Annotated in this window: 83 protein-coding genes and 2 pseudogenes (1 of these 85 cut by a window edge); 42 read left to right on the forward strand and 43 right to left on the reverse strand. The window is 67.6% G+C overall.

Annotation, left to right across the window (positions count from 1 at the left end):
* The 5 genes from ACYQ8K_RS02095 to ACYQ8K_RS02115 form a co-directional block, all read right to left on the reverse strand.
* On the reverse strand, window positions 1–65 hold the 5' portion of the coding sequence (locus ACYQ8K_RS02095) for a virulence factor Mce family protein (protein ID WP_459966727.1). It extends 1,138 nt beyond the left edge of the window; the window shows 65 of its 1,203 coding nt (coding positions 1–65); its start codon is at window positions 63–65; its stop codon lies off the left edge, out of view.
* A 20-nt stretch (window positions 66–85) separates the two neighbouring features.
* Window positions 86–928: an MlaE family ABC transporter permease gene (locus ACYQ8K_RS02100; protein ID WP_007772500.1), complete on the reverse strand. Its 843-nt coding sequence runs from the start codon at window positions 926–928 to the stop codon at window positions 86–88.
* Between the two features lie 19 nt (window positions 929–947).
* A complete protein-coding gene (locus ACYQ8K_RS02105) occupies window positions 948–1,712 on the reverse strand; it encodes an MlaE family ABC transporter permease (RefSeq protein ID WP_014379050.1) in 765 nt (254 codons plus the stop codon).
* A gap of 236 nt (window positions 1,713–1,948) precedes the next feature.
* Entirely contained in the window at window positions 1,949–2,863 is a 915-nt protein-coding gene (locus tag ACYQ8K_RS02110) for a 3-oxoacyl-ACP reductase (protein ID WP_459966728.1), read from the reverse strand.
* 44 nt (window positions 2,864–2,907) lie between these two features.
* Window positions 2,908–3,099, reverse strand: a complete 192-nt coding sequence (locus ACYQ8K_RS02115) for a ferredoxin (RefSeq protein ID WP_007772497.1) — start codon at window positions 3,097–3,099, stop codon at window positions 2,908–2,910.
* 212 nt (window positions 3,100–3,311) lie between these two features.
* On the opposite strand from ACYQ8K_RS02115, the gene ACYQ8K_RS02120 reads away from it, so the two are divergent.
* From ACYQ8K_RS02120 to ACYQ8K_RS02135, 4 genes are all read left to right on the forward strand, one after another.
* Window positions 3,312–4,493, forward strand: a complete 1,182-nt coding sequence (locus ACYQ8K_RS02120; RefSeq protein ID WP_459966729.1) for an acyl-CoA dehydrogenase — start codon at window positions 3,312–3,314, stop codon at window positions 4,491–4,493.
* A 29-nt stretch (window positions 4,494–4,522) separates the two neighbouring features.
* Window positions 4,523–5,620, forward strand: a complete 1,098-nt coding sequence (locus ACYQ8K_RS02125; protein ID WP_459966730.1) for an acyl-CoA dehydrogenase family protein — start codon at window positions 4,523–4,525, stop codon at window positions 5,618–5,620.
* A 5-nt stretch (window positions 5,621–5,625) separates the two neighbouring features.
* Complete coding sequence (gene fadD17 / locus ACYQ8K_RS02130) at window positions 5,626–7,137, forward strand: long-chain-fatty-acid--CoA ligase FadD17 (protein WP_459966732.1); 1,512 nt, start codon at window positions 5,626–5,628, stop codon at window positions 7,135–7,137.
* A gap of 233 nt (window positions 7,138–7,370) precedes the next feature.
* Window positions 7,371–8,084, forward strand: a complete 714-nt coding sequence (locus ACYQ8K_RS02135) for a hypothetical protein (RefSeq protein ID WP_459966733.1) — start codon at window positions 7,371–7,373, stop codon at window positions 8,082–8,084.
* On the opposite strand, the gene ACYQ8K_RS02140 is transcribed toward ACYQ8K_RS02135, so the two are convergent.
* Genes ACYQ8K_RS02140 through ACYQ8K_RS02155 form a run of 4 tightly spaced genes read right to left on the reverse strand, consistent with a single transcriptional unit; the run spans window position 8,070 to window position 12,900 of the window.
* Window positions 8,070–9,620, reverse strand: a complete 1,551-nt coding sequence (locus tag ACYQ8K_RS02140) for an acetolactate synthase large subunit (RefSeq protein WP_459966735.1) — start codon at window positions 9,618–9,620, stop codon at window positions 8,070–8,072. The two genes, ACYQ8K_RS02135 and ACYQ8K_RS02140, sit on opposite strands and share 15 nt — an antisense overlap.
* The gene (locus ACYQ8K_RS02145) at window positions 9,617–10,444 is read right to left on the reverse strand and encodes an amidohydrolase family protein (RefSeq protein WP_459966736.1); all 828 of its coding nucleotides are present in this window, start codon (window positions 10,442–10,444) and stop codon (window positions 9,617–9,619) included. The genes ACYQ8K_RS02140 and ACYQ8K_RS02145 overlap by 4 nt, the downstream gene beginning before the upstream one ends.
* 39 nt (window positions 10,445–10,483) lie before the next feature.
* On the reverse strand, window positions 10,484–11,251 hold the full coding sequence (locus ACYQ8K_RS02150) for a fructosamine kinase family protein (protein ID WP_459966737.1): 768 nt from the start codon (window positions 11,249–11,251) through the stop codon (window positions 10,484–10,486).
* Window positions 11,248–12,900, reverse strand: a complete 1,653-nt coding sequence (locus ACYQ8K_RS02155) for an acyl-CoA synthetase (protein ID WP_459966739.1) — start codon at window positions 12,898–12,900, stop codon at window positions 11,248–11,250. Before ACYQ8K_RS02155 ends, ACYQ8K_RS02150 begins: the two co-directional genes overlap by 4 nt.
* Window positions 12,901–12,970: 70 nt before the next feature.
* Here ACYQ8K_RS02155 and ACYQ8K_RS02160 point away from each other — a divergent pair, with 70 nt between their 5' ends.
* Window positions 12,971–13,798: a crotonase/enoyl-CoA hydratase family protein gene (locus ACYQ8K_RS02160; RefSeq protein WP_459966829.1), complete on the forward strand. Its 828-nt coding sequence runs from the start codon at window positions 12,971–12,973 to the stop codon at window positions 13,796–13,798.
* 85 nt (window positions 13,799–13,883) lie between these two features.
* A pseudogene (locus ACYQ8K_RS02165) lies at window positions 13,884–14,763 on the forward strand (hypothetical protein).
* On the opposite strand, the gene ACYQ8K_RS02170 reads toward ACYQ8K_RS02165, so the two are convergent.
* Complete coding sequence (locus ACYQ8K_RS02170) at window positions 14,735–15,958, reverse strand: cytochrome P450 (protein WP_459966740.1); 1,224 nt, start codon at window positions 15,956–15,958, stop codon at window positions 14,735–14,737. The pseudogene ACYQ8K_RS02165 and the gene ACYQ8K_RS02170 overlap by 29 nt on opposite strands.
* A 42-nt stretch (window positions 15,959–16,000) precedes the next feature.
* On the opposite strand from ACYQ8K_RS02170, the gene ACYQ8K_RS02175 reads away from it, so the two are divergent.
* Window positions 16,001–16,723: an acetoacetate decarboxylase family protein gene (locus ACYQ8K_RS02175; protein ID WP_459966742.1), complete on the forward strand. Its 723-nt coding sequence runs from the start codon at window positions 16,001–16,003 to the stop codon at window positions 16,721–16,723.
* A gap of 146 nt (window positions 16,724–16,869) precedes the next feature.
* On the opposite strand, the gene ACYQ8K_RS02180 is transcribed toward ACYQ8K_RS02175, so the two are convergent.
* Entirely contained in the window at window positions 16,870–17,901 is a 1,032-nt protein-coding gene (locus tag ACYQ8K_RS02180; RefSeq protein ID WP_459966744.1) for an LLM class F420-dependent oxidoreductase, read from the reverse strand.
* A 66-nt stretch (window positions 17,902–17,967) separates the two neighbouring features.
* Between ACYQ8K_RS02180 and ACYQ8K_RS02185 the strand changes: the two genes are divergently transcribed.
* The 5 genes from ACYQ8K_RS02185 to ACYQ8K_RS02205 all read left to right on the forward strand — a co-directional run bounded on the left by ACYQ8K_RS02185 (window position 17,968) and on the right by ACYQ8K_RS02205 (window position 22,528).
* Window positions 17,968–18,963 carry a Zn-ribbon domain-containing OB-fold protein gene (locus ACYQ8K_RS02185; RefSeq protein ID WP_459966745.1) on the forward strand — a complete coding sequence of 332 codons (996 nt, stop codon included), beginning with the start codon at window positions 17,968–17,970 and terminating at the stop codon, window positions 18,961–18,963.
* 15 nt (window positions 18,964–18,978) lie between these two features.
* Window positions 18,979–20,043: a thiolase domain-containing protein gene (locus tag ACYQ8K_RS02190; protein ID WP_459966746.1), complete on the forward strand. Its 1,065-nt coding sequence runs from the start codon at window positions 18,979–18,981 to the stop codon at window positions 20,041–20,043.
* Complete coding sequence (locus ACYQ8K_RS02195) at window positions 20,043–21,239, forward strand: thiolase domain-containing protein (RefSeq protein WP_459966748.1); 1,197 nt, start codon at window positions 20,043–20,045, stop codon at window positions 21,237–21,239. Before ACYQ8K_RS02190 ends, ACYQ8K_RS02195 begins: the two co-directional genes overlap by 1 nt.
* Entirely contained in the window at window positions 21,236–21,643 is a 408-nt protein-coding gene (locus tag ACYQ8K_RS02200; protein ID WP_459966749.1) for a nuclear transport factor 2 family protein, read from the forward strand. The genes ACYQ8K_RS02195 and ACYQ8K_RS02200 overlap by 4 nt, the downstream gene beginning before the upstream one ends.
* A 96-nt stretch (window positions 21,644–21,739) precedes the next feature.
* Window positions 21,740–22,528 carry an alpha/beta hydrolase gene (locus ACYQ8K_RS02205; RefSeq protein WP_459966750.1) on the forward strand — a complete coding sequence of 263 codons (789 nt, stop codon included), beginning with the start codon at window positions 21,740–21,742 and terminating at the stop codon, window positions 22,526–22,528.
* Here ACYQ8K_RS02205 and ACYQ8K_RS02210 read toward each other — a convergent pair.
* Complete coding sequence (locus tag ACYQ8K_RS02210) at window positions 22,525–23,049, reverse strand: gamma carbonic anhydrase family protein (RefSeq protein ID WP_459966751.1); 525 nt, start codon at window positions 23,047–23,049, stop codon at window positions 22,525–22,527. The two genes, ACYQ8K_RS02205 and ACYQ8K_RS02210, sit on opposite strands and share 4 nt — an antisense overlap.
* A gap of 115 nt (window positions 23,050–23,164) precedes the next feature.
* On the opposite strand from ACYQ8K_RS02210, the gene ACYQ8K_RS02215 reads away from it, so the two are divergent.
* Window positions 23,165–24,343 carry a Rieske 2Fe-2S domain-containing protein gene (locus tag ACYQ8K_RS02215; RefSeq protein WP_459966752.1) on the forward strand — a complete coding sequence of 393 codons (1,179 nt, stop codon included), beginning with the start codon at window positions 23,165–23,167 and terminating at the stop codon, window positions 24,341–24,343.
* A gap of 5 nt (window positions 24,344–24,348) precedes the next feature.
* Window positions 24,349–24,801, forward strand: a complete 453-nt coding sequence (locus ACYQ8K_RS02220) for a hypothetical protein (protein WP_459966753.1) — start codon at window positions 24,349–24,351, stop codon at window positions 24,799–24,801.
* A gap of 56 nt (window positions 24,802–24,857) precedes the next feature.
* On the opposite strand, the gene ACYQ8K_RS02225 is transcribed toward ACYQ8K_RS02220, so the two are convergent.
* The 7 genes from ACYQ8K_RS02225 to ACYQ8K_RS02255 form a co-directional block, all read right to left on the reverse strand.
* Window positions 24,858–26,006, reverse strand: a complete 1,149-nt coding sequence (locus ACYQ8K_RS02225) for a sulfotransferase family protein (RefSeq protein WP_459966754.1) — start codon at window positions 26,004–26,006, stop codon at window positions 24,858–24,860.
* A gap of 46 nt (window positions 26,007–26,052) precedes the next feature.
* Window positions 26,053–26,835 (reverse strand): SDR family oxidoreductase, encoded by a 783-nt coding sequence (locus ACYQ8K_RS02230; protein WP_459966756.1) that lies wholly within the window; start codon window positions 26,833–26,835, stop codon window positions 26,053–26,055.
* On the reverse strand, window positions 26,832–27,959 hold the full coding sequence (locus tag ACYQ8K_RS02235) for a hypothetical protein (RefSeq protein WP_459966757.1): 1,128 nt from the start codon (window positions 27,957–27,959) through the stop codon (window positions 26,832–26,834). Before ACYQ8K_RS02235 ends, ACYQ8K_RS02230 begins: the two co-directional genes overlap by 4 nt.
* Before the next feature lie 88 nt (window positions 27,960–28,047).
* Entirely contained in the window at window positions 28,048–28,359 is a 312-nt protein-coding gene (locus ACYQ8K_RS02240; RefSeq protein ID WP_459966758.1) for a hypothetical protein, read from the reverse strand.
* 62 nt (window positions 28,360–28,421) lie between these two features.
* Window positions 28,422–29,480, reverse strand: a complete 1,059-nt coding sequence (gene dmpG, locus ACYQ8K_RS02245; protein WP_459966760.1) for a 4-hydroxy-2-oxovalerate aldolase — start codon at window positions 29,478–29,480, stop codon at window positions 28,422–28,424.
* Window positions 29,477–30,409, reverse strand: coding sequence for an acetaldehyde dehydrogenase (acetylating) (locus ACYQ8K_RS02250; RefSeq protein ID WP_066870638.1), 933 nt, complete (start codon window positions 30,407–30,409; stop codon window positions 29,477–29,479). Before ACYQ8K_RS02250 ends, dmpG begins: the two co-directional genes overlap by 4 nt.
* A gap of 52 nt (window positions 30,410–30,461) precedes the next feature.
* Complete coding sequence (locus ACYQ8K_RS02255; RefSeq protein WP_459966761.1) at window positions 30,462–31,247, reverse strand: 2-keto-4-pentenoate hydratase; 786 nt, start codon at window positions 31,245–31,247, stop codon at window positions 30,462–30,464.
* Between the two features lie 72 nt (window positions 31,248–31,319).
* Between ACYQ8K_RS02255 and kstD the strand changes: the two genes are divergently transcribed.
* The gene (kstD, locus tag ACYQ8K_RS02260; protein ID WP_459966762.1) at window positions 31,320–33,011 is read left to right on the forward strand and encodes a 3-oxosteroid 1-dehydrogenase; all 1,692 of its coding nucleotides are present in this window, start codon (window positions 31,320–31,322) and stop codon (window positions 33,009–33,011) included.
* A gap of 5 nt (window positions 33,012–33,016) precedes the next feature.
* A complete protein-coding gene (locus tag ACYQ8K_RS02265) occupies window positions 33,017–33,877 on the forward strand; it encodes a MaoC family dehydratase (RefSeq protein WP_459966763.1) in 861 nt (286 codons plus the stop codon).
* A gap of 55 nt (window positions 33,878–33,932) precedes the next feature.
* Here the strand turns inward: ACYQ8K_RS02265 and ACYQ8K_RS02270 are convergent, their stop codons facing one another.
* The 7 genes from ACYQ8K_RS02270 to ACYQ8K_RS02300 all read right to left on the reverse strand — a co-directional run bounded on the left by ACYQ8K_RS02270 (window position 33,933) and on the right by ACYQ8K_RS02300 (window position 40,844).
* Window positions 33,933–34,772, reverse strand: a complete 840-nt coding sequence (locus ACYQ8K_RS02270) for a hypothetical protein (protein WP_459966764.1) — start codon at window positions 34,770–34,772, stop codon at window positions 33,933–33,935.
* Window positions 34,773–34,899: 127 nt separating this feature from the next.
* A complete protein-coding gene (locus ACYQ8K_RS02275; protein ID WP_459966765.1) occupies window positions 34,900–36,069 on the reverse strand; it encodes a lipid-transfer protein in 1,170 nt (389 codons plus the stop codon).
* Entirely contained in the window at window positions 36,070–36,471 is a 402-nt protein-coding gene (locus ACYQ8K_RS02280; RefSeq protein ID WP_459966766.1) for a MaoC family dehydratase, read from the reverse strand.
* On the reverse strand, window positions 36,468–37,430 hold the full coding sequence (locus ACYQ8K_RS02285) for a bifunctional MaoC family dehydratase N-terminal/OB-fold nucleic acid binding domain-containing protein (protein WP_459966768.1): 963 nt from the start codon (window positions 37,428–37,430) through the stop codon (window positions 36,468–36,470). The genes ACYQ8K_RS02280 and ACYQ8K_RS02285 overlap by 4 nt, the downstream gene beginning before the upstream one ends.
* The gene (gene fadE29, locus ACYQ8K_RS02290; protein ID WP_064882143.1) at window positions 37,427–38,590 is read right to left on the reverse strand and encodes an acyl-CoA dehydrogenase FadE29; all 1,164 of its coding nucleotides are present in this window, start codon (window positions 38,588–38,590) and stop codon (window positions 37,427–37,429) included. Before fadE29 ends, ACYQ8K_RS02285 begins: the two co-directional genes overlap by 4 nt.
* On the reverse strand, window positions 38,581–39,594 hold the full coding sequence (locus tag ACYQ8K_RS02295; protein ID WP_459966769.1) for an acyl-CoA dehydrogenase family protein: 1,014 nt from the start codon (window positions 39,592–39,594) through the stop codon (window positions 38,581–38,583). The genes fadE29 and ACYQ8K_RS02295 overlap by 10 nt, the downstream gene beginning before the upstream one ends.
* Window positions 39,594–40,844: a cytochrome P450 gene (locus ACYQ8K_RS02300; protein ID WP_459966770.1), complete on the reverse strand. Its 1,251-nt coding sequence runs from the start codon at window positions 40,842–40,844 to the stop codon at window positions 39,594–39,596. Before ACYQ8K_RS02300 ends, ACYQ8K_RS02295 begins: the two co-directional genes overlap by 1 nt.
* A gap of 121 nt (window positions 40,845–40,965) precedes the next feature.
* On the opposite strand from ACYQ8K_RS02300, the gene ACYQ8K_RS02305 reads away from it, so the two are divergent.
* The 4 genes from ACYQ8K_RS02305 to ACYQ8K_RS02320 are packed head-to-tail and all read left to right on the forward strand — an operon-like array spanning window position 40,966 to window position 43,499.
* Window positions 40,966–42,129: a steroid 3-ketoacyl-CoA thiolase gene (locus tag ACYQ8K_RS02305; RefSeq protein ID WP_459966771.1), complete on the forward strand. Its 1,164-nt coding sequence runs from the start codon at window positions 40,966–40,968 to the stop codon at window positions 42,127–42,129.
* Between the two features lie 19 nt (window positions 42,130–42,148).
* Window positions 42,149–42,538, forward strand: coding sequence for a hypothetical protein (locus tag ACYQ8K_RS02310; RefSeq protein ID WP_459966830.1), 390 nt, complete (start codon window positions 42,149–42,151; stop codon window positions 42,536–42,538).
* A gap of 18 nt (window positions 42,539–42,556) precedes the next feature.
* The gene (locus ACYQ8K_RS02315) at window positions 42,557–43,009 is read left to right on the forward strand and encodes a nitroreductase family deazaflavin-dependent oxidoreductase (RefSeq protein WP_459966773.1); all 453 of its coding nucleotides are present in this window, start codon (window positions 42,557–42,559) and stop codon (window positions 43,007–43,009) included.
* 37 nt (window positions 43,010–43,046) lie between these two features.
* Complete coding sequence (locus tag ACYQ8K_RS02320) at window positions 43,047–43,499, forward strand: nitroreductase family deazaflavin-dependent oxidoreductase (RefSeq protein WP_459966774.1); 453 nt, start codon at window positions 43,047–43,049, stop codon at window positions 43,497–43,499.
* On the opposite strand, the gene ACYQ8K_RS02325 is transcribed toward ACYQ8K_RS02320, so the two are convergent.
* Together ACYQ8K_RS02325 and ACYQ8K_RS02330 are read right to left on the reverse strand one after the other, a co-directional pair.
* Complete coding sequence (locus tag ACYQ8K_RS02325; protein WP_459966775.1) at window positions 43,496–44,401, reverse strand: SDR family oxidoreductase; 906 nt, start codon at window positions 44,399–44,401, stop codon at window positions 43,496–43,498. The genes ACYQ8K_RS02320 and ACYQ8K_RS02325 overlap by 4 nt on opposite strands.
* 14 nt (window positions 44,402–44,415) lie before the next feature.
* Window positions 44,416–45,210 (reverse strand): SDR family oxidoreductase, encoded by a 795-nt coding sequence (locus tag ACYQ8K_RS02330; protein ID WP_459966776.1) that lies wholly within the window; start codon window positions 45,208–45,210, stop codon window positions 44,416–44,418.
* A gap of 60 nt (window positions 45,211–45,270) precedes the next feature.
* On the opposite strand from ACYQ8K_RS02330, the gene echA20 reads away from it, so the two are divergent.
* The 6 genes from echA20 to ACYQ8K_RS02360 all read left to right on the forward strand — a co-directional run bounded on the left by echA20 (window position 45,271) and on the right by ACYQ8K_RS02360 (window position 50,288).
* The gene (echA20, locus tag ACYQ8K_RS02335) at window positions 45,271–46,026 is read left to right on the forward strand and encodes a (7aS)-7a-methyl-1,5-dioxo-2,3,5,6,7,7a-hexahydro-1H-indene-carboxyl-CoA hydrolase (protein WP_459966777.1); all 756 of its coding nucleotides are present in this window, start codon (window positions 45,271–45,273) and stop codon (window positions 46,024–46,026) included.
* A 50-nt stretch (window positions 46,027–46,076) separates the two neighbouring features.
* A complete protein-coding gene (gene ipdA, locus ACYQ8K_RS02340; protein ID WP_459966778.1) occupies window positions 46,077–46,961 on the forward strand; it encodes a cholesterol ring-cleaving hydrolase subunit IpdA in 885 nt (294 codons plus the stop codon).
* A gap of 8 nt (window positions 46,962–46,969) precedes the next feature.
* Window positions 46,970–47,710, forward strand: a complete 741-nt coding sequence (ipdB, locus tag ACYQ8K_RS02345; protein WP_459966831.1) for a cholesterol ring-cleaving hydrolase subunit IpdB — start codon at window positions 46,970–46,972, stop codon at window positions 47,708–47,710.
* Between the two features lie 52 nt (window positions 47,711–47,762).
* Window positions 47,763–48,836 (forward strand): (3aS,4S,5R,7aS)-5-hydroxy-7a-methyl-1-oxo-octahydro-1H-indene-4-carboxyl-CoA dehydrogenase, encoded by a 1,074-nt coding sequence (gene ipdC / locus ACYQ8K_RS02350; protein ID WP_459966779.1) that lies wholly within the window; start codon window positions 47,763–47,765, stop codon window positions 48,834–48,836.
* Window positions 48,837–48,903: 67 nt separating this feature from the next.
* A complete protein-coding gene (locus ACYQ8K_RS02355; protein WP_459966780.1) occupies window positions 48,904–49,551 on the forward strand; it encodes a SatD family protein in 648 nt (215 codons plus the stop codon).
* A complete protein-coding gene (locus ACYQ8K_RS02360; protein WP_459966782.1) occupies window positions 49,548–50,288 on the forward strand; it encodes a hypothetical protein in 741 nt (246 codons plus the stop codon). The genes ACYQ8K_RS02355 and ACYQ8K_RS02360 overlap by 4 nt, the downstream gene beginning before the upstream one ends.
* A 19-nt stretch (window positions 50,289–50,307) precedes the next feature.
* Here the strand turns inward: ACYQ8K_RS02360 and fadA6 are convergent, their stop codons facing one another.
* The 5 genes from fadA6 to ipdE1 form a co-directional block, all read right to left on the reverse strand.
* A complete protein-coding gene (gene fadA6, locus ACYQ8K_RS02365; RefSeq protein WP_459966783.1) occupies window positions 50,308–51,468 on the reverse strand; it encodes a steroid 3-ketoacyl-CoA thiolase FadA6 in 1,161 nt (386 codons plus the stop codon).
* A 53-nt stretch (window positions 51,469–51,521) separates the two neighbouring features.
* Window positions 51,522–52,142 carry a TetR family transcriptional regulator KstR2 gene (gene kstR2, locus ACYQ8K_RS02370; protein WP_459966784.1) on the reverse strand — a complete coding sequence of 207 codons (621 nt, stop codon included), beginning with the start codon at window positions 52,140–52,142 and terminating at the stop codon, window positions 51,522–51,524.
* A 73-nt stretch (window positions 52,143–52,215) separates the two neighbouring features.
* Window positions 52,216–53,388, reverse strand: coding sequence for a hypothetical protein (locus ACYQ8K_RS02375; RefSeq protein WP_459966785.1), 1,173 nt, complete (start codon window positions 53,386–53,388; stop codon window positions 52,216–52,218).
* An 82-nt stretch (window positions 53,389–53,470) separates the two neighbouring features.
* The gene (gene ipdF / locus ACYQ8K_RS02380) at window positions 53,471–54,259 is read right to left on the reverse strand and encodes a (5R,7aS)-5-hydroxy-7a-methyl-1-oxo-2,3,5,6,7,7a-hexahydro-1H-indene-carboxyl-CoA reductase (protein ID WP_459966786.1); all 789 of its coding nucleotides are present in this window, start codon (window positions 54,257–54,259) and stop codon (window positions 53,471–53,473) included.
* Entirely contained in the window at window positions 54,256–55,404 is a 1,149-nt protein-coding gene (gene ipdE1, locus ACYQ8K_RS02385) for an acyl-CoA dehydrogenase IpdE1 (protein WP_459966787.1), read from the reverse strand. Before ipdE1 ends, ipdF begins: the two co-directional genes overlap by 4 nt.
* Window positions 55,405–55,489: 85 nt before the next feature.
* On the opposite strand from ipdE1, the gene fadD3 reads away from it, so the two are divergent.
* Genes fadD3 through ACYQ8K_RS02410 form a run of 5 tightly spaced genes read left to right on the forward strand, consistent with a single transcriptional unit; the run spans window position 55,490 to window position 61,227 of the window.
* Window positions 55,490–57,028 (forward strand): 3-((3aS,4S,7aS)-7a-methyl-1,5-dioxo-octahydro-1H-inden-4-yl)propanoate--CoA ligase FadD3, encoded by a 1,539-nt coding sequence (gene fadD3, locus ACYQ8K_RS02390; RefSeq protein WP_459966788.1) that lies wholly within the window; start codon window positions 55,490–55,492, stop codon window positions 57,026–57,028.
* The gene (locus ACYQ8K_RS02395) at window positions 57,028–58,173 is read left to right on the forward strand and encodes an acyl-CoA dehydrogenase family protein (protein WP_459966789.1); all 1,146 of its coding nucleotides are present in this window, start codon (window positions 57,028–57,030) and stop codon (window positions 58,171–58,173) included. Before fadD3 ends, ACYQ8K_RS02395 begins: the two co-directional genes overlap by 1 nt.
* Window positions 58,170–59,114 (forward strand): acyl-CoA dehydrogenase family protein, encoded by a 945-nt coding sequence (locus ACYQ8K_RS02400; protein WP_459966791.1) that lies wholly within the window; start codon window positions 58,170–58,172, stop codon window positions 59,112–59,114. The genes ACYQ8K_RS02395 and ACYQ8K_RS02400 overlap by 4 nt, the downstream gene beginning before the upstream one ends.
* Window positions 59,114–60,064 (forward strand): acyl-CoA dehydrogenase IpdE2, encoded by a 951-nt coding sequence (gene ipdE2, locus ACYQ8K_RS02405; RefSeq protein ID WP_459966792.1) that lies wholly within the window; start codon window positions 59,114–59,116, stop codon window positions 60,062–60,064. Before ACYQ8K_RS02400 ends, ipdE2 begins: the two co-directional genes overlap by 1 nt.
* On the forward strand, window positions 60,061–61,227 hold the full coding sequence (locus ACYQ8K_RS02410) for a pyridoxal phosphate-dependent aminotransferase (RefSeq protein WP_459966794.1): 1,167 nt from the start codon (window positions 60,061–60,063) through the stop codon (window positions 61,225–61,227). Before ipdE2 ends, ACYQ8K_RS02410 begins: the two co-directional genes overlap by 4 nt.
* A gap of 17 nt (window positions 61,228–61,244) precedes the next feature.
* Here ACYQ8K_RS02410 and ACYQ8K_RS02415 read toward each other — a convergent pair whose 3' ends face one another.
* A complete protein-coding gene (locus ACYQ8K_RS02415; protein WP_459966795.1) occupies window positions 61,245–62,075 on the reverse strand; it encodes an arylamine N-acetyltransferase family protein in 831 nt (276 codons plus the stop codon).
* 167 nt (window positions 62,076–62,242) lie between these two features.
* Between ACYQ8K_RS02415 and ACYQ8K_RS02420 the strand changes: the two genes are divergently transcribed.
* A complete protein-coding gene (locus ACYQ8K_RS02420; protein WP_459966796.1) occupies window positions 62,243–62,716 on the forward strand; it encodes a hypothetical protein in 474 nt (157 codons plus the stop codon).
* 24 nt (window positions 62,717–62,740) lie between these two features.
* Here the strand turns inward: ACYQ8K_RS02420 and ACYQ8K_RS02425 are convergent, their stop codons facing one another.
* The 6 genes from ACYQ8K_RS02425 to hsaA all read right to left on the reverse strand — a co-directional run bounded on the left by ACYQ8K_RS02425 (window position 62,741) and on the right by hsaA (window position 68,901).
* Complete coding sequence (locus tag ACYQ8K_RS02425; RefSeq protein WP_459966797.1) at window positions 62,741–63,601, reverse strand: CHAD domain-containing protein; 861 nt, start codon at window positions 63,599–63,601, stop codon at window positions 62,741–62,743.
* Window positions 63,602–63,658: 57 nt separating this feature from the next.
* The gene (locus ACYQ8K_RS02430) at window positions 63,659–65,266 is read right to left on the reverse strand and encodes an FMN-binding glutamate synthase family protein (protein WP_459966798.1); all 1,608 of its coding nucleotides are present in this window, start codon (window positions 65,264–65,266) and stop codon (window positions 63,659–63,661) included.
* Between the two features lie 96 nt (window positions 65,267–65,362).
* On the reverse strand, window positions 65,363–65,929 hold the full coding sequence (hsaB, locus tag ACYQ8K_RS02435; RefSeq protein ID WP_044487525.1) for a 3-hydroxy-9,10-secoandrosta-1,3,5(10)-triene-9,17-dione monooxygenase reductase subunit: 567 nt from the start codon (window positions 65,927–65,929) through the stop codon (window positions 65,363–65,365).
* Between the two features lie 9 nt (window positions 65,930–65,938).
* Window positions 65,939–66,841, reverse strand: coding sequence for an iron-dependent extradiol dioxygenase HsaC (hsaC, locus tag ACYQ8K_RS02440; RefSeq protein WP_459966799.1), 903 nt, complete (start codon window positions 66,839–66,841; stop codon window positions 65,939–65,941).
* Window positions 66,838–67,713: a 4,5:9,10-diseco-3-hydroxy-5,9,17-trioxoandrosta-1(10),2-diene-4-oate hydrolase gene (hsaD, locus tag ACYQ8K_RS02445; protein WP_459966800.1), complete on the reverse strand. Its 876-nt coding sequence runs from the start codon at window positions 67,711–67,713 to the stop codon at window positions 66,838–66,840. The genes hsaC and hsaD overlap by 4 nt, the downstream gene beginning before the upstream one ends.
* 3 nt (window positions 67,714–67,716) lie before the next feature.
* On the reverse strand, window positions 67,717–68,901 hold the full coding sequence (gene hsaA / locus ACYQ8K_RS02450) for a 3-hydroxy-9,10-secoandrosta-1,3,5(10)-triene-9,17-dione monooxygenase oxygenase subunit (protein ID WP_459966802.1): 1,185 nt from the start codon (window positions 68,899–68,901) through the stop codon (window positions 67,717–67,719).
* Between the two features lie 158 nt (window positions 68,902–69,059).
* Between hsaA and ACYQ8K_RS02455 the strand changes: the two genes are divergently transcribed.
* Window positions 69,060–70,154, forward strand: a complete 1,095-nt coding sequence (locus ACYQ8K_RS02455; protein WP_459966803.1) for a 2Fe-2S iron-sulfur cluster-binding protein — start codon at window positions 69,060–69,062, stop codon at window positions 70,152–70,154.
* Between the two features lie 45 nt (window positions 70,155–70,199).
* Window positions 70,200–70,733 (forward strand): hypothetical protein, encoded by a 534-nt coding sequence (locus ACYQ8K_RS02460; RefSeq protein WP_459966805.1) that lies wholly within the window; start codon window positions 70,200–70,202, stop codon window positions 70,731–70,733.
* Window positions 70,734–70,814: 81 nt separating this feature from the next.
* On the opposite strand, the gene ACYQ8K_RS02465 is transcribed toward ACYQ8K_RS02460, so the two are convergent.
* Entirely contained in the window at window positions 70,815–72,953 is a 2,139-nt protein-coding gene (locus ACYQ8K_RS02465; protein WP_459966806.1) for an acyl-CoA dehydrogenase family protein, read from the reverse strand.
* A gap of 343 nt (window positions 72,954–73,296) precedes the next feature.
* Between ACYQ8K_RS02465 and kstR the strand changes: the two genes are divergently transcribed.
* Complete coding sequence (gene kstR, locus ACYQ8K_RS02470; protein ID WP_459966807.1) at window positions 73,297–73,896, forward strand: cholesterol catabolism transcriptional regulator KstR; 600 nt, start codon at window positions 73,297–73,299, stop codon at window positions 73,894–73,896.
* Between the two features lie 12 nt (window positions 73,897–73,908).
* Here the strand turns inward: kstR and ACYQ8K_RS02475 are convergent, their stop codons facing one another.
* Complete coding sequence (locus ACYQ8K_RS02475) at window positions 73,909–74,988, reverse strand: LacI family DNA-binding transcriptional regulator (protein ID WP_459966808.1); 1,080 nt, start codon at window positions 74,986–74,988, stop codon at window positions 73,909–73,911.
* A gap of 122 nt (window positions 74,989–75,110) precedes the next feature.
* Here ACYQ8K_RS02475 and ACYQ8K_RS02480 point away from each other — a divergent pair, with 122 nt between their 5' ends.
* The 6 genes from ACYQ8K_RS02480 (at window position 75,111) to ACYQ8K_RS02505 (ending at window position 80,215) form a co-directional block, all read left to right on the forward strand.
* Complete coding sequence (locus tag ACYQ8K_RS02480) at window positions 75,111–76,052, forward strand: metal ABC transporter solute-binding protein, Zn/Mn family (protein ID WP_459966809.1); 942 nt, start codon at window positions 75,111–75,113, stop codon at window positions 76,050–76,052.
* Window positions 76,049–76,870 carry a metal ABC transporter ATP-binding protein gene (locus tag ACYQ8K_RS02485; RefSeq protein ID WP_459966810.1) on the forward strand — a complete coding sequence of 274 codons (822 nt, stop codon included), beginning with the start codon at window positions 76,049–76,051 and terminating at the stop codon, window positions 76,868–76,870. The genes ACYQ8K_RS02480 and ACYQ8K_RS02485 overlap by 4 nt, the downstream gene beginning before the upstream one ends.
* A complete protein-coding gene (locus tag ACYQ8K_RS02490; RefSeq protein ID WP_459966812.1) occupies window positions 76,870–77,730 on the forward strand; it encodes a metal ABC transporter permease in 861 nt (286 codons plus the stop codon). Before ACYQ8K_RS02485 ends, ACYQ8K_RS02490 begins: the two co-directional genes overlap by 1 nt.
* A 37-nt stretch (window positions 77,731–77,767) precedes the next feature.
* Window positions 77,768–78,478 carry a sensor domain-containing protein gene (locus ACYQ8K_RS02495; RefSeq protein WP_459966833.1) on the forward strand — a complete coding sequence of 237 codons (711 nt, stop codon included), beginning with the start codon at window positions 77,768–77,770 and terminating at the stop codon, window positions 78,476–78,478.
* Window positions 78,479–78,539: 61 nt separating this feature from the next.
* The gene (locus ACYQ8K_RS02500; RefSeq protein WP_459966813.1) at window positions 78,540–79,298 is read left to right on the forward strand and encodes a LamB/YcsF family protein; all 759 of its coding nucleotides are present in this window, start codon (window positions 78,540–78,542) and stop codon (window positions 79,296–79,298) included.
* The gene (locus ACYQ8K_RS02505; protein WP_459966814.1) at window positions 79,298–80,215 is read left to right on the forward strand and encodes an MBL fold metallo-hydrolase; all 918 of its coding nucleotides are present in this window, start codon (window positions 79,298–79,300) and stop codon (window positions 80,213–80,215) included. The genes ACYQ8K_RS02500 and ACYQ8K_RS02505 overlap by 1 nt, the downstream gene beginning before the upstream one ends.
* On the opposite strand, the gene ACYQ8K_RS02510 is transcribed toward ACYQ8K_RS02505, so the two are convergent.
* Complete coding sequence (locus tag ACYQ8K_RS02510; RefSeq protein WP_459966815.1) at window positions 80,117–81,442, reverse strand: MFS transporter; 1,326 nt, start codon at window positions 81,440–81,442, stop codon at window positions 80,117–80,119. The two genes, ACYQ8K_RS02505 and ACYQ8K_RS02510, sit on opposite strands and share 99 nt — an antisense overlap.
* Before the next feature lie 127 nt (window positions 81,443–81,569).
* Between ACYQ8K_RS02510 and ACYQ8K_RS02515 the strand changes: the two are divergent.
* Window positions 81,570–81,828: pseudogene (locus ACYQ8K_RS02515) on the forward strand (arsenic transporter); the annotation flags it as partial.

Here is an 81,828-nt window from a genome sequence, read left to right on the forward strand (position 1 = left end):
ATCAGGCTGGCAAGCACTGCTGCTGCCACCCGGACGGTTGTGCGTCGCGCGTCTGTTTCTGCCATGTCCCTGTTAAGCGGTCCTCTTATCCGGAGAGGTTGAAGTTACCGGACGCCCCATACACAGCGAGCGAGATGAACAATGTGATGACGACCACGACGATCAGCGAAGTCCGCACGGCCTGACCGACCGCGATCCCGACGCCGACCGGACCGCCGTGGGCGTTGTAGCCGTAATAGGTATGGACGAGCATCACCGCGATCGACATCACGATCGCCTGCAGGAACGACCACAACAGGTCCGACGGAATGAGGAACGTGTTGAAGTAGTGGTCGTAGAGGCCCTTTGACTGCCCGTTGATGTACACCGTGGTGAAACGCGCGGCGAAGAACGCGGCCAGCACCGACAGCGAGTACAGCGGGATGATGGCGATGAGACCGGCGATCAGGCGGGTCGAGACCAGGTAGGACACCGAGTGCACCGCCATGCATTCGACGGCGTCGATCTCCTCGGACACCCGCATGGCGCCCAATTGGGCGGTGGCGCCGGCACCGATGGTGGCGGCCAGCGCGATGCCGGCGATCACCGGCGCGACGACCCGGACATTCAGGAATGCCGACAGGAATCCGGTCAGCGCCTCGATGCCGATGTTGCCCAGCGACGAATAACCCTGCACGGCAATGACTCCGCCGGAGGCCAGGGTCAAAAAGGCCGCCACACCGACGGTGCCGCCGATCATGACGAGCGCGCCCGCGCCCATCGTCATCTCGGCGATCAGCCGGACGGTCTCCTTGCGGTATCGGGTAAGCGCATTGGGGACGTAGCGCATGGTCTGCCCGTAGAACAACGCCTGCTCGCCGAAGTCGTCAACGGGCTCTTGCAGCCGGGTGAAGATACGGCGGAACCGCAGTGTGGCGTCGTAACTCATGGCGTGCGCACCCGTCCCATCACTTCGCCGAGATCCGCACGCCGATGGCGGTCATCACCACGTTGATCACGAACAGACAGATGAAGGCGTAGACCACGGTTTCGTTGACCGCGTTGCCGACGCCCTTGGGCCCACCCTTGACGGTGAGGCCGCGGTAGCAGCCCACCATACCGGCCATCACGCCGAACAGCAGCGCCTTGACCTCGGCCAGCACCAGCTCGCGCAGGCCGGTAAGCACCGTCAACCCGTTGATGAAAGCGCCGGGGTTGACGCCCTGCAAAAAGACGGAGAACACATAGCCACCGGAAAGGCCGATGGCGCATACCAATCCATTGAGCAGCAACGCCACCACCGTGGAGGCCAGCACGCGGGGCACGACCAGGCGCTGGATCGGGTCGATGCCGAGCACCCGCATCGCGTCGATCTCTTCGCGGATGGTGCGGGCGCCGAGATCGGCGCAGATCGCGGTGGCACCGGCGCCCGCCACGACGAGCACCGTCACCACCGGCCCCAGCTGGGTGATGGTGCCGAACGCCGTCCCGGCGCCGGACAGGTCGGCGGCGCCGATCTCGCGCAGCAGAATGTTGAGGGTGAAGGCCACCAGGACGGTGAACGGGATGGACACCAACAGCGTGGGGACCAACGACACGCGCGCGATCATCCACGTCTGGTCGAGAAACTCACCGAATTGAAACGGCCGGCGAAACGCTGCCCGGCCGGTATCCATCATCATTTCGAAAAATCCGCCGACGGCGCGGGCGGGAACCGCAAGTTGTTCCCTCAACGCGGTTCCCCCCTCGGTTTGGTCTCGGCGAAGTCTATGCGTGGCCTTTGCGTCGTCTACGGTCGCACGTGGCTCGGTGTGAGCCGGATCATATTAACTCAGAACAAGTTCACCATGTCAATGAACAGTACTTCTTTATCCAAACCGTTAATTCGCCAGGTCAGAAGCACTTGTCACGTGTCAAACTGACACACGTTCTACCTGGCGATTCCCCCCAATCGACCAGCCTTTTATGGCTATTGCTCCATCAGCCCGCCAGCCGAGAAATTGTGCTCAGGATCACGGCCAGCAAAGTAATCCTGCAGCGTCGAACTCAGCTGAGCGGGGTCCCAAGCGACGCCGTCGGCGCTGAATTTCCGCTCCACGGTCGGCGCGGCGACCAATGTCACCTGTGGACCGTAGACGATGAACACCTGACCGTTCACCTCGGCGGCCGCCGGAGACGACAGGAACTTCACCAGACTGACCACATGCTCGGGCGACAACGGGTCGACGCCGCCCGCCTCCACCTCGGGTGCGTCGCCGAACACGTCGGCGGTCATCGCGGTGCGCGCGCGGGGGCAGATGGCGTTGGCACACACCCCGTAGCGGCCGAGCGCCCGTGCGGCCGTGAGGGTGAGCGAGATGATGCCCGCCTTGGCGGCGCCGTAGTTGGCCTGCCCAACCGGACCGACCAGGCCCGCCTCCGACGCGGTGTTGACGATGCGCCCGAACACCTGGCCGCCGGCGTCCTTGGCCTTGGCGCGCCAGTAGGTCGCCGCGTTGCGGGTCAGCAGGAAGTGACCGCGCAGGTGCACGGCGATGACGAGATCCCACTCCTCGTCGGACATGTTGAACAGCATGCGGTCGCGGGTGATCCCGGCGTTGTTGACCACAATGTCGAGCCCACCCAGCGAGTCGGCCTGAGCAACCAGTTCATCGGCGGTGGCGCGTTCGCTGATGTCGCCGGCCACCGCGACGGCCTTCGACCCGACGGAGTTGATCTCGTCGATGACGTCGGAGGCGTCCAGCGCCGCGGCGATGTCGTTGACGACGACGGTTGCGCCCTGCCGTGCCAGGCCCAGCGCCTCGGCGCGTCCCAGGCCCGCGGCCGCACCGGTCACCACCGCGACCTTTCCGGAGAGATCGGTCGCGTTCGTGCTGCTAGTCAATTTATGAATACCTCTAGTTTCGGGTTACGCGCGCTGGGCTCGAATTAGTCGCCGCGCTGAAGTGCCGCGCGCGGGCATTCGGCGATCGCCTGTTCGGCGAGTTGCTCCTGATCGGCCGGGATCGGGTCGAGCTTCACCACGGCATAGTCCTCGTCGTCCAGGTCGAAGATATCTGGCGCAATTCCCAAGCACACCGCGTTACCTTCACACCGGTCACGGTCCACGATCACCCGCACAGCACCCTCCTTGAACCTGGCCTTCACCGCAGGACTCGCCTCATCAGTATGTAGGTCCACCATAGGGCCCCGACACCTCTGGCGAAACGGTCGCTGGATTCCCAGACTAGAACGTGTTACAACCGGGGAGGCGAACGGGTAGCCGTTGGTCGAGCTGCAGCCTGTGACGAGGCTTGTTACTCCGAACGTCGTAAACCTCAAGGACGGCCGAAATGCGTATCAGTTACACCCCGGAACAAGAGGAGCTGCGTCGCGAGCTGCGGTCGTACTTCACCGACCTGATGACCCCCGAGCGCCGGGAGGCGCTGACCTCTTCAGGGGGCGGCGAGGTCGGCACCGGCACCGCCTACCGCGACACCGTCGCGCAGATGGGCAAGGACGGATGGCTCACCCTGAACTGGCCCAAGGAGTACGGGGGCCAGGACCGCTCCCCGATGGACTCGCTGATCTTCACCGACGAGGCCGCCATCGCCGGCGTGCCGGTCCCGTTCCTGACCATCAACAGCGTGGCGCCGACGATCATGGCGTTCGGCACCGAGGAACAGAAGAAGTACTTCCTGCCCAAGATCGCCGCCGGTGAACTGCACTTCTCCATCGGCTACTCCGAGCCCGGCGCCGGCACCGACCTGGCCAACCTACGCACCACGGCGGTGCGCGACGGCGACGACTACGTCATCAACGGCCAGAAGATGTGGACCAGCCTGATCGCCTACGCGGACTGGGTGTGGCTGGCGGTGCGCACCAACCCCGAGGCCAAGAAGCACCGCGGCATTTCGATGCTGACGGTGCCGACCACCGCCGAGGGTTTCTCCTGGACGCCGGTGCACACCATGGCGGGCGTGGACACCAGCGCCACCTACTACTCCGATGTGCGTGTCCCGGTGACCAACCTGGTCGGCGAGGAGAACGGCGGTTGGAAACTGGTGACCAACCAGCTCAACCACGAGCGGGTCGCGCTGGTCTCGCCGCAACCGATCTTCCTGGCCCTGCGCGAGGTTCGCGAATGGGCGCAGAACACCAAGGACGCCGGCGGCGCCCGGCTGATCGACTCGGAATGGGTGCAGATCAACCTGGCCCGCGTGCACGCCAAGGCCGAAGTGCTCAAGCTGATCAACTGGGAACTTGCCTCGGCGGCGAACGAAGCGTTGTCGCCGGCCGACGCGTCGGCGGCCAAGGTGTACGGCACCGAGCTGGCCACCGAAGCCTACCGGCTGCTGATGGAGGTGCTGGGTACCGCCGCGACGGTGCGCCAGAATTCGCCGGGCTCGTTGCTGCGCGGCCGGGTCGAACGGATGCACCGGGCCTGCCTGATCCTGACGTTCGGCGGCGGCACCAACGAAGTGCAGCGCGACATCATCGGAATGGTCGCGCTCGGCCTGCCCCGGAACCGCTGAGCCGCTACGGAATAGAAGGACGGACGTTCATGGATTTCACCACCACCGAAGCGGCGAATGACCTCGGGAACCTGGTCGACACCATCGTGGACTCGGTATGCACCCCCGAACACCAGCGCGAGCTCGACGGGCTCGATCAGCGGTTCGACCGCGACCTGTGGCGCAAGCTGATCGACGCCGGCATCCTGTCCAGCGCCTCGGCTTCGTCGCTGGGCGGCGACGGCTTCGGCGCGCTCGAGCAGATCGCGATCCTGGTGGCGCTGGGACACCAGCTGGCCGCGGTGCCCTACCTGGAGTCGGTGGTGCTGGGCGCCGGGGCGCTGGCCCGCTTCGGCTCCGAAGAGCTGCAACAAAACTGGGGCGTGCCCGCGGTCAACGGCGATAAGACGCTGACCGTCGCCCTCGACGCCGAGATGGGCGACGGTCCCGTGCAGGCGGTCGGCGCCGGCGGCGGTTACCGGCTGACCGGAACCCGCACCCAGGTCGGCTTCGGCCCGGTCGCCGACGCGTTCCTGGTGCCCGCCGAAACGGATTCCGGCACTGCGGTTTTCCTGGTCGCCGCCGATGACCCCGGCGTCACGGTGACCGCGCTGGAAACCACCGGCCTGGGCAGCGTAGGGCACCTGGCCCTGGATGGGACCGAGGTGGACGCCGGGCGCAAGGTCGGCGGCGCCGAGGTCGTGACGTGGCTCGGCACGCTGGGCACGTTGGGCCGCAGCGCTTTCCAGCTCGGGGTGCTCGAGCGGGGTCTGCAGATGACGGCCGAATACGCGCGCGAGCGTGAGCAATTCGACCGCCCGATCGGCAGCTTCCAGGCGGTGTCGCAGCGGCTGGCCGACGGGTACATCGACGTCAAGGGGCTGCGGCTCACGCTCACCCAGGCGGGCTGGCGGGTCTCGGAGGACATTCCGGCCGAAATCGACGTCGCCAGTGCGGCGTTCTGGGCGGCGGACGCCGGTCACCGGGTGGCGCACACCATCGTGCATGTGCACGGCGGCGTCGGCGTCGACACCGACCACCCCGCGCACCGCTACTTCCTGGCCGCGAAGGAGACCGAGTTCGCGCTGGGCGGCGCCACCGGGCAGCTGCGCCGGATCGGCCGGGAGCTGGCCGAGACGCCCGCTTAGGCGCAATGGAACTCACCGATGACCTGACGGTCACCAAGCTGCTGGCGCCGCTGACCGAGATCGACGATCGGGGTATCTACTTCGAGGACTCCTTCACCAGCTGGCGCGATCACCTGCAGCACGGTGCCGCCATCGCCGCGGCGTTGCGGGCGCGGTTGGACCCGGGCCGGCCGCCGCATGTGGGCGTGCTGCTGGAGAACACTCCGTTCTTCTCGGCGATGCTGGCGGCGGCGGGCATGTCGGGGATCGTGCCGGTGGGGCTCAACCCGGTGCGCCGCGGTGCGGCGCTGCAACGCGACATCGCACGGGCCGATTGCCAATTGGTGCTGGCCGACTCGAAGTCGGCTGAGACGCTGGGCGACATCGAGCACCTGAACGCCGACTCGCCCGAGTGGGCCGAGGAGATCGCCGCGCATAGCGACGCGCGGCTCTCCTTCCAGAACGCCTTGCCGGCCGACCTGTTCATGTTGATCTTCACGTCGGGCACCAGCGGTGAGCCCAAGGCGGTCAAGTGCAGCCACGGCAAGGTCGCGATCGCGGGCGTGACGATGTCACGGCGCTTCGACCTCGGCCGAGACGACGTCTGCTACGTCTCGATGCCCTTGTTTCATTCCAACGCGGTGCTGGTCGGCTGGGCGGTGGCGGCGGCCTGCGAGGGCTCGATGGCCTTGCGGCGCAAGTTCTCCGCTTCGAACTTCATCGTCGACGTGCGTCGCTACGGCGCCACCTACGCGAATTACGTGGGCAAGCCGCTGTCGTATGTGCTCGCCACGCCCGAGCGGCCCGACGATGCGGACAACCCGCTGCGCGCGGTCTACGGCAACGAGGGCGTGCCCGAGGACATCGAGCGCTTCGGACGCAGGTTCGGGTGCGTCGTGCAGGACGGGTTCGGCTCCACCGAAGGCGGCGTGGCCATCGCGCGCACGCCCGATACGCCGGCGGGTTCACTGGGCCCGCTTCCCGACGGCATCGACATCATCGATCCCGACACCGGCGCGTCATGCCCGCCGGGCGTGGTCGGCGAACTGGTCAACACTGCGGGGCCGGGCCGGTTCGAGGGTTACTACAACGACGAGGCGGCCGAGGCGGAGCGGATGGCCGGCGGGGTGTACCACAGCGGTGATCTGGCCTACCGCGACGACGCCGGCTACGCGTACTTCGCTGGGCGACTGGGCGATTGGATGCGGGTCGACGGCGAAAACCTCGGTGCGGCCCCGATCGAACGGGTCCTGCTGCGCCACCCCGATATCGCCGAGGTCGCGGTGTATCCGGTGCCGGACGCCATCGTCGGCGACCAGGTGATGGCCGCGGTGGTGCTGGCGCCGGGCACCGAGTTCGACGACGAGAAGTTCCGCGCCTTCCTGGCCGAGCAGCCGGACCTGGGACCCAAACAGTGGCCGTCGTACGTACGGGTCAGCGCCGAACTTCCGCGGACGGTGACGTTCAAAGTGCTGAAGCGACAGCTGGCCGCCCAAGGCGTCGACTGCGGCGATCCGGTGTGGAAGATCCAGCGTTAGAGCCACCCGAGGGCGGGCGTTGCCGCCTGATACGTGCTGCTGGCAGTAAACTCAGCGGTTGATGAAAATCCGCGAAGAGATCGCCGGCTCCATCGTGATCGGGTCGCTGGGTGCCGGTTTCACCGCGGCGGAGCCACCCCAGCCACCCCCGCCGCCGGCGGGCTGACGATTTCGCCCCGCACACCGCAGATGAGTGCGGGGCCGCAATGAAAATGCCGGTAGGACAAGGAGACATGACCGCACGGCCACTCGAACTCGCGCTGGAAGCCAGCTTCGAACAGCTCTCCGCCGCGGCGCCGGCGAACGTCGGCGTCGCGATCGCCCGACCGGACCGGACGTTTTCGCTGGGCAGCTGGTGGTCGGGCGTGGCATGGTCGACCATCAAGGTGCCTCTGGCGATCGCGGCGCTGCGCAACGATTGGCTGGGCTCGCGCGAGCTGGTCGTCAAGGCCATCACCGAATCCGATAACCGCGCCTCCGAACAGTTGTGGTCGCAATTGGGCGAGCCGATGGACGCGGCCCGGCGGGTCCAGGGCGTGGTGGCCGAAGGCGGTGACACCGCGACGGTGGTCGAATCGCGGCGACTTCGCCGCGGCTTCACCGCTTTCGGCCAAACCCAGTGGAGCCTGCAGCGCCAGGCGCGGTTCGCCGCGGAGCTGTCGACCATCCCCGATGCCGTGGAAGTGATCGACCTGATGCAACGGCTGGTCGCCGCCGACCAGTGGGGCTTGGCCGCCAAAGGCCATGCCGCGAAGGGTGGTTGGGGCCCGGGCGTGCACGGCGGCTACCTGGTCCGCCAGTTCGGCATCGTTTCGACGCCGTCCGGCCAATGGGGCGTGGCGCTGGCGGCGGACGCGGACGACGGCACGTTCGAAACGGGCGTCGAAGTGGTCAATACGATGACGGACTGGCTGCTGAGCCGGCTGCCGACCCTAGCCCGCTATTGACGGCACCACGGCGTCGATCAGGTGCGGCCCGGGTTCGGCGAAGGCGGCGCGCAGCGCGTCGGCCAATTCCTCGGCGGTGGTGACGCGCCGCGCCGGCACTCCCATACCCTCGCTGATCTTCACGAAATCCATTGTGGGGTCTGATAAATCGAGCAGCGCCAGCGCCTCGGGCCCGGGCGCGGACCCGGCGCCGACGCGTTGCAGCTCAATCCGGAGGATGTCGTAGGCGCTGTTGTTGTACAGCACGGTGGTGACGTTGAGGTTCTCGCGGGCCTGGGTCCACAATCCCGAAATCGTGTACATCGCCGAGCCATCGGATTCCAGGCACAGCACCGGACGGTGCGGGGCGGCTACCGCGGCGCCCACCGCGGCCGGCATGCCGTAACCGATCGCCCCGCCGGTCAGGGTCAGCCAGTCGTGCGCCGGCGCGCCGGCGGTCGCCCCCGCAAGCAACACACCGGAGGTGTTCGACTCGTCGACCACGATCGCGCCTTCGGGCAACAGCGCCCCGATCACGTCGGCGGCCGACGCGGAGGTCAGCGGACCCGCCGCCAGCCGGGGACGCGACGCGGGCGCCACCGGTGCTTCGATGTCGGGTGCCAGCTGATCGGCCACGGCGATCAAAGCGTCTGCCGCCCCGCTGTATTCGGCGAGCACGTGCACCTCGCAGCCGGCCGGTACCAGATCGCTGGGCATGCCCGGATAGGCGAAGAACGACACCGGCGACTTGGCGCCGGCCAGCACCAGATGCTTGGCGCCGTCCAGCTGTGCCGTCGCGGCTTCGGCGAAATAGGCCAGCCGGTCGACCGCGGGGACGCCGGCGCCGCGCTCCAGGCGGGTCGGGAAGGTCTCGCACAGCACGCGGGCACCCGTGGCCGCCGCGATGCGGGTGGCCGCCGCCAGCCCGGCGCGGCGGGTGGCGTCACCGCCCACCATGATCACCGTCGGCTCGCCGGAGCGAAGCACCTCGAGCACCTCGGGCGCCAGCAACGGATCGGCGCCCGTCGGCTGCGCCTCCAGGTTGGAGAACAGCTGCGCGCCGTCGGACCAGGACACGTCGGCGGGCAGGATCAGCGTCGAGATCTGCGAACCCCACCGGCTGGCCGCGATGCCCTCGACGGCGTCGGCCGAGACCTGGGAGGCGTCACTGGTTCGGCGCACCCATCCCGAGACACTGCCGGCAAGCGCGTCGATGTCGGATTCCAGTGGGGCGTCGTACTTTTTGTGATAGGTGGCGTGGTCGCCGACCACCACCACCATCGGCACCCGGGCGCGACGGGCGTTGTGCAGGTTGGCCAGGCCGTTGCCCAGTCCGGGGCCCAGGTGCAGCAGGACCGCGGCCGGGCGATCGGCGATGCGCGCATAACCGTCGGCCGCGCCGGTGGCGACCCCCTCGAACAATGCCAGCACGCCGCGCATCCGCGGCACGGCGTCCAGCGCGGCAACGAAGTGCATTTCCGACGTGCCCGGGTTGGCGAAACACACGTCGACGCCACCGTCGACCAGGGTGTTGATCAGGGCCTGGGCACCGTTCACTTTTTTGCCTCCAGTCGGAAAAGTCGTTCGGCGTTGCCGCGCAGGAAGTCTCGGCGAGCCTCATCGGACAGCCCGAGTTCGTCCAGTCCCGCCAACGCGTGCTCGTGGGTGATCATCGGATAATTGGTGCCGAACAACACTTTTCGCTGCCCGGTGCCGGTCTTCATAAACCGGACGAGTTCGTCCGGCAACCGCTTGATCGTGTACGCCGAGGTGTCGATGTAGACGTTTTCGTGCTTGCGGGCCACCGCGACCATCTCCTCGGTCCACGGGTAGCCGACGTGGCCGCAGACGATCACCAGCTCCGGGAAGTCCAGCGCCACCTGGTCGATGTAGGGAATCGGCCGGCCGGTCTCCGACGGGCGCAGGGGGCCGGTGTGGCCGACCTGGGTGCAGAACGGCACCCCGGATTCCACGCACTGGGCGAACAGCGGGTAGTAGCGACGGTCGGTGGGCGGGGCGTTCCACAACCACGGCACCACCCGCAGGCCCACGAATCCCCCGTCGGCTATCCGCCGCCGCAACTCCCGGACCGCTTCCATCGGGCGGTCCAGGTCGACGGTGGCCAGGCCGGCGAGCCGGTTCGGGTGCTCGGCAATCCATTTCGCCACCTCGTCGTTGGAGACGAGGTCCTCGCCGCCCGGGCCGCGCCAGGCGCTGAGCACGCCTAATTCGACGCCGGCGGCGTCCATCGACGCCAGGGTCGTCTCGATGGGGATGTCGGCGTCGGGGATCGTCCCGCCCGTCCACCGCCGCAGGGATGCCAGCATTTCGCTACGCAGGAACCGCGCGGTCGGATGCTGCATCCAAACATCGATCGTCATGCGATTCGACTCTAGACCGGGGCCCGCCGCGGACCGAGGTCAGATGGTCAGCGCCGCGCGGGCGCAGGCAAGCGTCCGCTGGGCGTGCCCACCGCCGAACAGCACCACGTGCGCCAGCAGCGGATAAAGCTGGTGCAGCCCGATGCGGTGGCGCCAGCCGGGCCGCAGCGGCCGCACTTCCTGGTAGCCCGTGATGATCTCGTCGTAATGCGGGCAGCCGAACAAGGCGAGCATCGCCAGATCGGATTCACGATGACCGGCATGCGCGGCCGGGTCGATCAACACCACGCCGTCACGCGTCCACATCACGTTGCCGCCCCACAGGTCGCCGTGCAGGCGGGCCGGCCGGTCGCCGTCGTCGAAGTCGCCCGCGCGGCAACGCCCCGCCACGGAGTCGACGGCCTCGCGGGTCGCGGCGTCGAGGCGCGGGGCCGCGAGTTCGGCCATCGGGGCCAGCCGTTCCTCGGCGTAGAACGCGCCCCAATCGCGGTGCGGTCGCAGCGACATCGGCAGGGGCTGCGACAGCGGGCCGAAGAAGCCCGGGCCGTCCCACCCGTCCGGACCAGCGCCGAACGCCGCGGCGCCGGCATCGTGCGTGACGGCCAGCCGGCCGCCGAACTCGCGCGCGGCCACGGGAGTCGGGCTCACCGATTCCAGCCGCCGCAGGGTCAGGCCGGCGTCGTCGAACGACACGACCCGCGCGCACGGCACGCCGCCCTCGACGGCCGAAAGCCATTGCAGCCCTGCGGCTTCGGCCGCGAAGAAGCCGGCCGGTGCGGCCGGATTACGTTTGACGAAATCGGTCACGCAGTGGCGTGAGCGGCGTGCACGTCGTCGGCCGGGCGGGCCTCGGTCTGCTCCTTGGCCCAGCGGTAGTCGGGCTTACCCGCGGGCGAGCGCTTGACCTCGTCGACCAGCCACAGGCTGCGCGGCACCTTGTAGCCCGCGATCTCGGAGCGCACGAAGCTGTCCAGCTCCGACAGCGCGGGCCGGGCGCCCGGCCGGGGCTGCACGACGGCGGCGACGTGCTGGCCGTACCGGGGGTCGGGCACGCCGACCACCAGGGCGTCGAAGACGTCGGGGTGGCCCTTGAGCGCGGCCTCGACCTCCTCGGGGTAGATCTTCTCGCCGCCGCTGTTGATCGACACCGAGCCGCGGCCCAGCATCGTGACGGTGCCGTCGGCCTCGACCTCGGCGAAGTCACCGGGGATGGCATAGCGCACGCCGTTGAACGTCTTGAAGGTCTCGGCGGTCTTCTTCTCATCCTTGTAGTAGCCGACCGGGATGTTGCCCTTCTTCGCGATGAAGCCGCGCACACCGGAGCCGGGCTTGACCTCGTTGCCCTCCTCGTCGAGGACGACGGTGCGGTGGTCGATCGTCACGCGCGGGCCACCGGCGTGCGGCGCGTCCTTGGCGACGATGCTGGTGCCGCCGAATCCGGTTTCCGACGATCCGATGGAGTCGGTGATCACCCGGTTGGGCAGCAGCTCGAGGAACTTCTCCTTGATGCTCGGCGAGAACAGCGCCGCGGTGGAGGCGAGCAGGAACAGCGACGACAGGTCGTATTCGTTGCCCTTGTCCTGGTGGGCCAGCAGCGCGTCCAGCAGCGGCCGGGCCATCGCGTCGCCGGTGAAGAACAGCAGGTTCACCTTGTGATCGTGGATCGTGCGCCAGACCTCGTCGGCGTTGAATTCCGGTGCCAGAACCGTGGTTTGGCCCGAAAAGATCGACATCCAGGTGGCCGACTGGGTGGCGCCGTGGATCATCGGCGGAATCGGGTGGCGGACCATCGGCGGGTTCTCCGCGGCGGCCTTGGCCAGGTCGTACTCGTCCTTGACGAATTCGCCTGTGGCGAAGTCGGTTCCGCCGAAGAGCACCCGGTAGATGTCCTCGTGGCGCCACATCACGCCCTTCGGGAAGCCGGTGGTACCGCCGGTGTAGAGCAGGTAGATGTCGTCGGCGCTGCGCGGGCCGAAGTCGCGCTCGGGCGAGCTCTGCGCGATCGCGGCGTAGAACTCGACGCCGCCGTAACGGCCGAAGTCGTTGTCGCTGCCGTCCTCGACGACCAGGATCGTCTTGACGTCGGGGGTGTCGGGCAGCACGTTGGCCACCCGGTCGGAGTACTGGCGCTCGTGCACCAGCGCGACCATGTCGGAGTTCTCGAACAGGTAGCGCAGCTCGCCCTCGACGTAGCGGTAGTTGATGTTCACCAGGATGGCGCCGGCCTTGACGATGCCGAGCATCGCGATGACGATCTCGATGCGGTTGCGGCAGTACAGGCCGACCTTGTCGTCCCTTTTCACCCCCTGTTCCAGCAGGTAGTGAGCCAGGCGGTTGGCCTTCTCCTCTAGCTGGGCATAGGTCAGCTTCTCGTCGCCGCAGATCAGGGCGACACGGTCGGGCACAGCGTCGATGGCGTGCTCTGCAAGGTCGGCAATATTCAAGGCCACGGCCACCAAATTAGAACGTGTTACATTTCGAGGCAAGCTCGTGCCCATTGTCGAGGGAAAGGCGGTAGCCGTGTCCGTGGAGAATGCCGGAACCCCAGCAAACACAGAAAACGGGGAGACCGGGCCCGACGCGCTGGTGGAACAGCGTGGTCACACCCTCATCGTGACCATGAATCGACCGCACCGCCGCAACGCCTTGAGCACGGAAATGATGGAAATCATGGTCCAGGCCTGGGACCGCGTCGACAACGACGACGACATCCGCTGCTGCATCCTGACGGGCGCCGGTGGCTACTTCTGCGCGGGCATGGACCTGAAGACAGCAACCCAAAAGCCGCCGGGTGAGTCGTTCAAGGACGGCAGCTACGACCCGTCGCGAATCGACGCCTTGCTCAAAGGCCGCAGGCTGAAAAAGCCACTGATCGCCGCCGTCGAGGGCCCGGCCATCGCCGGGGGCACCGAGATCCTGCAGGGCACCGACATCCGGGTCGCCGGCGAGAGCGCCAAATTCGGCATCTCCGAGGCCAAGTGGAGCCTGTACCCGATGGGCGGCTCGGCGGTGCGCCTGGTGCGCCAGATCCCCTACACCGTGGCCTGCGACCTGCTGCTGACCGGACGGCACATCACCGCCGCCGAAGCCAAGGACATGGGCCTGATCGGCCACGTCGTTCCCGACGGGCAGGCGCTGACCAAGGCACTCGAGATCGCCGAGGTCATCGAGAACAACGGTCCCCTGGCCGTGCAGGCGATCCTCAAAACGATCCGCGAAACCGAGGGCATGCACGAGGAAGAGGCCTTCAAGCCCGACACCGCCAACGGGATCCCGGTGTTCCTCTCCGAGGACTCCAAGGAAGGCCCGCGGGCGTTCGCCGAGAAGCGCAAGCCCAACTTCAAAAACCGCTAGAGCTTTTTGCGCCGAACGTGCACTCACTGCGAATTTCGGCGCAAATTTTCGCGCTCAGTGCACGTGCGGCGGACCTGTCGGAGCTCTGCGGCACACTCCTGCCAGGGGTGAGCCGTTCATCGGCAGCGAGGCCGTCGCATCCGGCCTGGTGACGCCGTACGCACTGCGGCGCCGGTTCGTCAAGGTCCATCCCGACGTGTACGTCCCGGCCAACACTGCGCTGACCGCCGGATTGCGCGCTCAGTCGGCTTGGTTGTGGTCTCGTCGGCGCGGTGTCGTCGCGGGCAGATCAGCGGCAGCCCTGTACGGCACGAAATGGATCGATGACCGCGCACCCGCTGAGCTGCTTTACGCGTACCGCCGGCCGCCCGGCGGCGTTCACACGTGGTCAGATCGACTGGCCGGGGACGAGATACAAACAGCCGCCGGCATACCGGTGACTACGCCAGCCCGGACGGCGCTCGACATTGCCTGTCGCTATCGCGTCGAGCGGGCCGTGGCAGCGATCGACGCGCTGGCGCGCGCGACCGATCTCAAGGTGAGCGAGATCGAGTTACTCGCCGAGCGCCACCGAGGCCGCCGCGGCATTACCCGCGCGCGCGTAGCGCTGCCACTCGTTGACGCGGGCGCCGAGTCTCCCCGCGAAACCTGGCTGCGGCTCCTGCTGATCCGCGCGGGCTTCCCGCCGCCGCAGACGCAGATACCGGTTCACGAATACGGCGCGCTGATCGCCGAGCTCGACATGGGTTGGCAGGACATCCAACTGGCGGTCGAGTATGAGGGCGACCAACACCGCACCGACCGAAGACAATTCGGCAAGGACATTCGGCGCGTAGAGTCCCTCGCCGAGTCGGGTTGGAGCGTCGTTCGCGTTACGGCCGAAGACACGCCGGGCGGCATCATCGCCCGGGTGTCCAGCGGCATGGGCGCGCCGAATCAGCTCAGCAGCGGCGCGCTCGGGGTGAACACCACCGGCATCGATTCCAGGCCGCTGACGAAGTTCGCCGGCCGCAGCGGCAGGGTCGAGTCGTCGTCGGCCAGCCGGAGATCCGGCAGCCGCTTGAGCACCCGCTCGGTCATCATCGAAAGTTCCAGGCGGGCCAGCTGGTTGCCCAGGCAGAAGTGCGTGCCGAAACCGAAAGCCATGTGGCTGTTGGGGTTACGTCGGATGTCGAAGCTGTCCGGATCCTCGAACACCGACTCATCGAAGTTGCCCGACTCGAACAGCAACATGATCTTCTCGCCCTCACGCAGTGAGGTGCCGTGGAATTCGGTGTCTGCGGTCAGGATTCGGCACATGTTCTTCACCGGCGACGTCCAGCGCAGCATCTCCTCGATGGCGCCGGGCAGCAGCGAGGGATCGCGCACCAGCGCATCCCACTGGTCGCGGTGCCGCACCAGCTGCTCTGTCCCTCCGCTCAGCGTGTGGCGGGTGGTCTCGTCGCCGCCGATGAGGATGAGCAGCGTCTCCATGACGATCTCGTTGTCGGACATGCGCTGACCCTCCACCTCGGCGTTCACCAAGATGGAGAACAGGTCGTCGGTGGGCTCGGCTCGTCGCTTGGCGATGATGTCCATGGTGAACGCGGTGTAGGCGGCGAAGGCGTTCATCACGCTCTGGGCCACCTCCGATTCCGGGTCGATGTGTGAGCTCAGCCCGCACACCAGGTCGTCGGACCACTTCAGCAGCATGCTGCGCTCCTGGGGCAGCACGCCCAGCATGTCGCCGATCACCGCCATCGGCAGCGGGGCGGCGATGTCGCGGACGAAGTCACACTCGCCGCGCTCGCACACCGCGTCGATCAGGGTGTCGCACAGCTTGGCGATGGACGGCTCCTTCTCCTTCACCCGCTTACGGGTGAAGCCGGCGTTGACCAGCTTGCGCCGTACCAGGTGTGCCGGATCGTCCATGTCGATCATGTACGGCATGCCCGGCTGATCGGGACGGATGCCGCCCGTGCTGGAGAAGAGTTCCGGATTGCGCTCGGCGTCGAGGATGGCTTGATACGTCGTGGCACCGGCCAGTCCGTTGCGATCACGAAACACCGGCTGGTTGGCCCGCATCCAGCGATAGGCCTCGCGCGACGTGTGACGGTCGGCGTAGAAGTTGCCGTCGGTCAGGTCGATGTTCGAGATCGCTTCGGGGATGGTCGAAGTCATTCACAGCCTCCAGATATTGACGAGCGGATTACAGTTACCGGCATGCCTGAGTCACAACACGTAGTTGCGGGGACGGTCCTCACCATGCCGGTGCGGATACGAAAAGCGGACGTACACACCGCGATGTTCTCGGTGGATGCGCAAGCGGCACAACGCCTTATCGACTACAGCGGTCTGCAGGTCTGCCAGCCCCGCCCCGGCCGGGCGGTGGTGAACCTGATGCTGGCGCGCTACATCGACGGCGATCTGGGGCAGTACCACGAATTCGGTACCTGCGTCATGGTCAACCCACCCGGCTCGACGGCGCGCGGCTGGCGGGCCCTGGGCGGCGCGGCCGCGTTCATCCATCATCTGCCCGTCGACCAGAGCTTCACCCTGGAAGCCGGGCGCTCGATCTGGGGATTCCCGAAGATCATGGCGGACTTCACCGTTCGCGAGCACGGCCGGTTCGGATTCGACGTCAGCGCCGACGGCGCGCACATCGCCGGCATCGACTTCGCCCGCGGAGTGCCGGTGCCCTCGATGTTCACGTCGCGCCCGCAGGTGCTCAAGACGTACACCTTCGCCGACGGCACCACCCGGGAAGTGCCCTGGGAGATGCGGGTGCGCGGGCTGCGCGGTCAGCTCGGCGGGGCGAAGTTGCGACTGGGCGACCACGCCTACGCCGAGGAGCTGAGGTCGCTGGGCCTGCCGAAGCGGGCGATGGTCTCTGGAACTGTCGGCCACGTCGAGATGACATTCGGCGACGCCCACCCGCTCGGCTGACCGGCCGGACCGGGATCGACTGCCCGTCTCCTCATCGCGCTGCGCGCTCTGCATCGTCGTCGGGCGTGTCATCCGGACAATCTAGAACGCGTTCTAAGCCCCTGGCAAGAAAAATAGAACGTGTTCTAGTTTGTCGTGGGCGGGTTTCAGATCAACGTCGCCAGCTCGCGGACCTGCTCTGTACTGCGGCCGGACACCACCATCATGGTGACGCCGGCGGCCTCCCAGGCCTTGATCTGCTTACGCACGTAGTCGAGGTCGCCGACGATCGCAGCGTCGTCGATCACCTCGTCGGGGATGATTTCGGCGGCCTTGTCCTTCTGGTTGCTGCGGAACAGCTTCGTCACGTCGTCGACCACTTGCGCGTAGCCCATCCGGCGGTAGACATCGGCGTGGAAGTTGGTGTCCTCCGCGCCCATCCCACCCATGTAGAGCGCGATGTAGGGCTTCATCGCCGCGAAGGCGGCGCTGCGATCCTCGGTGATGACGATGTTGGCCGTCGCGCAGATCTCGAAGTCCTCGCGGCTGCGGCGCGCGCCCGGGCGGGCGAATCCCTCGTCCAGCCATTCGTTGTAGGTGTCGGCCATGCGCGGCGTGTAGAAGATCGGCAGCCAGCCGTCGCAGATCTCGGCGGCCAGCGCGACGTTCTTCGGTCCCTCGGCGCCCAGCATGATCGGGATGTCGGCCCGCAACGGATGGGTGATGGGCTTGAGTGGCTTGCCCAGACCCGTTGCGCGCTCGCCGGTCAGCGGCAGCGGGTAGTGCGGCCCGGCGCTGGTCACCGGAGCCTCGCGCGCCCACACCTGCCGGACGATGTCGATGTATTCGCGGGTGCGCGCCAGCGGCTTGGGGAACGACTGGCCGTACCAGCCCTCGACCACCTGCGGGCCGGAGACGCCGAGGCCCAGGACGTGCCGCCCGCCGGACAGGTGATCGAGCGTCAGGGCCGCCATGGCGCAGGCCGTCGGGGTGCGGGCGGACAACTGCACCACCGAGGTGCCCAGCCGCACCCGCGACGTCGACGAACCCAGCCAGGCCAGCGGCGTGTAGGCGTCCGATCCCCAGGCTTCGGCGGTGAAGACGGCGTCGTATCCGGCGTCCTCGGCCGCGGCGACGAGCTCGCCATGGTTCTGCGGCGGCTGAGCGCCCCAATATCCCAGCTGCAATCCCAGCTTCATCGTCTTCCTTTCCGGATAGCAGACCCGATGTTGAATCCGTTCTTAGAACCTGTTCTACTCGATGGCGTGACAGCCAGCTCGAGTAGCCCGCCCCTGATGGATCACCCTGAGCCACCGCTCGCCGCGCCACTGACGTTGTCCTTCGACTACACCCGTTCGGTCGGCCCCACGCTGAGCAAGTTCTTCACCGCGCTGCGTGACCGCCACGTCCTGGGTGTGCGCGGATCGGATGGCCGGGTGCACGTGCCGCCGCCGGAATATGACCCGGTCACCTACGAGCCGCTGGGCGAGATGGTACCGGTGTCCAGTGTCGGCACCGTGGTCTCGTGGACCTGGCAGCCCGAACCGATCGAGGGCCAGCCGCTGGACCGGCCTTTCGCCTGGGCGCTGATCAAGCTGGACGGCGCCGACACCCCGCTGATCCACGCGGTCGACGCGGGCGAGCCGAAGGCTATCAAGACCGGCACCCGGGTGCATGTGCACTGGGTGGACGAGCCGGTGGGCGCGATCACCGACATCGCCTATTTCTCGCTCGGCGACGAAGCCGAGGCTGTGACCGAGCAATCGGACGGCGACAAAGACCCGGTGACGATGATCGTCACGCCCGTCTCGCTGACCATCCAGCACAGCGCCTCGCACGAGGAGAGCGCCTACCTGCGGGCCATCGCGCAGGGCAAGCTGCTGGGCGCGAAGACGGGTGAGAACGGCAAGGTCTATTTCCCGCCGCATGGCGCCGACCCGGCCACCGGCCAGCCGACGACCGAGTTCGTGGAGTTGCCGGACAAGGGCACCGTCACGACGTTCGCGATCATCAACATCCCGTTCCAGGGCCAGCGGATCAAGCCGCCCTACGTGGCGGCCTACGTGCTGCTCGACGGGGCCGACATCCCGTTCCTGCATCTAGTCGCCGACATCGACGCCCACGAAGTACGGATGGGCATGCGCGTCGAGGCGGTGTGGAAACCCCGCGAGGAGTGGGGTTTTGGCATCGACAACATCGAGTACTTCCGGCCGACCGGGGAACCCGACGCCGACTACGACACCTACAAGCACCACCTGTAAAGGGCTTACCTGCACATGAGCGCTCGCAACGTTGCGGTCGTCGGCTTTGCCCACGCCCCACACGTCCGCCGCACCGACGGCACCACCAACGGTGTCGAGATGTTGATTCCGTGTTTCGCCCAGCTGTACGAGGAGCTGGGCATCAGCCGGACCGACATCGGCTTCTGGTGTTCCGGATCATCCGATTACCTTGCCGGACGGGCATTTTCGTTCATCTCGGCGATCGACTCGATCGGCGCCGTTCCACCGATCAACGAATCACACGTCGAAATGGACGCGGCCTGGGCACTTTACGAGGCCTACATCAAGATCCTGACCGGCGAGGTCGACACCGCGCTGGTGTACGGCTTCGGCAAGTCGTCGGCCGGCATCCTGCGTCAGATCCTGACGCGGCAGACCGACCCCTATACCGTCGCGCCGTTGTGGCCCGATTCGATCTCGATGGCCGGGCTGCAGGCGCGCATCGGGCTGGACACCGGCAAGTGGACCGAGGAGCAGATGGCCCGCGTGGCCTTCGACTCCTTCGCCAACGCGCGCCGCGTGGACAACGTCGAGGGGTCGATCAGCGTGGCCGAACTGCTCGAGCGGCCGTTCTTCGCCGACCCGCTGCGCCGGCACGACATCGCTCCGATCACCGACGGCGCCGCGGCCATCGTGCTCGCGGCCGGCGACCGGGCGCGCGAGCTGCGCGAAAACCCGGCATGGATCACCGGGATCGAGCATCGCATCGAAACCCCGTCGCTGGGCGCGCGGGATCTCACCGAGTCTCCGTCGACCAGCGCCGCGGCACACGTGGCCACCGGCGGGCGGACCGACAACCTCGACGTGGCCGAGATCTGTGCGCCGTTCACCCACCAGCACCTGATCATCGAGGAAGCCATCCGGATACCGGGACCGACCAAGGTCAACCCGTCCGGCGGCGCGCTGGCGGCCAATCCCATGTTCGTCGCCGGTCTCGAACGCATCGGCTTTGCGGCACAGCACATCTGGAACGGGTCGGCCGAGCGGGTGCTGGCGCACGCCACCAGCGGGCCTGCGCTACAACAGAACCTGGTCGCGGTGATGGAAGGAAAGAACTGATGGCCGGTGCAGGGCCAAACGTTGCTGCGGTACTGGGTACCGGGCAGACGAAGTACGTCGCCAAGCGCCAAGACGTTTCGATGAACGGCCTGGTGCGCGAGGCGATCGACCGCGCGCTCGCCGACTCCGGCAGCACATTCGACGACATCGACGCCGTGGTGGTCGGCAAGGCGCCGGACTTCTTCGAGGGCGTCATGATGCCCGAGCTGTTCATGGCCGACGCCATGGGCGCCACGGGCAAGCCGCTGATCCGCGTGCACACCGCGGGTTCGGTCGGCGGGTCCACCGGGGTGGTGGCGGCCAGCCTGGTGCAGTCCGGCAAGTACCGCCGCGTGCTCGCGATGGCGTGGGAGAAACAGTCGGAGTCGAATGCCATGTGGGCGTTGTCGATTCCGATCCCCTTCATCAAGCCGGTGGGTGCCGGTGCGGGCGGGTACTTCGCCCCGCACGTGCGCTCGTACATCCGCCGGTCCGGCGCGCCCACGAACATCGGTGCCATCGTCGCGGTCAAGGACCGGCTCAACGGCAGCAAGAATCCGCTGGCGCACCTGCACCAACCCGACATCACGGTCGAGAAGGTGATGTCGTCGCCGATGCTGTGGGACCCGATCCGTTACGACGAGACCTGCCCGTCGTCCGACGGTGCCGCCGCCGTAGTGATCGGCAACGAGGAGGCCGCCGAAGCTCGCCTGGCGCAAGGACATCCGGTGGCCTGGATCCACGCCACCGCGCTGCGCACCGAGCCGCTGCAGTTCGCCGGACGCGACCAGGTCAGCCCGCAGGCCGGCCGCGACGCGGCCGCGGCGCTGTGGACGGCCGCCGGCATCGAGAGCCCGATCGACGAGATCGACGCCGCGGAAATCTACGTGCCGTTCTCCTGGTTCGAGCCGATGTGGTTGGAAAACCTCGGCTTTGCCGCCGAGGGCGAGGGCTGGAAACTCACCGAAGCCGGCGAAACCAAGATCGGCGGCCGGCTGCCGGTGAACCCGTCGGGCGGCGTGTTGTCGTCGAACCCGATCGGCGCGTCGGGCCTGATTCGCTTCGCCGAAGCGGCCATTCAGGTGATGGGCAAGGGCGGCGACCACCAGGTGCCCAACGCGCGAAAGGCTTTGGGTCACGCCTACGGCGGTGGCTCGCAGTACTACTCGATGTGGGTGGTGGGCGCCGACAAGCCCGCGGCCCAGAAGGTCTCGTGAGCGCGCATCCCGCGCACGAGGCCGGCCGCCGCTCCCGCGAGGCGGTGGCGGCCCGGGACAAGGACGCCTGGCTGGCGGTGTTCGCCGATGACGCCATCGTCGAAGACCCGATCGGCCCTTCGGTTTTCGACCCGGAAGGCCTGGGGCACCGTGGCCGCGACGCGATCTCGGCCTTCTGGGACAAGGCAATCGCCCCCACCACGAAGATCGAGTTCTTCTTCCGCGACACGTACCAGTGCGGCAACGAGGAAGCCAACGTGGGGCACATCCTCATCACGACGGGTGAGTACCAGACGACCGCCGAGGGCGTCTTCACCTACCGCGTCAACGCCCAGGGCAAGATGGTGGCCCTGCGCGCCTACTGGGAGATGGAACGCGCGGCGGCCAACACCCGCAAGGTCTAGAGCGGTTCCAGCCCGGCCAGAAATCCACGGCGCGACACGCCGGTTGAACATCGCAGATTTCACATTTGACGGGACATCGATGTCAGGCTGATGCCCATGTCCGACAAGCACGTCGTGCTCGTTCACGGCTCGTGGAGCCGCGGGCAGCAGTGGGCTCCTGCGCGGGCCGCTTTTGAGAACCGCGGCTTCACCGTGCACACCCCGACTCTGCGGCACCACGAGCTGCCTCTGCGCGAAGGCGCGGCCAAGATTGCGTCATTGAGTATCCGTGATTACGCGGACGATCTCGTCTCCCTGGTCGCCTCGCTGGACTCCCCGCCGCTCCTGGTCGGACATTCGTTGGGCGGTCTGTTGGTCCAACTGGTCGCCGCCCACACGGCGCACGCCGGCTTGATCGCCGCATGTCCGTCGTCGGTAGGCCCCTCGGGTCTCAACCCGACAACTCTCGGGATCGCGTTTCCGCATGCCCTAAAGACGCGACCGTGGGCCAAACCGGTTTATCCCCCGACGTGGCAACGGTTTCGGCGGGGCGTCGCGGGCGCGCAGACCGAGGAAGCCGCGCGCGAAGCGTTCAACGATCTGGTCTGCGAATCCGGACGGGTGCTGTTCTTCGAGCTGGCTATGCCGTGGCTGGACCGGGCCAAGGCAGCAAAAGTGGGCTCCGACGCGGTCTCGGGGCCAGTGCTTGTGATCGCGGGCAGCCAAGACCGTATCGTGCCGCCGCGGCTGGCGCGCCGGGCCGCAGCCCGGTATCCCAACGCGAGCTACGTCGAAATCTCGGGGTCCGACCACATGGTCTTCTCCGGTCCGGCGTTATCCATCACCATGGGCCACATCGACGACTGGATCGCGCACAAGGTCGCGCCGCCGGGCGACACGGTCTAGAGCGGTTCCAACCCGGCCAGATGCCGCTGGGCGAGGTCGCGGTAGGCCTGCGGGTTCACCTTGATCCACATCTCGGCCCCGGTGCCGGCGACCGGTCCCCTGATCTGAGCCGGCGCGCCGACGGCCAGCATGCCCGGCGGGATCTGGGTGCCCGCCGTCACCAACGAGTGCGCGGCGACCAGGCTGCGCGCGCCGATCACCGCACCGTCCAGCACGGTGGCGTGATTCGCGATGAGCGCCTCCTGCCCGACGTGGACCCCGTGAATGACGCACAGATGCGCGACCGTCGCGCCGGGACCGATGTCGACCGGGATACCCGGAGGCGCGTGCAACACCGACCCGTCTTGGACGTTGGCGCCCTCGCGCACCACGATGGGCCCGTAGTCGCCGCGCAAGACGGCGTTGAACCAGACCGAGGCCCCCGCCTCCACCACGACGTCGCCGATAAGCGTGGCCGTCGGGGCCACGAAAGCGGTGGGATCGACCCGTGGCGCGCGGCCCTCGAACGCAAACAGCGGCATCGTTTAGATATACCCCAGTGCGCATATGTAATGGCCAGGCTCGCCGTCGTTGCGCGCCCCCGCCGCAAAACTGTAACGTGTTCTAGTTAGAGGCCCAGCGAGTTGGAGGTGACAGGTGAGTACCGACACCAAGGCGGTCGGCATCCGGGAAATCGATCCCGGCGACTTGCCGACCAGATACGCCCGCGGCTGGCACTGCCTGGGCGTCGCCAAGGACTTCCAGGACGGCAAGCCGCATTCGATTGAGGCGTTCGGCACCAAGCTGGTGGTGTTCGCCGACTCGCACGGGGACATCAAGGTCCTCGACGGGTATTGCCGGCACATGGGCGGGGACCTGTCGGAGGGCACCATCAAGGGCGACGAGGTCGCCTGCCCGTTCCACGACTGGCGCTGGGGCGGCGACGGCCGCTGCAAACTGGTCCCCTACGCCAAGCGCACCCCCAAGACCGCGCGGACCCGGTCGTGGACGACCGACGTGCGCGGCGGCCTGCTGTTCGTGTGGCACGACCACGAGAACAATCCGCCGGACCCGGCCGTGCGCATTCCGGACATTCCGGAAGCGGCCAGCGACGAGTGGACCGATTGGCGCTGGAACAGCATCCTCATCGAGGGGTCCAACTGCCGCGACATCATCGACAACGTCACCGACATGGCGCACTTCTTCTACATCCATTTCGGGTTGCCGACGTATTTCAAGAACGTTTTCGAGGGCCACATCGCGTCGCAGTACCTGCACAACGTGGGCCGCCCGGACGTCAACGACCTCGGCACCACCTACGGTGAGGCGCACCTGGATTCGGAGGCGTCCTACTTCGGGCCGTCGTTCATGATCAACTGGCTGCACAACAGCTACGGCGGCTACAAGGCCGAGTCGATCCTGATCAACTGCCACTACCCGGTGACCCAGAACTCGTTCGTGCTGCAGTGGGGTGTCATCGTCGAAAAGCCCAAGGGTATGGACGAAAAGATGACCGACAAGCTGTCGAAGGTGTTCACCGAGGGTGTGAGCAAGGGCTTCCTGCAGGACGTCGAGATCTGGAAGCACAAGACCCGCATCGACAATCCGCTGCTGGTCGAAGAGGATGGTGCGGTCTACCAGCTGCGCCGCTGGTACCAGCAGTTCTATGTCGACGTCGCGGACATCGAGCCGGAGATGGTGGAGCGCTTCGAGATCGAGGTGGACACCACCCGCGCCAACGAGTATTGGAACGCCGAGGTCGAGGAGAACCTCAAGGCCAAGGACTCCGAGGCTGACGAGGCGGCCACCGACGACGTGCCGGCCAAGCAACACTAGGAATCATGGGCGACGATCAGCCGGCGGTACCTGACGTCGATCAGCTCGCGCGGTCGATGTTGTTGCTGCATGGCGATCATCACGACGACGACGAGCATCCGGCCGGCCCGGAACGCAAGGGCGGATCCTGGTCGAAGTCAAGGGATTTCACCAACGACCCACAGCGCGCGGCGGCGGTCGCCGAAGCCAGCCGCGCCGACCGCGAGCGGTACCTGAACGCGGGTCTGCTGCCGGTGGACTGCCGGTTCTGCCACGTGCGGGTCACCGTTCGCAGGCTGGGGCCGGGGCACACCGCGGTGCAGTGGAACACCGAGGCCTGGCAGCGCTGCGCGCACTTCACCGAGGTGCGCGAGTCCGGGGGCGACACCGCGCGCACGAAGTCGTGCCCGAAACTCGGTGACAGCATTGAACATGCGGTCGCCGAGGGCTATCTCGACCACGAGCCAGAGGACGACTGAGCAGACGTCCGGCCCGGGGCCGGATCGCACTCGGAAATCCTTGTGACGGCTGTGTTTTACAGGCCCGCGAACCGCTCCTTGACCGTTTCGGTGCTCAGCCCGTAGTCGGCCAGCGAGTAGGTGTGCTTGGGTGCCCGCGCGCCGGACTGGCTGTCGGCGTGGGTCTTTTCCATCGCCGCCTTGGCCTCTTCGGTCAACGTCAGGCCGAAGTGTCGGTAGATGTCGGCCACCGTGCCCATGGGGTCGGCGATCAACTCCTTGTAGTCCACGTCGTAGAACTGCGACGGGCTGTATTTGGCCCGCGCGGTGTTGAACCGCTCCAGCCCCCGCGACCACGTTTCCATTGCGTCGGCGCCGATTTGGGCGCCCGTGAACGACGTCGACCATCCCTCGGCGGTGTGCTGTGCCAGCGAGCACATCGAGGCCATGATCGTTTCGACCGGACGATGGGTCTGGATCACCAACGCGTCGGGATAGGTCGCCATCAACGCATCCAGCGCGAACAGGTGGCTGGGGTTCTTCAGCACCCACCGCTTGTCGGCGTCGTTGAGTCCGATCAACTGAAGGTTGCGGCGGTGCCGCTGATACGACGGCGTCCAGTCCTGCTGGGACAGCCACTGCGAGTAGGTGGGCAGATGCGCCAGCGTCTCGTAGGACGCGGAATGCAGCGACTGCCGCAGCAGCTGCCAGCACTCCTCCAGTTCGTACGCCGCCATGAAGTGCAGACCCGTGTAGTCCGGGTTCTCGGCGTGATGCTTCTCGAACTGCGCGTTCAGTTGGCTGTAAAACGGGTTGGAATCCCAGGTTTCGCGGGGCGGGCGCGGCTGCGGAAATTCGGCCAACCACAGGTGCAGGCCCTGGTGCGCGGGATCGGCGCCGAGCAGCCGATGCAAGGCGGTGGTGCCGGTGCGCACCAGCCCGGTGACGAAGATCGGCCGTTCGATGGCGACGTCGGCGTGTTGGGGGTACTGCTTCCAGGCGGCCTCGGACAACAGCCTGGCCACCAGCGCACCGCGCAGGAAGAACCGATTCATCTTGCTGCCCAATGGCGTCAGGTCGGCGTCGCGCCGGTAGGAGTCCAGCAGCACTTCCAGCGCTTCGAGGTAGTTGTCGTCGTTGCTGCCGAAATCGTCCAGCCCGATCATCTTGCTGGCGGACGCCTTCAGGTCGTCAACGGTGCCGACATCGGTGCGTGCAACCGTCATCGCCATCTCCTCCTCATCGCTTCGCCCTGCATCGTCGATGGCGGCATTAGGTGTGATACTCCCCGCAATTGACGTCCAAAGTCTGCCCGGTGATGCCGCTGGACAGGTCGCTGGCCAGGAACAGGATCGCCGAGGCGACCTCGTCCTCGGTCGGCAGCCGCTTCAGGTCGGAGCCGGCCGCGGTGGCCTGGTAGATCTGCTCGGCCGTGGTGCCGTACTTGCCGGCCTGGTGGTTGAAGTAGCCCTGCAGCGTCTCGCCCCAGATATAGCCGGGTGCAACGGAATTGACTCGGATCCCCTGTTCACCCAGCTCGGTGGCCAGCGAATGCGACATGGACAGCAGCGCGGACTTGGCCATCTTGTAGGCGCCGTACTTCGCCTGCGAGTGCCGCAGCACCATGGAGTTGACGTTGACGATCGAGCCCTTCGACTCGGCCAGCGCCGGCGTAAACCCCTGGATCAGCCGCAGCGCGCCGAGCGCGCTGAGTTCGATCGCATCGCGGATGTGCTGAAAGCTGGTCCCCGAGAACGGTTTCAGCGACGGCACCCGGAACGCGTTGTTGATCAGCACGTCGACCTTTCCGTAGGCCTCCATGGTGGCGTCAACCAGGTTGCTCACCTGGTCGTCCTCGGTGATGTCGGTGCGCACCGTTGTCGCGCGGCCGCCGAGGTCGGCGATCTGCTTGGCGACGTCGTCGAGGCGCTCCGGCGTGCGGGCCGCCAGCACCAGGTCGGCGCCTTCCCGCGTGCATCGGTGCGCCAGCGTCGTGCCCAGGCCCGGGCCGACGCCGCTGATCACCACCACCTTGCCGTCGAGCAACTTCGTCATCCCAGCATCCTTGCCTGAATCTGTTGGTGGCGCAGCGCAATTCGGGCGCGCCAGTCATCCTCTGAAATCTTGTTGTGCTCGAAGTACGGCAACGCGGCCGAAACCTTGTCGATGTCGACCACCTCGACCGTGGGGCCGTCGGCGTCGGTGAGCTCACGCGACACCCGCTGCCAGCGGAACTGTAGGAAGCCCCGCCGGTGGCCGACCGTCTCGGTCCAGTTCGTCACTCCCGGGTTCTGCTCGGCGACGACGATGCGCACCTTGCCATCCGGATCCGCCTGCGCCTGAGTGTTGTTCAGCGAGGTCTGGTGGTTGATGTAGTCCAGCGAGATGTACCAGAGGCTGCCCAGCTGGAAGCCGAGGTAGGGTGCGTCGCTGACCGGGATGGTGATCACCATCGCCTGATCCGGTCGCAGGTCGAAGTGCCCGACCGACGAGTATTGCGTGGCCAGGCCGCCCGGAGTCAGTCGCGGCGGCACCATGGTGTTGACCGGTAGGTCGAGATAAAACCACTGCGGGAATTGCAGCCAGGTCTTCACTCGCTGGACAAGCTGCTTTCCCGCTGTGGCGTAACGCTTTTCGATGAGCTCGCGGGTCAACGGCGGCGGGGCCGTCCCCGCCGTGTCGAGCCGCGAGATCGCCAGCGTGCCGCGCTGCGCCGCCCAGTCCCCGTATACCTCGCGGATGACCAATTGCCCCGGACTCGTCGGCCGCACCCGCCACTCGAAGCTGCCGTCGGGAGCGATCTCGAGCTCGCGGTCGTCGAAAGCGGCCTGGCTGACGGGCACGAAGTCGTCCGTGTACTCACCGCCGAGTAGCTGGAAACTCAGGTCGGTGGTGGTGCCGCGCCGGCCGGTGACCACGTAGTCGTGATTGGCGTGCACCCGGGTACCGAAGTAGAGGGTGTCGGGGTTGTCCAGCCCCATCTTGGTGAACGGCCCGGTGCCAGACTGCAGGAAGGGGTGGTCGCGGTCATAGTCCACGGCCAGATGGATGCAGCCCGAGATACAGCCGGCCAGGTACTGCAACCCTTCGAGCAGGTCGGCTTCGGTCTCGATGAACGGTGCATCGGCCACCAACTGCTCGGCCTCTGCGATCGCAGCGGTGAGGGATTCAGAGAACACGCATAGACGCTAGAACGTGTTCTACTTTTTCGTCAATGGCGAACGTTCCCGCGCGTCGGCCGCAGCGTTCAAAGACGACGCTGACTCACTAGGGTGGGCACGCGTGGGAAAGGTCAATCAGGTGCTGGCGGACGTCGGGATGCCGATTGAGGTAGTCGATGACGTTGCCGTTGCCGCCCTCTGCCTGCGACTTGGCCTGCAGTTGCTGGTGCAGGTCGGGATGCCGCTGCAGGTATGAGTCGATTGACGAACCCACGTCCTGATTGCATCCCGGATCCGCGTTAGCTATGCCTGCCACGGGCAGCGCGATCACCGTTGCGGCGGTAGCGGTCATTAACCCCCCGGCGAGCACGCCGTACAGCCCGCGGCGACGGGCGCCGACTGTGTTGGATTTGCTCATACGCGACAGGGTACCCGCGGCGGCTTTGCGTAGCCTGTGTGCGACGCCGGCGAAAGGGCGGATCAGCGAGCGGGGGCGGCGCCGCTTTCTTGCTCGCGTTTGATCTCCAGGGCGATGTCGATGAGCTGGTCTTCCTGGCCGCCGATGAGTTTGCGCTGGCCCGCGCGGTGCAGCAGCTGGTGGGCGGGCACCCCGTAACGCTCGGACTGGCGGATGGCGTGCTTGAGGAAGCTGGAGTACACCCCGGAGTAGCCCATGATCAGGGCGTTGCGGTCGAGCAGGCACTCGGCGGGCATGGCGGGGGCGACCACGTCTTCGGCGGCGTCGGCGATGTCGAAGAAGTCGATCCCGGTCTTCACGCCGATCTTGTCGAACACCCCGATCAGCGCCTCGACGGGCGCGTTGCCCGCACCGGCGCCGAACCGGCGACACGAGCCGTCGATCTGCTTGGCGCCCGCCCGGACGGCCTCCACACTGTTGGCCACACCGAGCCCGAGGTTCTCGTGGCCGTGAAAGCCCACCTGGGCGTCGTCGCCGAGCTCGGCGACCAGCGCGGCAACCCGGTCGCGCACGCCCTCGAGTACCAGCGCCCCGGCCGAATCGACCACGTAGACGCACTGGCAGCCCGCGTCGGCCATGATCCGGGCCTGCGCGGCCAGCTTCTCGGGCGAGATGGTGTGGCTCATCATCAGGAACCCGACGGTTTCCAACCCGAGTTCGCGGGCCAGGCCGAAGTGCTGGATCGACACGTCGGCCTCGGTGCAGTGGGTGGCGATCCGGCAGATCGAGCCGCCGTTGTTCTGGGCCTCCTTGATGTCTTCCTTGGTGCCGACGCCGGGCAGCATCAAGAAGGCGATCTTGGCCTCCTTGGCCGTCTCGGCGGCCAGCTTGATCAGCTCCTGCTCGGGGGTCTTGGAGAACCCGTAGTTGAAGCTCGAGCCGCCCAGGCCGTCGCCGTGGGTGACCTCGATGACGGGCACCCCCGCGGCGTCGAGGGCGGCCACGATGGCGCCGACCTCGTCCTTGGTGAACTGGTGGCGCTTGTGGTGGGAGCCGTCCCGCAACGACGTGTCGGTCATCCGGACGTCCCAGACCGGGTTGAAGAAGATGTCGGTGCTCATGATTGCGCTCCTCCGGCCGTCGCGCTCAAGGATTCCTTGGCGATCTCCTCGCCGACTTTCGTGGCCGCGGCGGTCATGATGTCGAGATTTCCAGCGTAAGGCGGCAGATAGTCGCCCGCACCCTCCACTTCGACGAACGTAGTGACGAGCGCCTGACCACCCGAGTTGATCGACGGGTCGTCGAACTGGGGCTCGTTGAGCAGCCGGTAGCCCGGTACATAGGTCTGCACCTCGGCCACCACGTCGTGGATGGACTTGGCGATCGCGTCCCGGTCGGCGTCCTCCGGGATGGCGCAGAAGATGGTGTCGCGCATGATCATCGGCGGGTCAGCCGGGTTCAAGATGATGATCGCCTTGCCGCGCTTGGCGCCGCCGATGGTCTCCACACCCCGGCTGGTGGTCTTGGTGAACTCGTCGATGTTGGCGCGGGTGCCGGGACCGGCCGACAGCGAGGCGACCGAGGCGACGATCTCGGCATACGGCACGCCGCCGAGGTCGGCGACGGCGCGTGACACCGCGTAGACGATCGGGATGGTCGCCTGCCCTCCGCAGGTGATCATGTTGACGTTCGGTGCGTCCAAGTGCTGGCGCAGGTTGGCGGGCGGGATCACCGCGGGGCCCACCGCGGCCGGCGTCAGGTCGATCGCCCGGATGCCGGCGGCCTCGTACTTGGGGGCGGCGTCGCGGTGCACGTAGGCGCTGGTGGCCTCGAACACCAGGTCGGGCTTCTCCGGCTGGGCCAACAGCCAGTCCACACCCTCGTGGGTGGTCTCCAAACCCAGCTTGCGGGCCCGGGCCAAGCCCTCGCTCTCCGGGTCGATGCCGACCATCCAGCGCGGTTCCAGCCAGTCCGATCGCAACAGCTTGTAGAGCAGGTCAGTGCTGATGTTCCCCGACCCGACAATGGCCACAGTCGCCTTAGTCGGCATGATGCCCCTTTTCGAAGCTTTTGAGATTTAAGTTAGACGATTTAATTCGAGCTTATTCGAACGACAAACGGACCGAACCGAGGCCCGCGAAGTCGGCGACGAAGTTGTCGCCGGGGTGTGCGTCGATCGCCCGCGTGCACGATCCGGGCAGCACCACGTCGCCTTTGCGCAGGCGGACACCGAAGCCGTCCACCTTGCGCGCCAGCCAGGCCACCGCGGTGACCGGATTGCCCAGTACCGCGTCGGTGCGGCCTTCCGCGACGACCTCGTCGTTGCAGCGCAGCACCGCGTCGATCCCCTTGATGTCGATGTCATTGGGGGAAACGCGCGCCTCGCCGAGCACGAAACCCGCCGACGACGCGTTGTCGGCGATGGTGTCGCACAGCTCGATCTTCCAGTCGGTGATCCGGGTGTCGATCAGCTCGATCGACGGGACCAGCGCCTCGGTGGCAGCCAGCACGTCGTCCTCGGTGCAGCCGGCCCCCGGCAGGTCGGCGTTCAGGATGAACCCGACTTCCACCTCCACCCGGGGGTACAGGTAGCGGTTCGCCTTGACCGGGGTGTCTTCGAACAGCTGCATCTCGTCGAGCAGATGTCCGTAGTCCGGTTCGTCGACGCCCATCATTTGCTGGATCGCCAACGACGACAGCCCCACCTTGTGGCCCAGCACCCGGGCCCCCTCCGCGACTCTCTGGCGGATGTTGATCAGCTGAATCTCGTAGGCGTCGACGACGTCGATGTCCGGATAGGCGGCGGTAAGCGGGGCGATCGGCTCGCCGCTCCGCTCGGCTTGCGCCAAGTCGGCAGCTAGCTCGTCGCGCGTGGCAACACTGAGCATTTTTTCACGTCTCCTCGTACGGTCGACCGGGCCAGTAGCGGCCGCCCGGGGCAATTCTATAACGTGTTCTACATGTCAGCGCAGGAGTACGACGTCGTCGTGGTCGGGAGCGGCGGGGCCGGCATGGTGGCCGCCCTTACCGCCGCTCACCGGGGTCTTTCCACCATAGTCATCGAGAAGGCCCCACACTTCGGCGGTTCGACCGCACGCTCAGGCGGCGGCGTTTGGATCCCAAATAACGAAGTCCTCAAGCGTGACGGGGTGCGCGATACCGCCGAGGCCGCCCGCACCTATCTGCACGGGATCGTCGGCGACGTCGTCGAGCCGGAACGCATCGACACCTACCTCGAGCGCGGCCCCGAGATGCTGTCGTTTGTGCTGAAGCACACCCCGCTGAAGATGTGCTGGGTGCCGAAGTACTCCGATTACTACCCCGAGTCGCCGGGCGGACGAGCGGAGGGCCGATCGATCGAGCCGAAGCCGTTCAACGCCCGCAAGCTCGGCGAGGATGAAGCCGGGCTCGAACCTGCTTATGGCAAGGTCCCGCTCAACGTCGTGGTGATGCAACAGGATTACGTGCGGCTGAACCAACTCAAGCGTCACCCGCGCGGTGTGCTGCGCAGCCTGAAGGTCGGGGCGCGCACGATGTGGGCCAAGGCCACCGGCAAGAACCTCGTCGGCATGGGCCGGGCCTTGATCGGGCCGCTGCGGATCGGGTTGCAGCGGGCCGGGGTTCCGGTGGTGCTCAACACCGCGCTCACCGACCTCTACGTCGAAGACGGTGTGGTGCGCGGTGTCTACGTGCGCGCCGCCGGCGATGCGGAATCGGGCGAGCCCCAGCTGATCCGGGCCCGGCGCGGCGTGATCCTGGCGTCGGGCGGGTTCGAGCACAACGAACAAATGCGGGTGAAATACCAGCGCGCACCGATCACCACCGAGTGGACCGTCGGTGCGGCAGCCAACACCGGCGACGGGATTCTGGCGGGCGAAAAGCTCGGCGCCGCACTGGACATCATGGAAGACGCCTGGTGGGGGCCGACCGTCCCGCTGGTGGGGGCGCCGTGGTTCGCGCTGTCCGAGCGCAATTCGCCGGGATCGATCATTGTCAACATGTCGGGCAAGCGATTCATGAACGAGTCGATGCCCTATGTCGAGGCTTGCCATCACATGTACGGCGGCGAATTCGGTCAGGGGCCGGGACCCGGCGAGAACATCCCCGCCTGGCTGGTGTTCGACCAGCAGTACCGGGACCGCTACATCTTCGCGGGATTGCAGCCCGGACAACGCATTCCGCGCAAGTGGCTGGAGTCCGGCGTCATCATCACCGCCGACACTCTGGCGGAGCTGGCGCAGAAGGCCGGCCTTCCGGTCGGCGAATTCACCGCAACCGTCGAGCGTTTCAACGGCTTCGCCCGCTCCGGCGTCGACGCGGACTTCCAGCGCGGCGAGAGCGCCTACGACAAGTACTACGGCGACCCGACCAACAAGCCGAATCCCAACCTCGGCGAGATCAGTCACGCGCCGTACTACGCGGCCAAGATGGTGCCCGGTGACCTTGGCACCAAGGGCGGCATCCGCACCGACATCCATGGCCGGGCGCTGCGCGACGACGGCAGTATCATCGAAGGCCTCTACGCCGCGGGCAACGTCAGTGCGCCGGTGATGGGCCACACGTACCCCGGTCCGGGTGGCACCATCGGACCGGCCATGACGTTCGGCTACTTGGCGGCGTTGCACATAGCCGGCGGAGCCGGGGAAAGGTAACCGCGATGCCGATCGACGTAGACGTCGCACTGAATGCCGAGCTGGATCCCATCGAATTCTCTTGGGCCAGCAGCGATGTGCAGCTCTACCACCTCGGGCTGGGTGCGGGCGCCGATCCGATGGACCCGCGCGAGCTGCGCTATCTGGTCGACGACACCCCGCAGGTGCTGCCGACGTTCGGCAACGTCGCCGCCACCTTCCATGTCACGAAGCCGCCGACCGTCAAGTTCCCCGGCATCGACATCGAGCTGGGCAAGGTACTGCACGCCAGCGAGCGCGTCGAGGCGCCCGCCCCGCTGCCGCCGTCCGGCTCGGCCAAGGCGGTCACCCGGTTCACGGACATCTGGGACAAGGGCAAGGCCGCGGTGATCTGGAGCGAGACGACGGTGACCGCGCCGGACGGCACGCTGCTGTGGACGCAGCGCCGGTCAATCTTCGCCCGCGGCGAAGGCGGATTCGGCGGCGAGCGCGGGCCTTCGACGTCGGACGGCGCGCCCGACCGTGCGCCCGATCTCGAGGTTGACGTGCCGATCCTGCCGCAGCAGGCGCTGCTCTACCGGTTGTGCGGCGACCGCAACCCGCTGCACTCCGATCCCGAATTCGCTGCCGCCGCAGGCTTTTCGCAGCCCATCCTGCATGGGCTGTGCACCTACGGCATGACCTGCAAGGCGATCACCGATGCACTGCTCGACGGCGATACCGGAGCGGTGGCGGCCTACGGCGCGCGTTTCGCCGGGGTGGCCTTCCCCGGCGAAACGCTCAAGGTCGGCATCTGGAAGGACAATGGCCGCTTCCTGGCCAGCGTTGTAGCGCCCGCGCGCGACAACGCCGTCGTGCGGTCGGGCGGCGAAATGGTGCCGGCGTAGTTTTGTGCCGAACGTGACACTGGAGTCACATTCGACCCTCACCGTGACTGCGGTGTCACACTCGACGGGCGCGAGCCGCTTGCACCCGCCGAATGATCTCGGCGGGCCGGTCCCCCGCGACAACCCTCACCACGATCCAACCCCTTCGTTGTAGTCGCTCGAGTCGCCTGATATCCCAGGCATATTGAGATCGATCGCTGCGGTGCTGGTCGCCATCGTATTCAACCGCGACTTTGACGTCCTCCCACCCCATGTCGAGATAAGCGAAGGCGCTGCCGAATTCGTCGAGCACTGGAATCTGGGTCTGGGGCCGAGGCAAACCCGCTTGGATCAAGGTGAGACGCAACCATGTCTCCTTCGGAGATTGTGCACCTCCGTCGACGAGGCCGAGAGAGACGCGTGCACGCTCAAGTCCGCGCCGTCCGCGGTATCGGGCCGCCAGCAATTCGGCGTCGGCAACCTTGAGATCAGTCACACGAAGCAGGGCATCAATCGCGGCGACCGCCGTCGTCGGCGGGTACCAACAGGCGAGGTCGAGCGCAGTGCGCGCAGGACTGGTCACCTCGACGCCGCCGAGGAGCTCAACCTCGTCACTCTCAAGTCGGTCACCCCAGACCTGCAGTCCTGCCGGTGCATGCCGGTTGTCGTGAATGATGTCGACGGGCCGCGCTGCGTCGACCCACTCGCTTCCATGAAGGCTTGCGGCCGAATGGCCCGCGATGACGGCACGACGCCCCGACCATAGCCATGCTGCCCGGGCGCGCACATCGTGAGTCAGCTCAGTGCCTTGGCTGACGTACACATCCCGGAAGACGCGTGTGTACCTGCGGCGCAACTGACTATGCGAAGCCACTCCCGCCGCTACGGCTTCACTGCCGATGAACGGTTCTCCCATGGTGGGAGTGTGCCATCCCGCACTGACACCGCCTCGAGTGTGACACTGCAGTCGCAGTCGAGCCCGAACGTGACTGCAGTGTCACACTCGGCGGCCGCGAAGTCGTGCTAGGCCAGAGCCACGGGCCCTAGCCCAGGATAAGGCCGGAGGTGGGCACACCGGTTCCGGCGGTGACGAGCACATGCTCGACGTCGGGCACCGGGTTGACCGAAGTGCCCCGCAATTGCCGCACACCCTCGGCGATGCCGTTCATGCCGTGGATGTAGGCCTCGCCGAGCTGGCCACCGTGGGTGTTGATGGGCAGTCGCCCGCCGATCTCAATGGCGCCGTCGGCGATGAACTCCTTGGCCTCGCCCTTGCCGCAGAATCCCAACTCTTCCAACTGAATCAGGGTGAAGGGCGTGAAGTGGTCGTACAGGATCGCGGTCTGGATGTCGGTCGGTTTCAACCCCGACTGTCCCCACAGCTGCTGGCCCACCACCCCCATCTCGGGCAGGCCGAGCTCGGGCCGGTAGTAGCTGACCATCGTGTACTGGTCGGGGCTGGAACCCTGCGCCGCCGCCTCGATGATCGCCGGCCGCTGCTTGAGATCCTTCGCGCGCTCCGGCGACGTCACCACGATCGCGACCGCACCGTCGGTCTCCTGGCAGCAATCCAGCAACCGCAGCGGCTCGGCGATCCACCGCGAATTCTGGTGGTCCTCAATGGTTATCGGCTTCTCGTAGAAGTAGGCCTTCGGGTTCTTCGCCGCATGCTTGCGGTCGGCCACCGAAATCGCACCGAAGTCCCGGCTGGTCGCACCGGACAGATGCATGTAGCGCTGGGCGATCATGGCGACCTGCGCGGCCGGCGTGGACAGCCCGTGCGGGTAGGAGAAGGAGTTGTCCGCGGCCGTCGAATCAGCCTGCACCCCTGCGTTTCCCACCAGCCGGGTCTGCACCTGACCGAACCGCATGCCCGAACGCTCGTTGAACGCCCGGTACGCGACGACGACGTCCGCCACCCCGGTCGCCACGGCGATCGCCGCCTGCTGGACGGTGGCGCACGCGGCGCCGCCGCCGTATCCGATCTGCGAGAAGAACTTCAGGTCACCGATGCCGACCGCACGCGCGACGGCCGTCTCGTTGTTGGTGTCCATCGTGAACGTGGTCAGTCCGTCGACATCGGACGGGCTCAACCCCGCGTCGTCCAGCGCATCCAGGACCGCCTCGGCCGCCAGCCGCAGCTCGCTGCGGCCGGAGTCCTTGGAAAAGTCGGTGGCGCCGATGCCAACGATCGCGGCCTTACCCGACAACATCTACGAACCCCCGATCGTCAGCGTCACGTTCGCGATGACGTGATCACCAAGGCTGTTGCGGCCGAATACCTTCAGCGTGATCAGGCCGTCGTCGATGGCCGTCACCTCACCGGAGAAGGTGACGGTGTCGTAGGCGTACCACGGCACGCCGAGCCGCAGCCCGATGGATTTGATCCGCGCCGTGGGGCCCGCCCAGTCGGTGACATAGCGCTGCACCAGGCCGGTGTCGGTGAGGATGTTGACGAAGATGTCCTTGGAACCCTTGGCCTGCGCCAGGTCCCGGTCATGGTGGACGTCCTGAAAGTCCCTGGTGGCTATGGCCGTTGAGATGATGAACGTCGGCGTACCGTGCAGCTTGAGTTCGGGCAGGACGGTGCCCACTTCAACAGCGGGTGCGCTCATGCTTCGTCTCCCACGGGCTCCCAGGCGTAGAGGCTCCACTCCGGGCCGGACTCACCGGCCGGGAAGTCGATATAGGTTGCGCGGACCGGCATTCCGATCTTGATCTCGGCGGCCTCGACGTTGCGTAGCTCGCCGAGCATTCGAACGCCCTCTTCCAGTTCGATCAGTGCGATCACGAACGGCAGCGTGCGACCGGGCACCTTGGGCGCATGGTGCACCACGAAGCTGAACACCGTGCCGCGACCGCTGGCCACCGCGTAGTCGATGGGCTCGGCCTTGTCCTGCCACACCGCCGGCACCGGCGGGTGCTGCAGCGTGCCGTCGGCGAGGCGCTGGATGCGCAGTTCGTGAGCTTTGACGCCCTCCCAGAAGAAGGCGGTGTCGCGCGACACGGCGGGACGCATCATGGCGTCGGCGTCCAGGTCCTGCGGGACGGAGCCGGTGGCGCCGGAATCCTCGCGCGGCCGGAACTTCAGGATGCGCCAGGCCATTTCGGCAACGTCCTCGTCACCGACCCGCCAGGTGATGTGCTGGTTGATGAACCAGCCCTCGCCGAGCCCGGTCTGCTTGGGGCCGACCACGTCGCGCATCTCGGAGTGGACGGTGACCTGCTCGCCCGGACGCAGATACCGGTGATAAGTCTGCTCGCAGTTGGTCGCGACCACACCGATGTAGCCGGCCTCGTCGAACAGCTGCATGATCGGGCCCATGGGGTCGTCGGTCGGGCGTTCGCCCCCCAGCCCGAACATGGTCCACACCTGAATCATGGCCGGCGGCGCGACGATTCCGGGATGACCGGCAGCCCTGGCGGCGGCCTCGTCGACGTAGATCGGGTTGGCATCGCCGAGCGCCTCGACCCAGTTGTTGATCGTCGGCTGGTTCACCGGATCCCGAGCGTCGCGCGGGGCAGCGACGACGGTGGCGGTGATTTCCGCGACCGCTTCTTTGATATCGGTCATCGAGGCACCCTCGGCACTTTGAGGCCGGACGCGGCGATCATCTCGCGCATCACTTCGTTGACGCCCCCGCCGAAGGTGATGACCAGGTTGCGCTTGGTCTGCGAATCCAGCCAGTTGAGCAGGTCGGCGGTGTCCGAATCGGCGGGGTTGCCGTACTTGCCGACGATTTCTTCGGCGAGCCTGCCGATGTACTGGATACGCTCGGTGCCAAAGACTTTCGTCGACGCGGCGTCGGCCACGTTGATATCCTCGCCCGCGGCGGCCACCTGCCAGTTGAGCAACTCGTTGATCCGCCACATCGCGTGGATCTCACCGAGCGCCCGCTTGACGTCCTGGTGGTCGATCGGCGTGACGCCGTCGCTGCCCGGCTTGGACGCCCAGGCGTGCACCCGGTCGTAGATGCCGGCGGTGCGGCCCGCGGGGCCCAGCATGACGCGCTCGTTGTTGAGCTGGGTGGTGATCAGCCGCCATCCGCCGTTCTCCTCGCCGACCAACATGTCCGCGGGCACCCGTACGTCGTTGTAGTAGGTGGCGTTGGTGTGGTGCGCGCCGTCGGACAAGATGATCGGCGTCCAGGAGTAGCCGGGATCCTTGGTGTCGACGATAAGGATCGAAATGCCCTTGTGCTTCACGGCTTCCGGATCGGTGCGGCAGGCCAGCCAGATGTAGTCCGCGTCGTGGGCGCCGGTGGTGAAAATTTTCTGCCCGTTGACGATGTACTCGTCGCCCTGGCGCACGGCAGTGGTCCGCAGGGAGGCCAGGTCGGTGCCCGCCTCGGGCTCGGTGTAGCCGATCGCGAAGTGCACCTCACCCGCCAGGATGGCCGGCAGGAACTTCTTTTTCTGCTCATCGCTGCCGAACTGCTGCAGTACCGGGCCGACCGTCTGCAACGTCACCGCGGGCAGCGGCACGTCGGCCCGGTGCGCCTCGTTGACGAAGATCGACTGCTCGATCGGGCCGAAACCCAAGCCGCCGAACTCCTTTGGCCATCCGACCCCGAGCTTGCCGTCGCGGCCCATCCGCCGGATCACCGCGCGGTAGGCCTCGTTGTGACGGTCCTGCTCCATCGCCTTCATCTCGTCGGACGAGATCAGGTTCGAAAAGTATTCCCGCAGTTCCGCTTGCAGCTGGCGCTGCTCCGGAGTCAGGTCTATGAACATTGCGCTCCCACCAGATCGAGACGATGAGAAGGACCGCCCAGCAGCCGCGACAGGTCCTTGATCGTGGAGTAGTACCGGTGCATCGGATAGGTGATGTCCATTCCCATCCCGCCGTGCAGGTGATGGCAGATCTGCATGACCGGCGGCGCCTGCGAGGTGATCCAGTAGCCGAGGACATCGAGGTCGTCGTCGGCGTCCCGGCCCTCCGACAACCGCCAAGCAACCGACTTCGCCACCAAATCGATGGTCCGCGAGGCGATGTAGACCTCAGCGAGCTGGGCGGCCACGGTCTGGAACGTCGACAGCGGCTTGCCGAACTGCTTGCGGTTGGCCACGTAGTCGGCGGTCAGGCGCAGCGCCCCGGCCACCAACCCGTCGGCGTAGGCGCCGACGGCGGCCAGCACCAACTGGTTGACCCGGGAAGCCGTCGCGCCCGCCAGAACGTCGGAGTCGTCGACCGCGACGTCGGCGAACGTGACCGTGTACTCCTCGGAGTCATTCGAGGTCGGGGTTCGAACCGCCTCGACCCCGTTGGCCGTTGCCGACACCACGACCACCGCGCTGTCGGCGGTGACGAGGATCCAATCCGCTTGTCCGGCATAGCCGACGCCGACCTTGGTGCCCGACAACCGCCCGTTGGCGACCGTGGTCGAGGGCCGGTCCGGCAGTGCGGTGCCCGGCTCGTTGAGGGCGGCGGTCAGGATCGCGCCCTTGGCGACGCCGGCCAAATACCGGTCCTGCTGGTCGTCGGAGGCCAGATCGAGCAGCGGCAGCACGCCCAAGCCCAGGGTGGCCAGCGCCGGCGTGATGGCGCCGTGTCTGCCGATCTCCGTCAGGACGGTGGCCACCTCGGGCAGACCCACGCCGTCACCGCCGAGACGTTCGGGCACCGCAAGCGCCGTCACACCCCCGCTGACCAAAGCGTCCCAGCTCAATTCGCGCTCGGACACCGACGTCACCACATCGGCGACGGCCTGTTGCGTCGCGGTGAGATCGAAGTCCATCAGGACGTCACCGCGGGCTGGCCGGCGTAGTCGACCTGCCAGTGCTTGATGCCGTTGAGCCAGCCCGACCGCAGCCGCTCGGGCTCGCCGATCGGCTTGAGATCCGGCATGTGATCGGCCACCGCGTTGAAGATCAGGTTGATCGTCATGCGGGCCAGGTTCGCACCGATGCAGTAGTGGGCTCCGGTGCCGCCGAAGCCGACGTGCGGGTTCGGGTCGCGCAGGATGTTGAAGGTGTGCGGGTCTTCGAAGACCTCTTCGTCGAAGTTGGCCGACCGGTACGACATCACCACCCGCTGGCCCTTCTTGATCTGCACGCCGCTCAGCTCGGTGTCCTCGTTGGCGGTGCGCTGGAAGGCCGAAACCGGTGTGGCCCAACGGATGATCTCGTCGGCCGTGGTCACCGGGCGCTCCTTCTTGAAGAGCTCCCATTGATCGGGGTTGTTGGCAAAAGCGATCATGCCGTGGGTGATCGAGTTCCGCGTGGTCTCGTTGCCGGCCACGGCCAGCATCACGACGAAGAAGCCGAACTCGTCGTCGGAGAGTTTCTCGCCGTCGATGTCGGCCTGGATGAGCGTGGTGACGATGTCGTCGGTGGGGTTCTGGTTGCGCTCCGCCGCCATCGCCATCGCGTACGTGATCAGTTCCACCGACGACTGTGCGGGGTCGACGTGGGCGTACTCGGGGTCGGTGCCACCGGTCATCTCGTTGGACCAGCGGAAGAGCTTGTCGCGATCCTCCTGCGGAACGCCCAGCAGACCCGCGATGGCCTGCAGGGGCAGCTCGCACGACACCTGTTCGACGAAGTCACCGCTGCCCTCCTTCGCGGCGGTCTCGGCGATGTTCTGGGCGCGCTGGGCCAGCTCGGCCTCCAGCCGTCCGATGGCCCGCGGCGTGAACCCGCGGGAGATGATCTTGCGTAGCCGGGTGTGGTGCGGCGCGTCCATGTTGAGCATGACGCTGCGCTGCAGCTCGACCTGCTCCCGCTTCATCTCCGGCGGCCAGGTGGGGATGGCGCCATTCATCCAGCTGGAGAAGATGTCGCTGCGCTTCGACACCTCCTTGACGTCGGCGTGCTTGGTGACGATCCAATAGCCGTGGTCCTCGAATCCGCCCGCGCCATTCGGGATGTCGACCCAGTGGATCGGCTCGGCCTTACGCAGCTGGGCAAGTTCCTCGACGGGCAACCCGGCGAGGTTGACGTCGGGGTCGAGAAAGTCGAAGTCGGCGGGAATGTTGGGGGGTGCCATGCGTATGCGCTCCTCAATTGCAACGTGTTCTAGTGCCAGTAAAACACGCCTCCTGCGCAGATAAAAGGCAGGTCACCATCCTCGCTTGTCAGAGTAATGAAACGTGTTCTAGCCTGACGGAATGGGTAACCCTGTCATCGTTGAAGCCACTCGTAGCCCCATCGGTAAGCGGAACGGATGGCTTTCCGGCTTGCACGCCACCGAGCTGTTGGGTGCGGTCCAGAAGGCGCTGGTCGAGAAGGCCGGCATCGACGCCGGCGACGTCGAACAGGTCATCGGCGGCTGCGTCACACAGTACGGCGAGCAGTCCAACAACATCAGCCGGGTCAGCTGGCTGGTGGCCGGGCTGCCGGAGCACGTCGGCGCCATGACCGTGGACTGCCAGTGCGGCAGCGGCCAGCAGGCCAACGGCCTGGTCGCCGGCCTCATCGCGGCGGGCGCGATCGACATCGGCATCGCGTGCGGCATCGAGGCCATGAGCCGCGTCGGGCTGGGCGCGAACGCCGGCCCGGACCGCAGCATCCTGCGCCCCGCATCATGGGACATCGACCTGCCCGACCAGTTCACCGCGGCGGAGCGAATCGCCAAGCGGCGCGGCATCACCCGCGAGGAGATCGACGAGTTCGGCCTGGCGTCCCAGACCAAGGCCAAGCAGGCGTGGGAGGAGGGCCGCTTCGACCGCGAGATCTCCCCGATCGAGGCCCCGGCTCTCGACGAGAACAAGCAACCGACGTCCGAGCGCGTCACCATCAGCCGCGATCAGGGCCTGCGCGACACCACGCTGTCGGGCCTGAGTTCGCTCAAGCCGGTGCTCGAGGGCGGAATCCACACGGCGGGAACGTCGTCGCAGATCTCCGACGGCGCGGCTGCCGTGCTGTGGATGGACGAGGACAAGGCCAAGGCGCTGGGCCTGCGGCCGCGGGCGCGCATCGTCAGCCAGGCGCTGGTCGGCGCCGAGCCCTATTACCACCTGGACGGCCCGGTGCAGTCGACGGCGAGGGTGCTGGAGAAGGCCGGGATGAAGATGGGCGACATCGACATCACCGAAATCAACGAGGCATTCGCTTCCGTGGTGCTGTCGTGGGCGCGGGTGCACGACCCGGATATGGCCAAGGTCAACGTCAACGGCGGGGCCATCGCGCTGGGCCACCCGGTCGGCAGCACCGGCAGCCGGCTGATCACCACCGCACTGCACGAGCTGGAACGCACCGACCAGACCACCGCGCTGATCACCATGTGTGCGGGCGGCGCGCTGTCGACCGGCACCATCATCGAGCGCATCTAGCGCTCGATCGTTCTCATTCCTGGTGAGCGTCTCCGACGACAGCCGCATCGCCGCGGCGCAGGCCTACATCGACGCGTTGGTCGACCATAACGGTGACGCCGTTCCGTTCGCCGCCCATTGCACCCGCATCGAGCAGGGAATCAAGAACGGTTTCTCCGGAAACCACCTGCGGCGCAGCCTCAATCGCGGGCTGCAGTACCGGTTGCTCGCGGACACGACGCCGCCGGACTACCGCATCGACGGTGACCGGGTGCACGCGTCGTACCAGGTGCGCACCAAGGCCGCGTTCGGCGGCCGGCGGCTCGCCGCGCACGTCAACGAGACCTTTGTGATTCCGGCCGAAAGCGCAAGCGGGAAGGCCGAAATCCACCACATCAAGGTCCGCTTCCAACCCTTCATCCAGCGTTAAGGACGTCAAGGAGCTCCCATGCCGAAACCGAAGCCACGTGCACTCAACGCTCCCTGGGTCGGCTTCATCATCAAGTGGATGGCCAAGAGCAACGCGTGGATCTACCAACGCAGCAACGGAAAGCTCGGCAACACCTTCCAGAAGGCTCCGGTCGCGCTGCTCACCACCACCGGCCGCAAGAGCGGCGAACCGCGGGTCAGCCCGCTGCTCTACCTGCGCGAGGGCAACCGGGTGATCCTGGTCGCCTCGAAGGGTGGCAGCGACAAGCACCCGCAGTGGTACCTCAACCTCAAGGCCAATCCAGGAGTCTCCGTGCAGATCAAGGACGAGGTCCTGCAGTTGCAGGCCCGCGATGCCACCGAGGCGGAGCGCGCCGAGTACTGGCCGAAGCTGGATGCCATGTATCCCTCGTTCGACGACTACCGGGCCTGGACCGATCGGGTCATCCCGATCATCATCTGCGACCCCTAGTTTTCATTTCACCCCAGCGGGGAATCATCTGGGCACCATGTCCGACCGCCGCTGGATCCGCAACTCACGCCCGATTGCGCTGCTGCTCAAGTATTTCGCGCGCGCCCATATCTGGGTGTACCGGCGAACCAACGGCAGGGTCGGTGCCAGGCTGCTGCGGTTCCCGGCGGCCCTGCTGACCACCACCGGACGCAAGTCCGACGAGCCGCGGACCACCGCGACGCTCTACCTGCGCGACGGAGAGCGGGTGATCCTGCCCGCGTCTTTTGGTGGGCGCGACGAGGATCCGCTGTGGTACCTCAACGTCAAAGAGAATCCCGACGTGCAGGTGCAGATCCGCGCCCAGCATCTGGACCTGGTCGCCCGTGACGCCACCGACACTGAGCGCGAACGGTATTGGCCACGACTGACGCGGATGTACCCGCCCTACCGCAAATACCGCGAGGCCGCCGACCGGGTCATCCCGCTGGTGGTGTGCGAGCCCCGCTAGGCGCCGTAGACCGGGACCGGCCGGCGCGCCTTGGCGAGCAGGTCGGCGACGACCCGACCCAGCTCCGCGGGATCCCACCTCGCGCCCTTGTCGATCTCCGGCCCGTGCGCCCAGCCCTCGGCGACCCGGATCTTGCCGCCCTCGACCTCGAACACCTTGCCGGTGACGTCGCGCGATTCGGCGCTGCCCAGCCAAACCACCAGCGGCGAAATGTTTTCCGGCGCCATGGCGTCGAAGTCCTGGTCCTGTGTGGCCATCATCTCGGCGAACACCGTCTCGGTCATGCGGGTGCGGGCCGAGGGCGCGATGGCGTTGACGGTGACGCCGTAGCGCCCCATCTCGGCGGCGGCGACCAACGTCAGCGCCGCGATACCCGCCTTGGCCGCGCTGTAGTTGCCCTGCCCGACGCTGCCCTGCAGGCCCGCGCCCGAACTGGTGTTGATGATCCGCGCGTCAACCGCCTTGCCCTCCTTGGACAGCCCCCGCCAGTACGACGCGGCGTGGCGCATCGTGGCGAAGTGTCCCTTCAGGTGCACGGCGATGACGGCGTCGAACTCCTCTTCGCTGGTGTTGGCCATCATCCGGTCGCGCACGATGCCGGCGTTGTTCACCAAAACGTCTAGGCCGCCGTAGGTTTCGACGGTGGTCTGGATCAGGGCCGCCGCCTGGTCCCAGTCCGCGATGTTGGATCCGTCGGCGATGGCCTCACCGCCGGCTGCCACGATTTCGTCGACGACGCCCTGCGCGGCGCTGCCGCCGCCGGCCGGCGAACCGTCCAGGCCCACCCCGATGTCGTTGACCACCACACGCGCGCCTTCTTCGGCGAAGGCCAGCGCATGCGCGCGACCGATACCGCCGCCCGCTCCGGTGACGATGACGACGCGGCCGTCAACCACTCCCATAGTCCTTGTCTCCTCTACTTGATCGCGCTCGCGTTCGTGGTGGCCAGATAGTGCGGCGGCTCGCCGCCGCCGTGCACCTCCAACGAGGCCCCGCTGATGTAGGACGCAACGTCGGAGGCCAGAAATGCCGCGGCCCAACCGATATCGGCGGGCTCAGCCAGCCTGCCGAGTGGCACATTCTTTGAGATCGCGGCGATGGAGTCGGCATCGCCGTAGAACAGTTCGGACTGCTCGGTCTCCACCATGCCGACCACGCAGGCGTTCACCCGGACCTTCGGCCCCCACTCGACCGCCAGCGTCTGCGTCAGGCTTTCCAGGCCGGCCTTGGCCGCACCGTAGGCGCCCGTTCCGGGGGACGGCCGGCGGCCGCTGAGGCTGCAGATGTTGATGATCGCCCCGCCCTGCTGCTGGTTTTGCATGTGAGCATTCGCATGCTGTGAAACCGACAGCGCACCAATCAGATTGAGTTCGATGATCTTGCGGTTGAACTTGGCGCTGGACTCCGCGGTCAGTACGTAGGGCGATCCCCCCGCGTTGTTGACGACGACGTCGAGCCTGCCGTGCCGGTCCACAACGGTGTCGATCAAGACCTTGACGGCGTCGTCGTCGCGGACGTCGCATGAGTGGAATTCGTAGGGCGATCCGTCGACCGCCCGGCGCGCGCAGGTGACGACGGTGGCGCCCTGCTTGGCGAAAACGGAGCTGATGCCGGCACCCACCCCGCGGACACCGCCGGTGACGAGAACCACCCGCCCGGCCAGCCCCAAGTTGATGGCTTCAAGAGAGGGGCATGCTTCGGCGCGAGTCACTGTGCTAGCGTACCAAGCAAGTGCTTGCTTAGGTAGTTACCCCCACAAGGAAGTGGCACCTTGCCCATCACATCCACCACCACCGAACCGGGCATCGTCGCGGTCACCGTCGACTTCCCGCCCGTCAACGCCATCCCGTCGCGCGGCTGGTTCGAGCTCGCCGACGCCATCACCGCGGCCGGCCGGGATCTCAACACCCACGTGGTGATCCTGCGCGCCGAGGGCCGCGGCTTCAACGCCGGGGTCGACATCAAGGAGATGCAGCGCACCGAGGGATTCACCGCGCTGATCGACGCCAACCGCGGCTGCTTCGCGGCATTCCGCGCGGTCTACGAGTGCGCGGTTCCCGTCGTCGCCGCGGTCAACGGATTCTGCGTCGGCGGCGGCATCGGCCTGGTCGGCAACTCTGACGTCATCGTGGCCTCCGACGACGCCACCTTCGGGCTGCCGGAGGTGGAACGCGGCGCGCTGGGCGCGGCGACGCACCTGTCGCGACTGGTTCCCCAGCACATGATGCGGCGGCTGTTCTTCACCGCGGCCACCGTCGACGCCGCCACCTTGCACCACTTCGGTTCGGTGCACGAGGTGGTGCCGCGCGATCAGCTCGACGAGGCCGCCCTGCGGGTCGCGCGCGACATCGCCGCCAAGGACACCCGCGTGATCCGAGCGGCCAAGGAAGCGCTGAACCTGATCGACGTGCAACGAGTCAACTCGAGTTACCGCATGGAGCAAGGCTTTACGTTCGAGCTCAACCTCGCCGGGGTTTCCGACGAGCACCGCGACGCGTTCGCCGGTACCGAGAAGGGCAAGAAATAGGAGCCGCCGGTGACGATGCAGGGCGAAGCGATGAGGAGGAGCGGCGCATAGTGTCCGACAAGAGAACCACCCTCGACGAGGCCGTCGCGCAATTGCGCAGCGGCATGACCATCGGCATCGGCGGCTGGGGGTCGCGGCGCAAGCCGATGGCGTTCGTGCGGGCGCTGCTGCGCACGAACATCACCGACCTGACGGTGGTGACCTACGGCGGGCCGGACCTGGGCCTGCTGTGCTCGGCCGGCAAGGTCAAGCGGGTCTACTACGGCTTCGTCTCGCTGGACTCCCCGCCCTTCTACGACCCCTGGTTCGCCAAAGCCCGTGCCAACGGCGCGATCGAGGCCCGGGAGATGGACGAGGGCATGCTGCGCTGCGGGCTGCAGGCCGCGGCGCAGCGCCTGCCGTTCCTGCCGATCCGCGCCGGACTGGGCAGCTCGGTGCCGGACTTCTGGGAGGGCGAGCTGCAGACGGTGACCAGCCCCTATCCGGCACCCGGCGGTGGGCACGAGACTCTGATCGCGATGCCCGCGCTGCGCCTGGATGCCGCGTTCGCGCACCTCAATCTCGGTGACGCGCAAGGCAATGCGGCCTACACAGGAATCGACCCGTACTTCGACGACCTGTTCCTGATGGCCGCCGAGAAGCGCTTCCTGTCGGTGGAGCGCGTCGTGTCCACCCAGGAATTGGTCAAGGCGGTCCCCCCGCAGGCCCTGCTGGTGAACCGCATGATGGTCGACGGTGTGGTCGAGGCGCCGGGTGGGGCCCACTTCACCACCGCCGCACCGGATTACGGACGCGACGAGAAGTTTCAGCGGCACTACGCCGAGGCGGCCTCGACGGACGAGGGCTGGCAGCAGTTCGTGCAGACCTTCCTGTCGGGCAGCGAAGAGGACTATCAGGCGGCCGTGCGCGCGTTCAAGGAGGAGGCCTCGTCATGAGCGGCGTTGTGATCACTCGACCCGAGATCTGCGCGGTCGCCTGCGCCGAATTGTTCCGGGATGCCGGTGAAATCATGGTCAGCCCGATGACCAACATGGCCTCGGTCGGCGCGCGACTGGCCCGGTTGACCTTTGCACCGGACATCCTGCTGACCGACGGCGAGGCGCAGCTGCTGGCCGAAACCCCGGCCCTGGGCGCGCCCGCTCCCGTCGAGGGCTGGATGCCGTTCGGCCGGGTCTTCGAAACCCTCGCGTGGGGCCGGCGACACGTGGTGATGGGCGCCAATCAGGTTGACCGCTTTGGCAATCAGAACATTTCGGCGTTCGGCCCGCTGCAGCAGCCCAAGCGGCAGATGTTCGGTGTCCGGGGTGCACCCGGCAACGCCATCAACCACGCCACCAGCTATTGGGTAGGCAATCACTCCAAGCGGGTGTTCTGCGAGAAGGTCGACGTCGTCTGCGGAATCGGTTGGGACAACGTCGAGCCCGACAACCCGGCGTTCCGCTTCGCGAACACGTATCGGGTGGTGTCCAACCTAGGCGTGTTCGACTTCGGCGGACCGGACCGCACCATGCGGGCGGTGTCCCTGCATCCCGGAGTCGCGGCCGACGAGGTCGCCGAGAACACCTCGTTCGAGGTGCACGGCCTCGACAGCGCCGCGGAGACCAGGCTGCCGACCGACGACGAGCTGCGCCTGATCCGCGAGGTCATCGACCCGAAGGCGCTGCGCGACAGGGAGATCCGTTGATGATTATTCCGCCTCCTCCTCATCGCTTCGCTCTGCATCGTCGGCGGTTGGTATGAGGCTGCGCACGCCGCTGACCGAGCTGGTCGGTGTCGAGCACCCCGTGGTCCAGACCGGGATGGGCTGGGTGGCCGGCGCCCGGCTGGTGTCCGCCACGGCCAACGCCGGCGGGCTGGGCATCCTGGCCTCGGCCACCATGACGCTGGACGAATTGGCCACGGCCATCGCGAAGGTCAAGGCCGCCACCGACAAGCCGTTCGGCGTGAACATCCGCGCCGACGCCGCCGACGCCGGCGACCGCGTCGACCTGATGATCCGCGAAGGCGTCAAGGTGGCATCCTTCGCCCTGGCGCCCAAGCAGGAACTCATCGCCCGGCTGAAAGATGCGGGCGCCGTGGTGATTCCGTCGATCGGGGCGGCCAAGCACGCCCGCAAGGTGGCGAGCTGGGGCGCCGACGCGATGATCGTGCAGGGCGGCGAGGGCGGTGGCCACACCGGGCCGGTCGCCACCACCCTGCTGCTGCCCTCGGTGCTGGACGCCGTGCAGGGCAGCGGGATCCCGGTGATCGCGGCCGGGGGGTTCTTCGACGGGCGCGGCCTTGCGGCCGCGTTGAGCTACGGCGCCGCCGGCGTCGCGATGGGCACCCGCTTCCTGCTGACCTCGGATTCGACCGTGCCCGATGCGGTGAAACGCCGTTACCTGGAATCGGCGCTGGACGGCACGGTCGTCACGACGCGCGTTGACGGCATGCCGCACCGGGTGCTGCGCACCGGCCTGGTCGAGAAGCTGGAGAACGGCACGCCGATCAGGGGCCTGACCGCCGCGGTGCGCAACGCCGCCAAGTTCAAGCACATGTCGCAGATGACCTGGCGGTCGATGATCAGCGACGGCCTGGCGATGCGCCACGGCAAGGAGCTGACCTGGTCGCAGGTGGTGATGGCGGCCAACACCCCGATGCTGTTGAAAGCCGGCCTGGTTGACGGGAACACCGATGCCGGCGTGCTGGCTTCCGGACAAGTGGCCGGCATTCTCGAGGACCTGCCGTCCTGCGCCGAGCTGATCGAATCGATCGTGCGCGACGCGATCAAACACCTGCAAGCGGCATCCGGGCTGGTGGAAGGGCCGTAATCGGCCCAGGCCCTCTGTGATTGAAGCTTATAGCTAAAGTTGTTGCTTATTAAGCTATAGTCTTCATATGGTTCGGATGAAGCGATATTCTTCACCACGAGCGGCCCTGATCGGCGACGTCGTCGGCTCCCGGCGCGCCGCCGACCGCTCGAAACTGCACCGGGCCCTGGCGAGCGCCCTGCGGCAGGTGGCGGCCGGCGCCATCGACCCACCGGCGTTCACCGTCGGCGACGAGTTTCAGGGCAGCTACCCGACCGTGGGTGCCGCGATCGACGCCGCCCTGTCGCTGCGGCTGGCCGTCGGCCCCGAAATCGACGTCCGGTTCGGCATCGGCTGGGGCGGGGTCGCCGTCCTGGATGCCGACGCGGGAATCCAGGACGGTCCGGGTTGGTGGACCGCGCGAGAGGCCATCCAGCAGACCGCGGCGGCCCAGCGGCAGCCGGGCTTCACGCTGGTGCGCACGACCTTCCGGGCCGACGGTGACACACGCGACGACGTCGCGGCGGTCAACGCGGCCCTGATTTGTCGGGACCATCTGCTTGGATCGCTCGATGAGAGGTCGTTGCGAATTGTGACGGGGTTGATGACAGGCCGGACCAAAAAGGAGCTCGCCGCCGACGAGGGGATCAGCCCGTCGGCGGTGTCCCAGCGCGCCAGTCGCGACGGCTTGGACCTGATTATCCTTGCCAGCCAATATCTTCGGAGCCTGCCGTGAGCGCCGTCGCGGTATTTCTCATCGCGCTGGGCGTCGCCGACCTCTGCCGCCGGGCGACCCGCGGGGTCTGGCCGCCGCTGTTGATCGGGCCGGCGGTGGTGCTCGCAAGTGCGGCGCTGGGAGCTCTGTGGCGTGCCGGCGACATCGCATTGCTGGTGCTGGCGGCCGCAGCGGTCGTCGCCTGGGAATGGCTGTGCGCGCGAAGCGAGCGCAGCGGCACGGCGCAGGGCGCACCGTTGGCGGTCTTCGGCTGCGCGATGGCGCTGCTGGCGGTGTTGTCCGGCTGGTCCTCCCCGGCCCACGGCGCCGTCGCGCGGTGGTCGGCCTGGGTTCACCTGCCGCTCGCCCATGTCACGCCCACTCGGCTGCTGATGCTAGTCGGCGTCGTCCTGGTCCAGTTCGCCACTGCAAATCAGTTGGTGCGCTTGGTGCTTGGCTCGGTGGGCGCGGTGCGCCCGCCCGGCGAGCCGCAGCCGTCGGACCGGCTCAAGGGCGGCAGACTGCTGGGACCGATGGAGCGCCTGCTGATCCTGAGCCTGGGCGTCGGCGGACAGGTGGCCGCGGCCAGCGCCGTCGTCGCCGCCAAGGGCATCATCCGGTTTCCCGAACTGAACGCTCAGACAAACCGCAACGGCGGCGTCGGCATCGACGAGGTGACCGAATACTTCCTGGTCGGCAGCTTCACGAGTTGGCTGCTCGCCCTGGGCGGCATCGGCCTGGTCGTGGCAACCCGCTAGCTGTACCCGGCAGAACCAGCTACAAGCGCTCGATGATGGTGACGTTCGCCGTGCCGCCGCCCTCACACATCGTCTGTAGGCCGTACCGCCCGCCGATGCGCTCCAGCTCGTTGAGCATGGTGGTGAACAGCTTGGCACCGGTGGCGCCCAGCGGGTGGCCGAGCGCGATCGCGCCGCCGTTGGGGTTGACCTTGTCCGGGTCGGCCTTGATCTCCTTGAGCCAGGCCAACACCACGGGCGCGAACGCCTCGTTGATCTCCACGGTGTCGATGTCGTCGATGGACAGCCCGGCCTTGTCCAGCGCGTAGCGGGTCGCCGGGATGGGTCCGGTCAGCATGAAGACCGGGTCGGCGGCGCGGGCGCTGATGTGGTGGATGCGCGCCCGCGGGGTCAAATTGTGTTCCTTGACCGCCTTTTCGGACGCCAGCAGCACGGCGCTGGCACCGTCGGAGATCTGGCTGGCCATGGCCGCCGTCAGCCGGCCCCCTTCGACCAGCGGCTTGAGGCCGGCCATCTTCTCCAGCGACGACTCACGCGGGCCTTCGTCGACCCGGAACGGGCCGGATTCCGTTTCGACGGTGATGATTTCGTTGTCGAAGTGGCCGCCGCGGATGGCCGCGAACGCGCGCTCGTGACTGGTCAGCGCGTAGCGCTCCATCTCTTCGCGGGACAGGTTCCACTTTTCGGCGATCAGCTCCGAACCGCGGAACTGCGAGATCTCCTGGTCGCCGTAGCGGTGCAGCCACTGCTTGGACTCGTTGGTGGGCGAGGTGAATCCGAACTGCTCGCCCACCGTCATGGCCGACGAGATCGGGATCTGGCTCATGTTCTGCACGCCACCGGCGACGATCAGGTCGGCCGTGCCGGACAGAACCGCCTGTGCGCCAAAGGAAATGGCCTGCTGGCTGGAACCACACTGCCGGTCGACGGTGACGCCGGGAACCTCTTCGGGATAGCCGGCGGCCAGCCACGAAAGCCGAGCGATGTTGCCGGCCTGCGCGCCGATGGCATCGACACAGCCGGCGATCACGTCGTCAACGGCGGCGGGATCGACGTCGACCCGGTCGAGCAGTCCGCGCCAGCCCAGGGCGCCCAGATCGACCGGGTGAACCCCGGCCAGCGATCCGCCGCGCTTGCCGACCGCGGTACGCACAGCGTCGATGACGTACGCCTCAGTCATTGTGTCGCTCCTCCTCATCGCTTCGGTCTGCATCGTCGCCGACACGTGGCATTTCAGACTCCTTCTTCGATCTTCTTTGATTCCGCAGTGATTCCGCCGAGAACGATGGCGAGGTATTGCCGGCCGACCTGTTCCGCGGTGAGCGGCCCGCCCGGCTGATACCAGCGCACCGACACCCACGTGGTGTCCCGGATGAAGCGGTAGATCAGGTCGACGTCGAGGTCGGGCCGGAAGCAGCCCTGCTCCACGCCCTGATTGAGCAACTCGAGCCACATCTTGCGTTGCTGCCGGTTCATGTCCTCGATGTAGGCGAACCGGGGCTGGGACAGCAGCCGCTGGGCCTCGTCCTGATAGATGACGACCTGCGCGTGCCGGTGCTCGATGGCCTCGAACGACACCATGAACAATCCCTTGAGCCGCTCCAGCGGATTGGCCTCGCCGTCCACGATCTCGCGGTAGCGCGCGAACAACCAATCGAGGAAACTGCGCAGCAGCTCGTCGACCATCTCCTCCTTGGAGGAGAAGTGGTGGTACAGGCTACCGGAGAGGATGCCGGCGCTGTCGGCGATGTCGCGCACGGTGGTGGCACGCAATCCACGCTCGGCGAACATGGTCGCGGCAAGCTCCAGTAGCTCATCTCGCCGGCTGTTGGCCTGACCGGGCACTCGGTCCACCCGATCAGAGTATCAACCAAGCGCTTGCTTGGCTACCAGGCACGGTGTCGCGTTCAGAGCCCCGTCGCAAGCGTCAGCGCAGCGAGACCACCGGCGGGTTCTGCGACTCGTCGGCGTTGCCGGACACGAACGCGTTCACCACGCTCGTCTTGGTGCCGCCCGATCGGGTCTGGGCGGTCAGCGGGAAGTTGACCGAACCGGAGAAGGTCGCCTCGAGACGGAACGGGTCGAACAGATTGATCTTGAGGCCGCTGATGTCGGGCCGGCCCCACGCCGCGGTCCCGTCCACCAGGTCGTAGTCGAAGGCGTGCTGGGGGCAGTCGGCCGGCCGCAACTGAGTGGAGTTCGCGCAATTCGCCAGCGCCGCCGAGATCGCGGAGCTGGTCGCCGCCACCCCCTGGTCGCTCAGTTTGAACTCCAGGTCGTTGAAGTACGCGCCCGCCGTCGTCAGATTGTCAAGCAGGAAGGGCTTTTTCGGGTTGACGGCCAGATTCGGGTTGCTGCTGGCGACGTCCAGCCAACCGGGAAACACGTAGACCGGCGCGGTGCCGACGGGCTTGCCGAAGAACGTCGCGGTCTTGACGGCGGCCTGCTCGATGCCCGCGTTGAGTGTGTCCACCTTGATCGCGGCGTGGTCGAGCTTCCAGTCGTTGCCGGCCTTCTTGATCGACATGGTCACGTCCGAGGTGTTGTCGCCGAACTTCGCCGACACGTGCACCTGCCCGAAACCGAAGCCGCGCGCCGAATTGTCGTCGAGGATCTTGATGTCGGTGATCGGCCACCGCGCGATCTGCCGCTTGAGGATGTCGTCGGTCAGGAATTCCTTGGACGCCGGCTGGTCGGTGCTGTACGTCAGCGCGGCCTGGGCGTCCCCGCGGGCGAGCGCCTCCAGGTAGCCCCTGGCGGCATCGCCCGCACTGCCCGATCCGCCGCCGCTGCTGACGGCGATCACGGCGATGACGATCACGACGACCACGGCGGCGGCCACGCTCAGCCCGATGATCAACGGCTTGCGATTGCGCTGGCCGGGCCCGCCGTGCGGGCCGTTGAAGTGGGCGACGGTGACCGGTGGCGGCGACGACCACGGCCCGTACGCGGGCTGCTCGAAAGGCGTCGCCTGCCCGCCCTGCCCCCACTGTTCCGGCCAGCCCGCGCCCGATTGCCAGGGGGCGCCCGGGGGCTGGCCGGGTGTGCTTGCGGGAGTCGGGTTCTCACCCCACGGCCGGGGACCCGGTCCTTCGCTCACAGCGCCCTCCCGCCTGCATCAACCGCGTTGGTCGACAATTGTAAACACGTCGCGGCCTCGCGCTAGTCAGCGAGATCGCAGCTCACGGGTGCTGGCTGGAAACCGAGATGACCTCGCCGGTGAGGTAGCTGGAGTAGTCGCTGGCGAGGAACGCGATGGTGGCCGCCACCTCCCACGGCTCGGCGGCCCGGCCGAAGGCCTCGCCGGCCGACAGCCGGTCGAGCAACTCCGATGACGACGTCTTCTCCAGGAACTTGTGCCGGGCGATGCTCGGCGACACCGCATTGATCCGCACGTCGTATTCGGCGGCTTCGATTGCGCTGCAACGGGTCAGCGCCATCACCCCGGCCTTGGCCGCGGCGTAGTGCGACTGCGAGTGCTGCGCGCGCCAACCGAGGACGCTGGCGTTGTTGACGATCACCCCGCCGTGCGGGGCGTCGCGGAAGTAGCGCAGCGCCGCGCGGGTGGCGCGGAACACCGACGTGAGGGTGACATCCAGGACGCGGTCCCATTCCTCGTCGGTCATGTCGACCACCGGGGTCTGCCCGCCCAGCCCGGCGTTGTTCACCAGGACGTCGACGCGTCCCATCCGCGCGGTGGCCGAGGCGAACAGCGCATCGATCTGCGCGGTGGACGTCACGTCGCACAACACGCTTTCCACCCGGCCCTGTCCCAGTGCGGTGAGCTCGTCGGCGGTCTCCCCCAGCCGGCGTTCGTGGTGATCCGAGATCACCACGTCGGCTCCCTCGGCCAGCGCCCGTCGTGCCGTGGACGCGCCGATGCCGGTGCCGGCGGCCGCGGTCACGACCACCACCTTGCCCTGCAGAAGCCCATGTCCGGCAATCTCTTTCGGAGCTTCGGACAGACTCATCCTTTGACCTCTCGGGGTAGGCCGAGCACCCGCTCGGCGATGATGTTGCGCTGGATCTCGTTGGATCCGCCGTAGATGGTGTCGGCGCGGGTGAACAGGAACAGCCGCTGCCATTCGTCGAACTCACCGTCGGTCAGCGTGAGCCCAGGCTTGCCGATGACGTCCATGGCCAGCTCGCCCAGATCGCGATGCCAGTTGGCCCACAACAACTTCGACACGTTGTCCTGACCGGGCTGCTCGACGTCCATGGTGGCCAGCGCGTAGCTGCGCATGGCCCGCAGTCCGGTCCACGCCCGGGTCAGCCTCTCGCGGATGAACGGGTCGTCGGCGGCGCCGGTGCGCTGGGCGAGCTCGGCCAGGTTGGAAAGCTCACGGGCGTAACGGATCTGCTGTCCCAGCGTCGACACGCCGCGCTCGAAGGTCAGCGTCCCCATCGCGACCCGCCAGCCGTCGCCGGGTTCGCCGACCACCAGCGAAGCCTCAGTGCGGGCGTCGTCGAAGAACACCTCGTTGAACTCCGAGTCGCCGGTCAGCTGGATGATCGGGCGGACCTGGACACCAGGCTGATCCAACGGCACCAGCAGATACGACAGCCCGGCGTGGCGCTTGGACCCCTTCTCGGTACGCGCGACCACGAAGCACCACTGTGCCCAGTGCGCCAGCGACGTCCACACCTTCTGGCCGTTGATCACCCACTCGTCGCCGTCGAGTTCGGCGGTGGTCGCCACGTTGGCCAGGTCACTGCCGGCGCCGGGCTCCGAATAGCCCTGGCACCACAGCTCGGTGACATCGAGGATGCGCGGCAGGAAGCGCTGCTGCTGCTCGGGCGTGCCGAACGCGATCAGCGTGGGGCCGAGCAGTTCCTCGCCGAAGTGGTTGACCTTGTCCGGCGCATCGGCCTTGGCGTACTCCTCGTAGAACGCCACCCGGTGGGCGGTGGACAGGCCGCGGCCGCCGTGCTCGACCGGCCAGCCCAGGCAGGTCAGCCCGGCCTGGGCTAGATGCTGGTTCCATGCCCGGCGCTCCTCGAACGCCTCGTGCTCGCGTCCGGGCCCACCGAGGCCCTTGAGAGCTGCGAATTCGCCGACCAGATTGTCGGCGAGCCACTGACGGACCTCCGCCCGGAACTCCTCGACGTCCTGCATGCCCTGTAGGCTAACCTACCAAGCACTTGCTTTGTTAGGCCGTCGGTGACTGCGCTTCGCCGGCGGAACTCTCTAGGAGCATTCGATGACCAACGATCCGCGCACGGTGCCCGCGGCGCTGGATTGTTTCGCGGGGCTGCTCCCCGATCACGACGCGTTGATCACCGACGAACGGTCCTTCACCGCGGCCGCGCTGCGCGACGAAGTGCACCGGGCCGCCGCCGCCCTCATCGACCTCGGCGTGCGGGCCGGCGACCGGGTGGCCATCTGGTCGCCGAACACCTGGCATTGGGTGGTGGCCTGCCTGGCCATCCACCATGCCGGGGCGGCGATGGTGCCGCTGAACACCCGCTACACCGCTGCCGAGGCCAGCGACATCCTCGCCCGCACCGGCGCGCCCTTGCTGTTCGGGATGGGCCGATTCCTGGGCCACGACCGCATCGCCGACCTGGACCGTGCGGCGCTGCCCGCGTTGCGGCACATCGTGCGGATACCGGTCGACGCCGACGACCCTGTGCAAGGCAGCTGGGACGAATTCGTCGCGCGCGGCAGCGACCTCGACGCGGTTGCCGCTCGCGCGTCCGCCGTCGCACCCGACGACGTCAGCGACATCCTGTTCACCTCCGGCACCACCGGCCGCAGCAAAGGCGTGCTGTGCGCGCACCGGCAGTCGCTATCGGCCTCGGCGGCCTGGGCCGCCAACGGCAAGATCACCAGCGACGACCGCTACCTGTGCATCAACCCGTTCTTCCACAACTTCGGCTACAAGGCCGGCATCCTGGCCTGCTTGCAGACCGGCGCGACGCTGATCCCCCACCTGACCTTCGACCCGCTGCGCGCGCTGCAAGCCATTGAGCGACACCGCATCACGGTGCTACCCGGGCCGCCCACCATCTACCAGACGCTGCTGGACCACCCCGCGCGCCGCGACTACGACCTGAGCTCACTGCGGTTCGCGGTGACCGGCGCCGCGACCGTGCCGGTCGTGCTCGTCGAGCGCATGCAATCCGAGCTCGACATCGACATCGTGCTGACCGCCTACGGGCTGACCGAGGCCAACGGCATGGGCACCATGTGCCGCGCCGACGACGACGCCGTCACCGTAGCCACCACCTGCGGACGCCCCTTCGCCGACTTCGAACTGCGCATCGACGCCGACTCTGAACCGGGCGAGGTGTTGCTGCGCGGGCCGAACGTGATGCTGGGCTACCTCGAAGACCCGGAGGCCACCGCGGCCGCCATCGACGCCGAGGGGTGGCTGCACACCGGTGACATCGGCGCCGTCGACGCCGCCGGCAACCTGCGGATCACCGACCGGCTGAAAGACATGTACATCTGCGGTGGATTCAACGTCTACCCCGCCGAGGTCGAGCAGGTGCTGGCGCGCATGGACGGCGTGGCCGACGCCGCCGTGATCGGGGTCCCCGACGACCGGCTCGGCGAAGTGGGCCGGGCCTACCTGGTGCTGCGGCCCGGCGCCCAACTCGACGAACAATCCGTGATCGCTTACACCCGTGAGCATCTGGCGAACTTCAAGGCACCGCGGTCGGTGCGGTTCGTCGACGCGTTGCCGCGCAATGCGGGCGGCAAGGTGGTCAAACCGCTACTGCGAGAGCAGGACTAATGGATCTGGAACTCGATGAGGACACCCTGGCCTTTCAGGCCGAGGTGCGGGAATTCTTGGCGGCCAACGCCGATTCGATCCCGACGAAGTCATACGACAACGCCGAAGGCTTTGCCCAGCACAGACATTGGGACCGCGTGCTGTTCGACGGCGGGCTCTCGGTGATCACCTGGCCGAAGAAATACGGGGGTCGCGACGCGCCGCTGCTGCACTGGGTGGTGTTCGAGGAGGAGTACTTCCGCGCCGGGGCGCCGGGCCGGGCCAGCGCCAACGGCACCTCGATGCTGGCGCCGACGCTGTTCGCGCACGGCACCGAGGAACAGCGCGACCGCGTCCTGCCGAAAATGGCCAGCGGCGAACAGATCTGGGCACAGGCGTGGTCGGAGCCCGAGTCCGGCAGCGACCTGGCGTCGCTGCGGTCCACCGCCACCCGAACCGACGGCGGCTGGCTGCTCAACGGGCAGAAGATCTGGAGCTCGCGGGCACCGTTCGCCGAGCGCGGTTTCGGGCTGTTCCGCTCCGATCCCGGCGCCGAGCGGCACAACGGGCTGACCTACTTCATGTTCGACCTCAAGGCCCAGGGCGTCACGGTGCGCCCCATCGTTCAGCTGGGCGGCGACACCGGATTCGGCGAGATCTTCCTCGACGACGTCTTCGTGCCCGACGAGGACGTGATCGGTACCCCGCACGAGGGCTGGCGCGCGGCCATGAGCACGTCGAGCAACGAGCGCGGCATGTCATTGCGCAGCCCGGCCCGCTTCCTGGCCACCGCCGAGCGGCTGGTGCAGCTGTGGAAGGACAGCGGCTCACCCGATGCGTTCGCCGACCGCGTCGCCGATGGCTGGATCAAGGCGCAGGCCTACCGGCTGCAGACCTTCGGCACCGTGACGCGGCTGGCCCTCGGCGGCGAGCTGGGCGCCGAATCGTCGGTGACCAAGGTGTTCTGGTCCGACCTCGACGTGGAACTGCACCAGACCGCGCTCGACCTGCTCGCCGCAGACGGCGAGCTCACCAGCCGGTGGACCGAGGGCCTGCTGTTCGCGTTGGGCGGCCCGATTTACGCCGGCACCAACGAGATTCAGCGCAACATCATCTCCGAGCGGCTGCTGGGCCTGCCGCGCGAGAAGTCCGGGGGCAAGAAGTGAAATTTGCGCTAGACGAACAGCAGCGCGACTTCGCGGCCAGCATCGACGCCGCGCTCGGCGCGGCCGACTTGCCCGGTGCGGTGCGCGCGTGGTCCGCGGGTGACACCGCACCGGGCCGCAAGGTATGGGAGCAGCTGGCCAACCTCGGCGTCACCGCCCTGGCCGTGCCGGAGAAATTCGACGGCATCGAGGCCCACCCGGTCGACCTCGTCGTCGCCATCGAGCGCCTCGGGCGGTGGTGCGTGCCGGGGCCGGTAGCCGAATCCATCGCCGTGGCACCGGTTTTGCTCGCCTCTGACGATCACGCCGAGCGCTGTGCCGGGCTGGCATCCGGCGAGCTGATCGCCACCGTCGCACTGCCGCCGCAGACGCCGCGTGCGCTCGACGCCGACGTCGCCGGCCTGGTGCTGCTGGCGGGCGAGGGCGGCGTCAGCGAGGCAACACCGGGTGAGGTCCACGAGTCCGTCGATCCCAGCCGGAAGCTCTCCGACGTGACCGCGACCGGGACGGCGTGGCAGGCAGACGTCAAGCGCGCCTACGAATTCGGTGCACTGGCCACCGCGGCCCAGCTGATCGGTGCGGCCGAGGCGCTGCGCGACGGCGCGGTCGACTACGCCAAGCAGCGCACCCAGTTCGGCCGCGTGATCGGCTCGTATCAGGCGATCAAGCACAAGCTCGCCGACGTGCACATCGCCATCGAACTGGCCCGGCCGCTGGTCTACGGCGCGGCGCTGACGATGGACCCGCGCGATGTCAGCGCGGCCAAGGCGGCCGCATCCGAGGCGGGGCTGCTGGCGGCGCGGTCGGCGTTACAGACCCACGGCGCAATCGGTTTCACCCAGGAACACGACCTGTCGCTGCAGCTGCTGCGCGTGCAGGCATTGCGGTCGGCTTGGGGAACGCCGGACGAACATCGGCGGCGAGTGCTGGAGGCGCTGTAATGACCGAAGAACGCGAGCTCCTCCGCGAGACCGTCGCCGCGCTGGTGGCCAAGCACGCCGGCCCGGCGGCCGTCCGTGCGGCCATGGAATCCGACCGCGGCTACGACGAATCGCTCTGGCAGCTGCTGTGCGAGCAGGTCGGCGCCGCGGCCCTGGTGATACCCGAGGAGTTGGGCGGTGCGGGCGGCGAATTAGCCGACGCCGCAACCGTTTTGCAGGAGCTCGGCCGCGCCCTGGTGCCCTCGCCGCTGCTCGGCACCACGCTGGCCGAGCTGGCGCTGTTGAGCGCGACCGAGCCGGACGCCGCGACGCTGGAAGGCCTCGCCGAGGGCACCTCGATCGGCGCCCTGGTGCTCGACGCCGGCTACGTGGTGAACGGCGATGTCGCGGACGTCGTGGTCGCCGTCGAGGACGGCCAGCTGAGCAGGTGGACGCGGTTCGGCGCGGAGCCCGTCACCACCATGGACCCGACCCGGCGCCTGGCGCGACTGACAGCCGAGGAGACCGAGTCGGTCGGCACCGACCCCGGGCTGGCGGACCAGGCCGCCGTCCTGCTGGCCGCCGAGCAGGTCGGCGCCGCCGAGCGCTGCTTGGAACTGACCGTCGAATACGCCAAGGACCGAGTGCAATTCGGCCGGCCGATCGGCAGCTTTCAGGCCCTCAAGCATCGGATGGCCGACCTGTACGTCACCGTCGCCGCCGCGAAGACCGTCGTCGCCGACGCGTGCGAAGACCCCACTCCCACCAACGCCGCCGCCGCCCGCCTGGCCGCCACCGAGGCGCTGAACGCGGTGGCCGCCGAGGGCATCCAGCTGCACGGTGGCATCGCGATCACCTGGGAGCACGACATGCACCTGTACTTCAAGCGTGCCCACGGCAGCGCGCACCTGCTGGACTCCACGCACGAATTGCTTAAGCGACTGGAATCCGAGGTACTCAAGACGCCGTGACCGACCGTGTCTCGCTACGCGCCGGCATCCCACCGTTTTACGTGATGGATGTCTGGCTGGCGGCCGCGGAACGCCAGCGCAGCCACGGCGACCTGGTCAACCTGTCGGCGGGCCAGCCCAGCGTCGGGGCGCCCGAGCCGGTGCGCGCCGCCGCGGCCGCCGCCGTGCATTCCAACGAGCTCGGGTACTCGGTGTCGTTGGGCACGCCCGAGCTGCGCGCCGCGATCGCCGCGGACTACCAACGCCAGCACGGGCTCGACGTCGAACCGGACGCGGTGGTGATCACCACCGGCTCGTCGGGCGGCTTCCTGCTCACCTTTCTGGCGTGCTTCGACGTCGGTGACCGGGTGGCGCTGGCCCGCCCCGGCTACCCGTGCTACCGAAACATCCTGTCCGCGTTGGGGTGCGAGGTGGTGGAGATCCCCTGCGGCCCGGAGACGCGTTTCCAGCCGACCGCGCAGATGCTGTCCGAGCTCGACCCGCCGGTGCAGGGGGTCATCGTGGCGAGCCCGGCCAATCCGACCGGCACGGTCATCGACCCGGCGGAGTTGGCCGCCATCGCGTCCTGGTGCGACGCGTCCGGAGCGCGCCTGGTCAGCGACGAGGTGTACCACGGCCTGGTCTACGACGGGGCACCGCAGACCAGCTGCGCGTGGCAGGCATCGCGAAATGCGGTGGTGGTCAACAGCTTTTCCAAGTACTACGCGATGACGGGCTGGCGGCTGGGCTGGCTGCTGGTGCCGCCCGAGCTGCGCCGCGCGATCGATTGCCTCACCGGCAACTTCACCATCTGCCCGCCCGTGTTGTCCCAGCTGGCCGCGGTGGCGGCCTTCACCCCCGAGGCCACCGCCGAAGCCGACGGCCACCTGCATCACTACGCGACCAACCGCTCGCTGGTGCTGAACGGGCTGCGCGACATCGGCATCGAACGCCTGGCCCCGACCGACGGCGCCTTCTACGTGTACGCAGACGTCTCGGAATTCACCGACAACTCGATGGAGTTCTGTTCAAAGTTGTTGGCAGAGACCGGCGTTGCGATCGCGCCGGGCATCGACTTCGACACCGCGCGCGGGAATTCGTACGTGCGGCTGTCCTTCGCCGGGCCGACGAGCGACATCGAGGAAGCGGTGCGTCGCCTCGGTCCCTGGCTTTCGACCCGCTGACGAAAAGCGCCGGCCGCCTAGGCGTCGAGCACCTGCCCGATGCGCGCCTCGAGCGCGCCGCGATCGCCGATGCCCGCCACGTCGATGCCGAACCGCTCTCCGAGCACGTCGACGACGGCCGCCGCGTCGTCGAGGCGGAACTTCTCGCTGCCGTCGGCGCGGTGGATGGTCAGGTTCCGGCCGGCCAGGTTGTAGCGGGCGTCCTCGGTGGTCCGCGCGACCATCAGGCCGGTCACGAAGATCGATGACGGGTGCGTGGACACGTACCAGCTACCCACCCGCAGATCGACCTGCGGCACGGTCTGGGTGCCGAAGACGTAGAGCGGTTGCCACTCGTCCCGTACCAGGGCCTCCAAGACCAGACCGTCGCCGCGGTCGTTGAGACGGTAGGGCTCGTGCGTGGTCTGCTGGACGTTCCCGGTCTGCAAGCGAATGGGTGAGGTCAGGGTCTGGCCACCGAACCCGACGTCGACCAGGAACGAACCCTGCGATCCGGGGAACGTCACCGCCAGGACCGTGTGCGTCTGGGCGCCCAGGGGGCTGTCGGGCGGCGTCATCCAGACCACCCGGCCGGCCAGCCGCCGCACCCGGAACCCGATCTCGGCCAGCACGTAGCCCATCAGGCCGTTCTGCTCGTAGCAGTAACCGCCGCGGCGACGGCGGACCAGCTTGTCGGTCAGGGCTTCCGGGCTCAGGTCGTCCACCGGCACGCCCATCAGCGGGTCGAGGTTCTCGAACGGGATCGACCCCGTGTGCGCGGTCATCAGATCCTGCAGCACCTCGAGGGTTGGCTCGGCGGCGCCGCGGTAGTTGATGCGGTCGAAGTACCCGTTCAGGTCCAGCGTCATGACACCATTCTGTCCGAGCGGGCGAGTCTCACATCCCGGTGCGGTCCGAAGACGTAGCTGACCTCGGGGTATCCGTTCATCTTGTTTGATTCGTGCCCAAGAGGGCAATCGGCTAGGACGGGCCAGCCCGGAAATAGCAAACATCGATTCATCAAACGGAGCTCGCCATGAGTACCAACCAGATCGCCTGGATCGTGATCGCCGCGGTAGCGGTCGTCCTGATTGTTGTCCTGATCATCGTGGCCAGGAGGGCCACGCTGCACCGCCGTCAGCGCCAAGCCGACCAGATCCGTCAAGAGGCCAGTGTGCAGACGGAGCAGGTCGAACGCCGGGAAGCCCTTGCCGCGGAGACCGCAGCAAAGGCGCGTGCCGCGCAGGCGGAGGCCGATGCCAAAGCCGCGGAGGCGGCGCGACTGCAGAGCCGCGCCGGGGCGCACCAAGCCGAAGCCGCGACATCGCGCGAAGAAGTCCAAGGGCAATGGGAGCGCGCCGACAAGGTCGACCCGCGGGTCGACACCGACCGGGGCGCGGCCACCGATCAATCCGATTCCGAGCGCGATACCGTGCGGAGCGGGGAGAGGCCAACTGACGCCGACTTGCCCCGGCACGACAATTCCTCCGACTATCGCGACACGCGATAATCGCCGCGCCTTGCCCCGCCCTCGTCAGAGCTGACGGCTATCGCGACGGCATTGGCGAGCGATCTGCTGTTCGCGCGCATACATCATGCCAAAGGTGAAGCCGTTCTCTCCGACCGTGGTTCCCGCCAACAATCCCATCCGGCGGAGTGCCTCGGCGGCGACCACGGAGTCCTGATGATCGCCAAGCGTGCTTTGTATCCGCTTGTAACGCTTGATGGTTCGTTTCGCACGACTTCGCTTGCCCAAGGAACCGCAGAGTTCGGCGGCGTACCGGGCACGCTTGGCCGCTTTGCGCGCGCGGTGCAGCATTGCGGCGTCCTCCGATTCGAGCGCTGCCGCCAACCGCCGGTCGGCCTTGCGCTGTGCCCGGCGCGCCCGCTGTCGCAGCGTTCCGGTCGCCACGGCCCCGGCGACGGGGGGCTCGGCACGCCAGCGCCGTAGCGCGGCCATCATGCTCTGGTAGCGCGCGGATTCCATTGTCTCAGTCACGTGTTCGCGTGCCGGAATCTCGATGGCCGCAAAATGACTGCCGATCCGCGATTTGACCGGACCCAGGATCAGTTCGTCGGGCATGCCGTCGAGCACCCGGTCGAACCGGGCGCGTTGGACTTGGCAATCGCGAACGTCGCCCAGCAATCCGGCAAACCACTTGAGTTCCGTTTCCATACCCTCGATTTCCGACGGGTCCAGTGCTTTGGCGAAGACCCGCAGGGTGCTGCGCAACCGCCGGATCGCCACCCGGGTGTCGTGAATGGTGTCGTCGCCCTCACCATGGCGCAGCGCGCTGTCGCCCGCCTCGGTCCGGTCGATTTGCGTAATAAGATAGTCGACGAGCGTCCGGGTGCCCCGGGCCGTACGGGCCTGTGACGGCGCGGTCGCGTGCATGCGTCACGCATTCCCGCCCGAAGGCGTGCCAAACATCGGAGTCAGAGCCCGGCGTCTCTAAAAAATCGACGGCCGCGAAGTACCGACCGGAGCGAACGAGTCGGGATCGGCTGCGTCCCAATCCGACCGCCAGGTGGCGGGAGCGCGATCCAGCAGCACGCCGGTCGTCAGCCATTCGTAAAGCTCGGCGTACGAGCGTTGCTCGACGGCCGAGACGCGCTTGCGCAGCATGTGGGGGTTCAACATGGACGGGTCGCAGACCCCCATCGACCCCATGATCAGCATCGCCTGGGCGACGGTCGCCCGCTGATAGCGGTATACCCGCTCGCTTTTGTCCTCGACGTCCAGTGCGCGCGCCCGGGCCGGGTCTTGGGTCGCCACCCCGACCGGGCAGCGGTTGGTATGGCATCGCTGGGATTGGATGCAACCTGTCGCCATCATCATCGACCGGGCGGAGCTGGTGTAGTCCGCTCCCTGGATGAGACGTTTGACGATGTCGTTTCCGGTCGCGACCTTGCCGCTCGCGCCTATCCGGATCCGGTCGCGCAGGCCCGTCCCCACCAGCGCGTTGTGCACGATCATCAGCCCGTCGGTGAGGGGAAGACCAACGTGGTCTTCGTATTCCAGCGGCGCGGCGGCGGTACCGCCTTCGGCGCCGTCGACGATGATGAAATCGGGCGTCACCCCCTCCGCGAGCATCGCCTTGCAGATCGCCAGCACGTCGGTCCTCGACCCGACGCACAGTTTGAAGCCCACCGGCTTGCCCTTGGCCAACTCACGCAGCCGCGCCACGAAGCCGATCAACTCGCGCGGAGTGGCGAACTCCGAGTGTGCCGCCGGGCTGACGCACTTCTCGCCCATCGGCACGCCGCGGTACTCGGCGATCTCCCTGCTGACCTTCGCGGCCGGGAGGACGCCACCGATACCGGGCTTCGCGCCTTGGCTGAGCTTGATCGAGACGCACTTCACCAGTTCGTGAGCGGCCTTGTCCGCGAACTGAACCGGATCGAACGCACCGTCCTTGGTCCGGGTCCCGAAGTAACCGGAACCGATCTCCCAGACCACGTCCGCACCGCCGAGATGGTAAGGCGTCAGCCCACCTTCGCCGGTGTCGTGCGCGAAGCGACCCTTGCGGGCCCCGTTGTTCAGCGCCCGTAGCGCATTACCGGACAGCGAACCGAAGCTCATCGCGGAGACGTTCATCAGCGCGATGTCGTAGGGCTGCGTGCAGTCGGGTCCACCGATCCGAACCCGATAGGGCTCCGGCGGCGGTTCGACCGGGGCCGTCGAGTGGACCAGGTATTCGTAGCCGTCCCAATCGATGTCGCGCTCGGTGCCATAAGACTGCTCGGCGACCGTCCCCTTGGCGCGCTGGTAGATCAGCGAGCGGACGTCGCGGTCGAAGGGCCGGCCGTCGAAGTTGCGTTCAACGAAGTATTGCTGCACTTCCGGGCGGAGCGCCTCCAACATGAACCGCAGATGCCCCAACACCGGGTAGTTCCGCAGAACGGAGTGCTCACGCTGGATCAGGTCGTAGCAGCCCACGGCGGCCACCGCCGCAACCATCGCCGCGGCGATCCACCAACCCCACGATCCCATGACCGCCAGGGACGCCGATATCGCCGAAACGGCCACGAGCAAGGCCACGCATCCGAACCGAATCAACGACGACCCGCCTTCCCGGGCTGGGGTGATTACCGACCTCGTCGTATTACATACCCCGCGCTACCAGTCGTCAGACACCGGATACGGCGGGGCGGCTCAGAGCCAGGTGTCCTGCGTGGTGGTGGTCAGGAACGCTTCCAGATCGTCGCGCCATTGCGCGGGCGTCGTCTTGTCCGGCTCGATGCCGGTGTATTCGCCGCGATAGAACAACAGCGGCCGGGGCTTGATCTTGGGTGCCTCTGAAAGCGACTGCACCGCACCGAAAACCACGAAGTGATCGCCCCCGTCGTGCGCGGAGGCCACCGTGCAGTCGATGTAGGCCAGCGACCCGTCGATGATCGGCGAGCCGAGTTCCGAGGGGTGCCAGTCGATCCCGGCGAACTTGTCGGGCTCCTTGGAGCCGAATCGGGCCGAGACGTGCTTCTGCTGCTCGGTCAGCATGTTGACGCAGAACCGGCCGCTGGCCTCGATGGCCTTCCACGACCGGGACACCTTGGTGGGGCAGAACAGCACCAGCGGCGGGTCCAACGACAGCGCCGCGAAGGACTGGCAGGCGAAGCCGACCGGGGCGTCGTCGTGCACGGTGGTGATGATGGTGATCCCGGTGCAGAACTGGCCGAGCACGCTACGGAACGTGCGCGGGTCGATCGGCGCGGCAGTCATACCTCGAAATTACCCCTTGAAGCCGACGCTGAAGTCGTGGCCCCACAGGCTGATCGCGGTGCTCTCCCGGGCGATCCAGTCGTCGTCGGCGACTTGCCTTCCCTCGCAGCCGAATTCGATGTCGAATCCGCCGGGTGTCTTCATGTAGAAGGACAGCATCAGGTCGTTGACGTGGCGGCCCAGCGTGGCCGACATGGGCACCTTCTTGCGCAGCGCCCGGTCCAGGCACAGCCCGACGTCGTCGGCCTCCTCGACCTCGACCATCAGGTGCACGATGCCGCTGGGGGTCTGCCCGGGCATGAAGGCCAGGCTGTGGTGGCGCGGGTTGCAGCCCAGGAACCGCAGCCAGGCCGGCGGGCCGTCGGCGGGCCGACCGACCACCTGCGGCGGCAGCCGCATCGAGTCGCGCAGCTTGAAGTCCAGCACATCCCGGTAGAAGTGCAGCGTCTCTTCGTCGTCGCGGGTGGTCAGCACCACGTGTCCAAGGCCCTGCTCGGCGGTGACGAACTTGTGTCCGTACGGGCTGACCACCCGGCGATGCTCGAGGGCCGCGCCGTGGAAGACCTCCAGGCAGTTGCCGGACGGGTCGGAGAACCGAATCATCTCGTCGACCCGGCGATCGGCCAGTTCGGCCGCGGTGGCCTCCTTGTAGGGCGTGCCCTCGACGTCCAGCCGGTTCCGAATCTCTTGCAGGCCAGCAGCATTCGCGCACTCCCAGCCCGCCTCGATGAGCCGGTCCTGCTCGCCGGGCACGATGACCAGCCGGGCCGGGAAGTCGTCCATCCGCAGGTACAGCGCGCCCTCGGTCGCACCCTTGCCCTCGACCATGCCGAGGACCTTCAGGCCGTACTCGCGCCAGGCCGCCATGTCGGTGGCCTCGATACGCAGGTAACCCAGCGAGCGAATGCTCATCGCGCACCTCCCAGGAAATCGATGGTGAGCTTGTTGAACTCGTCGAACTTCTCCACCTGCGCCCAGTGCCCACATTGCCCGAAGACGTGAAGCTGGGCACGCGGAATCGTTTTCAGCGCGACCAGCGCCCCGTCCAGCGGGTTGACCCGGTCCTCGCGTCCCCAGATCAGCAGCACCGGCTGGCGCAGCCGATGCACCTCGCGCCACATCATGCCGAGCTCGAAATCGGCTCCGGCGAACGACATTCCCATCGCGCGCGTCGCCGTCAGCGATTCGGGCGTGCTGGCCAACGCGAAACGCTGGTCGATCAATTCGTCGGTGATCAGTTTCTGGTCGTAGACCATCACCCGCAGGAACGCCTCGAGGTTTTCTCGGGTCGGCTCGGCGGAGAACTTGCCCAGCCGCTTGACGCCCTCGGTCGGGTCGGGCGCGAACAGGTTCACGCTCACGCCGCCCGGCCCCATCAGCACCAGCTTGCCGGCCCGGTCCGGGTAGTCGAGCGCGAACCGCACCGCCGTGCCGCCGCCGAGCGAATTCCCAATCAGCGGAACGCGTCCCAGACCCAGCTGGTCGAAGAGGCCCTTGAGCGCACGGGCGGCGTAGTGGTTGAACTGACCGTGCTCGGCGCGCTTGTCGGAGTGGCCGTAGCCGGGCTGGTCGACGGCTAGCACGTGGAAGCGCTGCGCCAGCACCGGGATGTTGCGCGAGAAGTTCGTCCAGCTCGCCGCACCCGGGCCGCCGCCGTGCAGCAGCACCACCGTCTGGTCGTTGCCCACGCCGGCCTCGTGGTAGTGCAGCTTCAGCGGCCCATCCACGTCCACCTCTGCGAAGCGCGAGGTGGACTCGAAGGTCAGTTCCTCGGTCGCAGTCATTTGTCAGACCATGGTGTCGCCGGGCGGCAACCCGAACTCGTTGTTCCCGAAGATCTGGTAGGCCCGCTCGGGGTCGTTGGCCGCGTGCACCCGACCGGCGTGCGCGTCGCGCCAGAACCGTTGCACCGGTTGGTCATTGCCCAGGGCGGTGGCGCCGGAAGCTTCGAACAGCCGGTCGATCGAGGCGATCGCGCGGCCGGTGGCGCGCACCTGGTCGCGGCGGGCGCGGGCACGCAGGTCGAACGGGATCTCCTTGCCGGCCGACAGCAGGGCGTACTCGTCGGCGACGTTGCCGCTCAGCTGGCGCCATGCGGCGTCGATGTCGCTGGCCGCCTCGGCGATGCGGACTTTGGCGAACGGGTCGTCCTTGGCCTTCTCGCCGGCGAACGCGGCGCGCACCCGCTTGCCCTGGTGCTCGACGTGCGCGTCGTAGGCGCCGTAGGCCATCCCGACGATCGGTGCCGAGATCGTGGTGGGGTGCATTGTGCCCCAAGGCATCTTGTAGACCGCGGCGGTGTTGTTCTGGTATCCGCCCGCGGTGCCGTCATTCATCGCCTTGTAGGACAGGAACCGGTGCCGCGGCACAAAGACGTCCTTGACGACGACGGTGTTGCTGCCCGTGCCACGCAGGCCGACGACATGCCACACGTCGTCGATGCGGTACTCGCTGCGCGGGATCAGGAAGCTGCCGAAGTCGACCGGGCGGCCGTCCTTGATCACCGGACCGCCGAGGAACGCCCACGTGGCGTGGTCACACCCCGACGACCAGTTCCACGAACCGTTGACCAGATAACCGCCGTCGGTCACCACGCCGGCCCCCATCGGGGCATACGACGACGAGACCCGGGTCGTGGGATCCTCGCCCCAGACCTCCTCCTGCGCCTGCTGGTCGAACAGCGCCAGGTGCCAGTTGTGCACGCCGATGATCGAGCTCACCCAGCCGGTGGAACCACACGCGCTGGCCAGCCGCCGCACCGCCTCGTAGAACAGCGACGGATCGCACTGCAGGCCGCCCCACTGCTCGGGCTGCAACAGGGTGAAGAAGCCCACGTCCTGAAGGTCCTGCACGGTCTCATCGGGCAGCCGCCGCAGGTCCTCCGTCGCCTGAGCGCGTTCGCGAATCTGCGGGAGCAGATCATCGATGCCAGCCAAAACCGACTGCGCATCACGCTGTTGAATGGACGTCACTTACGTTTGCCTCCTGCGCCAGACTTACTGAGCGGACTTACACCAGAGACTAGAACACGTTCCGATTTGTGTCGAGCAGGGTATTCCTGCGGCTGGTAGCGATACGAATCCGCTTTTCTGTAACATGTTCTAGTTGCAACGAAAGGAAGGGACGGGCCTTGACCGAGGCGGATCTGGACCAAGCACCCGACGAGCCGCTGGGTGACCACGTCCTCGAACTGCAGGTCGCCGAGGTCATCGCCGAGACCGACGACGCGCGGTCCCTGGTGTTCGCGGTGCCCGACGACGCGGGCGACCCCGAGATCCCGCCCGAGCGGCTACGGTACGCGCCGGGCCAGTTCCTGACGCTGCGCGTTCCCAGCGAGCGCACCGGCTCGGTGGCCCGCTGCTACTCGCTGTGCAGTTCGCCGTTCACCGACGACGCGCTGACGGTCACGGTCAAACGCACCGCCGACGGTTACGCGTCCAACTGGCTGTGCGACCACGCGCACAAGGGCATGCGGATCCACGTGCTGGCCCCGTCGGGCAACTTCGTGCCCAAAACGCTGGGCGACGACTTCCTGCTGATGGCAGCGGGCAGCGGGATCACGCCGATCATGTCGATCTGCAAGTCGGCGCTGGCCGAGGGCAGCGGGCAGGTGACACTGGTCTACGCCAACCGCGACGAGAAGTCGGTGATCTTCTCCGAAGCCCTGCGCGAGCTGTCGGCCAAATATCCCGACCGGCTCACGGTGTTGCACTGGCTGGAATCGCTGCAGGGCCTGCCCAGCGTGGCCGCGCTGGCCAAGCTGGCCGCCCCCTACACGGATCGGCCCGTCTACATCTGCGGCCCGGGCGCCTTCATGGACTCGGCGAAAGAAGCGTTGGAGGCGCTGAAAGTCCCTGCGCCGCAAATACATATCGAGGTGTTCAAGTCGCTGGACTCGGATCCGTTCGCGGCGGTGAAGATCGAGGACACCCCCGAAGGCGACGAGCCGCCGGCGACCGCGGTGGTCGAGCTGGACGGCGAAACCCACACCGTGTCGTGGCCGCGCAACGCCAAGCTGCTCGACGTCCTGCTGGCCAAGGGTCTGGATGCGCCCTTCTCCTGCCGCGAGGGTCACTGCGGCGCGTGCGCGTGCACGCTGCGCAAGGGCAACGTGAGCATGGAGGTCAACGACGTGCTCGAGCAGCAGGATCTGGACGATGGCCTGATCCTGGCCTGTCAATCTCACCCGGAATCTGATTCGGTAGAAGTCACCTACGACGAATAGTCGCGGGGTTAAGTTCACCCTGGGTCAGAGGGAAGGGAAGCATCGATGATGCGGCTGGTATCGGGATTCGCAGTCGTCGCGGTGACGCCGATGTTTCTGCCCGCCGCCGTGTGCGCGGCGTCGAGCAACACCGCCACCACGCTCTTCCCGCTCGACGGGCCCAACCAGCTCGAGACGCGCATGATCCTCAATTGCTTCAAGGCCGACGGCCACTGCGACTTCACCGCGGGGGCGGACATGCAAACACCCAACGGGGTGACCGGCTTCCCGCCCGGCCTGTGGGCCCGGCAGACCACCGAGATCCGCTCCTCGAACCGGCTGGCCTACCTCGACGCGCACGCCGACGGCCAGTACGAGCGGGTGCACAAGTCGATGGGTTCCGACGAGATCACCACCATCTATATGGGCGAGGGCCCACCGGAGAAGTACCAGACCAACGGGCGTATCGACTCCACCGACTGGCAGACGGGCCAGCCCAAGACCGACAACAACGTCATCGCCTGCACCCACATCCAGGTGGTCTACTCCGGGGTCAACATCACGTCGCCGAGCACCTGCGCGGTCACCACGTTCTCCTGAGGCCCTCGTGCCGTCGAGGCTGTAATCCTGCAGAGGAAGTGCGAGTAAGGGCCCGCAAAATTACCGGCTCGGCGCAAAGGGCTAGCGGGGCAGGCCGAGAAGCCGCTCCGCGGCGACGGTGAGCAGGATCTGCTCGGTGCCGCCGGCGATGGTCAGGCAGCGGGTGTTGAGGAAGTCGAACACCGCCCGGTCGCCGTCCGCCCGGCGGTCGACCAGGCCGCCGCCCTCGGACACGTCCATCGTGAACTCGGCCAGGGCCTGGCGGTAGCGGACACCGATGAGCTTGCGCACGCTGGACTGCGCCCCGGGGTCCTGCCCGCCGACGGCCAGCTGGGCGATCCGCTGGTCCAGCAGCGCGCCGGTCTGCGCGGTAACGATCAACCGCCCCAACCGATCTTGCTCCGCGGCGTCGAGCTCGCGCTCGGCCAGCAGCTCGAGCAATTCCTCCATCGGGTTGCCCAGCGCCGTTCCGTTGGCCATCGCGACCCGCTCGTTGGCCAGCGTGGTGCGGGCCAGCCGCCAACCGTCGTTCACCTCGCCGACGACCAGCTCGTCGGGGACGAACACGTTGTCCAGGAAGACCTCGTTGAACAACGAGTCACCGGTGATCTCACGCAGCGGCCGGATCTCGATGCCTGGGGAGCTCATCTCCACCAAAAAGTAGGTGATGCCTTTGTGTTTCGGCGCGTCCGGGTCGGTGCGGGCCAGGCACACGCCCCACTTCGCCTTGTGCGCGGCCGACGTCCACACCTTCTGCCCGGTCAGGTTCCAGCCGCCTTCGGTACGGACCGCCTTGGTGCGCAACGAGGCCAGGTCAGAGCCGGCTCCCGGCTCGGAAAACAGCTGACACCAAAGGAATTCGCCGCGCGTGGTGCCGGGCACGAAGCGCTCGACCTGTTCCGGCGTGCCGTGCTCGAGGATGGTCGGCGCCGCCCACCAGCCGATCACCAGGTCGGGCCGGGCCACGCCGGCCGCCGCCAGCTCCTGATCGATCAGCAGCTGCTCGGCCGGACCCGCGCCGCGCCCGTAGGGCGGCGGCCAGTGCGGCGCCTGCAGGCCCGCCTCGGCCAGGGCCGCCTGCCGCTTCTCCTCGGGCAGCTCGGCGATCTGGGCAACGGCGGCGGCGATCTCCGCCCGCTGGTCCTCGACCTCGGTGAGATCGATCCCCAGCCGGCGCCGCACCCCCGCCTGGGTCAGCGCGGTGATGCGGCGCAACCACGTCTCGGCGCCGCCCAGGAACCGGCCGATGGCATGCGCCCGGCGCAGGTACAGGTGCGCGTCGTGCTCCCAGGTGCAGCCGATGCCGCCGAGCACCTGGATGCAGTCCTTGACGTTGGCCTTCACGGCGGCGATGCCGGTGCTCGCGGCCAGGGCCGCGGCGATGGCGAACTGGGATTCGTCGCCCTCGGCGGCGGCGCGCGCGGCGTCGGCGGCGGCCACCTCGGCCTGCTCGGCGCGGCACAGCATCTCGGCGCAGATGTGCTTGATCGCCTGGAAGCTGCCGATCGGCTTGCCGAACTGCTCGCGGACCTTCGCGTAGTCGACGGCGGTCTCCAGCGACCAGCGGGTGACGCCGGCGGCCTCGGCCGCCAGCACCGTCGCGGCCAGCTCCTCGACGCGTGCCCGGGTGTCCGCCACCACGGTGGCCGGGGCGGAGTTCAGCACCACCCGGGCCAACGGCCGGGAGAAGTCGCTGGCAACCAGCGGCTCGATCTGCGCACCGTCAGCGCCGGTGTCGACCAGCAGCCACTTCCCGTCGGCCGGCGCCAACAGCAGGGCTCCCTCGGCCACACCCAGCGCGAACGGCAGGGTGCCCGACGCCGTCGACGTCGCGCCGTCGAACTCGATGTCGCCCTCCAGGGCCAGCCCGGCGAAGCGCGCCCCGGACGCCAGGGCGCCCAACACCTCGGGATCCGAAACAACCAACGTGGCCAGCGCGGTGGTGGCCACCGGCCCGGGAACCAGCGCCTTGGCCGCTTCCTCGACCATCGCGCACAGGTCTTCGATGCTGCCGTCCGCGCCGCCCAACTCCTCCGGGATCGCGACGCCGAAGATGCCCAGCTCGGCCAGCCGGGCGAATACCGGCCGCCAAGCGTCGGACTTGCCCTGCTCGACGTCGCGGATCGCCGCGGTACCGCCCGGCCCCGAGGTCGCATTGCGGGCCCAGTCGCGCACCAGGGCGCGCGCAGCAAACTGCTCGTCGGTGACGGTCGCTACCACCTGAGAGGACCTCCGCGTCCTTGACTCGACGTGACAAGGGGTTGGACCCCTGTCCTGATTGTGCGATCTGCCCGCCAAACGGGTATGTCTCCGTGACGTGTTGGCACGCAACCCGCTCTCTTCGAGACTAGAACGTGTTCTAATAGTGCCAGTGATCGACCGTCAAGTCGAACGCCATCACAGCAGCACAGCGCTTGTCCGCCGCGGTATGGAGGTGGGAAATTCACACGCAGAATGCGTATCGTTTGCAAACGAACCGCCCGGAACAGGAGCAAACCGTCACATGCCAGCCAACGCAAATCCGAGCCGCGTGTCTGACGCGCAGCCGCGCGAGGTCATAAACGTGGCGGTATTGGCGGAATCCGAGCTGGGGTCCGAGGCGCAGCGGGAACGCCGCAAGCGCATCCTGGACGCCACCATGGCCATCGCCTCCAAGGGCGGTTACGAGGCGGTTCAGATGCGGGCGGTCGCGGATCGCGCGGATGTCGCGGTGGGAACGCTGTACCGGTATTTCCCGTCGAAGGTGCACCTGCTGGTGTCGGCGCTGGGCCGCGAGTTCAGCCGCATCGACGCCAAGACGGACCGCTCGGCGATGACCGGTGGCACGCCCTTCCAGCGGCTCAACTTCATGGTGGGCAAGCTCAACCGCGCGATGCAGCGCAACCCCCTGCTGACCGAGGCGATGACGCGCGCCTACGTGTTCGCCGACGCGTCGGCGGCCAGCGAGGTCGACCAGGTCGAAAAGCTCATCGATTCGATGTTCGCGCGCGCGATGGCCGACGGCGAACCGACCGAGGACCAGTACCACATCGCCCGGGTGATCTCGGACGTGTGGCTGTCGAACCTGCTGGCGTGGCTGACCCGGCGGGCGTCGGCCACCGACGTCAGCAAGCGGCTGGACCTGGCCGTGCGGCTGCTGATCGGCGACACCGAACGGGCCTAGTTTCCAACCGGCTCACGCCGGCGGCCCCGCGGTGCGGCCCCGGACGAGCTCGGTGTCCAGCAGTTCGACGGCCGGCAGACCGGATCGCGGCGGCTTCAACAACAGCTCCCCCGCCCGGCGGCCCTTCTGCAGGCTGGATTGCGACACCGTGGTCAGGCCGCGGTTGATGGCCTCGGGCACGCCGTCGAATCCGGTGACCGTCATCTGGCCGGGCACGTAAATGCCGTGTGCGCGCAGGTAATCCATGGCGGACAGGGCCAGGATGTCCGCGGTGCACATGAGCGCGGTGATCCGCGGGTTGGTCTCCAAGGCGACCTTCGCGGCCGCTCCGCCGGATTCGGGCAGGTGCTCGTAGCTTTCCACCACGGTCAGGGAATCGGGGTCGACCCCGGCGGCCGTCATCGCCTCCCACACGCCGACGATGCGCTCGCGCTGCACGTCGAAGGCGGGTGAGCGCAGCCGGTCGACGTCCACCAGGCCCTGGCGCCGGTCCCGGCCCAGCCGCATGGTCAGCAGCCCGATCTCACGGTGCCCCAGGCCCAGCACGTAGTCGGCGAGCCCGCGCATCGCGGCGCGGTCGTCGATGCCCACCCGCGAGACGCCGGCGAGCCCCTTCGGTTGGTCGACCACCACGACCGGCAGCCGGCGCTGTAACACCACCTGCAGGTAGGGATCGTCGTCGCACACCGAATACACCACGAAGCCGTCCACACCGGCCGAAAGCACCGCGGCCGTCCCGTCTTTGAGGCTGCGGGTGGGCCCGACGGCCACCAGCAGCAGCCCCTGCCCCAGCGCCTCGCACGACTGCGCCACCCCGGTGACGAAGTCCCGCGCGGCGGGGTCACTGAAAAAGTAGGGCAGGGGTTCGGCCATCACCAGGCCGACCGCGCCGGCCTTCCGGGTGCGCAACGATCGCGCCACCGGGTCGGGGCCGGCGTAGCCGAGCCGCTTGGCCGTCGCGAGCACGCGCTCACGCAGGTCCGGCGAGAGCTGATCGGGCCGATTGAAGGCATTCGAGATCGTCGTGCGCGAAACGTTGAGCTCGTCCGCCAACGACGCCAGAGTCGCACGCCGGCGCGGTGTGGGACTCACGTTCGGTGAGGCTACAGCGGATCGGGGCCCGCGCGTACGTGCTTCAGCTTGCGGCTTTGTAATGGAAACGGTTTTCATTAGTATTATGGATCGGCTGACTGGCCGGCGGGAGGAAATCGGACGTGCGCACGGCACTGACGCGGCAGCGAACGGCGAAGGCCAGGACCGCTGAGGCAACGCGATGGCTGGCGGCCGCCCTGGTGCTGACCGGCGGGGCAATCCTCACCGCCTGCAGCGGCGCCGCCCACTCCCGCGCCATCTCCGTCGTCGCCTCCACCGATGTGTGGGGCAGCGTGGCGCGCGCCGTCGCGGGCTCCCATGTCGCCGTCAAATCCATCCTGAGTGGGGCGGACGTCGACCCACACTCCTACGAGGTGAGCCCAGCGGACGCCGCCGCGATCGCCGACGCCCGGTTGGTGGTGTTCAACGGCGGCGGCTATGACGCCTGGGTCGACGACGTGCTGGCCCGCCATCCCGACGCCAAGCCGGTCGACGCCTACTCGTTCCTGGACGGCGGACAACCCCGCAACGAGCACGTCTTCTACGACCTGGCCGTCGCGAAATCGGTCGCGGCCACCATCGCCGACCGCCTCGCGACGATCGACCCGGGCAACGGCGCCGACTATCGGGCCAACGCCGCCGCCTTCGGCCGCGACGCCGACTCCATCGCCGGCGTCGAGCACGCGATCGCGACCACCCACCCCAACACCGCGGTGGTCGCGACCGAACCGGTCGCGTTCTACCTGCTGAGGGCTTCGGGGCTGGTGAACCGGACCCCGCCCACGTTCGAGGCGGCCATCGAGAACGAGACCGATCCGGCGCCGGCCGACATGGCGATGGTCCTCGACCTGGTCAACCGGCGTCAGGTGGCGGCGGTGCTGATCAACCCGCAGACCTCCACGACCGCGATCAGCGCCCTGCGCGACGCCGCGCGGCACGCGGGCGTCCCGGTCACCGACGTGCCCGAAACGCTGACCGACGGCACGGATTACCTGACCTGGCAACGCAATACGGTCAACCAGCTGCAGTCCGCGCTGCAGTCGAGCCGGCCCGCGCCGTCATGAGCCTCGAACCCGTCGCGGCCGTCGAAAACCCCGCGGAGATCGTTTCACTGCGCGGCGCGCGGCTGTCGTTCGGCGACCGCGTGCTGTGGGACCAGCTGGACCTGTCGGTGTCGCGCGGCGAATTCATCGCGGTGCTGGGCCCGAACGGCAGCGGCAAGACGTCGCTGCTCAAGGTCCTGCTCGGGCAGCTGGCACTGAGCGCCGGCGCCGGGCTGGTGGACGGCAAGCCGATCACCACCGGCAGCGGACGCATCGGCTATGTGCCCCAACACCGTCCGATGGACGCCGACGTGATGCTGCGCGGGCGCGACCTGGTTCGGCTGGGCATCGACGGGCCGCGCTGGGGCGCCATCCCGCTGCGGTCCGCCGATCGGGAACGCCGGCGCGCGGCCGTGCGCCAAGCGCTGCGCCAGGTCAACGGCGAACACCTGGCCGACGTCCGGGTCGGGATGATGTCGGGCGGCGAGTTGCAGCGGGTGCGCATCGCCCAGGCGCTGGTGAGCGACCCGCTGCTGCTGCTGTGCGACGAGCCGCTGCTGACGCTGGACCCCGCCAACGCCAAGCTGGTGTCGGCCCTGATCGAGCGGCGCCGCCAGGACGCCGCGACCACGGTCATCGTCGTCACCCACGAGCTCAACCCGATCCTGCCGTACGTGGACCGGCTGCTGTACCTGGTCGACGGCCGATTCGAGATCGGCACCGTCGAGCAGGTGATGACCAGCCAGACGCTGTCGGCCCTGTACCGATCCGACATCCAGGTGGTGAAGGTCAAGGACGGCTACGTGGTGGCCGGCGCGCGCGACGACGGGTACAGCTGATGGACCATCGGCTCGCCGGCTTGCTGAACCATCTGTTCTCCTTCGACATCACCGCCCACCTGCTCGGCCACGACTTCGTGCAGCAGGCGCTGGCGGCCGCCGCCCTGCTCGGGCTGGTAGCCGGACTGATCGGGCCGTTCATCGTGATGCGGCAGATGTCGTTCGCCGTGCACGGTTCCAGCGAATTGTCGCTGACCGGAGCCGCTTTCGCGCTGTTGGTCGGCTTCGGCGTGGGGGTGGGCGCGCTGATCGGCAGCGCCCTGGCCGCGGCGTTGTTCGGCGTGCTCGGGCGGCGCGACCGGGAGCGCGATTCGGTGATCGGCGTGGTGCTGGCCTTCGGGTTGGGCCTGGCGGTGCTGTTCATCCATCTCTATCCCGGCCGCACGTCGACCAGTTTCGCCCTGCTGACCGGCCAGATCGTCGGGGTCGGCTACACGGGCCTGACCATGCTGGCGCTGGTCTGCCTGCTGGTCATCGCCGTTCTGGCGACGTGTTACCGGCCGCTGTTGTTCGCCACCGTCGATCCCGATGTCGCCGCGGCGCGCGGTGTCCCGGTCTACGCGCTGGGCATCGTGTTCGCGGCCCTGGTCGGTGTGGTGGCGGCCCAGGCGGTGCAGATCGTCGGCGCGCTGCTGGTGATGTCGTTGCTCATCACCCCGGCGGCCGCGGCGGCCCGGGTGGTCTCCTCGCCGGCGGCGGCGATGGTGACCTCCGTGGTGTTCGCCGAGGTGTCCGCCGTCGGCGGCCTGGTGCTGTCGCTGGCTCCCGGCGTGCCGGTGTCGGTCTTCGTCGCGAGCATCTCGTTTCTGATCTACCTGGTCTGCTGGATGATCGGGCGCCGGCGGGAGTCGGCCGCATAAGCTGGTGGCACACATTGGCCCCACATCGGAGAAGGCAGTGGTGCGCGGGCGGATCGCGTTCCTGGCGCTTGCGGCGGTGTGCGCCCTGACGGCCGGCTGCACCACCGTCGTCGGCGGCCGCGCGGCGCCCGCGGATACCTCCGGTCCGTTGCCCCAGACTCCGCTGACCGCCGCGGCCCTGGACGGGCTGCTGCTCGACAAGGACCAGATCAACTCCTTGCTCAGCTCCGCGATGCGGCTCCGGTACGGCGTGCAGGAGATGTGGGACTGGAGCTCGACGTTCAGCGACAAGAACTGCCTGGCGATGGACGGCCCGGCCCAGGCAGCCGTCTACGCCGACAGCGGCTGGACCGCGATGCGCGGCCAGCGCTTCGACGACAACTTCGATGACCCGGCGGTCCGCAACGACTCCGCCATCCAGGCCGTGATCGCCTTCCCGTCCGCGCGGAAAGCCAACGCGTTCTACGACGCCTCGGTGCGACGCTGGTTCGGCTGCGCCAATCGCAAGTTCTCCGAACGTCCCACGGGCAAGCCCGAAATCGTGTGGGCGGTGGGCGAGGCCCACAAGGTCGCGGGCACGCTCAGCACCTCCGAGGTGCAGGACAGCAGCGACGGCTGGACCTGCCAGCGGGCGCTGACCGCGCGCAACAACGTCGTCGTCGACGTCGCCACCTGCGGCTCCTTCCTGCCCGGCGGGTCCGCGGTCGACCTCGCCCAGCAGATCGCGGCCAAGGTCGCCCGGCAGTAGCCGGGCGCCGCGCCGCCTCCTCGCCTAGGCCGGCGCGACCGCGCCCCCATAAGCTGGGCGGGTGGCCGGTATCGACCTCAACGCCGACCTGGGCGAGGGCTTCGGCGTCTGGCGCCTGGGTGACGACGACGCCATGCTCGGCATCGTCACGAGCGCCAACGTCGCGTGCGGTTTTCATGCCGGCGACCCCGCGGGCCTGTTGCGGGTATGCCGGTCGGCCGCCGCGCGTGGGGTCCGCATCGGGGCGCAGGTGAGCTATCGCGACCTGGCCGGGTTCGGCAGGCGCTTCATCGACGTCGCCGCCGAGGACCTGATCGCCGACGTGGTGTATCAGATCGGCGCGCTGCAGGCGATGGCGCAGGCGGCCGGTTCGTCGGTGTCCTACATCAAACCCCATGGCGCGCTGTACAACACGATCGTGACCCACGCCGAGCAGGCCGCCGCCGTGGCCGAGGCGGTGCGCCTGGTGGACGCCGGGCTGCCGGTGCTGGGCATGGCGGGTTCGGTGTTCTTCGACGAAGCCGCCCGGCGCGGGTTACGCACGGTCGCAGAGGCTTTCGCCGACCGGGCGTATCGGCCCGACGGTCGGCTGGTGTCCCGCCGTGAGCAGGGCGCGGTGCTGCACGATCCGGCGCAGATCGCCGACCGAGTGGCCGCCATGGTCACCTCGGGGCACGTCGCCGCGACCGACGGCACGCAACTCGCCATGAAAGCGGAATCCGTGTGCGTGCATGGTGATTCGCCGGGAGCCGTGCAGATCGCCACCGCCGTTCGCGACCACCTCGAGGCATCCGGCATCAAGATCAGGGCCTTCTGCTGATGCGGCTGAAACTCGGGCGGCCCGACATCGCACGGTACGCGGACCGGTTCGACGCGCCGGCCGCCCCACCCGGCGCGCCCTCGGTGACATGGATGGGTGTGGCGACCCTGCTGATCGACGACGGCTCGTCGGCGTTGCTGACCGACGGCTACTTCTCCCGGCCGAGCCTCGCCAAAATCGCGGCCGGCAAGGTGGCGCCCTCGCCGACGCGCGTCGACGGATGCCTTGCCCGGGCCAAGGTCTCGCGGCTGGCCGCGGTCGTTCCGGTGCACACCCACATCGACCACGTGCTGGACTCCGCCCCGGTCGCCGATCGCACGGGTGCGCAGCTGGTCGGCGGGCAGTCCGCGGCCAATGTCGGGCGCGGGTACGGGCTGCCCGCCGACCGGATCGTCGTCGCGGTCGACGGTGAACCGATTCGGTTGGGCGCCTACGACGTCACCCTGATCGAATCGCACCACTGCCCGCCCGACCGGTTCCCGGGCGTCATCGACGAACCGGTGACCCCGCCGGTGAAGGCCTCGGCGTACCGCTGCGGGGAATCCTGGTCGACGCTGGTGCACCACCGCTCGACGGACCGGCGGCTGCTGATCCAGGGCAGTGCCGGCTTCGTCAACGGCGCCCTGGCCGGCCACCGCGCCGACGCCGTCTACCTGTCGGTCGGGCAGCTCGGGCTGCAGCCGCGGTCTTACCTGGTGGACTACTGGACCGAGACCGTGCGGGCGGTGGGGGCGCGACGAGTGATCCTCATCCACTGGGACGACTTCTTCCGCCCGCTGACAAAACCGTTGCGCGCCTTGCCCTATGCGGGTGACGACCTAGACTTTTCCATCCGCACCATCGACGAGCTGGCCACTCGCGACGGTGTCGCCGTGCACCTGCCGACGGTGTGGCGGCGCGAAAACCCCTGGGCCTGAGGCGGACCCCTCAAGGGTCTCCGGCATGGCGATCAGGTACAGGGCGAAGCCCACCGCAGCGATTGCGCCCAGCGACATGAATGCCGCGTCGTAACCGGCGTTGACCACGATCGCGCCGGCGACAAAGTTCGATAGTGCCGAACCCATGCCCCACGCCGTCGCCACGGCCCCCAGGCTGACATTGAACCGCCCCGTTCCATGCGTGACATCCTGGACGACCAGCGCGGCCACCGCCCCGAATATGCCGGCTCCCACGCCATCGAGCAGCTGCACGCCGACAAGCCAGTACGGATTGTCGGACAGTGGATACAAAAAAGCCCGAACGGCCAAGACGGCGAAGCCAACCAAGAAGATCGGCTTTCGTCCCCAGGTGTCGGTTTTCGCGCCCACGACGTAAGCCACCGGCGCCATGACGACTTGCGCGGCGACGATGCACGAAGACATCAGCGCCGTTCCGAGCGCCTTGTCGTGCAACGCCAACTTCTGTCCCACCAGCGGCAGCAGGGCGGCGTTCGCGAAGTGGAATGCGAAGACGACCACCGCGAATATCAACAACGTGCGGTTGTGCCATAGCACCGCGAACCCGGACGGCTGCGGGTGCTGTTGGGGCCCCAGCCGATCCATGCCGCGCGCCACGTCATCGTCGATCGCTTCGCGCGGAACCCGCAGCGTTGCAACAACGCTCAGGGCCGCCATGCATGCCAGCAGCCAGAACACCGCCACCGGGCCGAAGAAATAGGCGAGCCCGCCGGCGGCGGCGGCCGCCATCGCGGTCCCGGCGTGTCGAAACGATTCGTTGCGTCCGACCCGCCGGGAAAACAGCCGTGGCCCGGTGATGCCGAGCGTGATGGCGGCCAGAGCCGGATTGAACACGGAGCCGGCGACCCCGGTGACGGCTTGCAGGAGCGAGATCGTATAGAACCCGGGCAGCAGCGGCATCGCCAATGCGGCCGCCCCCACTCCGACCGCGGCGGTGATGACCAACGCCCGCTTCGCCGTCGTCTTGTCGACCAAGGCGCCGATCGGCGTCTGTGCGACGACGCCGGCGATGCCGCCGACGGCCATTACGAAGCCGATCGACTCCTGGTCCCAGTGGTGGGTCAGCAGGAGGTAGATCGACAGGTACGGACCCAAGCCATCACGAACATCGGCCAGCGAGAAGGCCATCAGGTCCAGCGCATGTGCCGTTCGTCGCGGAAGCGCGTCGGCGACGGGTGGCTTGGTCATCGATTCCGCTCTTCCGGCGGTTGGCTGGTCGACGTAGAGTAACCGACCTTGCCGTCGTCCGGCGCGCGGGATTGGCCTGCCGGCCGGTAACATCCGGCATCACCGACCGTTAGGAGCAGTGCCGCCAATGGCCCTGACCGTTGCGCTGCTGCTGCTTGCTGTTGTCCTGGCGTTCGCCGTCGCGCGCCCCGGGGGCTGGTCCGAGGCGCTGGCGGCCGTCCCGGCGGCCCTGATCCTGGTCGCGGTCGGCGCGATCTCCGTTCACCAGGCGGAGAAACAGATCGCCGACCTGTCCGGGGTGGTGGCGTTCCTGGGTGCGGTGCTGGTGCTGGCCAAGCTGTGCGACGACGAGGGCCTGTTCGAGGCCGCGGGCGCGGCGGAGGCGG

This window comes from Mycobacterium sp. MUNTM1, assembly GCF_054660795.1.

Bases quoted from the DNA above. Each gene is read 5' to 3' on its own strand.
- ACYQ8K_RS02100 (WP_007772500.1), bottom strand. From the start codon at position 928: ATGAGTTACGACGCCACACTGCGGTTCCGCCGTATCTTCACCCGGCTG.
- ACYQ8K_RS02120 (WP_459966729.1), top strand. From the start codon at position 3,312: ATGCGTATCAGTTACACCCCGGAACAAGAGGAGCTGCGTCGCGAGCTG.
- ACYQ8K_RS02125 (WP_459966730.1), top strand. From the start codon at position 4,523: ATGGATTTCACCACCACCGAAGCGGCGAATGACCTCGGGAACCTGGTC.
- fadD17 (WP_459966732.1), top strand. From the start codon at position 5,626: ATGGAACTCACCGATGACCTGACGGTCACCAAGCTGCTGGCGCCGCTG.
- ACYQ8K_RS02135 (WP_459966733.1), top strand. From the start codon at position 7,371: ATGACCGCACGGCCACTCGAACTCGCGCTGGAAGCCAGCTTCGAACAG.
- ACYQ8K_RS02145 (WP_459966736.1), bottom strand. From the start codon at position 10,444: ATGACGATCGATGTTTGGATGCAGCATCCGACCGCGCGGTTCCTGCGT.
- ACYQ8K_RS02170 (WP_459966740.1), bottom strand. From the start codon at position 15,958: ATGACTTCGACCATCCCCGAAGCGATCTCGAACATCGACCTGACCGAC.
- ACYQ8K_RS02175 (WP_459966742.1), top strand. From the start codon at position 16,001: ATGCCTGAGTCACAACACGTAGTTGCGGGGACGGTCCTCACCATGCCG.
- ACYQ8K_RS02180 (WP_459966744.1), bottom strand. From the start codon at position 17,901: ATGAAGCTGGGATTGCAGCTGGGATATTGGGGCGCTCAGCCGCCGCAG.
- ACYQ8K_RS02190 (WP_459966746.1), top strand. From the start codon at position 18,979: ATGAGCGCTCGCAACGTTGCGGTCGTCGGCTTTGCCCACGCCCCACAC.
- ACYQ8K_RS02195 (WP_459966748.1), top strand. From the start codon at position 20,043: ATGGCCGGTGCAGGGCCAAACGTTGCTGCGGTACTGGGTACCGGGCAG.
- ACYQ8K_RS02205 (WP_459966750.1), top strand. From the start codon at position 21,740: ATGTCCGACAAGCACGTCGTGCTCGTTCACGGCTCGTGGAGCCGCGGG.
- ACYQ8K_RS02210 (WP_459966751.1), bottom strand. From the start codon at position 23,049: ATGCCGCTGTTTGCGTTCGAGGGCCGCGCGCCACGGGTCGATCCCACC.
- ACYQ8K_RS02220 (WP_459966753.1), top strand. From the start codon at position 24,349: ATGGGCGACGATCAGCCGGCGGTACCTGACGTCGATCAGCTCGCGCGG.
- ACYQ8K_RS02225 (WP_459966754.1), bottom strand. From the start codon at position 26,006: ATGACGGTTGCACGCACCGATGTCGGCACCGTTGACGACCTGAAGGCG.
- ACYQ8K_RS02230 (WP_459966756.1), bottom strand. From the start codon at position 26,835: ATGACGAAGTTGCTCGACGGCAAGGTGGTGGTGATCAGCGGCGTCGGC.
- ACYQ8K_RS02240 (WP_459966758.1), bottom strand. From the start codon at position 28,359: ATGAGCAAATCCAACACAGTCGGCGCCCGTCGCCGCGGGCTGTACGGC.
- dmpG (WP_459966760.1), bottom strand. From the start codon at position 29,480: ATGAGCACCGACATCTTCTTCAACCCGGTCTGGGACGTCCGGATGACC.
- ACYQ8K_RS02250 (WP_066870638.1), bottom strand. From the start codon at position 30,409: ATGCCGACTAAGGCGACTGTGGCCATTGTCGGGTCGGGGAACATCAGC.
- ACYQ8K_RS02255 (WP_459966761.1), bottom strand. From the start codon at position 31,247: ATGCTCAGTGTTGCCACGCGCGACGAGCTAGCTGCCGACTTGGCGCAA.
- kstD (WP_459966762.1), top strand. From the start codon at position 31,320: ATGTCAGCGCAGGAGTACGACGTCGTCGTGGTCGGGAGCGGCGGGGCC.
- ACYQ8K_RS02265 (WP_459966763.1), top strand. From the start codon at position 33,017: ATGCCGATCGACGTAGACGTCGCACTGAATGCCGAGCTGGATCCCATC.
- ACYQ8K_RS02270 (WP_459966764.1), bottom strand. From the start codon at position 34,772: ATGGGAGAACCGTTCATCGGCAGTGAAGCCGTAGCGGCGGGAGTGGCT.
- ACYQ8K_RS02275 (WP_459966765.1), bottom strand. From the start codon at position 36,069: ATGTTGTCGGGTAAGGCCGCGATCGTTGGCATCGGCGCCACCGACTTT.
- ACYQ8K_RS02280 (WP_459966766.1), bottom strand. From the start codon at position 36,471: ATGAGCGCACCCGCTGTTGAAGTGGGCACCGTCCTGCCCGAACTCAAG.
- ACYQ8K_RS02285 (WP_459966768.1), bottom strand. From the start codon at position 37,430: ATGACCGATATCAAAGAAGCGGTCGCGGAAATCACCGCCACCGTCGTC.
- fadE29 (WP_064882143.1), bottom strand. From the start codon at position 38,590: ATGTTCATAGACCTGACTCCGGAGCAGCGCCAGCTGCAAGCGGAACTG.
- ACYQ8K_RS02295 (WP_459966769.1), bottom strand. From the start codon at position 39,594: ATGGACTTCGATCTCACCGCGACGCAACAGGCCGTCGCCGATGTGGTG.
- ACYQ8K_RS02300 (WP_459966770.1), bottom strand. From the start codon at position 40,844: ATGGCACCCCCCAACATTCCCGCCGACTTCGACTTTCTCGACCCCGAC.
- ACYQ8K_RS02305 (WP_459966771.1), top strand. From the start codon at position 40,966: ATGGGTAACCCTGTCATCGTTGAAGCCACTCGTAGCCCCATCGGTAAG.
- ACYQ8K_RS02315 (WP_459966773.1), top strand. From the start codon at position 42,557: ATGCCGAAACCGAAGCCACGTGCACTCAACGCTCCCTGGGTCGGCTTC.
- ACYQ8K_RS02320 (WP_459966774.1), top strand. From the start codon at position 43,047: ATGTCCGACCGCCGCTGGATCCGCAACTCACGCCCGATTGCGCTGCTG.
- ACYQ8K_RS02325 (WP_459966775.1), bottom strand. From the start codon at position 44,401: ATGGGAGTGGTTGACGGCCGCGTCGTCATCGTCACCGGAGCGGGCGGC.
- ipdC (WP_459966779.1), top strand. From the start codon at position 47,763: ATGAGGCTGCGCACGCCGCTGACCGAGCTGGTCGGTGTCGAGCACCCC.
- ACYQ8K_RS02355 (WP_459966780.1), top strand. From the start codon at position 48,904: ATGGTTCGGATGAAGCGATATTCTTCACCACGAGCGGCCCTGATCGGC.
- fadA6 (WP_459966783.1), bottom strand. From the start codon at position 51,468: ATGACTGAGGCGTACGTCATCGACGCTGTGCGTACCGCGGTCGGCAAG.
- ipdF (WP_459966786.1), bottom strand. From the start codon at position 54,259: ATGAGTCTGTCCGAAGCTCCGAAAGAGATTGCCGGACATGGGCTTCTG.
- ipdE1 (WP_459966787.1), bottom strand. From the start codon at position 55,404: ATGCAGGACGTCGAGGAGTTCCGGGCGGAGGTCCGTCAGTGGCTCGCC.
- fadD3 (WP_459966788.1), top strand. From the start codon at position 55,490: ATGACCAACGATCCGCGCACGGTGCCCGCGGCGCTGGATTGTTTCGCG.
- ACYQ8K_RS02395 (WP_459966789.1), top strand. From the start codon at position 57,028: ATGGATCTGGAACTCGATGAGGACACCCTGGCCTTTCAGGCCGAGGTG.
- ipdE2 (WP_459966792.1), top strand. From the start codon at position 59,114: ATGACCGAAGAACGCGAGCTCCTCCGCGAGACCGTCGCCGCGCTGGTG.
- ACYQ8K_RS02415 (WP_459966795.1), bottom strand. From the start codon at position 62,075: ATGACGCTGGACCTGAACGGGTACTTCGACCGCATCAACTACCGCGGC.
- ACYQ8K_RS02420 (WP_459966796.1), top strand. From the start codon at position 62,243: ATGAGTACCAACCAGATCGCCTGGATCGTGATCGCCGCGGTAGCGGTC.
- ACYQ8K_RS02425 (WP_459966797.1), bottom strand. From the start codon at position 63,601: ATGCACGCGACCGCGCCGTCACAGGCCCGTACGGCCCGGGGCACCCGG.
- hsaB (WP_044487525.1), bottom strand. From the start codon at position 65,929: ATGACTGCCGCGCCGATCGACCCGCGCACGTTCCGTAGCGTGCTCGGC.
- hsaC (WP_459966799.1), bottom strand. From the start codon at position 66,841: ATGAGCATTCGCTCGCTGGGTTACCTGCGTATCGAGGCCACCGACATG.
- hsaD (WP_459966800.1), bottom strand. From the start codon at position 67,713: ATGACTGCGACCGAGGAACTGACCTTCGAGTCCACCTCGCGCTTCGCA.
- ACYQ8K_RS02460 (WP_459966805.1), top strand. From the start codon at position 70,200: ATGATGCGGCTGGTATCGGGATTCGCAGTCGTCGCGGTGACGCCGATG.
- ACYQ8K_RS02485 (WP_459966810.1), top strand. From the start codon at position 76,049: ATGAGCCTCGAACCCGTCGCGGCCGTCGAAAACCCCGCGGAGATCGTT.
- ACYQ8K_RS02490 (WP_459966812.1), top strand. From the start codon at position 76,870: ATGGACCATCGGCTCGCCGGCTTGCTGAACCATCTGTTCTCCTTCGAC.
- ACYQ8K_RS02505 (WP_459966814.1), top strand. From the start codon at position 79,298: ATGCGGCTGAAACTCGGGCGGCCCGACATCGCACGGTACGCGGACCGG.
- ACYQ8K_RS02510 (WP_459966815.1), bottom strand. From the start codon at position 81,442: ATGACCAAGCCACCCGTCGCCGACGCGCTTCCGCGACGAACGGCACAT.